This is a genomic window from Bacteroides sp. f07, from assembly GCF_042854785.1.
Classification (GTDB): domain Bacteria; phylum Bacteroidota; class Bacteroidia; order Bacteroidales; family Bacteroidaceae; genus Bacteroides.
Window position 1 is genome coordinate 865071 of sequence record NZ_BAABXI010000001.1, and the last position, 115343, is coordinate 980413.

Consider the following 115343-nt stretch of genomic DNA (forward strand, 5'->3'; position numbering starts at 1 on the left):
ATATATCTTGATATAATTCGCATTGTAGCTTGCGTTATGGTTATAACAATGCATGCCCCCTTTCCGGGGAAAGGAGCATTGGCACATGGTCCATTCCTTGCTTTAAGTAGTTATCTAACGTCTCCCTGTGTTCCTTTATTCTTTATGGTTAGTGGAGCTTTGTTGCTACCATGTAAGGAGGGGGTAACTGCTAACTTATATATAAAAAAACGTATTAGTAAGATAGTAGGTCCTACTATTTGTTTTTCAATATTTTATATAATGTTGAATAGTAGTGAATTATCTGTTAAGGAGGGAGTGACGGACTTGTTTTCTATTCCTTTTACTGCACAGGGACATGGAATTTTATGGTTTATGTACACACTTGCAGGTTTGTATTTACTCGTGCCGATTGTCTCTCCTTGGTTGAGGAATGCATCAAAATATGAGATTGAAATATACTTGGCTTTGTGGCTTGTTACACTGCTTTATCCCTATATCGGACTTGTGTTAAAAATAAATACAAGTAATACAGGATTATTATATTATTTTTCAGGTTATGCCGGATATTTCTTACTTGGTCATTATATGAGTAGATATGCTTTATCGCTTAGATGGCTACTGCCTTTAGCCTTGTTGATGCTACCTCTGCCAGTACTTAATAAAGTACTTGGGTGGGAACTCGACTTTTATTCTGCATTTTGGTATTTGTCGGCCCCTGTTGCTATAATGGCAGCAGGATGGTTTGCTTTGATTAAAATCATATTTGAGAAGATAGAGATGGGAAAGGCTTTGTTGGGTTTCATAACTATGGTAAGCAATTTAAGTTTTGGTATATATCTAATCCACATTTTTGTGATGCGTACATTGTTGTATGAGTGGTCGGTAATACAAGGCTTCGATAATTATTATATACAGACCTTTGCTGTGGTCATGTTGACATGCATAGGTTCATTTGTTAGCTGCTATATAATTTCAAAATTGCCACTGTCGCAGTATATCATAGGTTATACTGTACATAAGAAAAAATAGAATGAAGAAACGTCTGTTTATCAATATCCATTATTTGGAAATTGGCGGAGCTGAGCGTGCTCTATTGGGATTACTATCTGCTCTTGATCCGGAGAAAGTTGATATAGATTTGTTCGTAAATCAGCATACGGGAGAATTTATGTCACTGATTCCGAATTATGTAAATCTGTTGCCTGAAGTACCGGAGTATACCTGTATTGAACGTTCTATAAAGGACATTGTGAAAGAGGGACATATAGGAATAGTGTTACGTCGTATGTGGGCAAAACTTAAACATAAACGGTATCTTAAAACCTTGACTGATGAGGAGCGAAAGCATGATTCCAGTATATTCCAATATGTTGCAAATGCTGTTGAAGGCACTTTACCATCTTTGGAATATTTAGGTGAATATGACCTTGCGATAAGTTTTCTACAGCCTCATAACATTGTTCTGAATAAAGTAAAGGCTAAAAAGAAAATATGCTGGATACACACAGACTATTCCACCATTCATGTGAACCACGATTTGGAACTGCCTGTATGGAATGCTTTTGATTACGTAGCTTCAATTAGTGACGAGTGTACCAAAACATTTTTGCAAACATTTCCTGAATTGAAGGATAAAATTGTGTTGATAGAGAATATCCTTTCACCTCTTTTTGTGCGTCAGCAAGCAGAGCTGGAGGATGTGTCGAAAGAAATGCCGGATGAAATGGGTGTGATGAAGATTCTCACCATAGGTCGTTTTTCTCCCCCCAAAAAAATAGAGGGTATTCCACACATTTGTGCCGAAATGGAACGGTTGGGAGTGGACTTTAAGTGGTACATCATAGGCTATGGTCCCGATACTGAGATTCAAGAGGCTTTGGATAAATACAACATGCGACATCGCATGATATTATTAGGGAAGAAAACCAATCCTTATCCTTACATAAAGGCGTGTGATATTTATACTCAGCCCAGTATCTATGAGGGAAAAAGTGTGACTGTACGTGAGGCCCAGATGTTGTATAAGCCCGTAGTAATAACAGATTATCCTACCGCGAAAAGCCAAATAACAAGTGGGCTAGATGGAGTGATTGTGCCGCTTGATGAGATAGATACTGCAAAAGGAATTGTAGAGTTTATAGAAAACAAAAAGTTGAGAGAACAAATAGTAGAATATCTTCGTACTCATGATTTTGGTAATGAGAAAGAAGTGGATAAAATTTATATGTTGATGAAGTAGAGTATGATTCCTGCATATCTATATAAATACATTTATCTGCTGCTTGTTACCGTTTTGACATTAACGGTAGTGAAATATAGAAGAAGTTTAAAAGTAAATGAAAGTATCATTGGCAGTGCGTTGCTGTGCTTGTTTATGGTGCTTTTCATTGGCTTCCGACCGGTTTCTATATATTTTGTGGATATGGTTAATTATGCTAACTGGTGGGGGGAGACTTGGTGGGGATTTGATTGGGATGCGGAGAACTTATTGTTTGATAATCTTTATCAATATATGGGAAGCGTTTTTCCTGATGGTACTGTTTTCTTTGCGGTGATAGCTGCCATTTATTTTACAGGTATGCTCGTTGTTTGCCGGAAGTTGTTTCCATCCAATACGCTAATCGTATTCTTAGTTTGTTTAGCTGCTTTTTCTACTTTTTCGTATGGAACGAATGGTATCAAGGCGGGGGCAGCTGCTTCTTTGTTTTTGGTGGCATTGGCTTATAGAGATAATATCGTAGTTTCCATTTTTTTCTTGTTTTTGTCATGGGGCTTTCATCATTCAATGCAAATGCCGGTAGCTGCATATGTTCTGACTTTAATATTTAAAAATAAAAAGTGGTATTTCTATGGATGGCTATTTTGTTTATTGATGGCTGTGGCGCATATCTCTTTCTTTCAGGAACTTTTTGCCGGAATGACGGATGAGTCGGGTATGGGGTATCTGAATTGGGAGACAAATGACGATTGGGGAGGGAAAAGTGGCTTTCGCATAGACTTTGTAATATATAGTGCAATGCCTGTAGTTATGGGATACTATGTGAAATTTAAATATGAATTAGAGGATAGGCTTTATGATATAATGTTATATACGTATTTGACTTGTAATGGAATATGGATGCTTTGCATGTATGCACAGTTCACAAATCGTATAGCGTACTTATCGTGGTTTATGTATCCAATATTGTTGGTTTATCCCTGTTATGCCATTGTTGATAAGAATCATCCGTTAGTATTGGTACGGCAGAAAGTGGTATTGTTGCATTTGGCATTTACCCTATTTATGGTCTTAATTTATTATGCTTAATATGATACCTAAAGTAATTCATTACTGTTGGTTTGGCGGTAACCCGCTCCCTGAAGATGCGAAGAAATGTATTGCATCGTGGAAAAAATACCTGCCTGATTATGAAATAAAGGAGTGGAACGAAAGCAACTTCGATGTCAATTGCTGTCCTTATGTTAAAGAGGCATATGAAGCAAAAAAATATGCTTTTGTAAGCGATTATGCACGCTTTCATGTGCTTTATCAGGAAGGGGGATTGTATTTCGATACAGATGTAGAGGTTATAAAGAATATGGATTATATAATTGCTGCTGGAAATTTCATGGGATTTGAGAAGAGCTTGGCTACGAAGCAACAAGAAAGTGGGACTACACCAAGAAATTCTGTTCTTGGTGTAGCCCCAGGACTCGGTCTTGGGGTGAACCCAGGGCTCGCTTTGTTGGGTGAATTACTTGACTTTTATGAAATAAAAGAGCATTTTGCAATTGAAGATGGTACAGTGGTAGACTATACCACCGACCTGTTGCGAAAGCATGGACTTGTAGAGGAACATCGCTTGCAGAAGGTTGCTGATATAACGATATATCCGGCTGATTACTTTTGTCCCATGGATTCTACAACAGGTATCACGACTATAACTCAAAATACTGTCTCTATTCACCATTATTCATGCTCGTGGATAGACCACAATACTCTTAGTTGGCAATTACATATTCTTAAAAATAAGCTTATCGGCTTGTTGGGCGAAAAATGGGTAATGAGGATCAGTAGAATATTAAAAAGATAGCTAATGAGTGAATCACCTCGCATAACTGTTATTATGGGCATATACAATTGTGCCGATACCTTGATTGAGGCTCTTGAATCATTGGAGGCTCAAACGTATAAAAGATTTAAAGTTGTTCTTTGTGATGACGGTTCAAAGGATAATACGTTGGAAGTCGCACAAAAATGGGCGGAGACGCATCCTAATTATATTGTGATACAGAATGAATACAATATGGGGTTGAATGCTACGTTGAATCATTGTTTGGAGTATGTTGATACGGAGTTTGTGGCCCGTATGGATGGGGATGATCGATCGCTTCCACATCGTTTTGAACAAGAGGTTAAGTTCCTTGATGAACATCCTGAATATGCTATAATTAGTGGTCCGATGTACTATTTTGATGAGCAGGGTGTGTTTATGAGTGGCAAAGGGCGTGGGGGTGTTACTAAACGGGATTTTATAGCTGGTACTCCTTTTTGTCATGCGCCTTGTATGGTACGTTGCGAGGCATATAAGGCTGTAAAGGGATATTCGGTAGATAAAAAACTTTTAAGAATGGAAGATTATCATCTTTGGTTTAAAATGTATGCGGCTGGATACAAAGGGTATATGCTTGAAGAACCGATATATGAGATGCGTGACGATAGAAATGCTACGGTGAGACGAAATTGGATGACTCGCAAAAATGAGGCATATGTGCGATATGTAGGTTATAAGATGCTAAATTTACCATGGTGGGCTTATATATATTGTTTGCGACCTTTGGTTTTGGCTGTTATGCCAGCTTGTTTATATAATTATTTGCATAAGAGAAAAGGATAAAAGAATTTATTTTTGAGCTAAAGTAGTATGGTTGATTATAATGTAAAAAAGAAATTTTTTATTACAACTACCATTCCAATGACATTGGGTTTCTTTAAAGGGCAGTGTAAAACATTAAAGGATATATATGATGTGTGCGCAGTATCTTCACCTCACAAGGAGTTAATGTCATTTGCTCAACAAGAGGGTATTAGATATAAGGCTTTAAAGATGGAACGGGATATATCATTTTTTAATGATTTATGTGCATTGTTTAAGTGGATATGGTTGCTTTCTATTGTTCGTCCATATGTGGTGCATGCTAATACTCCTAAGGCCTCATTATTGGCAATGGTTGCTGCATGGCTTACATTCCGACCTATACGCATATATATGTGTCATGGATTGCGATACCAAGGCTGCACAGGTATGAAACGCAGAATATTGATGGCTATGGAGCGTATTTCTTGTTTTTGTGCTAATCGTGTGATTTGTGTTAGCAATGGAGTACGCGAACAGTTTGCAGAAGATGGCATTTGCTCACTGAATAAGTCGAAGGTCATTATGTATGGTAGTGCAAACGGTGTAGATACTGAGTATTTTAATCCTGAAATAGTTGATGATTTAGCTGTAAGAACTCAATATAGCATAAAAGATAGTGATTTAGTTTGTGTATTTATAGGTCGTATGGTACGTGATAAAGGGGTGGAAGAGTTGGTAGATGTTGTAGCACAGTTACATAATGATGGCTTTCCTGTAAAATTGTTGATGGTTGGTGGGCGTGAGGAAAAGTTGGATGCTTTATCTGAACGCACCGAACAATTGATAAAGGATGCTGAATATATTATCGAATGTGGTAGACAATCGGATGTTCGATCATTTATCAAGGCTTCTAAATTGCTTGTTCTTCCTTCTTATAGAGAAGGATTTGGACAAGTGTTGGTGGAGGCGAATTCGCTTGGAATACCTGTAATAGCAAGTAGAATCATTGGATGTCAAAATGTAGTAAATGAGAGGGTAAATGGTTTGTTGTGTGAGCCACGGGATAAAGTATCGTTATATAATTGTATGTTTTCTTTTTTTAGTGATGAAAAACTTTATGAATCAATAAAATTAGGATGCAGGCAATACATAATTAGTCACTTTGATAGAAAAATGGTAACAAAGGCGTATATTCAATATTATGCTTCGCTTTCGCAATAGTAAACAATGTGATAACAAAAAGAGTATGTACAAACATTTTTTTAAAAGGATTATTGATTTCTGCATTGCTTTAATAGTGTTGAGCGTTCTACTTATTCCGCTGGTAATCATAACTCTGTGGCTGCATTTTGCCAATAAAGGTGCGGGAGCATTTTTCTTTCAGGAACGTCCCGGTAAAAATGGTGAAATATTTAAGATAGTCAAGTTTAAAACTATGACTGACGAACGTGACATGAATGGTAACTTGCTTCCCGATGAAATGCGTCTGACTAAAGTAGGGAAATTTGTGCGTTCTACAAGTATTGATGAATTGCCTCAATTTTGGAATGTATTGGTTGGTGACATGTCACTTATCGGTCCTCGTCCGTTATTAGTACAGTATTTGCCTTTGTATAACAAGGAGCAGGCGCGTCGGCACGAGGTACGTCCCGGTATTTCCGGCTGGGCACAGTGTCATGGGCGTAATTCGTTGTCGTGGGCAGAAAAGTTTACCTTGGATGTGTGGTACGTAGACCATTGTACACTGATTACAGATATTAAAGTGATTTTTATAACAATCAAAAAGGTGCTTGTTCGTGATGGTATCTCACAAGAGGGCAATGCCACCATGGAACCTTTTAACGGAAACAACTGATGTACTTATACGGTGCCAGTGGTCATGCCAAGGTGATTATTGATATTATAAGAGCACAAGGTGGGGTAGTTGAGGGCTTGGTAGATGACAACCCTGAGCTTGAAGAGCTATGTGGTATTCCTGTGTTGCACGATTCTGTCGGGTTATCTCCTTTTATCGTTAGTATTGGGAATTGCAAGATACGCAAGATAATTGCTGAAAGGCTTGCCTGTGAGTTTGCAACAGCCATTCATCCTTCTGCTATCATTTCGCCAGCTGCTGTAATTGGTGAAGGTACGGTGGTAATGCAAGGTGCTGTTATTCAGACGGAAGTGCAGATAGGCAAACATTGTATTATCAATACCAAAGCAAGTATTGACCATGAATGTGTTATTGATGATTATGTGCATATAGCACCTGGCTGTACTATCAGCGGAGATGTGCATATTGGTGAGGGGAGTTGGATCGGAGTGGGGACAACCATCATACAAGGTGTTCGTGTGGGCATGAACTGCTTTATTGGTGCCGGTAGCGTAATAGTAAAAGATATACCGGACAATTGTAGGGCTTATGGTGTCCCTTGTAGAATAGTAGAAGTAATCAAATAAAATATAAAGTAAATGAGTTACATTCCTGAAAAAACAATTTACCTCTGTCTTGCTCACATGAGCGAAGACGGAATTGAACAGAAATACGTAAAGGAAGCATTTGATACTAACTGGGTGGTTCCTTTGGGACCTAACGTAAATGCTTTCGAAGAAGATTTGAAGAACTTTGTAGGCGGACAGAATGAGGTTGTTGCACTTTCGGCAGGTACGGCAGCAGTTCATCTGGCATTGATTGGCTGTGGTGTTCAGGCGGGTGATGAAGTATTGGTACAAAGCTTTACCTTTTGTGCTTCGTCGCATCCGATAACTTATCTTGGTGCAAAGCCTGTGTTTATTGGCTCTGAGAAGGATACTTGGAACATGGATCCGATATTATTAGAGGAGGCTATAAAAGATCGTATCGCCAAAACCGGTAAGAAACCGAAGGCAATTGTTCCTGTGGCACTTTATGGTATGCCTTACGATTGCGAGAAAATCATGGAGATTGCAAACAAATATGAGATTCCAGTTGTTGAGGATGCCGCAGAGGGGTTTGGTAGCAAATTCGATGGTAAGGTGTTGGGTACCTTTGGAAAGTTTGGTGTGTTGTCATTTAACGGCAACAAGATGATTACCACTTCCGGCGGTGGTGCTTTGATTTGCCGGAATATTGAGGATAAAAATACCATTATGTGGTATGCGACCCAGGCCCGTGACGCTTATCCTTACTATCAACATACGGCCATTGGGTATAATTATCGTATGAGTAACATTTGTGCCGGTATTGGTCGTGGTCAAATGACTGTTGCAGATGCGCATATTGCCCACCACAAGCATGTTCAGGCATTATATGAGGAACTGCTGAAGGATGTGGAAGGTATTCATATCCACAAGCAGCCTGTGGATTCACGCTATGATTCTAACTTTTGGTTATGTACGGCCACTATTGACTCTGATGTAAGGATTGTGGGTCAGGAGAATGCTTATAAGGAAGTTATTAAAACGGCTGTAGGTGGTGCTGCGGGTGTGATTAAGGCTGTAGATAGTGCCACGACTGATTGTCAGCCTAATGCGAATGTGGAGGCGCTCCGTGTATTCATGCTTTCAAAGAGGATTGAGGCACGTCCTGTATGGAAGCCGATGCACGAGCAACCGGTCTATGCGGATGCTCCTTTCTATACGAACGGAGTAGAAGAGGAAATCTTCAAAGTTGGATTTTGCCTTCCTGCCGGACCGTATGTGACTGATGATGATGTACGTTACATCGTAGAGAAAATAAAAGAAGCGATTGTGAAATAATAGTCGGGTCATTAATATTATAAGCAAGAGAATATGTGGAAGAATATCAAAGAAATATGTAGGTCCCTGAACTCATGATATATTCATGAATTCCCTGCATTATATGAGTTGGGAAGAATACAGCGGTATATTCCTGACTTATCCCCTCATATTGGTGTAAAAACCGATATGTGTTTGTATGTGAAATATATCAACTGTCTGTGAAGATAGTTGATATATTAGTTTTAGGGGGTATATCGTAGAATCCGATATTTTTTCGTAGCTTTGTGACAACTAATATATGGACTCCTCTTCAATGAAAAACATCATTAGTAAAATCAGGCAAATTTATCCGGTTTCTGACGAAGCGCTTCAGGCATTACAGGAGAATATGCAGCTTCGTTATTACCCCAAAAACACTTATATCGTTCAATCGGGCGTAACAGACCGTTTGGTTTATTTTATAGAAGAAGGCGTTGCCCGTTCCGTGTTTCATCACAATGGGCAGGACACTACTACCTGGTTCAGCCAGGAAGGTGACGTGACTTTCGGTATGGATTCGTTATACTACAAACAGCCGTCGATAGAGAGCATTGAAACTCTTACGGATTGCCAAATCTATGTTATCCATATAGATAAGCTGAACGCCCTTTATGAAACATATATTGATATAGCCAACTGGGGAAGAATCCTGCACCAAGATGTGAACAAGGAACTCAGTCATATGTTTGTGGAAAGGCTTCAGCTCTCGCCCAAGGAACGTTACGAACAGTTTAACCGACGCTATCCCGGGCTGATAAACCGGGTGAAGTTGAAGTATGTAGCCGCTTTCCTGGGTATTTCCATTTATACGCTCAGCCGGGTACGTGCTATAAAATAGCAGATTGCCGGTCTTTTTTGCTTTTGAGCAAAAGAACTTCGTTCGGTAAACTGTATCTTTGCCATCTGAAAATATTAATTAAATAATAAGAAACAGATGTCAAACATTTCTTCTTCAGCTTTTGCAGACACTAAAGCACATTATGATCTTCTTGACGGACTTCGTGGCGTGGCAGCTCTCATGGTTATATGGTATCATATATTTGAGGGCTACGCTTTTGCAGAAGTCAGTAATTCCGCTGGTAGTGGTATGATTGAGACCTTCAATCATGGATACCTGGCCGTCGATTTTTTCTTTATTCTTTCGGGCTTCGTTATCGGTTATGCGTATGACGACCGTTGGGGTAAGAGTATGACAATGAAAAATTTCTTCAAACGCCGTTTGATACGTCTTCATCCTATGGTAATCATGGGAGCTGTTCTAGGTGCTGTCACATTTTATCTTCAGGGGTGTGTGCAATGGGATGGAACACATGTTGCCATATCAATGGTTATGTTGTCTCTTCTCTGCACGATATTCTTTATTCCTGCAATGCCGGGTGTAGGTTATGAAGTTCGTGGCAATGGTGAGATGTTTCCTTTGAACGGACCTTGCTGGTCATTGTTCTTTGAATATATAGGCAATATTCTCTATGCCTTGTTTATCCGTCGTTTGTCGAATAAGGCGTTGACTGTGCTTGTAGTATTGTTGGGTATTGCGTTGGCATTATTCGCTGTTTTCGATGTCTCTGGATATGGAAACATTGGAGTGGGATGGACATTGGACAGCGTGAACTTTTTAGGCGGCTCATTGCGGATGCTTTTCCCTTTCTCTTTGGGTATGCTTTTGTCGCGTAACTTCAAGCCTGTTAAGCTGAAAGGTGCATTCTGGATATGCACAATTGTTTTAATAGCTTTGTTTTCAGTGCCTTATCTGGAAGGTGCAGAGCCGTTTTGTGTAAACGGTGTTTATGAAGCATTTTGTGTTATCATAGTTTTTCCCATTCTTGTTTGGCTGGGAGCATCGGGAACCACTACGGATAAGAAGTCGACCGCGATATGCAAGTTCTTGGGAGATATATCTTATCCGATTTATGTGATACATTATCCGCTTATGTATTTGTTCTATGCATGGTTGATTAAAAATAAGCTTTACACTTGGGGAGAAACTTGGGAAGTGGCTTTGTGCGTTTACGCATTGAGTATTGTGTTGGCTTATCTGTGCCTGAAGTTTTATGATGAACCTGTACGGAAATATCTGGCTAAACGTTTTCTGCATAAAAGCAGTAATTCATAGTCCGGCTTTTGATAAAGCGAAGAGTAGGATAGAGGGTTAAAGAATATAAAAAATGAGCAAACTGATAGTATTCCTAAATCTTTCCGGAATCTGTATCGTTATTTGCAGTATAAATAAAGTATAGTATTAATGCTAAAAATAATGATTATGAAGAAAATTCTATCTTTGCTTGTGTTGGCTATTGTAGCCGTGCAGTTCTCGTTCGCAACTGATGTGATAACAAAAGACATGAATCAATTGCCCCTTCCGGCTCGCAATTTTATCAATCGTCATTTTACGAAGCCTGAGGTGGCTCAGATTAAGATTGATAAGGATCTGATGGAGTCTACCAAGTATGAAGTGCTGTTGACGAACGGTACGGAGATTGACTTTGATAGCAAGGGAAACTGGGAAGAGGTAAGCGCAAAGAAAGGACAGTCTGTTCCTGCAAGTGTGATACCCGGATTTGCTGCCGATTATCTGAAAGCGCATAATTTTGTAAGTGAGGGCGTGACGAAAGTAGAACGTGACCGTAAAGGGTATGAGGTGGAGCTGACTACCGGAGTTTCTTTCAAGTTCGATAAAAAAGGAAAGTTCCTGAAAGCGGACGACTGATAGGGTAATAGTAAAGAATAAACCTAAACAAGAAGATAACTATGTGGAGATTTAAGTTTGGCGCGTGGGCGGTAGTGCTGATGATGACCGTCCTTTTGTTCGGCGCATGTAGTGACGATGACGACGACCCTGCTTTGGTGCCGCCCAGTAACATTACCGAGGCTTTGAAGCAATTGTATCCGGCTGCCCAAAATATAGAATGGGAAATGAAAGGTGATTATTATGTAGCCGACTGCTGGGTGACCGGTGATGAACTGGATGTCTGGTTTGACGCCAATGCGAATTGGGTGATGACGGAAAATGAACTGGATAATATTGACCAGTTAGTGCCGGCTGTTTATACAGCTTTTCAGAATTCGGAATATGCTACGTGGGTAGTGACGGATGTCTATGTATTGACGTTTCCATTGAATTCAACGGAATCTGTTATTCAGGTGAAACAAGGCAGTCAGCGTTATTCGCTTTATTTTTCGCAGGAAGGCGGATTGCTGCATAAGAAAGATATCAGTAACGGAGATGATACGAATTGGCCGCCAACTGAATAGTTTTAACTAATTGAAATAAGGGCGGGTGTCAAAAGGAAGTAAACACGACCTCTTGACACCCGCTTGTTTTTTATAATTACATCTGTTGGTAATCTTTGGCCAGTCCGCCTTCGCTCGTTTCTTTGTAGAGTGACGGCAGGTCGTGTCCGGTCTGTTTCATTACTTGCACTACTTTGTCGAAAGAAACACGGTGCATGCCATCTGTAAAGGCCGAGTAAAGATTGGCGTCCAGTGCGCGGGCAGCGGCGTAGGCGTTGCGTTCGATACAGGGGATTTGTACCAATCCGCATACGGGGTCGCAGGTCATTCCCAAGTGATGTTCAAGGCCCATCTCGGCAGCATACTCGATTTGTGCCGGACTACCGCCGAATAGCTGGTTGGCGGCGGCCGAAGCCATGGCGCAGGCAACGCCTACTTCTCCCTGACAGCCTACTTCCGCGCCGGAGATAGAGGCATTGAACTTGACAATGTTTCCGATTAAGCCGGCAGTAGCCAATGCACGTAAAATACGCATATCGCTGAAGTCACGGCTTTTCTGTAAATGATAAAGCACAGCGGGCATCACACCGCACGAACCACAGGTAGGAGCAGTCACAATTTTTCCGCCGGAAGCGTTCTCCTCACTTACAGCCAAGGCATAAGAAAAGACAAGTCCCCTGGATTGGAGAGATTGCTTATAGCCGGTGGCACGTATATAATAGGTTGAGGCTTTCCGTCTGAGATTGAGCGGTCCGGGCAGTACGCCTTCCGCTTCCAGTCCGCGATGGATGGCATCTTTCATTGTGTCCCATACTTCCGCCAGATAATCCCATATGTCTTCATTCTCGCATTCCTTCACATATTCCCAATAGCTTTTTCCGGTACGCTCGCACCATTGCAAAATTTCGGTCATATTGTTCATGCCGTATACTTCCGGACTTTCGATAGTCGGGTTGTCGTTGTTTTCTGCTAACGCACCGCCTCCTATACTATAAACAGTCCAGTTCTCAATTACCTTATTATTGGCGTCAAAAGCAGCAAATGTCATTCCGTTCGGGTGGAAAGGCAGGAATACTTTGGGCTGCCATACGATTTCTACCGGAGCGGTAGGCTGCAGGGTGTCAATGATAGCTACATCTGTCATATGCCCTTTTCCCGTAGCGGCTAAACTACCATAAAGGGTGACTTTGAAAGAAGCGGCATCCGGGTGACGCTCCAGAAACATTTCAGCAGCTTTACGTGGTCCCATTGTGTGGCTACTGGAAGGGCCTGTGCCTATCCTGTATAGCTCTTTGATTGATTTCATGACTGAAGGTGTGTTTTTATTAATACCAATTTTTCTTTTTGAAGAACAAATATACGATAATACCGATAATCCCCATCACAAACCAGGCAAATAAATAACCATAACGCCAATCTAATTCGGGCATCCATTTATAGTTCATTCCCCATACCCCGGCTAGAAAGGTCAGAGGAATGAAAATTGTGGAAACGATGGTCAGCCGTTTCATGATGTTGTTCATTCGTAAATCGTTGTTGGAGATATAAAGGTCTACCAATGAAGAAAGCGTTTCCCGGCAGATTTCGATGGTTTGCAGGACGAATTGTAAGTGGTCGTTCACATCATTGAAAAAGGCACGGTTCACTTTATGGATAAGCAGGTTTTCAGCACGTAGCAGTTTCACGTACTGTTCTTTTAGCGGAAGAATAGATTTCTTCATCAGCATATACTGGCGCCGGAGTGCCTGAATCTGGACACCGATGTCGTATCCTTCTGTGATGGTGAGCAGTTTTTCTTCCAGGTCTTCGAGGGCATCATCGATAGAAGAGATGGTCGAGATGTAGTTTGCCATAACGCTGTTCAATAATACGCTGAGTAGATAATCCGTCTGGCGGCTGCGTATTTTCAATACATCGTTGCGCAAGGCTGCGTTGACATCGTCGAAGAAATCGGTCTCTTTCTCAAGGAAAGTCAGTACATAATTACTGCCGAGGATAATGCATACTTGTTGCTGGAGCAGTTCGTCCAATTCGTCCTCTTCCTTATGTACATTCGGGTAGAATAATTTTAGAATCAGGACAATATACTTGTCATGTTCTTCTATTTTGGTGGGGTGGTTGGCATTCAGAATATCCTGCAATACGAGGAAGTCTATTTCAAAATGACTGCAGATCTCCCGGATGGCTTCCGTGTCTTTCAGCCCGTGCACTTGCAACCAGTTGATTCGTGCGTTATCCAGTGTGTCTTTGACGGATTGGAAGCTATCGCCGGAATTTTCCTGCATCTCCGTTGCATTGTACGTACAAAGATGGATGTGGGTAGGGGTCAGACTGTCTCCCGTGTAAATGAGCTTTTCGCTTAACAGATTATTTTTCATGCTTTATTCTCGTTTTAGAAAACCACCGCAGCAAAGGTAGTGGTTTTCTAAATGAGAACAAGTTCTTCGGACGTTTTGTTTACAGGTTAGTCAAAATCGACTACCGTGATGCCGGCACCGCCGAACTGTACATGCTCGTCGGCATAATGTCTGACTCCCGGCACGGTGGACAGATATTGGCGGATAAGTGTACGAAGTATTCCGGTTCCTGTGCCGTGAAGGATACGTACACGATCCATGCCGACCAATATAGCGTCGTCGACGAAATAAGTGACTGCTTGCAGTGCTTCGTCACCTCGCATTCCACGGACGTCAATATCCTGTTTGAAATTCAGTTTCTTTTCATACATCTGGTCGTGCGTCTGGCTGCTGACAAAGGTGCTTTTAGCGATTCCTTCTGTTTTTTGAGTGGCATTGCTGCGTTCGAGCCGCTCTAGTTTTACGGTTGTCTTGATGCTTCCGAAAGCGACAGTCGCGTTTTTGCCGTTGATTTCCATCACCTGCCCGACACTGGTCTGCCCCTTGATTTTTACATTGTCGCCAACTGTGATAGGAGTGACCTTCGGAGTGCTTGTGGGAGAAACAGCAGCAGTTTTCGGTTCGTTTTTCTTATTCTTCTTCCGTTCCTGCTTTTCTTTCAGTTTTGCCATTTTTCGTGCCATCTTCTCTTCCTGCTCTTTGGAAGCCAGTGCGTCCAAAGAAGTGCGGAAGTCGGTCAGTTCCTGACGCGCCAGGCGTGTCTTCTCCTTTTCGGCCTGTGCTTCCTTGATGGTACGGATTGTGTTTTCAATGCGGGCATTCGATTCCTGTAACATTCGCTCTGCTTCTTCTTTCGCCTGCTTGATAATCTCTTTCCGTGATTTCTGCAATTCTTCCATTTCCGCCTGGTAGCGTGCGATAGTCTCTTCCATATGCTTCTCCCGCTGGCGGATCGTTTGGCGTTTGCCTTCCCAGTAACGCTTGTCGCGGACAATATCCTGAAGATATTTGTCGGCATTGATATACTCGCTGCCTACAATCTCCGAAGCATCGGCAATGACATCTTCCGGCAATCCGATTTTCCGGGCAATCTCTACAGCGAATGAACTTCCCGGATTTCCTATTTGCAGTTGGAAAAGTGCCTGCATCAGATGGCGGTCGTAAAGCATGGCTCCATTCACCACTCCTTCATGGTCTTCGGCAAAATGCTTCAGATTTTGGTAGTGGGTGGTGATTACTCCGAAGGTCCGCTTTTGATTGAAGCGTTTCAATACGGCTTCGGCAATGGCACCGCCAATCTGTGGTTCCGTACCGCCACCAAACTCGTCAATCAGGATGAGGCTGCGTTCATTACAGTTCTTCATCATAATCTTCATATTGGTCAGATGGGAAGAGTAGGTACTCAGGTCATCTTCGATAGACTGTTCGTCACCGATATCAATAAATATACTACTGAATATGCCTGCATGGCTACGTTCGTGCAAAGGAATCAACATACCGCATTGCAACATATATTGCAGTAACCCGACTGTTTTCAGGCAGACTGATTTACCACCGGCATTCGGACCGGAGATAATAAGGATACGTTGTTTCTGGTTAAGTTCCATATCCAGCGGTACGACTTTCTTTCCGTGCTTGGCTAATGAAAGTTGCAACAAGGGATGTACTGCCATTGTCCAGTCCAATAGTTGTTCATTTTCTATGGCAGGCTTTAAACTGTTTGTCTGTATCGCAAAATAACTTTTCGCACGGATAAAGTCCACCTCTGCCAAGAACTCATACGATTGAAGAATCTCAGGGATAGACGGGCGAAGTATATTTGAAAATTCGGTGAGGATGCGGATAATTTCACGTCGTTCGTCTCCTTCGAGTTCACGGATGCGGTTATTGGCTTCTACCACTTCGGCAGGCTCTATAAATACAGTCTTTCCGCTGGCGGATTCATCGTGTACGATTCCTTTGATTTTTCGTTTCAGTCCCGGTGCGACGGGGATTACCAAACGACCGTCACGCATAGTGGGAGCTACGTCTTTATCCACATATCCTTCGGACTGCGCATTGCGCAGGATACTGTTCAAAGAGCGTGAAATACTTCCCATCGTACTGGCAAGCTCACGGCGTATACGAGCTAATTCGGTGGAAGCATTGTCCTTGATTTTTCCATATTTATTAAGGATACTGTCTATTTTCCCAATCAGTTGCGGGAATACGGCAATATCTCCCGCCAGTCTTTTCAGGCTGGGGTAGGGGGCATCGTTTTCCTCTTCATCCTCATTCCGGTGCAGGAAGCGAACGATGTCGCGGATGGTTTCTAATGACCGGCGCAGGTCGAACAGTTCTTGTTCGTCCAGATACATGCCTTCTATCCGCACCCGTTTCAGTGAAGGGCGGACATCAAAAAAGAATTGGTCGGGAAATCCGTCCTCTTCCTGAATGATGCGAACAAACTCAGTTACTTGGTTTAATTTCTCTTCCACTTCTTCATATTGTTCGGAAAAGGTCATATCCATGACCCGTTCTTCACCTAAAGTGCTGAGACATTTATCTTTTAGTAACTGTCTTATCTGATCGAATCCTATCTTTTGCTCAAAATTTTGAGGGTATATCATATCTTTGTTCTTACTAATGGACTGCAAAAATACGATTTATTCGTGAAAAAAATATCAGAATGTTTGCAGATTTAAAAATGATTCGTACCTTTGCACCGCTTTCAACGGAAAGCACTTCTGATAAAGAAGTTTTGGAGAGGTGGCAGAGTGGTCGATTGCGGCGGTCTTGAAAACCGTTGTACTGCGAGGTACCCGGGGTTCGAATCCCTGTCTCTCCGCAGACCCCCAAAGACAAAAAGGAGTCAAAGTATGACAAATCCCGTAAAATCAAGGTTTTACGGGATTTTTTATTTCTCTTCTCGGACATCCGAAAGACACAAAAAAGCTCCGTTTGGACAGAGTACTGTTACTAAATCGTTACTGAAAAAGGACGATTGATTTTAGTAACGATTTTTAGGATAAGTTGCTGATTTGTCGTTTGTTGTCTTCAAAGCGTCTGCTCATAACTCAATTATTAATCATTTCTTTGCCGCTAAAAGTTTTTACCCTCGGCAAAGAGGCAAAAAAAAGGAGGTATTTTTCTTCATTGCATTTCTTTTTAATTACTCTCACAGTTTGTGATACTGCAAAGGTAAGGCGCTGAAATCCATTAAAAAAGAACGATATAACACATATAGTTTGCAATTGTTCCTGATATGGAAAAAAATTGCTTTTTGGACAAATCAGTGTGGAGTATCCGTGCAAAAAAAGAATATTTCTATTTGCATTTTATGGATTAATCTCTATCTTTGAATAGTAATTTATTGGTTTTAGAATGAAAAGTATTCGCTTGGTTATATGCATTTATGCATTTTTATTTTGTAATAACCAGCTCTTATTTGCCGACGGAACTATAAATAATGATTCTTTATATACGGAAGAGTATATAAAAAGTATCTACATTGCCGAGCCGAAGCGTGCTTTGGAATTGTTGGATGGAGCTGAGAATAGAAAAACAATATCTTTGCAGGTTATAAACGAGATGCGTAGTTTGTCATATCGTAATATGTTTATGAATAAGCTGGCATTTATGTATGCAAAAAAAGCCTATTTGCTTGATTCCATATCTCAGAAAGACCCGAAACACATGTTGAAAATGACGGTGTATCTGGCTGAACTTTCAGCTATAATGAGCAAGTATGACGAAAGTATGCATTATGCATTAAATGGAATCAGACAGGCGCAAGAGTTGGGGGATAGGGAGGCCAGAGCCCGATTATTCTTCTGTATGGGGGAGAATAACTGGAGATTATCTTTTAAAGATAAGGCGTACGATTATTTTGACCGGACTATTGAATTGCTGCGTGGTTCGAAAAATATGCGCGAAATGATGCTGCTTTCTTACTATTATGGGGCAAAAATGGGCTTTTTGATGAATGATTCCCGAATCGAAGAGGCTTTGGAAGTCGGTTTTGAGCGTGAGAAGCAGATTGAACGGCTGAAAGCGTTACCTCAGGTTCCCGTCGGGTATGTGGACGGTCAATATAGTTATTTATATTCCAAACTTGCCTACATTTACTATGTAGAGAAGAAATATGTGCAAGCGGAACAGTATTATCAGAAATACCTGTCAAAGAAAGAGTCCCATACTCCGGATGGGAAAATGTATTCGGTTCCTTATTTGATGCTTTCCGGGCAATATGAAAAAGTGATTGACAACTGCCGGGAGTTTAAGGAATTGATGAAAGCCCAGCAGGACACTTTGAATGAACAATATCTGACTATTCTTCGGCAAGAAGTGAAAGCTTATCAGGGAATGCATAACTACAAAGAAGTTGCGGAACTACAGGAAAACATTTTAGCCATAACGGATAGTATCAATACCAGGGACAGGAAAAATGCCGCATTGGAATTGAACGCCATGTACGGTGTTTCTGAGAAGGAAGAATATATTGCCGAGCAGGCTTCTCAGTTGAAAATAAGAAATATTACACTCTGTTTCCTGGCATGTATTGTTGTGCTGACTCTGTTTATACTGTGGCGCCTGTGGTGTTTCAACCGTACAGTCAAGTATAAGAACAGGATGCTTGCCCGGCTTATAAATGAAAAGTTTGCCAATAGGAAAGACGGAAACCAGTTGTCGGAAGTATACGGGCAGCAGGCTATCTCGTCGGAGATAGAACCGGAACTCATCTCGTCCGAAGAGCTGGAAGAACTTTCGAATGAGACAGATAAGATAAGCGGGGAAGAAGAGGAGAATAAGAAAATATTCCAGGAGTTGAATCAAATTGTCATTCAAGACCAACTGTACCTTTCCCCGGAATTGTCAAGAGAAGATTTGGCACGGATAGTACATCTGAACAATGCCCGTTTTGCCCGTATGATACGGGAATGTACCGGTACTAATTTCAATGGCTATATTAACGAACTTCGTATCAATTATGCCATCAAACTGCTAAAGATGCATCCTAATTATACGATACGTGCCATAGCCGATGAATCCGGCTTCAACAGCACTCCGATATTATACAATCTTTTTAAGAAAAAAACGGGCATGACGCCTTATGAATTTAAGAAAGCGCAAGAGACATTTAAGTAGCATTACTTAAATGTCTCTTCTATATTTTTCCCATTCCTCGGAACAATTTCCTGCTTTTTCGGTTTATTACTATAAGTAATAAATAAATATAGTAATGTTACAAATTAGGATAAAGCGAGTGTATGACGACTTTTCGGAGACAGACGGATACCGGGTATTGGTGGACAAACTATGGCCGCGCGGCATTAAAAAAGAATGGTTGAAATGTGATTATTGGGCAAAAGACATCACACCGTCCGCTGCCTTGCGCAAGTGGTTTCACGAAGATATACCGGGACATTGGACCGATTTCTCCGTCCTGTATCAGAAAGAGCTGGACGCCTCACGGTCAGTGACGGATTTTCTGGCTTTAATCAAGCCGCATCCGGTGGTGACACTTCTTTATGCTTCTAAAGAACCCGTGTACAATCATGCCCGGATACTCCGTGATTATTTGGAAATGCGTCTGAAAGAGTGAAATTAAAGTAATTTTTATCTGTTTACGCTTTCTGTCGTTCACTCAATTTCCTACCTTTGTAATCTAAATCAAAATCGTGTAGCCATGAAGTATAAATTATTGGTCCTGGATGTAGACGGAACATTGCTTAATGATGCGAAAGAAATTAGTAAACGTACACTGGCCGCCTTGCTGAAAATTCAGCAGATGGGAGTACGTATCGTGCTGGCTTCCGGCAGACCGACTTATGGTTTGTTGCCGCTGGCCAAGTCTCTTGAACTTGGAAACTATGGTGGTTTTATCCTTTCTTATAACGGTTGTCAGATAATTAATGCACAGAACGGAGAAATCTTGTTCGAACGGCGTATCAATCCCGAAATGCTGCCTTATCTGGAAAAGAAAGCCCGTAAGAATGGCTTTGCGTTATTCACGTATCATGATGATACGATTATCACTAATTCTCCCGAAAATGAACATATTCAGAGTGAAGCCCGGCTGAATAACCTGAAAGTGATTCGGGAAGAAGAGTTCTCCGTAGCCATTGATTTCGCTCCTTGCAAATGTATGCTTGTCAGCGATGATGAAAAAGCGCTTGTCGGTCTGGAAGAACATTGGAAGAGACGATTGAACGGAGCATTGGATGTATTCCGTTCCGAACCGTATTTCCTCGAAGTGGTTCCCTGCGCCATTGATAAGGCGAATACCTTAGGTGCCCTATTGGAAGTGTTGGGTGTGACGCGCGAGGAAGTGATTGCCATTGGTGACGGCGTGTGTGACGTAACCATGATTCAACTGGCGGGACTGGGTGTGGCCATGGGGCATTCGCAGGATTCAGTGAAAGCTTGTGCCGACTATGTGACAGCTTCGAATGAGGAAGACGGCGTAGCCCTTGCAGTCGAAAAGGCGATTATTGCCGAAGTACGCGCAGCGGAAATCCCGCTTGACCAGTTGAATGCACAGGCGCGCCATGCATTAATGGGAAATTTGGGAATCCAATATACCTACGCTGATGAAGACCGCGTAGAGGCGACAATGCCCGTAGACCATCGTACGCGCCAGCCTTTCGGGATTCTGCACGGCGGAGCTACCCTTGCATTGGGTGAAACCGTTGCCGGACTGGGCTCGATGATTCTTTGCCAGCCGGACGAAATCGTTGTAGGAATGCAGGTCAGCGGAAATCATATCTCTTCTGCTCACGAAGGAGATACCGTGCGGGCGGTAGCGACTATTGTACATAAAGGACGTTCGTCCCATGTGTGGAATGTAGACGTCTTTACTTCAACCAACAAGCTGGTGTCTTCCATACGGGTAGTCAACAGTGTTATGAAAAAAAGATGATTGACGAAGAAATAAGTAATCTGACAGCTATTGATTCATTTATCCGGCAAAAGCAACCGTTTGCCGTTTACCGTATTCCCGGGGAGAAAACCCCTCGTCTGTTGACACAGGCCGGGGGGGCTGTCCGTTTGATCTATGACCTTAAAGACCTGAACGGGCAGAGAGGATTTGTCATCGCTCCGTTCCGGGTGAGTGAGACATGTCCGGTTGTGCTGATACAGCCAGAGCAATCGGGCCAGCCTTTACCGGTGGACGCGGATACGGACGAAGAACAGGAGAAAGCCGGGCAGATGCAAGGGCAGGAAACTTTTCTGAATACTTGCACGGAAAAGTATGCCGCATGTTTTCACACATTTATAAATGCCTTACGCGACGAGACTTTTGATAAATTAGTGCTTTCCCGTGAACTCGTTATCGGTCAGATGCCGGACTTCTCTCCTTCATCAGTATTCCGTGCGGCTTGCAAACGTTATATTCATTCTTATATATACTTATGCTATACCCCTCAGACGGGTATCTGGCTGGGTAGCACGCCCGAAATTATCTTATCGGGCGAGAAAGACGGATGGAACACTGTCGCACTGGCGGGAACGCAACCTTTGCAAGACGGCAAGTTACCGCAGGTATGGGACGAGAAGAACCGGAAAGAACAGGATTATGTAGCCTCTTATATCCGCCGGCAATTTCTTTCATTAGGTATTCAGTCTGCGGAGAACGGCCCTTATCCTGCCTATGCCGGGGCATTGTCGCATCTGAAAACGGATTTCCGTTTCTCTTTGAAAGATAACAGGGATTTGGGGAATCTTCTGAAAGTTCTGCACCCGACACCTGCTGTGTGCGGACTGCCCAAGGAAGAAGCCTATCAATTCATATTGGAAAACGAAGGTTACGACCGCCGTTACTATTCCGGTTTTATCGGTTGGCTCGACCCCGACGGAAGAACGGATTTATATGTGAACCTGCGCTGCATGCATATCGAGGACGAGCAACTGACCCTTTATGCCGGCGGCGGATTACTGGCTTCTTCGGAACTGGATGACGAATGGCTGGAAACGGAAAAGAAATTGCAAACCATGAAACGGCTTATAGCAGTGCCCCTTTATTCATAAACTACTAATTATTATCATCATGTACACAGATAAGAAGAATGTACTTCAACTGATTGCGCTGCTTCAGGCGCACGGGATTACTAAGGTTGTATTGTGTCCGGGCAGCCGTAACATACCTATCGTGCATACTTTGTCCAATCATCCTGATTTTACCTGTTATGCGATGACGGACGAACGGAGTGCGGGGTATTTTGCCATCGGCCTTACGTTGAATGGGGGGAAGCCTGCCGCAATCTGCTGCACTTCCGGTACGGCATTGTTGAATCTTCATCCGGCTGTGGCGGAAGCCTTTTATCAGAATGTTCCGCTGGTCGTCATCTCTGCCGACCGTCCTGCCGCCTGGATCGGGCAAATGGACGGACAGACGCTTCCGCAACCGGGTGTGTTCCAATCGCTGGTCAAGAAGTCGGTCAATCTTCCTGAGATTCACACGGATGAGGATGAATGGTACTGCAACCGTCTGATAAATGAAGCCCTGTTGGAGACGAATCATCATGGGAAAGGCCCGGTACATATCAATGTTCCTATTTCCGAACCCTTGTTTCAGTTTACGGTGGATACCCTGCCCGAAGTACGTGTCATTACCCGTTATCAAGGCTTGAACGTATACGACCGCGATTATAACGACCTCATCGACCGGATGAATAAATATCAGAAGCGGATGATTATTGTCGGTCAGATGAATCTTATCTATCTGTTTGAAAAGAGATATACCAAATTATTATATAAACACTTTGCCTGGTTGACGGAGCATATCGGCAATCAGACTGTTCCCGGTATGCCGGTGAAGAACTTCGACGCGGCGCTTTATGCTATGCCCGAAGAGAAAATAGACCAGATGACTCCCGAATTGCTGATTACCTATGGCGGACATGTTGTCTCCAAACGGTTGAAGAAGTTCCTTCGCCAGCATCCGCCCAAAGAACACTGGCATGTATCACCGGATGGCGAAGTGGTCGACCTCTACGGTTCATTGACTACCGTGATTGAAATGGATCCGTTCGAATTTCTGGAAAAGATAGCGAGTCTGCTCGATAACCGCACTCCCGAATATCCCCGTGTGTGGGAGAATTATTGCAAAATCATCCCCGAACCGGAATTTGCCTATTCGGAAATGGCGGCTGTCGGTGCATTGATAAAATCCTTGCCGGAGTCATGTGCCTTGCATCTGGCGAATAGTTCGGTCATCCGCTATGCCCAGTTATATACCATTCCTTCTACGATTGAAGTTTGCTGTAACCGGGGGACAAGCGGCATTGAAGGTTCGCTTTCTACGGCTGTCGGTTATGCGGCTGCTTCCGATAAGTTGAATTTCATAGCTATCGGGGATTTGAGTTTCTTCTACGATATGAATGCATTGTGGAATGTCAATGTCCGTCCCAATCTGCGTGTTCTTTTGTTGAATAACGGTGGTGGGGAGATTTTCCATACCCTGCCGGGATTGGATATGTCGGGTACTTCGCATAAGTTTATCGCAGCCGTTCATAAAACGTCCGCCAAAGGTTGGGCGGAAGAACGCGGGTTCCTTTACCTGCAGGCGGAGAATGAAGAAGAGTTGGCAGAAACCATGCAGATTTTCACTCAACCGGAAGCGAAGGAGTGCCCTGTGCTGCTGGAAGTGTTTACCAACAAGAACAAAGACGCACGAATGCTGAAAAATTATTATCATCAATTAAAACAAAAATAGATTATGTCAACACAAAGAGAGTGGACAACCATTAGAGAATACGACGATATTCTTTTTGATTATTATAATGGGATTGCCCGTATCACTATCAACCGTGAACGTTATCGGAATGCATTCACCCCGACTACTACTGCCGAAATGAGTGACGCGTTGCGCATTTGCCGCGAAGAAGCGGACATTGATGTGATTGTTATCACCGGAGCCGGAGACAAGGCTTTCTGTTCGGGCGGCGACCAGAATGTGAAAGGGCGTGGCGGTTATATCGGCAAAGACGGTGTTCCTCGCCTGAGTGTACTGGACGTGCAAAAACAGATTCGTAGCATCCCGAAACCGGTGATTGCTGCCGTCAACGGATTTGCCATCGGTGGCGGACACGTGCTTCATGTGGTATGCGACTTGTCCATCGCTTCAGAGAATGCCATTTTCGGTCAGACAGGCCCTCGTGTAGGTAGCTTTGACGCCGGATTCGGCGCATCTTATCTGGCACGTGTGGTAGGCCAGAAGAAAGCACGTGAAATCTGGTTCCTTTGCCGGAAGTACAATGCACAGGAAGCGCTGGATATGGGACTGGTGAATAAAGTAGTTCCCTTGGAACAACTGGAAGACGAATATGTGCAATGGGCGGAAGAAATGATGCAACTCAGCCCGTTGGCTTTGCGCATGATTAAAGCCGGGCTGAATGCCGAACTGGACGGTCAGGCCGGTATTCAAGAACTGGCAGGCGATGCGACGTTGCTTTATTACCTGACGGATGAAGCTCAGGAAGGAAAGAATGCATTTCTGGAAAAGCGCAAACCGAACTTTAAGCAGTATCCCAAGTTCCCTTAATATTCATAATGGACTGTAAGATAGAAATTATTCCCCGGTTGCTTCATTTCAAGCAACCGGCGGGAACTTCCCGGGGGACTTATACGACACGGAAAGTCTGGTATCTTCATCTGACTTCTCCTGATTTCCCGGGTAGGGTGGGGATAGGAGAGTGCGCCCCCTTGCCTGCGTTAAGCTGTGATGACCTCCCCGATTATGAAGATATCCTGACTAAAGCCTGCCGCCGGTTGGAAGAACGGCAAGGGAGACTGGATGTCGATTCTTTGTGTGATTATCCCTCTATACTATTCGGCCTGGAAACGGCTATCCGCCATTTCTTTTCGGGAAGTTGGGCGTTATTTGATACTGCTTTCTCGCGTGGGGAAGCGGGGATTCCGATAAACGGCCTTATCTGGATGGGAAACTTTGACAAAATGCTTTCTCAAATAGAGAAAAAGATGGAAGCCGGATTCCGTTGTATCAAGCTGAAGATTGGTGCTATCAATTTTGAAGAGGAACTGGCATTGCTCCGCCATATCCGTGCCCGCTTTTCTTCTAAAGAAATAGAATTGCGTGTGGATGCCAACGGTGCTTTCTCTCCGGCAGATGTAATGGAAAAGCTGAAACGCCTGTCCGAACTTGACTTGCACTCTATCGAACAACCTATCCGTGCCGGACAATGGGAAGAAATGGCACGTCTTACTTCCGACTCCCCGTTGCCGATAGCCTTGGATGAGGAACTGATAGGATGTAACATTCTGGAAGAAAAACAAAAGCTGCTTTCAACCATCCGTCCGCAATATATTATTATCAAGCCTTCTCTTCATGGTGGAGTATGTGGGGGTAACGAATGGATTACCGAAGCGGAAAAACGGCAGATCGGCTGGTGGATTACTTCTGCCCTGGAGTCGAATATCGGTCTGAATGCTATCGCCCAATGGTGCGCCACCTTTGATAATCCGTTACCTCAAGGACTGGGAACAGGACAACTCTTTATCGACAACGTAGAGATGCCACTTGAAATAAGAAAAGACAGCTTGTGGTTTTGTAATGATGCTATTTGAATGTTATTTGATGATATTCGACCAACAATATAAAGACATAAATAAAATATGGCAATATTAGATACTGATAAAGACAAGAAGATAAAAACTCTTTTTGTGAAATATATGGCATGGAATATGCTTCCAATACTATATAGCGACGCATTGAGCAGACTTTGTAAGATGGGTTTTTCCCCTGCCAAGGCTGTTTTCTTCCTGAAGTCAATGCAGGAGAATGGTGAGATGGAAATTACTTCAAGCCAGTATAATCACGGAAATAGAAAATGCCGGTTACTGCCCGGCATTCATCTTAAGTATTTATGGCTTATACGAAATGAATCGTGTGAGGAGTTTGAAAAAGAACAACCGAAACCCGGATATGTCGAACTCCAAATGGGAGCATTGCGAAATGCAATGTTGCATTGGGCTGCGACGGGAAATTTGGATGATGATATAATTATACATTGGCCGGTAGATGAATTAACACTGCCTTTATTTCGTGAAATGGCATATTCCACAGAATGGTGCGACTTATATTGCCGGCTTTCTGTCGCTGCCTTGTTCAGTATTATTGATAGGGATGCAGACTGTTGGAATTACCGGTTGAAAAAAGTAGACGAGTCCTTTGTAGAGAACCTTTATATAAAGAATGAATCTATGCCCTCTTTCGTTAAAGAGTATTTCCAGGAAGCCTATTCATTCTATGAATATGTATTGTCCGGTCGTATTAACGAAATCCCGGAGAATGTAAGTACCCGTTCTGCTGTTGGCTTATGTGCCCATGCGCTTCATGCCCAATATCATGGGAATTATTCAAAGGCACTCAAAATTTATGGGCAAGCTCTCAAATATCTGGAAAGCCGGTATCTTTTTGATACACCTTTCTATTCGCTGATGTACATCATAGCATTGATGCGCGAGGGAAGTGCGGCTTCAAAGAAGAAGATGGACGGATTAGTGACAAAGAAGCGGATTCGTGAAGAAAGACAATGGCTGCCGGCCTATTTAATGCTTCTGATTGCTTTGGGAAGAGATACGAAAGAACTCGTCTTATGGATAGAGCGGAACTACGAGCTGCAATCGAATATGGTAAAGGCATTATTATATTTGCTTTTGGAGCATTATAAACTGAATGAGAAAAATTGTATAGACAACCGCCCTATTGAGAAACTGCTGGAAGACGATTGCTTTAAAGCATTGCAGTTAGAGTATTCATGTGATTTTGTGGAATTTAGCCTTAAAAATGCCCGGTTAAGGGAAGAGATGGGCGTTGAACCTCTGCTTCCTGTCTATGTGAAGCGGGAACCTTGGGAAATGGCATTGGACAGGTTGGCGGAGATGGCGCGAAGTCAGGAAGCAGGAGAAACGGCGAAAGGAGCCGTGGGCGGCATCGCACAAGTGCGTATCGTATATCATATTACGAATCATGGTCAGATAATCCCCCGGCTTCAAAAGTCGAAAGATGGAATTACCTGGACGGGAGGACGGAATATTGCCTTGTCTACTTTCCAACAAAATGCAGTAGAGGGGATGAGCGCGCTGGATAAAAGCCTTTCGGCGTGTGTCGAGCATTATAATGCCGGATATTCTTTGGGAGATATCTATGAATTGGGCGGCCCGAAAGCGTTGTCTCTACTGGTGGGTTATCCATTTGTATATATGGCAGAAAATCCTGATATACCTGTCGTAATTACAAAAGAAGAACTGCAACTGGTGGTCACTCAACTGGAAGACGGGTATCAGGTAAACAGTAATGTGGGGCGGCCCGAAAGTTCAGATCTTATTTTAAAGAAGGAGAACGACCAACTGTTCCGGATTGTGGAACTGACCCGTGAACAGCGTTCTATTTTAGAAATTTTAAAACAATCTTCCCGTTTTCCGTTAAAGGCTAAAGACCGCTTGGCAGAAGTGTTGGGAAAACTGGGGAAAAACGTGACGATACATTCGGATCTGATACGTAATAAAGGAACCCTTAAGCAGATAAAAGGCGATTCGCTGATAACGGTGCAACTACTGCCGGTAGGAGATGGAATCAAGGTAGAACTGTTTGTAAAGCCCTTCACCGAACAGCCGCCATACTGCAAAGCCGGTAAAGGAGTGGGGAGTGTGATTGGAACAGTGAAGGGCGAACACGTGCAAGCTGTGCGCGATCTGGAGAAAGAAAGAGAAAACTATGTTGTCGTTAACCGGATTCTTCGGCGGGTCAGCGGAAACCCCACTGTTAGGGATACGGTATATTTCGAGGATTACTATCAATGTCTGGACCTGATAGAAGAGCTTCGCGGACTATCGGATGTTTCGCGTTCCGAGTGGCCGGAGGGTACTAAATTATCGATAAAAGGCGTAGCGGATTTCCCACAGCTGAAATTATCCATGAAAGGGATGGAGCATTGGTTTGAGATAGGCGGCGAATTGGAGATTGAAGATGGAGGCCGGATAAAGATTGCGGAACTCCTGAAAAAGGTGCGTGAGAGCAAAGGACGTTTTATAGCATTGAACGATTCGGACTTTCTGGCATTGAGCAGTCAGTTGCGCAGGAGATTGCAAGAACTCGACGCCATTCTGATGAATGATAAAAGTATGAAAGTTGCCGGTTTCAATGCCGCTCTGCTTGTTGATTTGGAGCAGCAGGGAGTCGTTCTGAAAAAAGACCGTAAGTTTAAGGAACTGCAACAAAAAATAGAAAAGGCGGAGACTGTTCAAGCTGTTGTTCCTGCCACTTTGCAGGCGGAATTGCGTGATTATCAAATGGAAGGTTTCCAATGGTTGTCCCGGTTGGCGCATTGGGGAGCCGGTGCTTGTCTGGCGGATGATATGGGATTGGGTAAAACGATACAGGCCATTGCCCTGATGCTCAACAGAGGAAAGCAAGGGGCTTCTCTGGTTGTTGCTCCTGCGTCCGTATTGCTTAACTGGCAGAGTGAAATCAATCGTTTTGCTCCTTCGCTCACTTGTCGGGTGTTGCATGACAGTTGTGGTAATCGTGAGCAGATGATACAGGAAGCCGGCGCTTATGATATTTTGCTTACCACCTATGGTTTGTTGAACGCGGAAGTCGTATTGTTGAGCAATAAACAATGGAATGTCATCCTGCTGGACGAAGCCCATACAATCAAGAATAAAGACACCAAGATTTCCAAGGCAGCGATGCAACTGAACGGTGAATTTCGTTTGTTGTTGACCGGGACTCCTATACAGAATCACTTAAGTGAAATCTGGAACCTGTTTGAGTTTGCCAATCCCGGTTTGCTGGGGACATTTCCGCATTTTTATGAAAAGTTTATTCTTCCCATTGAGAAATCAGGGGATAAGCAGCGGCAGGAACAATTGAAAAAGATATTGCAACCCTTCCTGCTTCGGCGTACCAAAACAGAAGTGTTGGACGAACTGCCGCTGAAAACTGAAATAGTACAAAAGGTAGAGCTTTCTTCCGAAGAAATGGCTTTGTATGAGCATCTGCGTCAGCAAGCTATTGCGAATATTGAAGAAGGCTCGTCGAGCCCTGTGCGGACATTGGCGGAAATCACTCGTTTGCGTCAGGCAGCTTGTCATCCGGCTTTGGTCAATGAGGGGTTTAATAAACTGGCTTCGTCCAAGACAAAAGTCTTCATGGGGTTGGTAGACGACCTTATCGGTAACCAGCATCGCGCTTTGGTATTCAGCCAGTTCACGTCTCATCTTGCTTTGATTCGTAAGGAATTGGATTCAAAGGGAATCTCCTGTCTTTATCTGGATGGAACGATGTCCGTGAATGAACGGGAAAAACAGGTTAGCCGGTTTCAACAGGGAGAAGGACACTTGTTCCTGATTAGTCTCAAAGCAGGAGGAACGGGACTGAACCTGACTGCTGCCGACTACGTGATTCATCTGGATCCGTGGTGGAATCCTGCTGCCGAGGATCAGGCTTCGGACCGTGCCTATCGTATCGGTCAGACTCGTCCGGTCACTATTTACCGGTTGATTTCTTCCAATACGATCGAAGAGAAGATTGTCTTACTGCATCAAAGTAAGAAATCACTGGCCGATTCTCTGCTGGACGGAAGCAACATGGCGCATAAGTTGACTAAAGAAGAAATGTTGGAACTGTTGAGAGGAGGAATTTAATAAAAATGAGATTCAATAAAAATGGAATTTGAGAGAAATGGAATTTGAGAGAAAAAAGCAATCACTTCTGCTTGAAGGGGTACGGTACACGGTCGATGATTTGCATTTGTTGAAAGCGAAGGCAGGAGGAGAACAAGACGCTTCTTCCATACAAATGCTATTTGATTTCTTGCAGGAGTGGTTTGCTGACTCTCCTTTTATGATTGTTCATACTTCGGGTTCTACCGGAGAACCGAAAAAGATAATGGTTGGCAAGGACAAAATGATGCAAAGTGCGCGCCTGACTTGCGAATTTCTGAATCTGCAAGCAGGAGACGCCGCTTTGTTATGTATGAATCTCCGTTATATCGGAGCCATGATGGTAGTAGTACGCTCTTTGGTGGCAGGACTGAATCTGATAGTGCGTCCTGCTTCCGGTCATCCTCTCTCCGATATAAACGAACCGCTGAAATTTGCGGCAATGGTTCCTTTGCAGGTTTATAATACTCTTCATACTCCCGAAGAAAAAGAACAGTTGATGCAAACGGAGATTCTAATTATAGGTGGCGGGGCAGTAGATGAGGCTTTGGAAGCAGAGATAAAATCTCTCCCGATAGCTGTCTATTCCACTTACGGCATGACCGAAACATTATCCCATATTGCCCTGCGTCGCTTGAACGGAAATTCTGCATCCGACCATTATTATCCTTTTTCTTCCGTCCGTCTGTCATTATCCTCTGAGGGTACATTGGTGATCGATGCTCCTTTGGTCTGCGATAAGATTTTACAGACTAATGATATCGCTCGTATCTATCCCGATGGAAGTTTCATTATCTTGGGACGTAAGGATAATGTAATCAATAGCGGTGGTATTAAGATACAGGCAGAAGAGGTGGAGAAGTTACTTCGTCCTTTCATTCTTGTACCATTTGTCATCACTTCGGTTCCGGATCCTCGTTTGGGGCAAGCAGTGACTTTATTGCTCGAAGGTCGGTTGGATATGGAAGAACTAAAAAATAAGATGCAGGAGATACTGCCTCCTTATCATCGTCCTAAACATATCCGAACGGTGGATTTAATTCCTCAGACGGGGAATGGTAAAATCAACCGTGTCGAATGCCGCGCTTTAGCGGAGATGCTATTGTAGTCGTTATACTTCTTCTATTCGTGTCAATTCCCATCCGCAGAATTGCATAACGATGCAATGAAGTTGCGTGTACTGGCATAATTGGCGCACTTTTGAATCTGCCATATAGTTATGAATCTGATTGATAGCCTCTTTCCATTGTTCTGCAGCTTGTGTCTCAAACTTATCTTTAGGCAGGTATTTTAATTCAAGAATGTAGCTATGATTCACTTGTTCTGTTGTATTATTTATTATGATAGAGCTAAATTTTGCCACAACTTCATCGTATGTTATTTGGTGGCGTACAGCTACCCGTGAAATGGGTTCACCGGAAGAGATAGTAAGGAATATAGTCATTGAGTACAACAATAAGCAGAATTATATGGAAATGTCGAAGTATAATCTCTCAACACTACTAGAAAATTAAAAAGTAAAAATCTGTTGTCACCTGTCACATGTTTGTATTCAAATGTCTGATTGTGAATGAGTAGTACTGTGACAGCAGCATGTGATAGCACGGTGACAGTACTTTTGCTGTCACACCTTTTCTTGCTTCCTCTTTTAGAAGCAAGTTCCAAGTTAGTTCCCTTTGCTTGAAACTTTAGTTTCAACAAAGGGAAACTAGAGTTTCATCGGTAAGAAACCAATGGTTTCAAGCAATTGGAACTAAAGTTTCAAACGGGTGAAACTTTAGTTTCCTATGTGTGAAACTCTAGTTTCGAACCTTGAAACTAGTCGTATCTCTACATCCAGTGCTTTTGGTATAGATGAGAGTGAGGGTAACTTTTACTCTCAGGGGGACTATTATACTTGCTCTCATAGCTGAAATGCCGATAAACAGGGGGAGAGGGGCTGATAGTGAGGGTATGAGGGTAACTTGTGCATGAAAACTATTCAGGATAGGAAAATAGTAAGAGAAGTAGTGGCATATACTCTTTCAATTCATTCCGCAAAAGTTCCATGGTCTTTTGTTTGTATCGGTTGATGGATTTTACACTGAGATTCATCTCTTCCGCAATCTCCGCATGGGTTTTGCCTTCAAAGAAACTTTTCATAAAGACTGTGCGATGGTTTTCGGGAAGTTTGTTCAATGTCTCGTACAACATTCTGTATAATTCATCAAGTGTATATACACTATCTGGTTCCGTCTCATAGATGGGAGCTTTCTTCTGGATATTCTCAGCGTAGCTCCATTCACACTCTTGATGTTTCAGATAATTCAAACAACTGTTTTTCACGCACATCTTGATATATCCTAATGCTGTGTCCGACTGTAAGTCGAAAGAATCGGTGTCCAACTTGTCCCATAATGAAGTAAACACGTCTGAGACAATATCTTCGCGTGTCTCTTTATCATCTATGAATCTTTTTGCATACAGGCAGAATGGGGCGTAGTATTCCTCATAAAGTTGTTTGAAAACTTGCTCTTTGCTGTATTGTGCGTGTGATAATTTCATTGTTTTTTAGATTCGATGTAGCTTGTTGATGGTGCAAATATATAATAAGAAAGTCATTCCAAGACTGTTTTGGACTTTTTTTTAATAAAGATGAAAAAAAGTTCTGTTTACCTGTCCCTTTCCGATGACATCAATTGTATTATAAGTGTAATTGCAATTATAAATTAAGATTTTGAACGAGAATATGGAAAATGTAAATCCTGAATCATTGTTCCGGAAGGCACAAGCGCTGGGGAATGATATAAAAGAAATGGAAGCCATTGATGTGATGCAGGCTTACAGCCGGGCGCAAATGAAGATAAAGTCCGGTCGGCGTAAGTTAATGTATCATCAATTAATGAGGTATGCAGCCTTTTTGACTTTACCATTGTTACTGACGTCTCTGGTTTTAGGATATTTATATTTTCATGAACCGGAATCGGATGATAAATATGCTGAAGTCACTGCATCTGCAGGTTCTGTCATTCGTTTCGAGCTTCCCGACCATTCGGTTGTCTGGTTGAATGCAGGTAGTACTTTACGTTACCCCACTGTTTTTCGCAAGGACAATCGTAATGTGGACTTAAAAGGTGAAGCCTATTTTGATGTTCAGGCTAATCGTGAGCGTCCGTTTTATGTGAATACTCCGAATGGGTTGAGCGTGTATGTGTATGGTACAAAGTTTAATGTGTCTGCGTATGAAGATGATGACATAATAGAAACAGTTTTAGAAAAAGGTAAAGTAAATGTGATAGCCCCCACTTCTTCCGGTGAGAAAATGACAATTCAGTTGACTCCCGGTGAACAATTACTTTATGATAAGCACAGTCAAAAGGCGATTAAGAATAAGGTGGATGTTTGTGAAAAAGTGGCATGGAAGGATGGTAAGTTGATGTTCCGCAATACATCGTTGGAGGATATCTTTAAACGTCTTGAACGGCACTTTAATGTTGAGATTCAGTTCACAAACAAGTCCGGCAAGGAGTATAAATACCGTGCTACCTTCCGGAATGAAACTCTGCCACAGATTTTGGATTATCTGACCAAATCTGCTGCCTTGAAATGGAGAACGGAAGAACCGGAGCAGCAGACTGACGAGACATTCACAAAGAAAAAAATAATTGTAGATATGTATTAGTAACTTTTAAAATAAAAATAGCCTATGAGATAGCACAAGGAGATACGAAAAAAAGGAAGAAAGCTGCTACCAACAGCTGTCTTCCTCCGATTTTTAAGATTCACGGTACAAGGTCTTGCAAACATTAACCGGAATCGACCATAGTTCATTATAGTAATAAACTTTAGTTAACCGCAAATGTATGAAAAAAAATCATTCATTTATTGCATCATGTCCTAAATATGCTTTAAAATTAAAACTTCCTTTAGTTATGAGGATTAGTCTAATACTACTTTTTAGTGTAATATTGCAGCTTTCTGCTGAAAATGGGTATGCCCAGCGGACACGGATTCCCATTTCTATGAGTAATGCTTCTATAGAACAGGTACTGAATAAGATAGAAGAGTCATCAGATTTTGTATTCTTGTATAATGATAAGACTGTTCAGACAGACCGGATTGTTACGGTTCGGAATAAGAATGGAAAGATCATGGAGATTCTGGATGAAATATTTCAGGGTACTAATATTGCTTATACCGTAGTAGACAAGCAGATTATCCTGTCTACCAATAAACTGAACGTCGTTTCGCAGAATCCTGTTTATCAATTGAAAGGTATTGTGAAAGATGTCAAAGGTGAACCTCTAATTGGGGTAAATGTGAAAGTCAAAGGAGCCGGCAAGGGAACAATTACCGATTTTGACGGAAAGTTCACATTACAAGTTGCCAAAGGGGATATTCTTGAGATATCTTATGTAGGTTATACCACGCAGTCTATTAAAATATCTGATGATAAACCATTGGATATTGTGCTTAATGAAGATAATAAGGTACTGAATGAGGTAGTGGTGACGGCTTTGGGACTTAAAAGAGAAACAAAATCATTAACTTATAATGTGCAGCAGATCAGTTCAGATGAGATCACCAAAGTAAAAGATGTAAATGTGATGAGCAGTCTGGCAGGAAAGGTAGCCGGTGTAAGTATCAATTCCAGTTCGGCAGGTATTGGTGGTGGTGCCCGTGTGGTAATGCGTGGTACAAAATCTATCTCAGGGAATAATAATGCATTGTATGTAGTTGATGGAGTTCCTTTGCCAAGTTCTTATGGTTCTTCTCCTGCCGGTCGTTATGAAGGTGCCGGACAAACAGGTGATGGAATCTCTAACTTTAATTCGGATGATATTGAATCAATTTCCGTATTAAGCGGTTCGGCTGCTGCGGCCTTGTATGGTTCGGCTGCTGCCAATGGGGTAGTATTGATTACTACCAAAAAAGGTGCAGCAGGAAAGACTAATGTTAGTTATAGCAATAATTCAACTTTTTATTCTCCGTTTGTTATGCCAAAGTTCCAGAATACTTATGGCTCGGAACCCGGAGAATGGTATAGTTGGTCTTCTAAACTTGATACTCCTTCCAGTTATGATGTGAATGATTTTTTTCAGACAGGTTATAATGTTGCCAATACGGTAAGCTTGACTACTGGAAATGAAAAGAACCAGACTTATGTCTCTGTCGGATCTGTAAATTCACGTGGTATTATCTACAATAATGATCTCGACCGTTATAATTTCTCTGTGAGAAATACCTCATCTATGCTGAATGACAAGCTGCACATGGACTTAAGTTTTATGTATTCGAATACAAAAGAGCAGAATATGGTGGCGCAAGGTGAATATGGCAATCCATTGGTTCCTTTGTATCTATTTCCTCGGAGTGAGGATTTCGAAAAGATGTCTTATTATGAACAATATAGTATAGAACGTAATATTGATGTACAATATTGGCCATTGAAGGATAATGGACTTTCCATGCAGAATCCTTATTGGATTGTGAACCGTAATATGTATATAAATAAGAAAGATCGCTTTTTGGTCAGTGCTTCTTTGAAGTATGAAATAGCAGATTGGATTAATGTGTCTGCACGTGCAAAACTTGATCGGGACAATACGCACAATGAAACAAAAATGTATGCCACTACACTCACGGTATTAGCAGAGAACTCCGATAAGGGAGCGTATCTTGAGAAGGAGCAGAATACGACTCAATATTATGCAGATGCAATGGCAAATATAAATAAGTATTTTTTTAATGATAAGTGGAACCTGACTGCTTCTCTAGGAGTTAGTATGCTGGATTTGAATTATAGAGCATTGAATTTTGGCGGTGGTCTATTGACTATCCCCAACTTTTTCTCTCCAAATAATGTGAATGTTTCTGGAAAATTAAGCTATCGTCGTGGTAATTACCATGATCGTACCAATTCTTTGTTCGGCACTGCATCGTTAGGGTATAAAGGTATGGCATATCTCGAAGGTTCTTTACGAAATGACTGGCTTTCGGCTTTAGCAGGAACCAGGCATAAATCTATTTTGTATCCTTCTATTGGGGCGTCTGCTATTTTGACTAATATGTTTAAAGTAAATCCGGATTATCTTTCATATGCAAAAGTACGTTTATCTTATAGTGAGGTGGGAAATGCACCGACCCGTTTTTCGGCAATAACTACTTATTCTGTGTATGGAGGATTAACTACTACATCCTATTTCCCGATAAAAGATCTTGAACCGGAACGTACCCATTCATGGGAGGCAGGTCTTAATTTGGCATTCTTTAATAACAAATTGACTTTGGATGCAACAGTGTATAAGTCTTATACGGAAAATCAGTTGTTTAACCCTTCTATTTCTACCACAACCGGATACTCCAGTATGTATATAAATGCAGGTAAAGTGACCAATAAAGGTATTGAATTGTCATTGGGATATAAGCAAAAACTAGGATCGGTTGACTGGAACAGTACTTTGTTATGGTCTTTGAATCGTAACAAGATAAACCAGTTATTACCGGAATATACTAATGAAGAACTTGGAGTAACAGTACGTTTGGATGAAATGGATGTATATTCATTAGGTGGTGCAAAACAACGTCTGACAGTAGGCGGTTCAATGGGAGACTTGTATGTAAATACTTTGCGTACTGACGATCATGGATATATTTGGGTGAACTCAAAGACTAATGCTGTTGAGGGAAACAAGAATAACTATATATATGTAGGCAATACAAACCCTAAATATACTTTAAGCTGGAGAAATAATTTCCATTGGAATGGCATTAGTCTAGATTTTATGATTAATGCCCGTGTTGGAGGAGTCGGTGTTTCCGGAACACAGGCTGTAATGGATTATTATGGCGTATCTAAAGCTTCTGCTAAGGCACGTGATGATGGTGGTGTGTTGGTTAATGGCAATAAACTGGATGCACAGACTTGGTATCAGACTGTAGGCGGAAATGGCGTGGATTTTATAGGTGCTTGCTATGTGTATAGTATGACTAATGTACGCTTGGGTGAGTTAACTGTAGGCTATGATATACCAATTAATAAGTGGTGCGGTTTTATAAAGGGATTAAATGTGTCTTTTGTCGGACGCAACTTGTTGATGTTTTATTGTAAAGCTCCGTTTGACCCAGAATCGACTTCCGGTACGGGTACCTACAATACTGGTATGGATTATTTTATGCAACCTAGTTTGCGCTCTATGGGATTTTCAGCGAAAGTAACTTTCTAAAAGATACATAAATAACAATGAATATGGAAATATTTAAATATTTGAACTTGAAAAGTCTGTTTTGCTTGGGGGCTGTTGTTCTTTTGACAAGTTGTACCAATAATTTTGAAGAATTGAATACTAACCCGGACGAAGTGACGGATGAAATGGCAAATAGAGATAATGCTAAAAATGGTTCCTTTTTCTTGCAAATGCAAGAGAATGTGATTCCTATTTTTGAATCTTCCGATTATCAGGTAATAGAGGTTATGACAGGTGATGGATTTGTGGGTTATTATGGTTCTCCCGACCCTAATATCAATTCTGCAGGACGCTATAGTTGGAGTGGAAATTCCAACTGGCCCGGTTCGATGTTCACCCGTGCTTATAAGGATGTGATGAATCCATGGAGGGAATTGAGAAAGGCTATTAATAATGAGAATGACCCACGTTATGCTGTAGTCCAGATTTTAAAGGTTGCAACTATGCATCGTGTGACGGATTCTTATGGGCCGATTCCTTATTTAAAGTTTGGTATAGAAAAAGAGGTGATGTATGATGCGCAAAAAGACGTATATTATCGTTTTTTCGAGGAACTGGATGCTGCTGTGAGAGTACTTGACAGTTATGCTACAAATGGCGATAAAGTTTTTTCAGACTGGGATTGCGTATATAATGGTAATGTGAAGTCTTGGGTGAAATTTGCGAATACTTTACGTTTCCGTCTGGCTATGCATCTTTCAGATGTAGATGCGGATAAAGCGAAAACAGAAATTAAAGCAGCGATAGAGGCTCCTCATGGATTTGTAGAAAGTAAAGGGGATATAGCAGAATTACAGCATGTTCATCCGATAGCAACTTATGAATCTCCATGGTATGTAATCAAGGGGTGGGGAGATATAGCTATGGGAGCTACTTTAGATTCGTATATGAATGGGTACGAAGATCCGCGGAGAGAAGTCTATTTTGTTACAGCATCCGACGGTAAATATCGTGGTATTAGAGCTGGACTACCTAAAGAGGTGTCGAAAGATTCTTACACAAAAGATGGATTGTTTTCTCAGCCTAATGTTACAGCAACATCCAATGTCGTATGGATGCGTGCGGCGGAGATCTTTTTTTTGAAAGCAGAAGCCGCGTTGCGCTGGCCGGAACTGGAGCTGGGAGGTACTGCACAGAAATTCTATGAAGATGGAATCAGAAAATCGTTTGAAGAGCATGGTGTTTCTGGAGCTGAAAATTATTTGTCTGATGATGTCTTGAAACCCGCAAGCTATAAAGATCCAGTTACTTCCAGTTATTCTGCTGAACCTTTGGGAAGTTTGACAATCAAATGGGCGGAAGGTGATAGTCCTGCGAAGAAACTGGAACGTATCATTACTCAAAAGTATATAGCTTTGTATCCGGTAGGCCAGGAAGCGTGGACAGATTTTCGCAGAACAGGATATCCGAAGGTTTTCCCGGTTATATCAAATGAGAGTGCAGGTGGGTGTGTATCTACAAATACTCAGATTCGCAGACTACCTTATCCCAGATCGGAGTATGATACCAATCAAAAAGCGGTGTTGGAGGGTGTCAAGTTATTGCAGGGACCAGATAATGCAGGTACACGTGTATGGTGGGATTAAAATGATAGATGTGGAATAATTAAAGTGATGTATTTATGAAAAACTTATTGTATATATTTATAGGTGTTCTCGTTTCGTTTTTCTTGTTGCATAGCTGTGAAATGGATGAAGAGAATATCACAACCCAGAAACCGTTAACGGCGGATGAGACATATTATGAGAATCTGAGATATTATAAACAGACTGATCATCCGATTTGTTTTGGCTGGTATGCAGGATATGCTAATACTAGTTCTCCTTCTATGGCTGATCATTTTACAGGATTGCCGGATAGTATGGATATTGTAAGTTTGTGGATGGGAATCCCTTCGGGAGAGACTTGGGATGAAATGCAGTATATTCGTAAAGTAAAGGGTACCAAAGTGGTATTGTGTAGTTTTACCCATATGAGTGATGGAGAATATCCGCTTACCAATGAGGGAATGGAAGAATTTGCTATGTATTTAGTAAATAAAGTGATGAATAATGATTTGGATGGACTTGACTTGGACTATGAACCTGAGGGGGACTGGCTAAAGGATGATCAGTTTACAAAGTTCATACAATTCATAGGTCAGTATTTAGGACCGAAATCTAATTCCGGTAAATTATTAATTGTTGATTTTACTAGTAAGACACGGCCGCAGGCTGGTTGTGAGCCTTATGTTGATTACTTTGTACATCAGATGTATGGCACTTCTTCTGCTTATACTATTCAGCAAAAATTCGATGAGATAAGTTCATGGTGCCCGCCTGAGAAATATGTCCCGGCAGAGTGGCTGGGAAATTACCCTGATACGGGTGGTGTGTTTTTTACAGAAGCGGATGGAAATAAAATTGATTCATGGGGAAATCCTATTTATTCTGTAATAGGTATGGCTCGGTGGAACCCGACTCAGGGTAGGAAAGGTGGGTTTGCTACATACTATTTTGAGTATGAGTACAATACCACACGTCCGGCTAATCAATCTATTGGCGATAAAGAGTCCACACCTATACCTTATTATAGTTTAAGACGGGGCATTCAGGAACAGTCTCCTGCAATTAGATAGTTTTAGGTTAAAGATAATCAAGAGAATATTTTAAAGAAAATAGGAAATATGAAGAATCTAGAAAATATTTGTATGATATGTAGTTTCTTGCTGCTCTTTTGCGGATGTAAGGAACTGGAGATGGGGCGTGATGGTTTGTTAATGACAGGTACGTCATCTGGAGAAATGGTGAAGTTCGCTATTGATAATCAAGATAGTTATATAGTGTCGGTGACTTCCACTATGTGTGTGACGAATGATGTTAAAATCTATCTTGATGTGGATGAGAATGCTGTGGAAACATACAACTCAAAATATGGAACGCAATATGAAATGGCTCCGAAAGAAGCGTATGAATTGGAAGGTAAGGAAGTGGTAATTCCTGCCGGGCAGTCTGTTTCTTCTTCTGTTTGGGTTTCAATTATCGATAAGAGTGTATTGGTAGAAGGGGTTTCTTATATGATTCCCATCAGTATAAAGTCTGTAGATTCGGATATGGAAGTAATAGAGTCTAGTCGTACTATTTACCTAAAACTGGCAAGAACTATATTATTTTCTGCTCCTTATGTCGGAACTACTAAGACTTCGCGTAGTTTTTCTTTGGATGAAGATGATATTGTCACAGGAATAAGGAAATATACATGGGAAGTAAAGTTTAAGGCGGAGAATTTTAGGAGGAACTCGGATGGAGAGCCTATAAAAATAGGTGGAGTTTATAACAATATGCTTCGTTTTGGTGAGTCCGGAAATCCGACAAACGTACTGGAAGTATATGCTGGTACAGAAAATAAAATGATTGCTAATACTCAGTTTGCAGTTAATACATGGTATTTGCTTTCTATAGTGAATGATGGAAAGACATTGACGCTTTATGTCAATGGAATAAAGGATAATTCGATGGCTGTTACTCCTTATGATTATCAGTTTGATGGAGTGACAATAGGTCAGCCGATGGATGGATATCAAAGCAAACAGTTATTTCGTGGCTGGTTAGGCGGTATGCGTTATTGGAGTCGTGCATTGTCTGCTCGTGAAATCAAGGCCAACCAGTGTGGCGTAAATCCGAATGCGGATGGACTGGTCGCTTGTTATAGGATGGATGAAGGCACTGGCAATATATTTTATGATAGTACTCCCAATCAGCGTCATTTGAAGTATCCGGATAATATTACTATTAATTGGACGAGTGTAACGAATGAATGTGTAGAATAAAATAAACAATAAAATATCGTTTTATGAGACAGATGATGAATAATAAGAATATATTATTGGGTTTGATATCATTACTATGTTTGTGTTCTTGTAGTAAAGATACACTTTATGATATCTATGGAGATAAGGGCGCTATATATATTAGTGAATTGAAAGGGAGTCCGACATCTTTAGGGACTGGTCATGTGCTAAATACTCCACAGGGAACTAAAGGAGAGGTGGAAATAAAATTTCCGGCACGCTCGACTATGCCTGTAAAGGATAATATAAAAGTACGTTTTAGAGTTAATAATGAATTGGTTCAGGCATACAATGACGTATATGGGACAGAATATAAGTCAATAGATCCTGCACTTCTGGTTATTTCAAATACTACTGTCACTATTGCAAAAGGAGATTTGGAATCAAAAGATTCTGTGCTTGTTTATTTGCCTAGAGAAAACTTTCAGAGTGTGGAAGTCGGTGATTATCTGATTGCGGTAGAGATGGAGACGGTTGAAGGTTATTTGCCTTCGACAACTTTAAAGGAAAAGACGATGTATTATTCTGCCGTAAATGTGGCTTATAATCCGCATAACGTACGTCCGATAGGAAGCGAAGGAAATGATGGAACTTTAGTGGAGGACCGAACTGATTGGTCAATTTCTTATACAGGTAGAGTCACGTTTGGACAAGTGACTTCACTCTTGGAAGGATCTTTAATAGGAACCAGTGTATACGTAGGAGGAAGCTGGAGTAAAGATGTTGATTATTTTGAGATTGATTTAGGTAAGGTACATTCTAATATATTAGGTGCTTATGTCCTTTACTATGATAATAGATGGGAGTGGAAAAGTGTAAAGGTAACGACGAGTATTAACGGAGAAAATTGGGTAGTACAAGGGAATACTACTGTGAAAGAATCTTCGATAGGTGATCTTACGGATCAAGGTATTGCCAAATTTATATTTCCTGTAGAAGCTCGTTATATCAGGGTTGAACCTTTTGAAGGTATCCGTAGAGGTGGCAGTAACTGGTATTTAAAGCAAATAAGTATTTATGAGTAGGCAATATGACTTATTGATGATAACAAATTCAATCATCTTTTAGTACATTCGAAAATTAGTTTATGAAAAGGGAAATTGTATTTGTATTCTATAGTCTTTTTCTGTTGGGCAACCTTGTTGCCCAACAGAAACGACAAACAAAGTCTTTCTTGCATTTTGATAACACCACTTGGAATGTCGGACGTATTTCAGAAGATGCTGCAAAACGAACACATATTTTCCATTTCGTAAACGTTCATACAGAGCCGATTGCGATAGAACGGGTCGTATCTACTTGTGGATGCGTAGTCGCATCATATACAAAGAGTCGGATAGCACCTCAGGAGAAGGGATTTGTTCAGATTACTTTTGATCCCCGAGGACGTATGAATCACTTTTCGAAGAGTTTGCAAGTGATATGTGGAAAAGGAAAGAGTGTGAATTATTTGCGTGTCACCGGATTTGTAGAACCGATTTCCGATCCGGAAACGGATTTCCCTTATTCGTTATCGGATGGAATATCTATCGGACAGCTTGTGCTTTCATATCAGAATGTTCAGCAGAATGCGTTACCTAAAGTTATGGAAACTCAGCTTTATAATCGTTCAAATAAACGGGTGCTTCTTTCGTTCTCCATAGAAAATGAGAGTGGATGTCTCCAGATAGAAATGCCAAAAGAAATAGCACCGAAGACGATGGAAACTATACGAATAATTGCAACTGTTCCTCAGAATTTTTATGGTTCTTTTAATGATCGGATAATACTTCTGATAAACGGGAAACGTACAGAAGCTATTGAAATATATGGTACTGCCATAGACGATATGCGAGGAGTGAGCATTCTGAATGGTCCTAAACTCAAACTTTCTCCTTCTTCGTTCGAATTGGGAAAGTTGAAACCGGATATTCGTCTGAGCCGTACGGTACGGTTGGCTAATGAAGGCAAATCACCTTTGATTATTCATAAACTGGAATGTGGAGAGGATGTTGTAGCTAATGTTCGCAAAGAGATTATATTAAAACCGGGAGAAACGAAAGAGTTAGTATTGGTTGTTGCTTATAAAAAAGGTGATCGGCTGAAAGCGGATGTGAAACTAGTGAGTAATGATCCCAAAAGCCCGGTGCGTATAATACGATTTACAGGTGAAGTCATAGAATAAAGACAATAAAGAAATAGTAGTATAAAAGTATTATCTATTGATAATAAATTATGAGGAAAATATATATGCGTTTTGCAGTCTATGCAGGGCTAATTGCTTTAATGACAATGCCTATAGAAGCAAAAAACAAGCGAGTTGTCATGCTCGCCCTTGATGGAGTGTCTGTAGAAGGATTCAAAAGGGCACATACACCGAACTTGGATAAATTATTGGCGGAAGGTGCTTTGTCTTTGACAACAAGAGTAGTGATGCCCTCAATGACACAGGCCAATTGGACGAGCCAATTGACAGGCAGTGGTCCCGAACAGCACGGGGTGTATACGAACGATTGGCAATTGGATAAGGCCGTTTTGCCACCGGTAGATAAGGATGAGAAAGGATATTATCCTTCCCTCTTTAAAGTGTTGAAAGATAACGTGAAAGGGATGAAAACCGCTTTTTGTTATAATTGGGGAAATTTGATAAATCCATATAATAAAGACTATTTGGATGCTGTGATTTATGATGAAGACGAAGCCCGGATGCCTTATTGTGACAAGGCTTTTGATTTTATTGTAGCTAATAGGGAGAAACCTATGGTTGTGTTCTTATATACAGGACATACTGATGGTGCCGGTCATACTTATAAATGGATGTCGTCCGAATATCTGAAAGCGATAGAAGAAGCCGACAGGCAAATCGGTGCATTTCTTGAAAAATTGAGCCAGGAGGGTTTACTGGAAGATACTTATTTCATGCTTTTGTCCGATCATGGTGGTTTGGGGTATGAACATGGGGGAATGACGGTGGATGAGATGATTGTACCTTGGGGAATAGTAGGTCCACGAATTAAGAAAGGTTTTGAAATAAAAGAGCCGAATAATACGGTGAATACCGCATCTGTAATTCTAAAACTATTTAATGTAAAACAGCCTTTGTGTTGGACGGGAGAAGTACCGATGTCCATTTTCAGATAGGCTATATAAGACAAGGATAATGAGGAGGATTTTCTTATATGTAATTTTAGGATTGTTTTCTGTGTGCTTGAATGCTGCCTATACAGGAAAAGTTTATGTAGACTCTAATAGGAACGGGAAATATGACAAAGGAGAGAAGCTGCTTGAAGGTGTAATGGTATCAGATGGTCTGAATGTAGTAAGAACGACTGGAACAGGAACATATTCTCTTGCAGGACATACAGGGGAAAAGTTTCTTTTTATAACGACTCCGTCGGGTTATTATACAAATCATAAGCATTATTATCGTATAGTAAACGGCAGGGAACAGTATGATTTTGGCGTTTTGCCTTTGCACTCTGTGGATATAGCTTCTAATGGTGCTCATTCATTTGTTCATGTGTCCGATACGGAAATATCATCTAAAGAAGGGCAGGAGAGCTGGCTCGCTAATATACGCGACTATGCGATAAATGAAAAGGCTGCTTTTATCATTCATACGGGGGACATCTGTTATGAACCGGGATTGAAGGTACATTTATCTATGATGAACTCTGAGAATATGGGAGTTCCGGTCTTTTATTGTATTGGCAATCATGATCTGGTAAAAGGAAAATCCGGAGAAGAATTATATGAGGACATTTACGGGCCGGTCTATTATTCTTTTGATGTGGGTAATGTCCATTATATTGTAACTCCGATGCTTGGAGGAGATTATCGTCCGGGATATACGAAAGAAAACGTTTACTGGTGGTTGAAAAATGACCTGGCACAGATTCCTTCGGGAAAACCGATTATTGTGTTTAATCATGATTTGTTGACAACGGATGATAAGTTTGTTTATGGCATTAATGACAGTGAGTTTATCGACCTGGATAATCATAATTTGAAAGCGTGGATTTACGGACATTTGCATATCAATCATATTAGGAAGCATCAGAATGCTGTGAGTATATGTACTTCGACACCGATTCGAGGCGGAATTGACCACGCTGCGGCAGCATTCCGTGCCATAAAGGTAAATGGTAAGGGAGGGGTGGCTTCTGAACTACGATATACTTATATAAATAAGCAAGTCCGGATAGCTTCTGTTCAGAATGGAGAGGCTTCTTTGCTGGAAAATGGGAAAATTCCTTTATCAGTAAATGCCTATCATACAGTCTCACCTGTTCGTGAAGCCGTGTGTACTTGTCTGCTGGACGGACAGAAAGTTGTTAATAGCCAACCTTTGTATCGACGGACTGATTTTAACTGGTACGGGGAAATTACTTTGCCGGACAAGTACGAGGGCAGGCAGATAACAGCAAAGGTGGAAGTTCGATTTGCGAATGGAGAGGTGGCGGAAACACGGGAAATTTTTGCTTATCCAGTAGCAAAAAGGACGGGAAAAGTGAAAGGGGATTGGAACAATTTACTGGGGAATCCGGAACATATAGGTATTAGTAAAGATACATTGTCCGCTCCTTTCTCTTTATTGTGGACGCAGAATGTGGGTTCAAATATCTATATGACTTCTCCTGTTGTATATCGCGGCATGATATATGTTGCTTCTGTAGATGAAAATGCTTTGGGAAAGGCAACTGTCGTAGCAATGGATGCTGTTACCGGTGCGGTTCGCTGGAAGTATGCTGTGCGTTCGTCCGTAAAGAATAGTATTGCTGCTACTCAAGGACTTGTTTTTGCACAGGATGTGGATGGACATTTATATGCCTTGGATGCATCTACCGGGCGGTTAGTCTGGGAAAAAAAATTGGATGTAGGGGGAGTGCCGGCTCTGAATGACGGGTTGGTGGCTTCCGGTGATACGGTTTTTGCAGGTTCCGGTAAAGGACTTTGTGCAGTGGAAGCTGCTTCCGGCCGTGAATATTGGAAAAATACAGCATGGAAACAGCGTGAAGGGACAACGGCTACTTTATCTTTAGGTGCGGGAGTGTTGGTCGGTAGCGTTCAATGGGATGCTTTATATGGCAATGATGCCCGTACGGGAAAGCTGCTTTGGAGAGTAGAGAAAGACGGTGTCCGTAATCGTGCATCTTCACCGGCTATACATGGTGAAGTGATGTATTTTGTATCTAACAGTTCTTTGTTTGTCGTGTCCGCTCGTACAGGGCAGATTTTGGTGAGAAAGAAATTACCTTATTCGGTAGATGTGACCTCGACTCCATTAGTGACTGAGCAGGCTATTATTTTTGGAACGGCACGGAATGGTATGGTTGCACTGGATCGGGAAACACTGGAAGAAAAATGGAATTATATGACCGGAGATGCACTTATCTACACTTCTCCCTATGTTTGCACTCCGGCTTCCCAGATAGAAAGCAGTCCGGTACTGGCGGGAAAATATGTATTGTTCGGAGCTTCGGATGGCGCTTTTTATACCCTTGATTGTGAGACGGGCACATTGTGCTGGAAACATTCAGTGGGTGCGCCTGTGATGAGCACAGTTGCTGTATCAGGCAATATGATGTTTGGGGTTGATTATGCCGGCAATGTATATGGATTTGTATCAAAAGAATGAAAAATAGAATGCTTATCTAAATCAAAGAATAATGTTTGGAAGAATTATAATACTTTTTATAGTAGGGTGCATGGTTGCATGTACAACTTCGGAGAAACCGGTTAAATTTGCTATTGTTTCTGATTTGCATGCGGTGGACGTTCCGGATGGAAAAGAGCGGTTGGATTCGTTTATTGCAGCTGCCTCTTGTGCAGAAGTGGATTTTATTATTGAATTGGGAGATTTCTGTCGTTTGGATAGTGCCAGCCAGCCATGTTTGAAGATTTGGGATAAGTTTCCCGAAGATAAATATCATGTAATAGGCAATCATGATATGGATATATACACTCCTGAAGAATATGTGGAAGGCATGGGGATGCAGGGGCGTTACTATTCTTTTGATAACGGAGATTTCCATTTTATTGTGTTGGATGGAAACAACCTGTTTGACGGAAAGGAGTATCGTCACTATTCAAAAGCCAACTATTATGTAGATGTCAAAATGCGTGCATTTATGGATCCGGAACAGATGGAGTGGCTTAAACGTGATTTAGAGAGTACGGAGAAACGTTGTATCATCTTCTCGCATCAGAGTATCGACACATTTATGAGGAACGGGGATGAAGTACGGCAAATCTTGGAAGATGAGAACCGGCGTGCAGGATTTAAAAAAGTGGTATTAGCTTTCAGCGGACATAATCACAGCAATTATACAAAAGAAATAAATGGCATTACATATATGCAGATTAACAGTGCCTCATATGTGTGGATTGAACAGCCTTCAATGACGGAAAAACGTTATCCGGAAGAGATTAATCGGAAATTTCCTCTCTTGCAATATTCAATTACTTATGACCAGCCTCTATATGCTATCGTAACATTGACAAGTAAGGATGCCGAGGTTAAAGGGAAGAAGGCTGCCTTTATGCCGCCATCCCCTGAAGCGCTGAATCTGAAAGATTCATTGGATGGGTTTCCATTGGTTTCTGTTATAGAGGATGTAAAAATAAACTTTTAAAGATTTGTATGTTTCACTTTATGTTTTATTGATTGAATATGAAAAGAATAATTGGTATTTTGGCTATGCTGTTATTGGTATGTCATGTATATGCTCAAATCGTCTATCATGATGCGGCAAACTTTCCACTATTAGGTAAAGCCACAAATTATGCAGGAGCACGATATGAGAGATTTCCGGACTCATTAAAGAATATTTCTCGTGCGCCTCTTTGGAATTTGAGTCGTAATTCGGCAGGAATGGCAATACGCTTTCGAAGCAACTCGACTAGAATTGCAGTGAAATGGAAAACTCTTTTTGATAATCACATGAATCACATGACCGATGTCGGAGTAAAAGGACTTGATCTTTATTGCCTGCAAAAGAATGGAAGTTGGCGTTTTGTTAACAGTGCCCGTCCTGCACAGAAAATGACTCAAACGACAATCATAGAAAATATGAAACCGGAAGAAAGGGAATTTATGCTTTATCTGCCGCTTTATGATGGAGTTTCTTCTCTTTCAATCGGAATAGATTCATTATCTGTTATCGGGCAGCCGATGGTTGATTGTCCGGTTCGTGAGAAACCGGTTGTTTTTTATGGGACTAGTATTTTGCAGGGAGGCTGTGCTTCACGACCGGGAATGGCGCATACTAATATCATATCAAGAAGGCTAAACCGTGAATGTATTAATCTCGGATTCAGTGGTAATGCTTTGCTTGATTTGGAAGTGGCAGAAATGATGGCTGAAATTGATGCAAGTGTTTTTGTTTTGGATTTTGCACCGAATGCTTCTGTGGAACAAATAAAGGAAAGAATGGCTGTCTTTTATCAGACTATCCGTGATAAACATCCGAAGGTGCCGATTCTTTTTATCGAGGATCCGGTCTTTACACATGCATTATTTGACGAGATGATTGCTCATGAAGTGGAAGATAGGAACCGGGCTGTGAATGAAGTCTTTAATACATTGAAGAAAAAAGGAGAAAAAAATATGTATTTGGTACGTTCTTCAAAGATGCTGGGAGAGGATGGTGAGGCTACGGTTGACGGTGTTCATTTTACGGATTTGGGAATGATGAGATATGCGGATTTGGTGTGTCCTGTCATACGGCGTTTCTGTAAATTATAGTGTATTATGATGCAGCGATTAAGTCTCCTGATACTGGCATTAGTAGCAACTACTCTGACCTTTGCCCAATCTCCCTCTTCTTTACCTTATAAGAATCCGGCTTTGTCTACGGAGACGAGGGTTGCGGATTTACTTTCCCGTATGACATTAGAAGAAAAGGTCGGTCAGTTACTTTGTCCTCTGGGCTGGGAAATGTACGAGATACAGGGAAATGAAGTTTATCCTTCCGGGAAGTTCAAGCAACTTGTCAAAGAAAGAAATGCAGGAATGCTTTGGGCGACTTATCGTGCAGACCCGTGGACGAGGAAGACATTGGAGAACGGACTCAATCCGGAACTTGCTGCTAAAGCGGGAAATGCATTGCAGAAATATGTGATGGAGAATACCCGTCTGGGGATTCCGATATTTCTGGCGGAAGAAGCCCCTCATGGGCATATGGCTATTGGAACTACTGTTTTTCCTACCGGTATAGGAATGGCGGCATCGTGGTCTCCGGAACTTATCAAAGAAGTAGGAAACGCTGTTGCTAAAGAAATTCGTACTCAAGGAGGGCATATCAGTTATGGACCTGTGCTTGATTTAAGTCGGGATCCTCGTTGGTCGCGTGTAGAAGAAACATTTGGAGAAGACCCTGTGCTGAGTAGCGCTTTGGGAGCTGCCATGGTTGCTGGGTTAGGTGGTGGTGACTTGTCACAGGAATATGCTACCATAGCTACTTTGAAGCATTTTTTAGCGTATGCCGTACCGGAAAGCGGTCAGAACGGTAATTATGCGTCAGTCGGTCTTCGGGATTTACATCAAAATTTTCTTCCGCCTTTTCGTAAGGTAATAGATGCAGGAGCGTTGTCTGTAATGACTTCGTATAATTCAATAGATGGTATCCCTTGCACGTCGAACCATTATCTGTTGACTCAATTATTACGTAATGAATGGAAATTCCGTGGTTTTGTGGTTTCCGATTTATATAGTATTGAAGGGATTCACGAAAGTCATTTTGTGGCTCCGACAAAAGAAAATGCAGCAATACAAGCTATTTCGGCAGGGGTAGATGTTGATTTGGGTGGAGAGGCTTATACTCATCTTTGTCATGCTGTTCAAACCGGACAAATTGATAGGATGGTGATTGATACAGCGGTATGCCGTGTATTACGAATGAAGTTTGAAATGGGGTTGTTTGAGCATCCTTATGTGGAACCGAAGATTGCTGCAAGGACAGTACGCAGTAAAGAGCACATCGGTTTGGCGCGTAGAATAGCACAGGCTTCCATTACACTTCTCAAAAATAAAAACTCTGTTCTACCTTTAAGTAAGAAAATAAATAAGGTGGCGGTTATTGGCCCTAATGCTGATAATCGGTACAATATGTTAGGGGACTATACCGCTCCTCAGGAAGATAGTAATGTGAAAACTGTGCTTGACGGGGTGATAGCCAAGCTATCTCCTTCGCGTGTAGAATATGTGAAAGGTTGCGCTATCCGTGATACCGCTGTGAATGAAATAGAGCAAGCTGTTGAGGCTGCCCGCCGTTCTGAGGTTGTCATTGCAGTAGTGGGCGGGTCCAGTGCCCGTGATTTCAAGACAAGTTATAAAGAGACAGGGGCGGCAGTCACCGGAAAGGGCAGTATCAGCGATATGGAATGTGGGGAAGGATTCGACCGTGCTACTTTATCATTACTTGGCGGGCAACAAGAATTATTGCATGCTTTGAAACAGACGGGAAAACCTTTGATTGTGATTTATATCGAAGGTCGCCCATTAGAAAAGAATTGGGCTTCAGAATATGCCGATGCGCTTTTAACGGCTTACTATCCCGGACAGGAAGGTGGAAATGCCATAGCCGATGTCTTGTTTGGAGATTATAATCCGGCAGGTCGCTTGCCCATCACCGTACCTCGTTCGGTTGGACAAATACCTATATATTATAATAAGAAAGCTCCTCAAAATCATGATTATGTAGAGATGTCAGCTACTCCGTTATATTCTTTCGGTTATGGATTGAGTTATACCACTTTTGAATATTCCGATTTACAGATAACACAGAAAGCACCATATTCTTTTGAAGTCTCATTTAAAGTGAAGAATACGGGAAAGTATGATGGCGAAGAAGTTGCGCAACTTTATATAAGAGATGAATATGCATCAGTTGTCCAACCGATGAAGCAGTTGAAACACTTTGAACGTTTCCATTTAAAGAAAGGAGAGGGGAAAACAATTACTTTCATCTTGACAAAAGATGAACTATCCATTGTCAATCAGAATCTGGAGACAGTTGTTGAGCCTGGAATGTTCCGGATAATGATTGGTTGTTCTTCGGATGATATCAGATTGAAAGATTCTATTTCTGTGAAATAGTACTTTTCTCGTGTCAGCCAGTTGATGGATATCAAAAGTAACTTTTATTATTGCTATTATTTGTTTTTTTGTGCAAAAGCTTCTATTTTTGGGCTTCGTTAAAAACGATAATAACCGAAAATCTCTGATGACACATATTGGTGAACAAGAAAAGAAGAAGAAATTCGAGCAATTTTTCATTCTTACTTTTCCGAAGGTAAAAGCTTTTGCATGGAAGATTTTGCGTTCGGAAGAAGATGCTGAAGATATTGCTCAGGATATATTTGTCAAACTGTGGGATAATCCGGAAATCTGGGAAAACAAAGAAACATGGGATAATTATATCTATACGATGGCTCGTAATCAGATTTATAACTTTTTAAAGCATCAGTCCGTAGAACTTAGTTATCAGGAGAAGCTGTTACAGGAAGATTCTCCTTCTTTTGAGTTCGACATATACGACAAGCTTTATGCAAAGGAACTACAGCTTCTGATAAAACTTTCTTTAGATAATATGCCGGAGCAACGTAGAAAGGTTTTCTCTATGAGCCGGCAAGACGGAATGAGTAATCAGGAAATTGCTGATAGGCTGCAACTTTCTATTCGTACAGTGGAGCGCCACATCTACCTTGCACTACAAGAATTAAAAAAAGTCATCTTAATTGCATTTTTTTTCTATTTCAGTTGAGTAGTCCGTTTTAGCAAGTTGTCTATATTATATAAGGCAAATCTAAAATGAAGAATTATATTCAAAAAATTATCAATGTATTCACTGCTTCCGAGCATAGTAAGAATGTAACCAAAGAAGTACATCAATGGTTATTGGATGAAGAACATGCTGACGAAAAAGATGCTGCATTGAATACATTATGGAACGAAACAGAAGGAAAAGTTGATGCAGGCACATGGACTTCTTTAGAGAATGTATATCATAAAGTCGGAGTATCCGCCGGTACTAAAAAACAATATCGGTTGTTTCCTTGGAAATATGCGGCAGCAGTCGCTATGTTTGTTGTATCAGTGTCCGGTACATTTTGGTTAACAAAGAATACATTTAAAGAGAAAGCGGTTGCAATGATCGAACAGTATATTCCTGATGGAAAAACACATGAGTTTGAATTACCGGATGGTAGTCGGGTATATGTGAATTCTGGTACATTATTGCTTTATCCGGATGCGTTTAAAGGGGATACCCGTACTGTTTATCTGATAGGTGAAGCTGATTTCAAGGTTAAGAAGAATCCGGATAAGCCCTTTATTGTGCGATCTGCAAATATGTCTGTTACGGCTTTGGGGACTGAATTTAATGTGGCAGCTTATCCTGAAGATCCGGAGATTGTTGCTACTTTGATTCAGGGTAAGGTAAAAGTCGGCTATGAACAGTCGGATAATTCTTATATTTTGAGGCCGGGTCAGCAGGTCGTTTATAATCGAAAGACAGCCCAAAGTAAAATAGCAGACGCTAATTTGGAAGATGTTACAGCTTGGCAGAGAGGACAGATTATATTTCGTGGAAGTACAATGGCAGAGATTCTGTTGACTTTGGAAAGGCGCTTTGACATTACTTTCCAATATAATACGAGTTTGTTTACTGACGATGAATATAATTTTAGCTTTAACAAGAATACGGATATTGGAGAAGTGATGGAGGTGATGAAAGAAGTAACAGGAAAGTTCACTTACAAAATCGATAAGAATATTTGCTATATGAAAACTGTAGAATAGAATAAGAAACGTGATTGTTTAACCTTAAAATATATCATTATGTAAAAAAGTATCCGGAACGAGGATGCCGCCAGGTTCCGGATATGAAATAAGTTTTTTAGTATTAAAAAAATAGAATACTAAGTTTTTGATGGAATTAATATTATGAGTTTAACACTAAAAACGCTACGAAGATATGAATTTATATCTAAAAACAGCTAAAAGTACACTAATTATTTGCTGTTTGTTTATATTGCAAACTGCAGTATTTGCCCAAAGTAATATCCGTATTACTATAAAGAATGCAGAAATCACATTACAGAATGCATTAATCGAAGTTGAAAAACAATCTAAATTATCTGTTGCTTATAATCAGTCTCAACTTTCAGATAAACGACAATTATCTTTGAATATAGTAAACCAACCGTTAGAGGCTGCCTTAAAAACAATCTTGAAAGGAACAGGCTTTTCTTATAAATTGACCGATAAATACATTATGATTGTTCCTGAGAAAAAGGAAACGAATTCTCAGACTACAAAGACTGTAAAAGGAAAAATTGTTGATGAGAAGGGAGAACCTTTGATTGGCGTGAATGTAGCAGTGGATGGTACTAATACTGGTACCATCACCGATTTGGATGGAAATTTCTCTATGTCAGTTTTGGCTAATTCTACTTTGAAAGTATCTTATATTGGATATGCCACTCAGTTAATAGCCGTTTCCGGAAAGGATTTTTATAGTATAACCATGCGTCCGGATAATGAAGTGTTGGATGAGGTGGTCGTTACTGCTTTGGGTATCAAACGTGAAGTAAAATCATTGACCTATAATGTACAAGAAATGAAAGCTGCCGATCTTACTACTGTAAAGGATGCTAGCTTCATGAATAGCCTGGCAGGTAAGATTGCCGGTGTGACTATTAATCAAAGTGCGTCCGGTATTGGTGGTTCCACCCGTGTTGTGATGCGTGGTTTGAAATCTATAACGAATGACAACAATGCCTTATATGTAATCGACGGTATTCCGATGGCTTCTATGCGTTCTAATCAGGAAAAAAGCTTTTATGAGAATGCCGATGGAGGAGATAGTGATGGGATTTCCAGTATAAATCCGGATGATATCGAGTCAATGTCCGTATTGACGGGCGCGGCTGCTGCAGCTCTTTATGGTTCGCAGGGTGCCAATGGTGTTGTGCTGATTACAACAAAAAAAGGAGAAGAAGGGAAATTGAGAATTAATTACTCCAACGATACTCAGTTTATGAGTCCGTTGGTAATGCCTGAATTTCAGACAACTTATGGATCGGTGGAAGGTGAATTTGCCAGTTGGGGAGCTAAAAAGGATGCCACATGGGAACCTAAAGATTTCTTTCAAACAGGGTTCACTGAAACGAACTCGTTAGGTTTGTCCGCAGGTAATGACCGCAATCAGACTTATTTTTCAGCAGCATCGACTAATGCGCGCGGTATTATACCTAATAATACTTATAACCGGTATAATTTTACCTTGCGTAATACCACTGAATTAATAAAAGATAAATTGACATTGGACATGAGTGCTTCTTATGTGATCACCAATGACAATAATATGATGTCTCAGGGGCAGTACCATAATCCTCTTGTGGCGTTATACCTTATGCCCAGAGGGGATGATTTGAATAAGTATAAAGTATATGAACGTTATAATAGTGAGAAATATTATGATGTGCAATACTGGCCTTATGGTAATCAGGGAATGGCAATCGAAAATCCGTATTGGATTGTAAATCGTGAGAATATGAGTAATCATAAATCACGTTATATGTTCTCGGCAAATTTGAATTATAAGGTGTTTGACTGGATGAATGTTGTTGGCCGTATGCGTATAGATAATAGCAATGACACCTATGAACGTAAAATTGCGGCCTCTTCCGACCAATTGTTTGCATCAGAGTATGGTAATTATATGAACATGAAGTCGGGATATAAAAATACCTACGGTGATGTTATGGCCCAAGTTAACAAGCGTTGGGAGAATTGGGGAATTACAGCAAACCTAGGTGCCAGTTTCAATCATCAAACCTATGAAATGACGAATTATGAAGGGCATCTGGCGAGTGTTCCTAACTTTTTCTCTTTTAACAATATAAGTAAGAATGGTGCAAATACTAAGGCCGAACAGGGCGGATATATAGATAATAATCAGGCCGTGTTTGCAACTTTCCAACTAGGATATAAGAGTTGGGCATATCTGGATTTGACTGCCCGTAATGACTGGTTCTCTACTCTCGCTAATACTGATAATGAGAGAAGCGGGTTCTTTTATCCGTCGGTAGGGGTATCGGCAGTTGTTAGTGAGATTGTTGATTTGTCAAAAGCATATATCTCCTTTTTAAAAGTCAGAGCTTCATATAGTGAAGTTGGTAATCCTCCGATGCGACAGATTACGATGCCTACATATACTATAAAAGATGGTGTTATCAATACCTCTTCAAGATTATTGAATCCTGACCTGAAACCTGAACGTACAAAATCGGTAGAGGTAGGTATGAACCTGAAAATGTTTCAGAATTTGCTGAATATTGATCTTACTTATTATAATAGTAATACCTACAACCAGTTTATTAATTATACTATGCCGCCAAGTACAGGTTACGGTGATTATATGCTGAATGGCGGTAAGGTAAACAACTGGGGAATTGAGGCTCGTTTGGGTATCAATACCGATCTTGGGCCTGTGAAATGGAATTCAAATCTGACTTTCACAATGAATCGTAATAAGGTTGTCTATCTGTTGCCTGGTGGTGCTACCAACCCAATTACAGGAGAACCTATTGCCATTACAGAAATAGAGCCTTTCAATCCACAAGGAAGCTATAAGATGATAGTGAAAGAGGGTGGTACTTTGAGTGATATTTATGTGACAGGATTGAAGATGGACTATTTGGGCAATATCAAAGTTGACGCGAATACCGGTGCTATTGAAGCTGATCCGAACACTTGGATAAAAGCCGGTAGTGCGGCACCCCGATTCAATTGGGGATGGAACAACAGTTTTAGTTGGAAAGGAATTAATCTTAGTTTCCTGATTGATGCTCGTATCGGTGGAGTAGGTGTTTCGGCTACACAAGCTAAGATGGATTATTATGGAACTTCTAAAACATCGGCTATGGCACGTGATAATGGTGGAGTAAACCTTAATAGCGGTCGGGTGACTGCAAAAGATTATTATAATGTGCTCGGTAATGGCTCGACCGGAGTCCTGTCAAACTACGTCTATAGTATGACGAATGTACGGCTTAGAGAAGCGACTTTAGGATATACTTTCCCGACAAAATGGTTTGGTAACCGGATACAAAATCTGACAGTGTCGCTCATTGGCAAAAATCTATTCATGTTCCATAATAAGGCACCTTTTGATCCGGAGTTATCTGCTTCTACGGGTACATATTATCAAGGGTTTGATTATTTTATGCAACCAAGTGTACGTAGCATCGGGTTTAGTGTGAAATTCCAATATTAATTAACCAGAAAGGAATAATACAATGAAAAGATTAGGAAAAATAAGACGTATAGTATGTACATTGGGAGTAGCTATGATGATTGCTTCATGTACTGATAATTATAAAGAATGGAATACCAACCCTACTGAAGTTCCTGAAGACATGTTAGTCGGATTGATGAAAATCGGTAACTTCTTTCCTGCTATGCAGATGGACGTAATACCTACCAGTGATGTCGATGCTAATCAGTTTCAACGTGCTCAAAATTTGTGTGGGGATATGCATTCCGGCTATATGACTCCGATCGGTACATGGGGTACGAGCTCTGCAGTTCATTATAATTTGCGATATGACAAATGGAATGATGTTGCTTTTGAAGTGGCATTTACTAATGTGATGCCGGCCTGGAAACAAATCCGGGATAATGGCAAAGAGGAATTTCCGGAGGCTTATGCGGTTGCGCAGATATTGAAGGTGGCAACTATGCATCGTGTAACAGATATATACGGACCTTTGCCTTATTTACAATTTGGTCACGGAGGATTAGAAACTCCTTATGATTCGCAGGAAGATATCTATAAATCTTTTTTTATAGACTTGGATGAAGCAATAGCAGAGTTGCAGAATTATATTGCTATCCATCCGGGAAGTAAACCTTTAAATAAATATGACCTGGTATATGGTGGTGATTTTACTAAATGGTTGAAGTTCGCAAATTCCTTAAAACTACGTTTGGCTATGCGCACATATTATGTGAATGGATTTGAGGTGAATGGAAAAACTTCACGGAAATTAGCCGAAGAAGCAGTAAAAGACGGAGTTATTACAGAAAATGCTGAAAATGCTTTGTTGCAATCCGGAAACGGAATCTCGGTATTCCATCCGTTGAAAATTTGTTGGGACAATTATTCGGATGTACGTATGGGAGCTGATATTGAGTCTATAATGAAGGGATATAACGATCCCCGTCTTTCTAAATATTTTCAGGAATCAGAATATGGAGACGCCAGTGATAAATTTCATGGTGCCCGGTTGGGAGTCAATGTCACGGACAAGAAAAATTACGTCAAATTGTCTTCTCCGAATATATTTGCCGAAAGCCCCGTTCAATGGATGTGTGCAGCGGAAATTTATTTTTTGCGTGCAGAAGGAAAACTCCATGGCTGGAATATGGGTGGTGAAGTTGAAGAACTGTATAAGGCAGGCATCACGAAATCTTTTGAACAATGGGGAGTTGCTTTAGGTGATTATTTGACAAGAGGTGATACGTATAAACCTGTACCGTTTGCTGCGCCATCGGGAACATTGGGCAGTGTGGCCGCAGCATCAACGATTACCATTGCATGGAATGAAAATGATGTGGCGGATAAGAAGCTGGAACGTATTATTACGCAAAAGTGGATTGCCATGTTTCCGGAAGGACAAGAAGCTTGGAGTGAATATCGTCGCACCGGTTATCCCAAGTTGTTTGATTTGTATGGTACGAATGCTAGTGCAGGGCAGGTAGATAAGTCCGGTCCCCGTCGTATTCCATTCCCATCTACAGAGTATGATACAAATACAACGGAGGTCAATAAAGCCGTGACTGATTTTCTTGGTGGTAATGACTATGGAAATGTAAAGTTGTGGTGGGATAAGAAATAATTAATCACGTATTTAATTTTATTATTATGAATAAAATAATTAATAGAATCTTTTGTTTTTTCGTATTGGCTATAATTATAGTAGCATGTGATACAGAAATAGAAAATATTCCACTTCAAAAGCCTGTAGTGCGCGATGCTCAATATTACGAAAATTTGAGAGCTTATAAAAAGTCAAAACATCAGTTGGCTTTTGGATGGTTCGGAGGTTGGAAAGCAACCGGAACGTCTCCGGCAAAATATTTGCGTAACTTGCCTGATAGCGTAGATGTGGTATCTATTTGGGGAACTTGGCACAGTTTGACTCCTGCACAGATTGAAGACTTGAAATATGTGCAAGAAGTATACGGTACCAAAGTGACATTTACTATCTTTTCCCATAATATGGCTAACTTTCCCGGTAACTTTGAAAATGTAGCGGAAAATATTCCAGCCGTAGCAAAGGCCGTGGCTGACAGTGTTTTCAAATATGGATATGATGGGGTTGACTTTGACCATGAGTGTAGTGGAAGTGATTTATTCAATAAGGCAGTGAATATGACTACTCTATTGAGAGAAGTGCGTGCTAATCTGGGAGAAGACAAGCTTATTTGTGTAGACGGATTCATTGAAAAAATCACAGAAGAGGGATGGCAATATGCTGATTATGCAGTTGCACAGGCATATGGTACTTCCAGCCCGTCTTCACTGCAAAGTAGGTTTAATAAAGTGAGTAAATATATTGCTCCGGAGCGCTTTATAGCTACGGAAAATTTTGAAAGTTACTGGTCAACGGGAGGAGTTGACTACGCTGATCCGGAACTGGGCACTATTCCTTCTTTGATTGGAATGGCACGTTGGCAGCCGGAAAATATAACGGAAAATCAACATAAAGGAGGAGTGGGAAGTTATCATATGGAATATGAGTACAACCATACGGATATTGAATATAAATATCTTCGTGAAGCTATTCAGATAATGAATCCTGCAAAGAAATAATGTCTAAAAAGAAAAAAGATATGAAGGTAAAATACATATTATTGACTATATTTTGGGTAGGCATCCTGTCAGCCTGTACAAATGCGGAAACATTTAAAGATGTTTTATACTTTACCGGTACGGAAGATTCTCCTGCTGTTAAGTATACTATAGATGGACCGACTGAAATCGGAGTGACGGTTTCAGCTTCTTGCCAGACTATGAGTGATCAATCTATAAGAATCAAAGTAGATCCGGATAAACTGGAAGGTTATAACGTGCTGTACGGGAAAAAATATAAAATTGTCCCGACCGAGGATTATATGTTATCCAATAATGAGATTGTGTTGAAAGCAGGTGAGAACATTTCAGAACAATTAATCATTTCTTTATTGAGGACTACAAATTTAGAGGAGGGAGTCACTTATTGTGTACCTTTGACTATTACGGATGTAACTGGAGATATGCCTGTTTTAGACTCTTCCCGGACAATGTATCTTGTATTGAATCAGGTGATGATTGTCAATGCCGCTACTCTTTCTCGCACTAATATGCAACTTCCTTTTGAAAGTGAACCTTCATTGGCAAGTGTTCCGCAGGTGACAATGGAAGCAAGGGTCAAGGTTAATAAGTTTGCTACAGCTAGCCCCTATATTAGTACTGTAATAGGAGTAGAAGAGGAGTTCTTATTGCGATTTGGAGATGTTACTATTAAGCCGAATCAAATACAATTGGCAGGTGGTGGTTACCTCGTAACGGGAAAAACAGAATTTGAAGTTGACAAATGGTATCATCTTGCCGTTGTATTTGATGGTTCCAGTATTAAGCTTTATGTTAACGGTGAACTGGACGGACAAGTAGATGCGCCACGCGGACCTATTACTCTATGCGGACATACCGATAAACGTAGATTCTGTATTGGTTCCTCGTTGAATTCCCGCTTTTTGGATGGATCTATAAGTGAAGTCCGTGTATGGAAGAAAGCTCTGACGCAGAATGAGATTCAGAATAATATGTGTTATATTTCTCCGGATTATTATCAGGATATGATTGCTTATTGGAGATTTAATGAAGGAGAAGGTTCGGTAATCAAAGACTGGACTGGTAATGGCTGGGACATTAATAAGACTCTTAGTTGGACAGAAGGAGTACGTTGTCCCGAATAGAAAATCAACCAATCAATTAATAATTAGGCAAGTATGAAAAAACAATTACTATATTTAATGTTTGCTATGACTGCTATATGCGCAGCTTGTAGTGATGATGACGAAATCTATCAGGCGGAGGCGGTGAAGAATCCTGTTACTGGAGTTTCTGTTGAAAATGAATTAATGACCGAAGAAGGAGTTATTACGCTTGAGGGATTAGGAACTACCACCACCCTGCATGTTAGTGTTATTCCGGACAATGCTGGCAATTTGGAGGAATACTCTTTCAGATTTGGTTCGAGCAATGTGGAAGTTTTTACTGTAGATCGGGAAGGGGTAATCACGAGTGTTGCTTCAGGTGAAGCAGAACTGACTGTCACATTGGTGGATAACGCAAATGTGGTGAGATTCCAATCCAAATACAGAGTAGCTGTAGATTATGTCGTGAAGGTTGAAGAAATTATTGTGGCTGGTGGATTTGAGAGTTTGAGCCTGAAAGTAGGTGATACTTTCGATTTGAATGCTAATCTCACCGTATTACCGGATAATGCGGCTGATAAATCTGTCTCTTATAATTTGAAAGAAGGAAATGAAGTCATTTCATTGGAGAATGGCATAATTGAAGCTCTTGGAACGGGCGTTGCGGTTATTGAGATAATAGCGAATGATGATAGCGGAGTTTCCAAAGAACTTACGATAGAGGTAAAAGATGCATCTGATATAGATGTGCATTTCAAATTCACAACGGCACAGTGCCAATCTATGGAGGGTAATTTGGTGCTGATTCTTATGGATGAGCCTGGTAATATGGCAGCGATTTTAATCAAGCAGTCGGCTTTACTTCCGGGAGAATATTCTAAAGCTCAAATAGATGAGATTTCATATGTGAACTTAAAAGCGTCAGACCTCGGTAACAATAGAAACTTTGATACTGATAACCCTGGTTCGTTTACTATCCAGTATGATGAAACGACTCGGATTTATACTATTCAAGGGGCGCTTAATTTACCGGCGAGTCTCCCACATCCCGCAATTACTATGGGCTTTGAATATACTGGTTACATAAATATACGATAGATTGTATATAAGTAGGATTTTGCTCTCGTTACAGATATCCTGTAGCGAGGGCTGTTCCAAATAAGCAGAAGTTTTTTGATAAAATAAAAATAATACAATGAATAGAATCTTTTCACTGACTGTGTTGGGGGTATTGGCTGCATACTCGAATGGAAAAGCTTGGGCGCAAAAGAATACAGAAAATGAACGTCCCAATATTCTTTTTATCTTAAGTGATGACCATACATCACAAGCATGGGGTATTTATGGAGGGATATTAGCCGATTATGTTCATAATCCTAACATTCGCCGTTTAGCTTCCGAAGGAGTGGTGCTGGATAATTGTTTTTGTACAAATTCAATTTCTTCACCCAGTCGGGCTTCCATTCTTACAGGGGCATATAGCCATAAGAACGGAGTATATACATTAGCCGATTCATTGGATACTTCATTGCCTACGATTGCGACAATATTGAAGCAGGCCGGATATCAGACCGCTTTGGTAGGCAAATGGCATTTGAAGTCACAGCCACAAGGATTTGATTATTATTCAATCTTTCACGATCAAGGTGTATATCGCGATCCATTATTTATCAATAGTACTGATCCTTGGCCCGGTAACCGTAATTTTGGTGAGTGTATACAAGGTTTTTCGACAGATATTGTGGCAGATAAAGCAATTGAATGGATGAAAAACAGGGAAGATAAACAGCCGTTTTTGATGTGTTGCCATTTCAAGGCTACCCATGAACCGTATGATTATCCGATTAGAATGGAACATTTGTATGATGGAGTTGTTTTCCCTGAACCGGAAAATCTGATGGACTGGGGGCCTGAAACTAATGGAAGAGGGTTTGTCGGGCAAAAGTTAGAAGAAATAGGAAGGCGATGGGAGTTAGCTTCTGCCGATCCTGATAAATGGTGGTGCCGTTATCCCGGACTACCGTTTTCTACAAAAGGAATGCAACGTGTGGTAGCCCGTAAAGCTATATATCAAAAATATATTAGAGATTATTTACGTTGCGGAGCAACAGTCGATGATAATATAGGCAGGCTTCTGAAAGTATTGGATGATATGGGAATCGCTGATAACACGATTGTTGTATATGTCTCAGATCAGGGGTATTTTTTGGGTGAACATGGCTTTTTTGATAAACGTATGTTTTATGAAGAAGCAGCTCGTATGCCATTTGTTATTCGTTATCCGGGAAAACTTCCTGCCGGGAAACGGGTGAAAGACTTGATCCTGAATGTTGATTTTGCTCCAACTCTGTCACAATTAGCCGGTGTCAAACCGACTAAAGAGATGCAAGGACGCAGTTTTGTAGATAATCTTTGCGGAAAAACACCTACTGATTGGCGGCGTAGTTTTTATTATCGTTACTGGACACATCATACTATTCGTCCTGCTCATATGGGAATTCGTAATGAACGTTATAAACTTATTTTCTATTATGGCGAACCATTGGATATGACGGATGGACAGGAGACTCCTACTGCACCCGTGTGGGACTTTTATGATTTACAGAAAGATCCGAAAGAAGATCGTAGTGTATATAATGAGGAGGAGTATGCTCCTGTTATTAAACAAATGAAAAAGGAGATGATAAAATTGCGTATGGAGACTGAAGATACTGATGATAAATATCCTCAAATGCAGAAACTTTTTGAAGAGTGTTTTTAATTCAGGAGGAGAGAATATTCCTTTTTGGGGAAATATCCTCTCTTTTTCACTTAAAACCTGAACCTTTATAAATTACTTGCTATTATAAGCAACCAACATCCACACCAGTTTTTCCTGTTCTTTCAGATAATCGCTCATCATCGAAACGGTAACTTCGTCTCCGGCTTGTGAAGCGATAGACAGAATCTTGCGTTCCTCACCAATCAAGTAACTGATAGACTGAAGGATACTGTTCAGTGCCTCGTCTCCATTGCTTACTTTATCCACTTCGTTGATATTGGCAACTTTCAGATAATCACTGAACTTATTGGCAGGAGTACCGCCCAGCATAAGTATACGCTCTGCGATTTCGTCTACTTTTTCCGCAGTGTCATCATACATCTTTTCGAATTGGCTGTGAAGTACAAAGAAATTATGTCCCTTGATATTCCAGTGGAAACCGCGAAGATTGGTGTAATACACTTGGAAGTCTGCTAATAATTGTTGCAAAGATGCTACTACGTTGTTTGCTCCCGATTCGTTCAGTTTGATAAATTCTAAAGTTTTCATACTTTTTTATTTTAATGATTTATACTTGTTTTCTTTTTCTGTACTGCAAAGATAAGGCGGAAAGTGCTTGCTGTCAAACTGAAAATTTCTATCTTTGCATAGATACAATCTATAACATCAAACAATTTGATAGATGACAATACAACAATTAGAATACATCTTAGCCGTTGACCAGTTCCGGCACTTTGCCCGCGCAGCGGAATATTGCCGGGTGACACAACCCACATTGAGCGCTATGATTCAGAAACTGGAGGATGAATTGGGAGTGAAACTGTTCGACCGGAGTATTCAACCCGTTTGCCCGACAGCTATCGGGCAAAAAGTGCTAGACCAGGCTCGTGTGATATTGGCGCAGGCAGCTCAGGTAAAAGAAATCATCAGTGAAGAAAAGCAATCACTATCCGGTATATTCCGGTTGGGAGTATTGCCCACTATTGCACCCTATCTGCTTCCCCGCTTCTTTCCGCAACTGATGGAGAAATATCCCGAACTGGATATTCGTGTCACAGAAATGAAAACGCAGGATATTCAGCAGGCATTGCATAGTGGGGATTTGGATGCAGGAATCATAGCCAGCAAACTGGAAGATGCTTTTCTTACGGAGGAGACATTGTTCTACGAGCAATTTTATGCTTATGTATCCAAGAAAGAACCCTCTTTCAAACATGAGGTTGTCCGCACTTCCGATATAACCGGCGAACGCCTTTGGTTACTGGATGAAGGACATTGCTTCCGTGACCAGCTTGTCCGCTTCTGTCAGATGGAAGCTGTAAAAGTAAGTCAGATGGCTTACCGCTTGGGGAGTATGGAAACCTTTATGCGCATGGTGGAAAGCGGGAAAGGGATAACTTTTATTCCCGAATTGGCAGTATCCCAATTATCAGAAGAGCAGCGGAAACTGGTACGCCCGTTCGCTATACCACGTCCCACGCGTCAAGTTGTACTGATCACTAGCAGAGATTTCGTGCGTCATAGCCTGCTCTGTGTACTGAAAGAAGAAATAAAAGCGGCGGTACCTAAAGAAATGCTGACTTTGCAGGCCATTCAATGTCTGCTATAATTCAGCAGACTATAATTTAAAGTCTGCAATAACTCAGCTTCTGCAATAACTCAGTTTGCTTTCACTGTTTTCTTCTTGACCCATTGGCTTATCTCAGCTCCTTTGAAATAAATAATCAAGGAGCTGACGATAATAACCATTCCCGCTACCGTACTGAATGTCGGATATTCGTCCGGAAGCATCATCCAACTCAACACTGCGCCGAGAATCGGATTAATCAACCTGCACATATTAATATCGCTGACTTTCGCACCTTTACTTTGCAGAGCAATAAACCAAAAGCTGAAAGCAAAGACAGAAATAAACACCAGAATGCCAAGACTGATGTAGAATCCGCCCGGCTTTCCGATAAAAGAATGATAACCTTCCGTGCCCAGTCCTATCATATATATGAGTAACCCGCCGAAGAACATCTGCACGGCATTCAGAAAAATAGGATTTACTTTTCCCTTATCTTCCGAAACGGAGATAGCGGAATATCCTTGAAAAATAATGCTGAGCAGCAACAGCACAATACCGGCGATTCCTTTCCAATCGAGTGGCGCACCATCGCTTCCCATTCCTATAATCAGAAACAATCCGATAAGGCTGACCACAAGACTGATTATTTTATGGACATTCAGTCTGTCATTACTAGCAAGCAAATGCGCCAGAAGCACGTTGATAAGCGGAGTCATCCCCATGATAATAGACGAGATGGCACCACTCACAAAATCCACACCGAAGTAGAAAGCCGTATATCCCATAAACATATTGATAAGAATCAGATTCAGGAATAACTTGCTGTGCTGACGTATCTCTTTCCACATACCCTTGTGCCAGGTGTATGCGAAAAGAATAATCCCCACAATAGTAAAACGGATTCCGGCAAAGTTCATCGGAGTAAAATCGTAACTTAGTCCTTGTTTGATAAATGGATTGACAATAGCCCATAAAACAGAGGCCAGTATAGCATAAAAAAGTCCTTTTTTCATTCGGTGTAATTTTCTTTGTTTAAAAAATGTCGCAAAGTTAATCATAATTATACATATAGACTTTGATTCCCTGAGTTAATTATCTATTTGGGGAGAATAAATCCATAAATAAACAATTTATTGATTAAGTATGAAAAAGTACATTGCCGAAGCTTTGTTTACATTCCCTATAACAAAAAATAAGAAGGGCGGGAGTTTCACAACTACCGCCCTCTTTTGCGTAATTAATATATTATATTAAAAAAGAGTGTCTTTCATGTTTCGATTAGCAGATTAGGGAAATTTCACTTCATATGTTTTTATTCCGCCATATAGAGTATTGACACGGATTCTTAGTCCTTTCTTTCCTTCCATCTGTTCCTTGATTTTGTCCAGTCTGAAGGATACGTATCCTTCGCCTAAAGTCTGAGGATAATCCCCTTCGTTGTTGTGGCGGAACTCCAGATTGATAAACTCATCCTCTTCACTATCCTCGTCTGCGGTAGGAGCCGGGGTGAGGTTATTGATAACCAGATTCAGGAAATGCTTCTTATCTTCGCTGTGCGTACCATAATATTGGAATTCGATAGTCAGATATTTCTTATCCTTGTTAATCCACATATAAGTAGCGTTAATCTTATCGTCTCCGATTTTTTCCTCATTGTTTTCTTCCTCATCCATAGTGACGATGTCCTTGGTCAGGATTTCCTTAATCTCTTTTACCCGTACATTGTAGTCATATCCGCTTACCGGCTCCTCCAGTTCGTTGAACATGACAAAGGCACGCTGCCCATCCGCAAAATCTGCGTTATTCCATCCTTGTCCGTTGCTTGGATACATCTTCTTTCCATCATCCAAGGTGAAATAAAAATCCTTGCTATCCTGGCTCATCATATTTATTGTGCTGATAACCAGTAAGTCGGACGGACTGTCATCGTCGTCCAGGCAAGACTGGAGAATCGGCATTGTGGTCATAATAGCAAAGATATAGGCAATGAATTTCAATTTCTTCATATATAAACTAGGTTTTAGATTGATTAATAATACTGCTTTGTACTCAAAAAATGCACGGGAATCCAAAATATTGCATCTGCATCTGTTAAAGAAACAAAAGTGCTAAAAGACTTGTTCTCTCTATGCAGTATTTCTATCTTTGCTGCATTTATAAGGTAAACACGTGTATAAGAGAATGGAAGAATTAGAGTTGTCGGAGCAATGCAGGCAAGGAAACAACCGGGCCCGCAAGGAACTGTATGAGCAGTATGCGGGGCGTATGCTTGGCATCTGTCTGCGCTATGCCGGCGACCGTGATACGGCCCAGGATCTGCTTCACGACAGTTTTATAAAGATATTCGACTCTTTCGACAAATTCACCTGGCGGGGTGAAGGCTCCCTGCGGGCTTGGATGGAGCGGGTGGTAGTCAACACTGCTTTGCAGTATCTCCGGAAGAATGATGTAATCAATCAGGCAGCGTCATTGGAAGAGTTGCCCGAAGAATACGAAGAGCCGGATGCTTCTGATGTGGAAGCGATACCCCAAAAGGTGTTGATGCAGTTTATCGAAGAACTGCCTGCCGGGTATCGTACAGTGTTCAACCTTTATACTTTCGAGGACAAATCACACAAAGAAATCGCTCAAGTATTAGGTATTAATGAGAAATCTTCGGCTTCGCAACTGTTTCGCGCGAAGACGGTATTGGCAAAAAGAGTAAAAGAATGGATAACGCATAATGGATAGATAGAGATGGAAGATAAAGAATTGTGGATGAATAAGTTGAAGGAGAAGCTCGCGGATTATTCCGAGCCGACACCTGCTTCCGGTTGGGAACAACTGGAGAAAGAACTTATGCCCCCCGTGGAGAGGAAGATATATCCTTATCGAAAATGGATGATGGCGGCTGCGGCTGTTATATTGCTGGCTGTCGTCTCGTCAGTAAGCCTGTATTTCCTGGGGACACCTGCGGCAGATGAAATGCGTCATATACAAACACCGGCATTGGCTTCTACGCCCGATGCTTTGCCGGGCGTGCAGCAGCCGGACATGCAAGGAACTTCCGTCGAGCCTGTCCTGCGTCCTGTTGCCCGTGAGAATCGGTTGGCAAAAGTTGACCGGAATATCCCTGAACATAAGATGCCGGTAGATGAGCCCATCGTGAAGGATGAACCGACACCTGTAATAGAAGAAAAAGAACCTGGAACAGTCATCAATGAGGGAGAACCGACCGAAGATACAAATGCCGGTCAAACTCAAACTCAAACGAAAGATACGGAACGACCGACAGCGAGCAACAGACCGCGCCGTCCTTCCGGCAGAGATAAATATCATATCCCGGCCGAGAAACCATCTTCCCGGAAAGGAACCTGGTCGATGGGACTTGGAGTAGGAAATTCGGGTGGCGCTTCTTCAGAAGTAGGCTCGGGCGCGTATCCTTATATGTCCCGTGTCAGTATGCTTTCTGTATCCAACGGTTTGATGGAGATTCCCAACGACCAGACTTTGGTTTTTGAAGACGGAGTACCTTACCTACGCCAGGCAAAACAGGTAGTTGATATTAAGCATCATCAACCCATCTCTTTCGGATTATCCATCCGTAAAGCCTTGGGGAAAGGCTTCTCTCTCGAATCCGGCCTGACTTATACGCTCCTTTCTTCTGACGCTAAACTGGCGAATGACGACCATCAGATAGAACAGAAACTCCACTATATCGGTATTCCGTTGCGTGCCAACTGGAATTTCCTTGATAAGAAGCTCGTTACTCTTTATGTATCCGGTGGTGGTATGGTTGAGAAATGCGTGTATGGAAAGCTCGGTTCTGAAAAGGAAACGGTGAAACCTCTGCAATTCTCCGTATCCGGTGCGGTAGGTGCACAGTTGAATGCAACGAAACGTGTCGGTATTTATGTAGAGCCGGGCGTCGCTTATTATTTCGATGATGGCTCGGACATTCAGACCATACGTAAAGAAAATCCGTTTAATTTCAATATACAGGCAGGTATTCGTTTGACTTATTAATAAGAATAACTGTTATTCAAAATAATCATATTGGTTAATAAAGAAAATCTCGATTTGTTGAATCAAGTCGGGATTTTCTTTTAGTGCTATATTGTTGATGAGCATATATGCACTTTTCTCTATATTTTCTTTATGATAGAAAACCCTGTCGCTAAAATAAGTTGCTACAATTCTTGAATAGACTCTATATCTTTTAGTACACTTAGTATCTTCGTTGAAGCCGTTGGCTCCAATAAAACCAAATGAAGCTTTTGGATCTTCTTCATAAATAGAAAGCATAATATTAATACAGGTATTTATAATCCTTCTAGGCTCGAATGTATTGGTCATTATCCTGTATTTATTATGGGACAATCTATGGCTTTTCTGATAGAATTTTACAGCATAGATATTGTATTCATATTGTTCTACTCGAACGATATAAACCAAATTTGATTTAGTGGATTTGAATCTGTATAATGATATAGATAGAAGTCCATCCTCATTTTCTTCATCTTTTTGAATGAAAAAGAATGGGTAAGCGCTTTCTAACATTTAGAGGAGGTAAGGATATACTGGAATCCTTCTTTTACTTAGTTCTTCTTTGGATACATCAGACAATACAAACTTTTTCCCATCATCAATTTTTGAGGGATTGATTTTATTCTTCTGCTTTTGAGAAGATATTTTTTTTTGTTTTGTCTTGATATTGCCCATTATATTTAATCTTAAAATTACATTTCATCTTTGATAACGTAATTCTATTGCAAAGATAGAAAATATCCTTGTATGCTAGCGGAATATTGAATAGTCTAAGTAGTTAATTAACTATTTTTGGACTTTAGTAAAAATAAATATTATGCAGAAACCTTCCCGAAAAATCGGATAATTGAGAAAATATTAATAATATTGTCACCTGTTTCAGACCAACAGTGACATACCTTTGTTGCAAAATTCTAAAATATGATTGAGACTACTGCTGAAAAACTTTTATTAATCAAGTTAAAGGAAGGCTCTTTTCAGGCATTTGAAAAGTTATATACGATGTATAGTGGCAAACTGTACAATTTCATAATGCGGCTTTCTTCCGGCAATCAATATATGGCTGAAGAAGTGGTGCAATCCACTTTTATTCGTATATGGGAAGTACGTGAGAAAGTCGATTCCGACGCTTCTTTTATTTCTTTTCTCTGTACGATAGCCAAAAACTTACTGATGAATATGTATCAGCGTCAGACCATTGAATATGTTTACAATGAATATCTGATGAAGAGTGGGGTAGACCGTGACTCGCAGACAGAAGATAATATTGACCTGCGTTTCTTGAACGAATATATCGACTCTTTGGCAGAGGAACTGCCGGCTCAACGCAAGAAAATCTTTATCCTAAGCAAGCGTCAGAACTATACGAATAAGGAAATAGCCGAGATGATGGGGATTTCCGAAAGCACGGTCGCCACACAATTATCTTTGGCTGTGAAGTTCATGCGTGAACAGTTGATGAAGCATTACGATAAGGTAATTGCGCTTCTGTTCGCCTTCTTTGTTAATGAAATGTAATTGTAATACACATTTTTGGATAGTAGATAGGATGAAAATGTATACCTATAAATAAGTAAGAAGATGGATAAAATATATTATAAAGAGCTGATTGAGAAGTATTTCGAAGGAAATATAACGGATGCTGAGATTAAAGAGCTATCCGATTGGATAAAGAACGACCGCCGCTTACAAAGCTGGTGGGAAGAGGAGTTTTCCAAATCGGATGCCGACATTAATCCGATACTGCGTGACAAACTATTTGCCCGAATCAAAGAAGAGACACAAGGGGAGGAGAAACGAAAGGTCATTCGCATGAATCCGTGGAAATGGGCTGCCGCCATCCTTCTGCCTATCTGTGTCGCCTTCTTTACCTACTATCTTATAGATTCTTCTCAAACAGCGGGAGCTCCCTTTATAGTAAAAGCCGATAAAGGAGACAAAGCAACCATTGAATTGCCGGACGGAACGAATGTCGTGCTAAACTCCGCTTCACAATTAAGCTACCTGAATAATTTCGGAGAAAAAGTCCGTCGTGTACAACTGAATGGCGAAGCCTATTTCAAAGTAGCCCATGATGAAAAGCGCGCCTTTATTGTGCAAGTCGGTGATTTGGAAGTGAAGGTACTCGGTACTTCTTTCAATGTATCAGCCTATGAAGACGCCAAAGACGTGACAGTCGTTCTTTTGGAAGGAAAAGTGGGAGTCTATGCGCAGGAAACGTCGCATATCATGAAGCCCGGCGACAAAATAGAATATAACAAAACCACGCATAAGATAACAACCGCCCAGGTGCACCCGGATGACTACATCGAATGGACGAAAGGAAATATCTATTTCGAGAAAGAATCTTTGGAGAATATAATGAAAACTCTTTCACGTATTTATGACGTGGAAATCCGCTTCGATTCCAGTAAACTGCCAAAAGAATACTTTACGGGAACCATTCCGGGTGGTGGCATACAGAACGCTTTGAATATCCTGATGCTTACTTCACCTTTTTATTATGAAATGGACGGTTCGGTGATTGTCTTGAAAGAGAAATAAGTGGAACTTTCATAGGGTATCTTTGTTTATTCTTTGAATAACGTCTATATTTGTGGTACACTAATTTGAAGATGCAATGAATACATTAGAACGTAAATTGCCGATAGGGATACAGACGTTTGAAAATATACGTAAGGGCGGTTTCCTTTATGTAGATAAAACGGCTATTTTGTGGCAAATAATAAATACGGGAAAGCCTTATTTCCTTAGTCGTCCCCGTCGTTTTGGCAAAAGTCTGCTAATTTCTACTTTTGAAGCCTATTTTCAAGGTCGTAAAGACCTTTTTGAAGGCTTGGCAATTGAAAAGTTAGAGACAAAGTGGGAGCAATATCCGGTTCTGCATCTTGATTTGAATGCGAAGAAATATGAGACGGCAGCAGATTTGGTCGCCATGCTAAACCAATATTTGGAGAAATGGGAAGCCGTCTATGGTGATGAGAAGAAAAACCGTAGTCCTGAAGAACGTTTTAGTTATGTCATTGAGCAGGCCTGCCTGAAAACAGGAAAAGGAGTTGTGGTATTGGTTGACGAGTATGATAAACCCTTACTGCAAGCCCTTTTGGACGAGAACCTGTTGGATGAATACCGTCGTATTCTGAAAGCCTTTTATGGTGTGCTGAAAAGTTCCGACCGCTATCTCCGGTTTATATTCTTGACAGGAGTCACTAAATTTGCCCAAGTAAGTGTGTTCAGTGATTTGAATCAACTGAATGATATTAGCATGAAGATTCCATACGCCAATATCTGTGGTATTACTAAAAAAGAATTAGTATCCACATTTACTCCCGAGTTGGAGCGGTTGGCAGAAGTGCAGGAGATGTCCTTTGAAGATACAGTCGATAAAATGACAGCGATGTACGATGGCTATCACTTTACATACAGCGAAGAAGGACTATTTAATCCCTTCAGTGTACTCAATGTATTTGATGGATTAATGTTTGATAATTATTGGTTTCAGACTGGTACTCCTACCTATCTTGTAGACTTGCTGAAGCAAAGCGATTATGATTTACGTTTGCTGATAGATGGCTTGGAAGTAGGAAGCTCCGGGTTCGCCGAATACCGTGCAGAGACGAAGAATCCTCTTCCGATGATTTACCAAAGTGGCTATCTGACTATTAAAAACTTTGATAAATCATTGAACCTATATACGCTAGGTTTTCCGAATGATGAGGTAAAATATGGTTTCCTTAAATTCCTGATACCCTATTACACCCCCATCTCTTCCGATGAAACAGATTTTAATGCTGTTAAGTTTGTCCGCGAACTTCAGTCGGGCGACGTTCATTCCTTTATGGAACGTATGAAATCTTTCTTTGCCGACATTCCCTATGAATTGAATACAAAGACCGAACGCCATTATCAAGTTATCTTTTATCTCGTCTTTAAGTTGATGGGACAATATGTAGATGCAGAAGTCCGCAGTGCAAAGGGACGTGCCGATGCCGTGGTGAAAACAAAAGACCGTATTTATGTTTTTGAGTTTAAGTTGGAAGGAACAGTAGACGAAGCTCTGAGGCAAATAGATGAAAAAGGATATTTGTTACCTTACCGGACAGACGGGCGTGAGCTGGTTAAAGTCGGTGTCTCCTTCAATGCAGAAGAACGTAATATTGGTGAATACAAAGTAATATAATCGTTTATTGAGTAAAACATAGAATAGAGCCATTCCGGAGCCCGCTTCTTTGGAATGGCTTTTTTATTCTCTAATTTGAATAAGTTAACGAGAGTTAAAGTCTGATAGGCGCTTGGACGGGAGGATATAGCAGTCTGTATACCTATCAAACAACTTAAAAGTTTTGATATATGGAAAACAGAAAAACCTTTGTGAAATTCCCTCAAACCCATACTGAGGGAAGTAAGAACTGGAGAACACTACGGGCTATATGCCTGCTGTTGTTTTTAAGCATCTCTTTTGCCGCTTATTCCCAGATAACGGTGAATGTGAAAGACATTTCTTTAAGAGCCTCTTTAAAGAAAATCGAGCAAGTAAGTAATTACAAATTTTTCTACAGTGAAAGTCTTCCTGAATTAAATCAGAAAATATCGCTGAATGTTCAAAATGCGACAATCGCCCAAACGATGGAACTACTTCTGGGCAGAATGGAACTGACCTATAAAAAAGAACAAGACAATGTGATTGTATTGATTCGTAAAGCTCAGGACAAGTCAGTAGCCAAAAAAGTAACAGGCACCGTTGTAGATGAAAAGGGAGAACCTATTATCGGAGCAAGCATTGTGGTCAAAGGTGAGTCACATGGGACGATAACAGATTTCGATGGAAAATTCACATTAGCAGACGTGCCGGAAAAGGGAGTATTGACAATCTCCTATATAGGTTATAAAACAGTCGATCTTTCTACCACAGGTCAGACATTAGTAAAAGTAATACTTCAGGAAGATAGCAAAATGATTGATGAAGTCGTCGTTGTCGGCTACGGAGTACAGTCACAAAAACTGGTGACAACTTCCATCAGTAAAGTAAAGATGGAGAATATAGACCAAGGTAATGACTATAACCCGATAAAAATGCTGCAAGGACGTGTGGCAGGTGTGAATATATCCTCAGCTTCCGGCACTCCGGGCGAAAGCCCCAATGTAACCGTTCGCGGCATCGGCTCCGTCAGTGGAGGAAGTTCGCCGCTTTATGTTGTTGACGGTATCCCGAGTGAAAAATATCCCAACCTGAATCCGAATGACATTGAAAGTATGGAAGTCTTGAAAGACGCTTCCGCCGCTGCCATCTATGGTTCGCGTGCCAATGCCGGAGTCGTGTTGATAACCACTAAATCAGGTCAGCAAGGTAAGACGAAGATAGAGGTGTCCGGTCGTTACGGATTCGCTTATCTGGCCAGCGACATTGAAATGGCCAATTCGACGGAGTATATGAATACGATGCAAGCCGCTATTGATAATTACAATGTACAGATGGGAGCTAACCTTCAATTGTATGTTCCTTCTCAAATTCAGGAAACCAACTGGGTGAAAGAAATATCAAGAAAAAACTCAAAGACAGGTACCGGCTCCATCAGCATCTCCGGTGGAAATGAAAAAACCACCTTTTTCGCCTCTTTGGGAGCCAACACACAGGAAGGATATTTGAATAAAAGCAGCTATGACCAATATAATATGCGCGCAAAGTTCACCCATAAGATCAATAACATCTTCAAACTGAATATGAACTTGGCAGGTTCCGTCAGCCGTTCAGACCTGTTGGAAGAAACAAGCACCAGTCTGAAAGTGCTGCGTACGGCACGTGAAGAACAACCCTGGTATTCACCCTACAAAGAAGACGGAACATCCTACAAAGTGAATGGAACGGATATTCTGCGCCACAATCCCGTAATGCTGATAAACGAAGAAGACTGGGTAGCCAAGAAATATCAACTATCCGGCGTGTTCAGCATAGACGTCACTCCCTTCAAAGGATTCAAATACACACCGACAGTAAGCGTATATGGCATTTTGGATAACACCTCAAAGAAACTGTCGGACAAACATGACGCCCGCAAAAACAGCAGCGGTTGGGGAGCATTGGCGGAACAAAAAGACCAGAGCTTCCGCTATGTGATAGACAACATATTCTCTTACAACAATGAATGGAATAAACTGATCTATTCTGTCATGCTGGGACATTCGTTTGAAAAATACACTTATGAACAATTCGGCGCAAAGAGTGACAACTACGCCAACGGTGCATTTCCTTCCTCAAACTTTGATTTAATCAATGCAGGCCCCAATATTTATGCCGGAAACATCAGCTATACCTCTTACGCTTTAGAATCCTATTTCGGACGAATCGCCTTGAACTGGGACAACAAATATATACTGAATGCCTCATTGCGTAGTGACGGTTCCTCTCGTTTTGCGAAAAACAAGAGATACGGTTATTTCCCCTCTGCTTCTTTTGCGTGGCGGGCATCCAATGAAGGATTCTTCCCGAAAAACAAATACGTCAATGACGCCAAGTTAAGACTAAGCTGGGGTATGACAGGCAGCATGGCAGGAGTGAGCAACTATGCTCCGTTGTCACTTATCAGTGCGGGCGGCGCTTCCTACAATGGTTCCGCCGGATTCCAGATTTCGCAAGACGCCCGTGCTTTGACTTGGGAGAAAGCCAGCCAGTTCAATATCGGATTTGATATAGAAATGTTTCAGTCTCGCCTGACTTTAAACGTAGATATGTTCTATCAAAAGACCACCGATCTGCTGTTCAAGAAACCGGTCAATGCGACCACCGGATATACCACCTTGCAGTCAAATATTGGTTCATTGGAGAATAAAGGACTCGAATTGGCTTTAAACGGCAAAATTCTTACCGGAAAGTTCAAATGGGATTTGGGGGGAAACATCTCTTTCGTGAAGAACAAATTGCTCTCCCTGATTGAAGGAAATGATATGTATATAGTTCCCAGTAGCGGAAGTAACCTCTTGGGTGGTTCGATGCATGCCCTAATCAACGGTCAGCCCATCAGTACATTTTATATGCTGAAGATGGAAGGCATCTACCAGCGTGACGAAGAAGTGCCTGCGAAACTTTACGCTAAAGGCGTACGTGCCGGCGACGTGAAATATTTCGATTATAACGAAGACGGTGACATTTCCGACGCCGACCGGATGAACGTAGGAAAAGCCATTCCTGACTTTTACGGAGGTATCACTTCCAACTTCTCCTACAAAGGTTTTGACCTGTCTCTGTTCGGGCAATTCTCCGTAGGCGGCAAAGTAATGTCGGCATGGCGGGGAGTGAATGGTTCCGAAGGTACCGACCATTTGGGGCTCGCACTATCGAATGTAAAAGTAAGCGACCGGGGCGAATCTGTGGAACAATACTTTAATGTAAGCAAAGAAGTAGCCAACGGATACTGGCGCGGAGAAGGAACAAGCAACACGATTCCCCGTCCTGTACGAATCGGAGTGCATACCGGATACGATTATGACTACAACGTACAGACCTCTACACGTTATTTGGAAGATGCTTCCTATTTCAAACTGAAAACAGTGACCCTGGGCTACACTTTGCCGGAATCAGTTGTTAAGAAACTCCGCGTGAATTCATTGAGAGTCTACGTTTCGGCAGATAATCTGCTGACCCTCACCAAATATTCCGGTTATGATCCCGAAACATCATTCTCCGGCAGTCCGGGTGATTCAAATTATGGTGTTGACTTCGGTCTGCAACCTGTATTGAGAACATTTATTTTTGGTCTGAATCTAAACTTTTAAAAACATAGATGTATGAAACGATACTATACTATAATCAACTATTTGCTGTGTAGCATGTGCCTTTTGTGGATGACGGCTTGTTCAGGTATGCTGGACGATATGCGGCCTAAAGATCAGATACCTCAAGATATGTTGAGCGAATCCGATTTGGAAAAATTATTGAATGGAGTGTACGCCGAAATGGAAGAACTGGTATTCAAGTTCTATATGGACGGTGACGTAAAAGGCGAGAATTTCAAGGCAGGTCCCGGTTTTTCCCTGAACGACCCGATGTTGATGGCTCCCAGCTCCAAAGAAGTTTTGAGCCAGTGGCAGAAATGCTTCACCGCCCTGAAACAAGTAAATTTCCTGGTCGAAACATATGAAGCATCCTCTAATAAAGAAAGCCTGGTAGTGAAGCAGACAGGTGGTACGGGCTACTATTTCAGAGCCTTGATTTACTATCATTTAGCTACTCGCTGGGGTGGAGCTCCTATCTTGCGTAAACGTACCTATGACGTCGTACCCATCTCTCCCGAAGCAGAAGTATGGAGTTTTATCAAAGAAGACTTGACGAAAGCCGAAGGGTTACTACTAGAGTTTACAGACCGTTTTTATGTATCTCTTAGTGCTTGTGACGCACTGAATGCCAAAGTCTGCCTGTCTTTGAAAGACTATACGAACGCAGCCGCCTATGCCGATAAGGTGATTACCAAATCCGGCTTTGCATTGAGTGCTACATCGACCGAGTATGCTAATGCCTTTGTCTCCAACAGCAGTAGCAAAGAACTGGTCTTTGCGCTAGCCAACAAACGCAGCACTAGTCTGCTGCTATTCTACCAAACGGTGAACGACATCGACCCCACTTGGGATTATTCTCCCTCTACTGACTGTTACGGACATCTCTTCGATGATACGACTGTCAAGAAACAAGACATACGCGCAAAAGCCGTGTTTGGCGCGGATAATAGCCGCATTATCAAATTCCCGAATGGAAGTACCGGTCAGTTTGTCACCAATGAACAACCGTCTCAAACACCGATTGTAGTTACTCGCGTGGCAGAGATGTATCTGATTAAAGCAGAAGCGCTGGGAGCCGCCAACGGATTGTCTACACTGAAAGAGTTTATGAACAAACGTTACGCCACCGTTTCGCTACCCTCAAGCATGACTGATACTGAATTTCAGAACCAGATACTTGATGAGCGTCACCGTGAACTGTACGCGGAAGGTCAGCGATGGTATGATTTGAAACGAACCAATCGTCTGGACTTGTTTACTTCCTTGAACGGCAGAAACTACCTGATGTACTATCCGGTGCCCCAGTCGGAACGCGACTTGGCGGGAGAAGAAAACTATCCTCAAAATCCAGGTTATTAATTATCTTAGAAAGAACAGAGTATGAAGAATATAAAAATATTTGCGACGTTTTTCATCTGCCTGCTGGTACTTTCGGCATGCTCGGATGATTGGAAAGAAAATGCGCTGACAGCTAAATTTGCTTTTGACAAGACGACCTATTATGTAGGCGAAGAAGTCAGTATCATGAATGAAACGATGGGCGGAGAAGGCAACTATACCTGCCAATGGGATTTGGGGGACGGAAAGACTTCGACCGAGATTGCCCCTAAAGTAATTTATGAAACGAATGGTGCCTATACAGTGACTCTGCACGTCAAAGATGGCAAAGGAAATTACGCAATGGCTCATAAATTGCTGACGATTGAAGCAGAACCTCTGCCCGAAGTCGGGAATGTGAAACTGAAGTGGGTAGGTGCCCACGTATTGGGCGAAATACGTTCCACGGCTCCGGCAGTCAGTGATGATAATAATGTGTATATGACTTCCAATGACCATTATTTACGTAAATTCTCTGCCGCAACGGGCGAACAGCTTTGGCAATTCGATTTATGGACTTCTGCTGATGGCGATTCTCCGTCCGGCAATACGCACACAACTCCGAGCATCGACACAGATGGTACTGTCTATGTAGGAACCGGCGATACAAGTGGCAAGGTAGGTCGTGTATATGCCATTCATCCCGATGGAACGAAAAAATGGGTAGTTGCCGGAGATGCCGAAAAAGGATTCTGGAATAAAGGGCAGGCTTCCACACCCCGTATCAATTACCTGACCTGCGCGATTGGAGAAAACCACGTCTATATGGGTAATGGCGGCTCTACCGGTTCGGTGCTTGCCGTTGATAAGAACACCGGATACAGAGTAGGTTATGTGGCAAATGCGGATAATTCGGGAGGCCCTTCGGGCGGAGTCTCTGCCGGAATTGCATTGGCGAACAATACATTGGTTTGGTCAGGCGGAAAGAACGGATTATTCGGTGCTTCGGCATCTGCGTTGAATACAGGCGGTAATGTGACGTGGGCATGGCAGGTATATAGTTCTGGAAATGACAAACCTTCGGAAAATATGAATGGTTCCGTAGCAGTGGATGGAGCCGGAACAATCTATGGGATTGCCACATTCCCTGGAATAGGAAGCAGTGCTTTTGCCATGGGAAGCGACGGAGTCGAAAAATGGCGCACTTCGTTGGGAAATGTAGGAACATTGGATCAAGGTGGCGTTGTGATAGGTCTGGACGGAAGCATCATTGTAACTGTAAAACGTGCTCCGGGCGAAGCTACGGGCGGAGTGGTTTCTTTATCCCCTAATGGAGTTATCCAGTGGCATTATGGTGTACCTGAAGATGTCAGCGGATGCGCGGCAATCGACCAAGCCGGAAATATTCATTTTGGAACCCAGTCCGGCAATTATTATATCATTAAACCCGAAGCATCGGAAGAACAGCTAATCCTGAAAAAAGACCTCACCGCACTGATTAATGAAAGTGACTCCCCTCTGAAAGACAACTGGGAAGCAGGTATCGGAAAGATATGGAGCTCACCGACAATCGGGCCGGACGGCACAATTTATATCGGTGTCACGAATACCGTAGATCCGTCAAAGAGTGTTTTGGTAGCTTTGGAAGATGAAGGTATCACCGGAAGTGCAGCTTCCGCGTGGCCGATGAAAGGGAAAGACAGCCGTCATTCTAGTGCACAGTTGGGCGGATCGGGCGAAAATCCGGGCGGTGAGCCGGGCGGACAACTCCCCATCACGGGAAATCTGAAGGCCGATTTAAAGAACCTGTTTGAGGATAGCTCATATAAAGTCTGGCTCTGTGCCCATCGGGCAAACACACAGAAGGGCATAGCCAACGGCATTCCGGAAAATTCATTGCCTTCCATAGAATATGCCATCAATGCCGGAGTAGAGATGATCGAACTGGATGCACGTCCCACTTCGGACGGGATATTGGTGCTGATGCACGATAATACTATCGACAGAACCACCGACGGAAGTGGCGTGGTAGGAAATTATACCTATCAGCAACTGCAACAGTTCTATCTCAAAGATGCGGCAGGCAACCTGACGGGCGAACGTATTCCGACTTTAGAGGACGCATTGAAAAAGGGGAAAGGAAAGGTGTATTTCAATTTGGATATTGTCAACAAAGACGTTGCCGTAGCTACAATGGTGTCATTACTTAAAAAACTCGACATGGAAAGCGAAGTTCTGTTGTATGTATCGAACAATCGCAATTATGCGTATGATTTGAAAGCTGCAAATGGCAGCCTGTTACTGCATCCGATGGCAAAAGCAGCGGACGATATTACTTACTTTGCTTCTTCCTATACGGACAATGTACAGATGATGCAACTATCTACCTCGGATGCTATTTCGGGCGCAATGACCGAAGATATTAAATCTAAAGGCTGGCTTCTTTTCTCCAATATTGTAGGGGCGAATGATACGAATATGCTGTCAGAGAACTATTCGGGGCTTGTAGGTATGATAAACAAGCGCATTAATGTCGTACAGACCGATTATGCCGAAGTGGCAGCCAAGTATTTGAAATCTAAAGAATATAGATAACAAGAATGAATATGAAGAAATATATAATCATAGTAATTGTCCTGATGTTTCCTTTCTGCCTGTTTGCAGATGAACCGGTAAAGGCTATTTACGCAAAGATAACAAATCCTGATAATAAAGAAATCACCGTCGTAGCCCATCGGGCGGACTGGCGTTTTGCACCTGAAAATTCACTGGCAGCGATTGAAAGCTCTATCCGGCTGGGAGCCGACGTGGTAGAGCTGGACATTCAGAAGACCAAAGACGGACAGTTGATTCTTATGCATGATAAGACGTTGGACAGAACGACAACCGGAAAAGGCAGGATTGCCGAATGGACACTGGACTCCATCCGGACTCTCCGCCTGAAGAATGGTGCCGCATTGAAAACCAAACACCGTGTGCCTACATTGGAAGAAGCGTTGTTGACAGCTAAAGGGCGTGTGATGGTAAATTTGGATAAGGCATATCCGATATTCGATGAGATTTTTCCCATCTTGGAGAAAACCGGAACCGTGGGGCAGGTCATTATGAAAGGCTCCAAACCTGTTGCGGAAGTAAAGAAGGATTTGGGAAAATATTTGGACCGGATTATATATATGCCTATCGTACATTTGGACAGGCCGGGAGCTATGCAGCAAATAGATGATTTTATGAAAGAACTTCATCCCGTAGCTTTTGAACTGCTGTTCGAATCGGATACTTGCCAACTCCCTAAACAGGTGAGGGCTAAACTTGAAGGAAAAAGTAAAATTTGGTATAATACCCTTTGGGATACAATGGCAGGCGGGCATGACGATGATAAATCGTTGGAAAACCCGGATGAAGGCTACGGATATTTGATAGACACACTCGGCGCGACCATTATTCAGACCGATCGTACCGCCTATTTATTGGAATATTTGCAAGCCCGTAAGAAACGTAATGAGCATAAAGTAGATGCATTTCATTAATATGTAAATTCCGTTTATGGCATTTAAAATATTGGATTTCTACAAAATCTCTCCTCCGGCAGTCGGGGGAGAGACTGATTCCGAACGTTCTTCACGCTTCAAGCGTATCCGTTGGGCTACGTTCCTGTCGGCCACTACCGGATATGGCATCTACTATGTTTGCCGTCTCAGTATGAATGTAGTGCGTAAGCCGATTGTAGAGGAAGGAATATTCTCCGAAACTCAATTAGGAATCATAGGCTCCTGCCTGTTTTTCGTGTATGCAGTGGGTAAGCTGACGAATGGATTTCTTGCCGACCGCAGCAATGTGCGACGTTTTATGTCTACCGGATTAGTATGTTCCGCTTTGATAAACCTGTGTTTGGGCTTCACCAGTTCATTTTATGCATTTGTCATACTTTGGGGATTGAATGGTTGGTTTCAGTCAATGGGGGCGGCGTCCGGTGTCGTTTCGCTGACACGGTGGTATAGCAGTAAGGAGCGGGGGACTTTCTATGGTTTTTGGTCTGCCAGTCATAATTTGGGCGAAGCATTGACGTTTATCTCCATAGCATTGCTGGTTAGTTGGATGGGGTGGAGATATGGAATGATTGGAGCCGGAGTAATTGGTATCCTGGGGTTCCTGATGATGCTTGTCTTTATGCGTGATACGCCACAGAGTCAGGGATTCTTGTTGGACAAAGATTCTTCCTCCGCAGATTCCCAGTCTTCATCCGGTAAACAGACGGAAGATTTCAACAAAGCTCAAAAAGCAGTTTTGAAGAATCCCGCAATTTGGATTTTGGCTTTATCAAGTGCATTTATGTATATCAGCCGCTATGCGGTAAATAGTTGGGGCGTTTTTTATCTGGAAGCTCAAAAGGGATACTCTACATTGGATGCCAGTCTCATCATATCTATCAGTTCCATTTGCGGAATCATCGGCACGGTATTTTCCGGTATCATTTCCGACAGGTTCTTTTCCGGCAGTCGTAATATTCCCGCTTTAGTATTTGGGGTGATGAATGTGTTTGCTCTCTGCCTGTTTCTCTTAGTTCCAGGTGTTCATTTTTGGATAGATGCATTGGCAATGGTACTTTTCGGCTTAGGTATCGGAGTCTTGATCTGTTTTCTAGGTGGTTTAATGGCAGTGGATATTGCTCCCCGTAATGCATCGGGCGCCGCTTTGGGGGTAGTCGGCATTGCCAGCTACATCGGAGCCGGACTGCAAGACGTGATGAGCGGTATACTAATAGAAGGTCACAAAACCGTTCAGAATGGAGTCGATGTTTACGACTTCACCTATATCAATTGGTTTTGGATTGGTGCGGCATTACTTTCAGTATTGTTTGCTTTATTAGTTTGGAATGCAAAATCAAAAGAAGTCAATTAAAGTGAGTACATTAGGTTAGAATATAAGTCTTTGTTTTCGAGGTATTAGTCACCATTCCGGGGAGTAAGTAATGATTGCTATTCTTCCTGGAATGGCTTTTTTATAATCAATTAAATAATAGTTTTATGGAAAATTCATGTAATGATGAATTGTTTTGTTCATTGAAAAATGAACTTCGTGAAGTAGATGCATAAATCAATGTGCAGAGTGAAAAACTAATCGAGCTGTTCGACCAAAAAAAAGATTAGTCGGTCTGTTGGTTCGGGAACTTGAATCGCATACGCCTGCCACAATCGAATATCTGGGTGACCCGAAGCAGTACATTTCCGTAGTGCTGGCGGCTATCGACCACGGTCGTCTTACGTATGACGGAGTAGCGAACTGCGAACAGACTTTCCGCTCTTTGGCGAATGTGATAGATGTCATAAGTCCTAAAAATGGGAAAGTGCTTAGTGTGGAGACGTTGGTGTCTTATGAGAAGAAAGAGCGTTCCGGAGATTTTAAAGATTATTCGGAAGGGAATTTTGAATAGTCCGGGGTGGCCCGGAAGCTGATTAGAAAACGTGGCGGGAAATCTGAAAAAGACGGTTGTGTTTTTCGGATTTCCCGCCGTCTTTTTAAAGAAGAAAAAGAGAAAGTGTGAGGGGTGTGAGGGAGGATTTCTAACATTCGTGTCTATTTTATTAGAAAATATAGATAGGAAAAAATAAAATATAAGAGTAAAAGGTTGCAATTCCTCCCTCACACTTATGCGGTAAAAAGAATGAAAAATAATATAAAGCAGACTGTTTTGTTGTATAGTTGAACAACGATTTGTACCTTTGTGATATAGAAAGGAAAATAATTGCATATAAAGGATATTTTAGAGAGTTCTTTAATAGCTTAGATACAGGAACTTAAGATAAAATATTATATGTGCTGATGCTGCTGCAAACACAGGATAGAATGCCTGTCAAATTTATGAGATTGATAGACGAGGGGCTTTATATGAACTTCGTATTGAATATCAAGGTAATATATATAGGATATTCTTTTGTTTTGACGAAGGACGTATTGTGATATTATTCAATGGTTTTCAAAAAAAGTCTGAAAAGACCCCTAAAAAGGAGATTGATAAAGCAAAGATATTAAGAAAGGAGTATTATGGAAGTAAAAACAAATGAAGAACTTTTTGATGTCAGTGCATTGATTGATGAGCGTTTTGGCAAACAGGACACCTCTGAACGTGCGGAAGCAGAAGGAAAAGCCTATGCTTTTTACACGGGGCAGATTATTGAGGATGCGCGGAAAAAGGCTAAAATCAGTCAGGCTGAATTAGCCCGGCGTATCGGTTCCGACCGCTCTTATATATCAAGAGTGGAGAGTGGGCGGACTGAACCTAAGGTATCTACTTTCTATCGGATAATGAATGCCTTGGGTTGTAGAATCGAATTTTCGATGAATCTATAGAAACAGAGACATGGTGATTCTCTCTATTTATTACTGTGGCGGTTAGTTGACCACCACAGTAGCAAAATACTCTTTAAATACTCCCGCAGCTTTTTCAAGTTGTTCGGGGGTATTTTCTTTTACATCTTTCAGCTTGTATTCCTGTTCCATGGCTTCGTATTTGTGTACGCCTAGCGTATGGTAAGGCAGCACCTCTACACGCTGAATCATCTTGTACTTTCCCAAAGCCTCTCCCAGTTGGCGGATATCCTCTTCAAAGTCGCTGTATCCGGGCACTAACACATATCGCAACCAAAACGGTTTTCCGTTCTCTTCGAGCCATGCCGCCGTGCGGATGGTCTGTTCGTTGCTTCTTCTGGTCAGCGTCTGGTGGCGGGTGGGGTTGAATTCTTTGATATCAAGCAATACGAGGTCGGTCAGTTTGAAAAGCTCTTCTACATCTTCATTCCAGATGCCGCCGTTGCTGTCTATGCAGACGTGAATCCCTTTCTCTTTCAGCTCGCGAACCAGCGGGACAAGCGCTTTCGCCTGAAACGTAGGTTCTCCGCCCGAAAAAGTAACTCCACCGCGCTTTCCGAAGAAGGGACGCTGGCTCACGGCCATGCGGACAATCTCTTCCGGCGGGGTAGGCGTACCACCTTTGCCGGCTATCGTGTCGGGATTGGCACAATACAGGCAGCGGAAATTGCAGCCTTGAAGAAAAACGACGAGCCGTAAGCCCGGCCCGTCGAATGTTCCCATACTTTCGTATGAATGTACGTTTATCGTCATATAGAGTAGATAGATTACATACGTTCGTGGAAGCTACGGCTGATAACTTCCAGTTGGTGTTCGCGGCTCAACTTCACGAAGTTTACGGCATAACCGGAAACACGGATTGTGAGCTGAGGATATTTCTCCGGATGTTCCATAGCGTCATAAAGCATATCACGGTTCAGAACGTTAACGTTCAAATGGTGAGCGCCTTTGGTGAAGTAGCCGTCCATCATGGTAACCAGGTTGTCTATGCGGTCTTCTGCGGTAGCTCCCAGTGATTTGGGAACGATGGAGAAGGTGTTGCTGATACCGTCCTGTGAGTCACGGTAGCGCAACTTTGCGACAGAGCTCAAAGAAGCGATAGCACCGTTCTTGTCGCGTCCGTGCATCGGGTTGGCACCCGGAGCAAAGGCAACGCCTTTGGCACGTCCGTCGGGAGTAGCACCGGTCTTCTTGCCATACATCACGTTAGAAGTGATGGTCAGCAATGATAGGGTAGGACGGGCATTCTTGTAAACAGGCAACTTCTTCAACTCTTCACTGAAGAAATATACCAGGTCAACACCCAGGTGGTCTACCTTGTCATTGTCGTTACCGAAACAAGGGAATTCGCCTTCGATGTCGAAACCTTCCGTCAGACCGATGTCGTTGCGGCGGGCGGTAACTTTCGCGTACTTGATGGCAGACAGTGAGTCGAGCGCGATGGAAAGTCCGGCTACACCGTAAGCAAGGTTGATGCGCGGGTTGGTATCTACGAGAGCCATCTGTGCCTTTTCGTAGTAATACTTATCGTGCATATAATGGATGATGTTCATCGCTTCGTTGTAAACGCGGGCGATTTCAGTCAATACCTTCTTGTAGTTGCTCATTACTTCTTCGAAGTTCAGCGTGTCACTGGTCAGTACAGGGATGTTTTTCACCATGACCGTACCCGTGTTTTCGCAACGTCCGCCGTTGATGGCGAGCAATAGGGCTTTGGCTAGGTTACAGCGTGCACCGAAGAATTGAATCTGCTTTCCGATTTCCTGGTAAGACACGCAGCAAGCGATTCCGTAGTCGTCTGACTGGCGTACTTCGCGCATCAGGTCGTCGTTTTCGTACTGGATAGAAGAAGTGTCGATAGAAACTTTGGCACAGAATTCTTTGAAACCGTCCGGCAGTTCCGGGCTCCACAATACAGTCAGGTTCGGTTCTGGTGACGGGCCGAGGTTGTACAGTGTTTGCAGGAAGCGGAAGGAAGTCTTTGTTACTTTGGTACGTCCGTCGTTGAGACGTCCACCCAAAGATTCGGTTACCCAGGTCGGGTCGCCGGCAAAGATGTCGTTGTATGATTGCATACGCAGGTGGCGTACCATGCGCAGTTTGATGACAAACTGGTCGATAAGTTCCTGTGCGAAAGATTCGGTGATGGTTCCTTTGCTCAGTTCATATTCCATGTAGATGTCGAGGAAGGAAGAAACATTTCCTAATGACATGGCTGCACCGTCTTGTTCTTTAACGGCGGCAAGGTAAGCCATATATACCCATTGAACTGCTTCCTGTGCGGTGTAGGCAGGACGGCTCAAATCGAGTCCGTAATATTCGCCCATAACCTTCATGTCCTTCAATGCCTTGATTTGCTCTGCCACTTCCTCGCGCAGGCGGATGCGGGCCTCGGTCATCGGACCGGTCAGGTTGCGCAGGTCTTCTTTCTTGGCTTCAATCAGTCGGTCGATACCGTAGAGCGCCATACGGCGGTAGTCACCGATGATACGTCCGCGGGCATAGTTGTCGGGAAGTCCGGTCAGGAATCCCAGTGAGCGGAACGAGCGGATTTCTTCGGTATATACGTCGAATACGCCGTCGTTGTGCGTCTTGCGGTAGTGAGTGAATATATCTTTTACGCGGTCGTCCACTTCCACGCCGTTTTCGTGGCAAGCCTTGCTCACTACGTTGATACCGCCGAAAGGCTTGATGGCACGTTTCAGCAGTTCGTCTGTCTGCAGACCGACGATTAATTCGTTTTCCTTGTCGATATATCCGGCTTTGTGGGAAGTGATGGTGGATACGGTAACATTGTCAAGCGAGCGGACGCCGTTGTTTGCTCTTTCTTCCGCCAGCGCTTCGAGGCAGCGGTTCCATACGGCTTTTGTGCGTTCGGTAGGTCCTTCGAGGAAAGAAGCATCTCCGTAATACGGAGTGATGTTATGACTTACGAAATCCCTGACGTTGATTTCGCTGCTCCAAAGACCATCTTTAAAGATTTTATTTAATTCCATAAATGATAAAATTAGAGGTTGTAGTTATCCTTTTCTTTAGAGCGCACAAAGTTACAATCATTTTTCATATAATCAGCATAAATATGCTCCATTTTATGCTTTTCAACATAAAATACCTAGATATTGCTATCCTTTGGAAATCTTCTCGAAATTTTTTTGTGGAAACTCTTGCATGTTTAAAAAAAGTTCGTACCTTTGCACCGCTTTTAACGAAAAGCACTTCTGAAAAGGAAGTTTTGGAGAGGTGGCAGAGTGGTCGATTGCGGCGGTCTTGAAAACCGTTGTACCGCGAGGTACCCGGGGTTCGAATCCCTGTCTCTCCGCTGGAAAATAGCAGCTTTGAAGCTGCTATTTCTTTTGTGGAAAGTATATTTCCATTGCCCTGTTTTTTTATTGAAAAATAAGGAGAGGTGCTCGAGTGGTTGAAGAGGCACGCCTGGAAAGCGTGTATACCCCTAAAGGGTATCACGAGTTCGAATCTCGTTCTCTCCGCTTTTTTTGTCTGTTGTTAAAAAAATGTTTTAAAGCGGTTGCTTTGATTTTTCAAAGCAGCCGCTTTTTTTATTCCGGACATTTATTCCAATTCCTCGATAATCTTCTTTACATCTATCGGTTGCAGCCTTCCGTACACTTTCTCGCCAATCATCACTACCGGAGCCAGTCCGCAGGCACCTACGCAGCGCAGGCAGTCCAATGAGAATTTTCCATCCGGTGTGGTTTCGCCGACTTCGATGCCCAGTACGCGCTTGAATTCTTCAAGCAGCTTTTCGGAGCCGCGCACGTAGCATGCCGTACCCATGCAGACGGAGATGGGATGCTTCCCTTTCGGGGTCATGGTGAAGAACGTATAGAAAGTGACCACCCCATATACTTTCGATACGGGGATATTGAGCTTGGAAGCGATGATGCGCTGCATCTCTTCGGGCAGGTAGCCGTGCAGATGCTGCGCTTCGTGCAAAATATTGATTAATTCGCCCGGATTGTTTCCGTGCTTGTCGCAAATCGTTCTGACTTGTTCCGCCACGTCGCAGGCTAGTTTTATATCTGACATAATACTCTTCGTTTAAAGTTAATCCATAGATTTGTTGAAATAGTGGGTGTGCAATAGCATTTCCGATTTCTCGCCCAGGGGTTTGCCGAGATATTCTTCGTATAGTTTTTTGATGTACGGGTTATCGTGCGATTTGCGCAGCGGTTTGTTGGCGTCTTCACGATAAAGCGCATTGGCGCGGGCGTATAATACTTCCGAATTGCCGTGGTGCAGCGGTTGGCCGCCACCGCCGATGCAGCCGCCGGGGCAGGCCATGATTTCGATGACGTGATATTCGTTGTGCCCGTTCCGTATATCTTCCAACAGATGGCGGGCGTTGCCCAGTCCGTGTGCGATGCCTACTTTCAGTTCAAATCCGTTCAGATTGACGGTGGCGCGGCGGACTCCGTTCAGTCCGCGTACTTGTTCGAAGTTTACATTCTTGAGAGGTTCTCCGGTGTAGATTTCATAGACGGAGCGCAGGGCGGCTTCCATTACGCCGCCTGTGGCGCCGAAAATGACACCGGCGCCTGTCGATTCGCCCATCGGATTGTCGAACGGGCTGTCTAGTACCAGCGGGAAGCCGATGTTGGCACGTTTAATCAGCCGTGCCAGTTCGCGGGTGGAGATGGAGTAATCCACGTCGGGGATGCCATTTACTTTGAACTCGTCGCGGTCGCATTCATATTTCTTTGCCAGGCAGGGCATGATGGATACGACGACTAACTTCTCCCTGGGGATTCCCATCTTTTCCGCCCAGTAGGATTTGGCGATGGAGCCGAACATCTGTTGCGGGGAACGGGCGGTGGACGGTATATCCAGCATATCCGGGAAGTGATGTTCGAAGAAGTTCACCCATGCCGGACAACAGGACGTAAGGATGGGCAGGCGGACGGACTTGTCGCCGTTGAGATAGCGTGTCAGGCGGTTCAGGATTTCGGAGCCTTCTTCCATGATGGTGAGGTCGGCTGCGAAATCGGTGTCGAATACATAGTCGAATCCCAGTTCGCGCAGGGCGTATACCATTTTTCCGGTTACCAGTGTGCCGGGGGGGAATCCGAATTCTTCTCCCAGGGCAGCGCGTACGGCAGGTGCGGTCTGCACGATGACTACCTTGTCCGGGTTTGCCAAGTCATCGAGCAGGCGGTTGGTGTAATCACGTTCGGTCAATGCGCCTACCGGACAGACGGCTACGCACTGGCCGCAATAAGTACATTCACTCTCTGTCATCATGCGGTCGAAGGCGGGAGCTATCGTCGTGTTGAAACCGCGGCGGATGGCGCTGAGTGCGCCTACTGTCTGCACATCGTTGCATACACTTTCGCAACGGCGGCAGAAAATACATTTGTCCATGTTGCGGACAATGGAAGCGGTGATTTCCCGTTTGCGGGGAGACAGTTCACCTCCATTGAAAGGCATCTCGCGGATATTGAAGCGCAGTGCCAGTGTCTGAAGTTCGCAGTTGCCGCATTTCGGACAGGTGAGGCAGTCGTTGGGATGGTCGGAAAGAATCAGCTCGGCTACTACCTTGCGGGCGTTCATCACGCGCAGGGTACTGGTTTTTACTACCATGCCTTCCGTGCAACGGGTGGCGCAGGCAGGAGCCAGGTTGCGCCGTCCGATGACTTCGACCACGCAGATGCGGCAGGAAGCGGGATTGTTTTTTATGCAGGTTCCTTTCAGGTCAATGTGGCATAAGGTAGGTATGTTGATGCCTATTTTGTTGGCGGCTTCAAGAATGGTGCTTCCTTCGGGGACGGTGATAAAATGACCGTCTATTTGGAGTGTAATTTGTTTTTCTTCCATGGTAAATAGACTTTAACAGACGAGAATGGCTTTGGACTTGCAGCGTGCCATGCACATTCCGCATTTGATACATTTGTCGGGGCTGATGATGTGCGGTTTGCGTACCAGTCCGATGATTGCGTCCGCCGGACAGTTCTTGGCGCACAGATGGCAGCCGATGCAAAGTTCGGGATTGATGGTGTAGGTCAGCAGGGATTTGCACTGTTTGGCACGGCAGGTTTTGTCGCGGACGTGTTCCAGGTATTCGTCATGGAAATTGTCCAGCGTAGACAGAACCGGGTTTGGGGAAGTCTGTCCTAGTCCGCAGAGGGCGGTGTCTTTGATAACTTGTCCCAAAGTGGCGAGAGTGTCCAGGTCTTTTTCCGTGCCCCTTCCTTCGGTTATCTTGTTCAGCAATTCAAGCAGGCGTTTATTGCCGATACGGCAAGGCGTACATTTCCCGCAGGATTCTTCTACGGTAAAGTCCAGGTAGAAGCGGGCGACGGATACCATGCAGTCGTCTTCGTCCATCACAATCATACCGCCGGAACCCATCATGGAGCCGGCAGCCAGAAGATTGTCGAAGTCGATGGGGGTATCCAGGTGCTTCTCTGTCAGGCAGCCGCCCGATGGACCGCCTGTCTGCACCGCCTTGAATTTCTTTCCGCCTTTGATGCCGCCGCCGATTTCGTAGATTACTTCGCGGAGCGTAGTCCCCATCGGTACTTCAATCAGTCCGACATTGTTTATCTTTCCTGCAAGGGCGAATACTTTTGTGCCTTTGGAACGTTCCGTTCCAATCGTTGCGAACCATTCGGCGCCTTTCGTCAGGATGATAGGGATATTGGCGAGCGTCTCTACATTGTTCACGTTGGTAGGCTTGCCCAGGTAACCGGATTCGGCGGGGAAAGGCGGTTTGAGAGTCGGCTCGCCGCGTTTTCCTTCCATGGAGTGAATCAGGGCGGTTTCTTCGCCGCAGACGAAGGCGCCTGCTCCATAGCGTATCTCGATGTCGAAACTGAAATCTGTTCCTAAGATGTTATCTCCCAGCAGACCGTAATTGCGGGCTTGCTCGATAGCTGTTTTCAGCCGGCTGATGGCAAGAGGGTATTCGGCGCGGATATACACCAGTCCTTTACTGGAACCAATGGAGTAACCGCAGATACACATGGCTTCTACGATAGAGTGAGGGTCGCCTTCCATGATGGAGCGATCCATAAATGCGCCGGGGTCGCCTTCGTCCGCGTTGCAAACTACATATTTGATGTCCGATTGCTGCTTATGGGTAAACTCCCATTTCAGTCCTGTGGGGAAGCCGCCACCGCCACGTCCGCGCAGGCCGGAGCGTTTGATGAGGTCGATTACGTCCGTCGGCTGCTTATTGAGAAGGCAGTCCGCCAGTGCGTAATATCCTTCGCGGGCGATATATTCCTCGATATTTTCCGGGTCGATAAAGCCGCAGTTGCGCAGGGCGATGCGTAGTTGCTTCCGGTAGAAATCCATGTGCTTGGAGTCGCTGACGGTATGTTCCGTTTTCGGGTCTGTGTACAGCAGTCTTTCTAGCTTCCGACCGCCGATGATATGTTCGGTGATGATGTTTTCCGCGTCTTCGGGGGTGACTTGTGTATAGAAGGTGTTGTCGGGGATGATTTTCACGATAGGTCCTTTTTCGCAGAAACCGAAACAGCCCACTGTGATAACTTCTACTTTGTCGGCAATGCCGTTCTTTTGGATGGCTGACCGGAGATTGTCCGTAATGTCTTGGCTTGAAGAGGCTTTGCACCCTGTGCCGCCGCAAATCAGGATTTGAAGGTGTTGCGTGCCGGATGCCAGTCCGCAACATTTTTCGGTGACTTTCTCATTACTTTCTTCACGTAATGAAAGTTTGTGTTCCGCTCTTTTCCTGATTGTTGCCAAATCATGGATAGATAAGATTTTCATAAGTAATCAGAATTGTTAGTAGGTTTTTTGCAAATATAATTCTTTGTTTGGAAAAACATAGTCCCGGACAAATAAAAAAACGGTCTTTACCGGAAGGATTAGGTAAATAAATCTCTATCTTCGTATTTAATAGGTATCAAACCTAAAAAAAGAAATTGAAGTATGAGACGAATTTTACTGGGACTCTGTTTTTTATCTTTTCTGGGCAGTGCATCAGGACAGGAGATTCCTTTGCCGGAAAAGATGCCGCAAGAGCATCCGCGGGTGCTGACTACTCCGGCTGGAAAACAGGAAACATGGAAACTGATTAAAAAGGAAGAATGGGCGAAAGATGTTTTCGATAAATTGAAGGAACGGACGGAAGTATATACGAACCTGACGGATGCTCAACCGTCCTGGTTGCTGTCCCGTCTGGCAATGTATTGGAAGTCTCATGCCACGGAAGTATATGTAAAGGGCGAAACGTTCGATCATGCGGGCGGTGAGAAAGCTCCGTATCCTACGGTGCGCTATACAGGAACACGTGGAACGGCTGCCACCCACGGCCGTCCCAAGTTGGCGGATGTCGTTCCTTATGATGATGACGGGAACGGAAACGTGACTTTCTGTAATAATGCACTTCCCAATCGTCCTATGGAGAGTGTACCCCCGTCCAAGACCGGGCGGAATATAGAGAGTCTGAACTGCGAAATCCTGGGGATTGCCCGTGACGCTGCTTTCCTCTATTGGATGACGGACGAAGAGAAGTTTGCCAAACTTGCCGCAGGGGTCTTTGATACGTATATGACGGGTATTTATTACCGGAATGTGCCTGTCGATTTGAATCATGGTCATCAGCAGACATTAGTGGGGTTGACTTCCTTTGAAGTAATCCATGAAGATGCGCTTCATATCGCTGTCCCCTTATATGATTTTCTGTATAATTATCTAAAGGATAATTATACGGACAAGATGGAAATCTATGCCGGAGCTTTCAAGAAATGGGCGGATAATATCATTGCAAACGGTGTGCCTCACAACAACTGGGATTTATTGCAGGCACGTTTTATAATGAACGTAGGGCTGGTATTGGAAGACAACAAGGAATATGCCGATGGAAAAGGACGCGAATATTATATTGACTATGTGATGAACCGTTCCGGCATCCGTCAGTGGAGCCTGACGCGCCTTGCTGATTATGGCTTCGATTCCAATACGGGAGTTTGGGCGGAATGTCCGGGATATAGCAGTGTGGTAATCAATGATTATGCCAATTTCGTGAACCAGTTTGATGTGAACCTGCAATATGATTTGGTGAAAGCGATGCCTGTGTTGTCGAAAGCAGTGGCGACCACACCCCAATATCTGTTCCCTAACCGTATGATTTGCGGCTTTGGGGATACACATCCGAGTTATCTGAGTACGAATTTCTTTATCCGTATGATACAGAATGCGCAGGCGAACGGGAAAAAGGAACAGGAAAACTATTTCACCGCCCTCCTGAAATGCCTGAACCCGGAGATGGGAAATGACAAAACGGAAAAGAAGAATGTACGCGTATCGGTCAACTCTTTCTTTGAGGATAAACCGTTGGTTTTGAACCCGAAAGTGAAACCGGGAAATATAGAGGATTATGTCTCTCCTTTGTTTTATGCGCCTAATGTGTCCTGGCTGGTACAGCGCAACGGTATGCATCCGCGCAATAGCTTGATGATTTCATTGAATGGCAGCGAGGGAAATCATATGCACGCCAACGGCATCTCGATGGAACTTTACGGGAAAGGCTATGTGCTGGGACCGGATGCGGGTATCGGGCTTTTCTTATATAGCGGACTGGACTATGCGGAGTATTATTCCCAGTTCCCCAGTCATAATACCGTTTGTGTGGATGGGGTATCGAGCTATCCGGTGATGAAGAGTAACCATTCTTTTGACTTGCTTTCTTGTTTCCCGGCTTCGGCAGAACCGGGGAAAGGGTTTACTTCCGTCACTTACAGTAATCTTTATTTCCGTGAGCCGGAAAGCAGGGCAGACCAGACACGTATGATGAGTATCGTCACTACGGGAGCGGAGACGGGGTATTATGTCGATGTGTTCCGTAGCCGGAAGGAAAAAGGCGGGGACAAGATGCACGATTATTTCTACCATAACCTCGGACAGACTTTGACATTGACAGCGGCAGATGGCACCGACCTGAATTTGCAACCCACGGAAGAATTGGCTTTTGCCGGCGCGCATCTTTACGCTTATTCCTATTTATATAACAAGAAGGTTGCTGCAACCGACAAGGATGTCAAGGCAACTTTCACCATAGATAGGAAGGATAAGGGTGGTGATGACATATATATGAACCTTTGGATGAAGGGGGAACCGGAACGCGAGGTCTTTACGGCATTGGCTCCTATGACTGAAGGATTGAGCCGTACGCCGAATATGCCTTATAATATAAAGGAGCAGCCGACGCTGACTTTCGTTGCCCGGCAGCATGGGGAAGCGTGGAATCGTCCTTTCGTTTCCATCTATGAGCCGAGTACGAAGAACGAGCCGTCCGCTATTCAGTCTGTTTCTTACTTTGATGCGGAAGAGCCGGGGTTGAAAGACTTTGCAGGCATCTGTGTGGAAAGCAAGAACGGGCGTATAGACCATATTTTCTCCTTGTCCGATGCGGTACAGACTGCTACTTATCAGGGAATGAAAGTGAAAGCGGACTATGCGGTTATCAGCAATGAATATGCGGGAAACCGGACTTTATTCCTGGGAAATGGAACGCAGTTGGTTGCGCCCGGAATAATGGTTCAGACTGATAGTGCCGCCAATGTATTGCTCGAAAAGAAGGCGGGCAAATGGTATATTCTTTCTTCTGCTCCTTGCACGGTTGTTATCAATGGTAAGAAGATGAAATCCGGTGTTACGTCAGAACCTGTATTATTACGTATCTGATGTTTCATTTGTAAGAAGGAATAATTGTATATCTTATCCGTGACATGGCATATTGTGCTCTAAGGGGAAGAAATGTTACAATAAAAAACAAAAAAAGCGTGTTTAAACGTTTTTAATGCCATATTTTTTCTAATTTTGCGGCTTCTTGTTCAAATTGTATATAATATGGACAGGAAGCCCTTTTTTGTGGGTAAATATTTTAGTGGGAAATATTTAGTGGGAAATAAATTATGGTATATGTGATGAGGAATGGTCGCAGGGTAATAGCTGCGTTATCATTTCTGTTATTGTTTTGTGGTGTACATGTACACGCACAACGAGTGGCTGTAAAAACGAATGCATTGGGATGGCTGACCGCCAGTCCTAACGTTGAAGCCGAGTTCGTATTGGGCCGTCATATCTCCTTGAATATGGGGATTGCTGCAAACCCAATCAGTACTGACAATCTCAAAACTACTTTCACGCATTTTCAGCCGGAAGTACGTTATTGGCTAAATCGTCCGATGGTGAGCCATTTTCTTGGAATCACCGCTTTCGTGAATAATTTTAATATGATGGTGAAAGATGTGCATCACAAAGGTGATGCGTATGCTGCCGGATTGACCTATGGATATGCGTGGGTACTGGGCAACCACTGGAACATCGAAGCGACTGCCGGTGTAGGTGTGTTGCGCTACCGTCAGTTTAAATACGATAAGGATACTCCGAAACCGGGTGCGGTCAATGATACTAAGACTACCATTGCGCCTGTCAAGCTGGGGGTATCCTTTGTTTATATTATTCGATAAGTAGAACGAACATTAGCTAGTCAGAAAAGAGAATGAAAATCAATTTGAAACGTGATAGATTAATGGGGGTACTTCTCATGGCGATGATGTTGGTCGGCATGGATGTATCTGCCCAGCGTATCCGTGTGCAAGGACATATCACAAACCCGCAGGGGAAAAGTGTTCCGAATGTGAATGTGCTCAATCCTGTCAATGACGAACGTATAGAGATGTCCGATGAGGATGGCCGTTACAGTGTGTTGGTGGAGAAGAACGGCTCGTTGAAGTTTACGTGTGTCGGTTATGAAGACAAGACGGTGAAAGTGGCAGGAAAACAGATTCTGAATGTAGTGCTGAAAGATGCTGTCATCGAACTGGACGAAGTGACGATTACTTCCAAGGTAAAAGATAAAGTGATTCCGGAACCGACGGACATCGAAATCAAAGGTAATTATTTCCATCTGAAAACCCGTGTCCCGGTGCCTAAGGAAATGTTTAACTCGCATCGCCGGTTGGTATTGCAGCCTTCCATTTATGATGTGACACTCAAAAAACGTCTGTTGATGCGTCCTGTGGTATTCGACGGTGGTACTTACAATACGACGCAAAACCGGATGTACGATTATGATATGGATAAAGACCCTTTGCATGAATACATTCAGGTGAAAACGACTTCTTCACGCGAGGGGGATGTTATTGCCTACCATGATTCTATTTATATAGAGTATCTGCAACATGATTACCGTGCGGACGTGCATCTTGCGATGGAGAACTATCGGAATATCATTTACCGTGATTCTTTCTCCATTGCACGCGGAACTGTCAACCCGCTGCGCTTTCTGGAGTACAAGTTTTCCGCTTTCAATCTGACGGATGAGAAGTATCTTCCGAAACCTGTCATGCAGCTACGGGATACGAAAGGGGAAGTGAATCTGACATTCCTGGTAGGCAAAGCCGATTTGGACGACAAGAATCCTCAGAACCAAGTGGAGCTGAACCGCTTGAACCAGGAACTTCGTGCTATTGAAACGAACCCGGATGCTTCTTTGAAGAGTTTCCATATCACAGGTGTGGCTTCACCGGACGGTTCATACGAGAGAAACCTGCAACTGGCGAAACTGCGTACGAACAAGGCATTGGAACGTATCCTGTCGCAACTGGATCCGGAAACGCGCAAGCTGTTGGAAGTGAAATCGGATGCGGCGGTAGCCTCTTGGAAAGAGGTGGCGGAATTGCTGAAAAAAGACTCTAAACCGGAGATTGCCAAGGAAGTGGAGGATTTAATCAAGCAATATGAATCCGTTCCTTACCGCTTGAATAATGTTTTGAAGTCGAAACCTTTCTATAAGGAAATTGCTGCTACTTATCTGCCTAAGCTGAGAAAGGTGCAATATACGTACGGCTATTCAATCTTCCGTTTCCTGACCGACGATGAGATTAGGGGACTTTACAACAAGAATCCGAAGGAACTGACCCGTTTCGAATATTATCGTATGATTACGATAGCAAAAACTCCGGATGAAAGGGAGAAGTATTGCAGGGAAGCTCTTGAGCTTTACGACAACTTTACGTATGCGGCCAATGAACTGGCGGTAGCGACCATACAGAAAGATGCGCCGGATTCACGTATCCTCGAACCGTTTGTCAGCAAGTCTGCGCCGGTAGAGTTATTGTCCAATCAGGCTATTGCCCTGTTGCACGAAGGAAAATATACGAAGGCGGATTCTGTATTGACATTGGTTCCCGAAGGAGCGGTTTCTGAGGATTTGCAGGCAATCGTACAGGCTTTGGCAGGTTATTATAAGGATGCTTTCGAAAAGGTGGCGGCTACCAGTCCTTTCAATGAGGTGGTGATGTTGCTGGCAATGAAGAGAAATGAGGAAGCATGGGAAAAGATTTCTGCCATGAACGTAGAAACTGCCCGCGAATATTATGTGAAAGCGATTGCCGCTAACCGTTTGGAGAAAGTGGGTGATGCTATTATGAGTATTGAGAAAGCCCTTGAACTCGATCCATCCTTACTGGAAACAGCGAGAGTGGACGGTGATATTATTGACTTGCTGCCGGAAGAGCAGAAACTTAAATAATGATAATACAACAAGAGTAAACGATGAATATCCTCAGAATCAAAAATAAATATATGGCAGTGGCATTGTTTCTGATGCTTGCTGTCACCTTACAGGCACAGGATTATGGTGCATTGCAATATATGTTGCAGAAAAGGCCTGCAAATGAGAAGTTTGGGAGTAATAAGTTCAATGAACATCTCTTTTTCTCTGCCGGAATAGGTCCGTATAGCTTGCTTTCGGGTAAGGATGTCCAGGACGGATTAGGTATGACCGCTCATCTCTTTATGGGAAAGTGGATTACTCCGGTTCACGGACTCAGGATAGGGGTGAATATGGGTTATCTGCCATCGAAAATATACGATTCTAAAATAAAGATGGGTGGCGGTAGCTTGGATTATCTGCTGAATATGTCTTCCTTGGCATACGGATATAATGCCAACCGTCGTTTTGAGTTATTTGGAATCGCAGGCATAGAAGCCGGTTATTCTAAAGTCGGTGATAACAGTGAACGTTCCGAAAAATATCCGAATTTGAAAGGTGGGGGTGAATTTTATTATGGCGCCCATATCGGTTTACAGGGAAATATACGTCTTTCCCGTACATTGGATTTGTTCGTAGAGCCACGGATTGGTTGGTATAATGACGGTTTGGCGCATACGGAAAGTTGGAGAAATTATCAGATGGGCGGTTCGGTGCTGGTCGGCTTGACTTATATGCCTGCTGCTCCGATGGGTACTAAGATTCATTTTGATGATTTTGATAACAGTTCATTCCTGAATCATATGTTTATTTCTTTATCCGGAGGTATCAGTACTTTGAAAGTCTCAGGATTTAAGAATACGTTCAAAGGTATAGGCCCCCAATTCTCAGCCGGAATCGGTAAATGGTTCTGTCCTTCTTCCGGGCTGCGTTTGTCCGGGACGGTTGGATTTTCGGATACGCCCGCCGGCAGTAAGAGCCGGCATTTCAAGCATGTTGATTTGCATGCGGACTATATGCTGAATATCAATAATGTCCTTTGGGGATATGATGAAGACAGGATATTCAATCTGATTGGTATTGCCGGTGTTAACCTGGCGGGAACAAAAGGAGTGGAAAATTCTGCCAAGTATGCTCCGGGAATAGGAGTGGGTGTACAGGGAAGTTTCCGTCTCAACCGTTCCGTAGATTTATTCATAGAACCTCGTCTCAATGTTTATCACAAGAGATATGCAGGTGGTCGTGGATTGGGCGGCAATACAGACCAGCTCGGAGAACTTAATTTCGGTCTGACTTATCATACGATTGACCGTGCGGCACGTCCGGCAAACGGATTCTCAAGTAATCATGTCGCAGACAATCTGTTTATGACTTCGGGAGTCGGTCTGCAAATGTTCCTGAATAAAACGAATATTGAAAATCTCGGTTCTTTAGGCCCGCAGGCTTCTGTCTCTCTCGGTAAGTGGCTGAGTGCTTATTCCGGTTTGCGCCTGGTGGGTACAGGTGGATTCTTTACGAATTATGTAGTTCCCGGTGATGTTAAGGAGGGTAGACTCAGACATATCAGCGTCAGCGGCGGTCTTGATTATTTGTGGAATATCACGTCTACCATGAGCGGTTACAACCCTGACCGTATCTTTGATTTGATAGGTTCCGTGGGTGTCAATTTGGCTTATACTTCCAATTCAGACCATAAGTTCCAGCCGGGCATTAATGCGGGCATACAGACACTATGGCATGTGAATGAGTTTCTTGGTTTGTATATCGAGCCGCAGGTTCGATTATATGGCGACAAGTTTATTGAAGGAAACTTGGGCTTTCTGCAGAAAGACGTATTGGTAGGCGTCAATGCCGGTTTCCATTACCGCTTCGTCCCTTACTCAAAAGCAGCGAATCGTAGTGAATTTGGTAAGGATGACAAACGTTACTTCGTATCGGGAGCACTCGGAATGGGTAGCTTGCTGGTTGGCAACAAGGATTTGGTGAAGAACGCAGGTGTGGAGGCGAAGGGAAGTTTCGGCAAGTGGTACACTCCGTTGTCGGCATGGCGTATCAACGGGACAATCCTGTATAAATCGAAAGCGCAGAATAAATTACCTTTGCATTATGCCGGTTTAGGAATGGACTACATGATGAGCCTGGCTACGTTAGCGAAAGGTTACAGTCCCGACCATGTGATAGATGTCGTTCCTTTTATGGGAGTCACTGCCGGTCTGGCACGTCGTAACGGTGAGTTTAAGGTTGTACCGGGACTGGATGCCGGTGTGCAGTTCAAACTGCGGGTAGCTTCTTCCGTCTATTTGTATGCCGAACCTAAGGTGGGTATCCGCACGGATACATACGATGGCATCGAGCAGGGAAGGCCTGACCGCGTAGCTTCTATGGTATGCGGATTATTATACCGATTTAAGATGCCTACTTTCCAATAAGGACTTATAAAATATCAGATAAATATATTCAATTCTGAATAGGTAAATCTCCTATATTGTTCGTAATAACAATATAGGAGATTTTAAATTTTATATGGATAGAAATAAAAAACTAGGATGGATATATTGAGAGTACTGACAGGAAAGAAAAAGTGTTTATTGGTTGTATTTATTGCATTTTCCTCATTTGTAAATGCGCAGTTAGTGACATATCCGGAAGGACTGAAAACAGGAATGTCACATAATGATGACTATACTGTCAGGGTACGCGTTCCGGGTGGAGAATGGAAAGACTTGTTCGAGTATAAGGTCAGTGTAGACATGGACGATGTGCAATCGGCTTCTATGGTGCAGTTTGACATGGATAGTCCGGTCGAGGTGATGGTAAAGAAGAATAACGGGCTGATTCAAGATGTTCAGATTCGTCCCTTGATAAAGGGAATACGGCATACGGTAAACCGGAATACTATTTTATTTACTTTGGAAAAACCGCAATACTTGTCCATAGAGTTTAATGGTGACCGTCTGCATAATCTTCATCTTTTTGCCAATCCTTTGGAGACAGAGACTTATACGGAAAGTAGTGCACAAGTGATGTATTTCGGTCCGGGAGTACATCGTCCCGAAGATGTTCCCAACAATCAGATACGGATTCCTTCCAATACTACTGTATATCTGGCTCCGGGAGCTGTGCTGAAAGCGAAACTGCTAGTGGATAAAGCCGAGAACGTGCGTATTATCGGTCGTGGAATTTTGGATCATCCGATTCGTGGAATTGAAGTGACTTATTCTCAAAATGTATTGATTGATGGGATTACAGTTGTAAATCCTGAGCATTATACTGTATTTGGCGGGGAAGCCACCGGATTGACTGTCAAGAACTTGAAATCTTTCAGTTGTAAAGGGTGGAGTGACGGTATTGACCTGATGTGTTGTAATGACGTGTTGATTGATAATGTTTTTATGCGGAATAGTGATGATTGTATTGCTATTTATGCACATCGTTGGAGCTATTACGGTGGTTCTAAGAACGTAACGCTGCAAAATTCTGTTTTGTGGGCGGATATTGCCCATCCCATTAACATCGGCGGACATGGAAATCCCGATGATGAAAACGGGGAAGTAGTGGAAGACATCACGATACGTAATGTCGATATTTTAGAACAGGACGAAGATGACCCTCTTTATCAGGGATGCATGGCGATAGATTGCGGAGATAATAATATAGTCCGCCGGATATTATTTGAAGATATTCGTATAGAAAGTATTCAGGAAGGTCGGTTATTCCATGTCAATGTCCGTTTCAACCCCAAGTATGATACTAAGCCGGGACAAAGTATTGAAGATGTTGTTTTCCGTAATATCACTTATAATGGGGTGGGAGAGAACCCTTCCCTTTTGAAAGGATTGGATAAAAATCGTGGAATAAGAAATGTGACTTTTGACAATGTGATGATAAATGGGATAAAGATGAAAAACACGGATGGCTTTATAACGAATGAATTTGTAAAAGGGATTAAGGTAAAATAATTATCTTTGTTCGTAAATAGGACGTAACAGTAAAGAAAGATAAGAATAAAACTATGATTAACAGACTTATATGTATTATCTTGATTATATGGACTGGGTGTGCACAAAATACAGTTTCTGCCCAGAGCCGTTTTGTACATCCGGGCATTACCTATATGAAAGGTGATTTCCTGTGTCAAGTACATTAGAGGTTAGCAGAGAATTTCTTAATGAATTATCAACATACTCATTTACAGTAATCAGGATACCTAAGCAGTTCTAAATACACTGTATTGAATGGTATAACGGAAATGGCAGGAAGTAATGGCTTGAAAAACAGTCTTTTATTTCCTGCCGCTTTTATGATGATAGCTTCCTTTATTGTAGTTGTATCATTACATACATTTTATATTGTTTCGTTATATCATCTGCCGTTCTTTCTCATTATCCACCACAGCCATCATCCCTTCCACCTGTGCCAGAGCCAGCATACGCCCGTGGAAAGAATATCCCGGATTATAGCCTTTGTCTTCATCTCCAAGCATCATCCGTCCGTGGTCTACCCGCATGGGCAGTCCCGGATTCTCATTTTCGAAGATACGGATTAGGTCAATCAAATGTCCTCTTCCTGTGAGATGGGAGCTTTCAATGAAGTTTCCACCTGGTATGGCAGCCGTACTACGCAGGTGTACGAAGTGGGTACGTTTGGCAAATTTCTTTGCCAGTTCACGGGTATCATTATGTTCGCCTGCACTCAAAGAGCCTGCACAGAAAGTCAATCCGTTATGTGGATTATCTACTGCGTTCAAGAACCATTCGATATCACTTTCATTGGTGACGATACGCGGTAAACCTAAAACTTGGAATGGCGGGTCGTCGGGATGCACGCACATATTGACGCCATACTCTTCGCATACGGGCATGATTGCGGATAAGAAGTAACGCATATTTGCACGCAAAGTATCGCGGTCAATATCTTTGTATAAGGCAAGCAGCCGCTTGAAAATAGCAACCGGATTTTTGTCCCCTTCCTTGATATTGCCGTTAACGAAACCTTGTGTCTTGACAATGATTGTATCAATCAAGGCATCTTTCTCCGCTTCTGTAATTACTTTATCCAGTTCGGCTACTTTATGAAGCTCTTCTTCAGTATAGTCGTTTTCTGCTCCTTCGCGTTCCAGAATCCGGATATCGAAATAAGCAAAGCGAATCCGGTCGTAGTATAAGGAACTGGTTCCGTCCGGCCAGGCGTGCTGCAAGTCAGTACGTATCCAGTCGATAACAGGCATAAAGTTGTAACATACGGTCTTTATTCCGCATTTGCCCAAATTGGCAAGGCTTACTTTATAATTTTCAATCAACTGTTCACGTTCCGGCCCCGCATATTTGATTGCCTCGCATACTGGGAGGCTTTCTACTACCGACCAACGCAAACCATAAGATTCGATGTAAGACTTCAAATCATTAATAGCCTCTACGGTCCAAATCTCTCCGTTCGGCACGTCATGTAAGGCTGTGACAATACCTTCTACACCTATTTGTCGGAGCATTGGCAAGGTAATCTTGTCTTTCTTGCCGAACCATCTCCATGTTTTTTCCATCATAGTCTTTCTCTTTATTACAGGCTGTTATTTAAACACCGCTGAAAGCGCTGAAACCACCGTCGATAGGCAACATCGCTCCTGTTACGAAACTGGCGGCTTCGCTGCACAGAAAATGTACGGCACCATTCAGCTCTTTAATGTCACCGAAACGTTTCATCGGAGTTTTGGCCAATACTTTCTTGCTTCTGTCGGTCAGTGAGCCGTCAGGATTGATAAGCACGCGGCGGTTCTGGTCGCCGATGAAGAAGCCCGGCGCAATGGCGTTTACGCGAATTCCGTCTCCATATTTCAGTGCCATTTCGCTAGCCAGCCATTGAGTGAAGTTGGCTACGGCGGTTTTTGCGGCAGAGTATCCCGGTACACGGGTGATAGCGCTGTATGCAGCCATTGATGATACATTAATGATGCATCCTTTGCCTTGTTTAGCCATTACCTTGCCAAATATCATGGACGGATAAACTGTTCCGTTCATATTCAGATTGGTGACTTTCTCCCAGCAGGAGATATCCATGTCATAGAAGTTTTGTTCCGGTTCGAGAGTAGCTCCCGGCATGTTTCCACCGGCAATGTTCAACAGGATATCAATCCGTCCCCATTTGGCAACGATTTCTTCCGCTACTTTTTCCAGGCTGGCGATGTCCAGCACATTACCGATAATACCGATTACATCTTCTCCATATTGTTTCAGTTCGGCTACCCGGTTGTCCAGTTGCTCCTGACGAATGTCGATAGCTACTACTTTTGCTCCCTGCTGTACGAAGTGTTGGGCGATATTTCCACCCAGTACACCACCTGCTCCGGTAATAACAGCTACTTTACCGGCAATACTAAATAATTCGTTCATGGTTCTATCAAATGTTTTTATGAATTGATGCAAAAATAGCGGGTTTTTACACACGCTATGATGCGTATCTTTGCAAGATATTTACTTATCTTTGCAAAAGTAGTTTAGAAAGGAGATTTTATGAAGAAGATAATGAATGAGAAGTTGACTATTACGACTTCCAATCCCGTCCGTGCCCGCTTTTATGAATATCCGCGTTTCACTTACCCGTGGCATTTCCATAGTGAGTATGAAATTATCTATGTGGAGAAAGGAGAAGGGGATTGCCTGGTGGGTGACAGCATTATCTCTTATGCAAAAGGGGATTTGATTCTTTTCGGTTCGGAACTTCCTCATAGCATGCAGAGTCCGCCGGATAACGGAGAAGAGTCCGGCTTGAAAGTAAAAGGCGTGAATATCCAGTTTGAGAAGGACTTTATGCATTACTCCATTTCCCAATATTCCCAGTTTATCCCTATCAGGAACTTATTGGAAGATGCTTGCCGGGGAATTAGGTTCACCGTTTCCCGTTCGGGTAAAATTATCAAGCTATTAAAACAGATACCTTCTGCTAAAGGAGCAGAACAAATCATCCTGTTGCTTTCACTTCTGCAAATAATGGCTACCAACGATAACAGGAAATATCTGACTACTTCCCATTATACACCGTCTCCTTCTATTATGCGCAATGAAAGAATGGAAAAAGTGATTGCCTATCTTAACAAACATTATACCGAGTCTATCGGTCTGGACGAGATAGCTTCTTATACAGCCATGAATCCTACCGCCTTCTGCCGTTATTTCAAGGAAAACACAGGAAAGACATTCAAAGAATATGTACTTGATATGCGTATCGGCTATGCTTGTAAGCTATTGAATAGTAGTATGATGAATGTCTCGCAAATCAGCGCGACATGCGGATTCGAATCTCCTGTACATTTTAACCGCATCTTCAAGCGGGTGACTGGGATGACACCTACTTTTTATAGGGAGCAGATGGAATAATCTTTCCGGTGAATAAACTATTTGAGTATAATTTCTTTCTCGTTCGTATATAATAGGAAAGAAGAATAAACATGAACGTAAATAGAATGAAGAAAAGATTTTTGCTTTTATTGTTGGTGATACCGGCATTGTTGAAAGCGCAGGAGGTAATGACAGAAACTCGCCGGGAGTTGACATCTCCCGACGGAGCGTATCGTTTTACCTTCTATCAGCGTGCGGTGGGAGAGGATAATGCACAAATGTATTATACCTTGACTTACAAGAACCGCCCGGTAATTGAAGAAAGTAAATTGGGTATCTTGATTGAAAACCAGTTATTTGAATCTGCATTGGGTGTTCCGAATGATACCTGCCATTTTTGGTGTGAGAATCTGAAGTTGACGGGAACTGAGCAACGGAAAGCGGATGAAACATGGAAACCTGTATATGGGGAACGTGCCGAGATTCGTAATTGTTATAATGAGATGACTCTGAAATTCAAAAAGGGTGAAGGGAATGGAGCACAGGAAGGTGGCTATGATAAGCGTAAGAATTATTTTATGAACATCGTAGTGCGTGCCTACAATGAAGGAGTTGCTTTCCGCTATCATTTTCCGGAAACAACAAACGGGCTTTTCTTACATATCATAGGCGAACAAACCAGCTTCACAATGCCTCAAGGAACAATGGCTTATTATGAGCGCTGGGCACAAGGTCCTTGCGTACTTCGTCCGCTGGAAGGATGGGGGAAAGAGGAAAGCGAACGTCCTTTGACTTTAAAACTGCCCGACGGGTTATACGTGGCTTTGTTGGAAGCGGAAATGGTGGATTATGCCCGTGGTAAATTCCGTCTATCGGCAGACAAGCCTTCTACTTTGGAAACAAGCCTGTATAGCAGCGTCGATATAATTTCTCCTTATAATACTCCGTGGCGCGTCATCATGGCTGCCGAACGTCCGGTCGATTTGATTAATAACAATGATATTGTCTTAAACTTGAATCCGGCTTGTAAACTGGCTGACACTTCCTGGATTAAGCCGGGAAAAGTATTCCGCTCGGGCGACTTGAAACAAGACAGGGTGAAAGCTGCTATTGACTTTGCAGCGGAACGTGGTATTCAGTATGTGCATATGGATGCCGGCTGGTATGGGCCGGAAATGAAGATGAGTTCGGACGCTACTACTGTTTCTCCGGATAAAGACCTTGATATACCTGCTTTGTGTCAGTATGCCGAATCGAAAGGAATCGGGCTCACGGTGTATGTCAATCAACGTGCGTTGGTGCAACAACTGGATACTTTATTGCCTTTATATAAGAAATGGGGGTTGAAAGGTATCAAGTTCGGTTTTGTACAGATTGGTAATCAGCGTTGGAGTACCTGGCTGCACGAGGCAGTCCGCAAATGTGGAGAATATGGTCTGATGGTGGATATTCATGACGAATATCGCCCAACGGGTTTCAGCCGTACCTATCCCAATCTGATGACACAGGAAGGTATCCGTGGAAATGAAGAAATGCCGGATGCAACTCATAATACAATGCTTCCTTTTACCCGCTACTTGGCAGGTGCAGGAGATTATACACTTTGCTACTTCAATAACAGAGTGAAGAATACGAAAGCACATCAATTGGCAATGGCGGCAGTGTATTACAGTCCTTTGCAATTTATGTTCTGGTATGACCGACCGGAATTTTATAAAGGAGAAGAAGAACTGGAGTTTTGGAAAGCTATTCCAAGCGTATGGGATGATAGTCGCGCACTGGATGGAGAAATAGGTGAATATATCGTTCAGGCACGTCGTTCGGGAAGTGACTGGTTTGTAGGAGCAATGACAAATACGGAAGCCCGCACGGTTACATTGACTACGGATTTTCTGGAACCGGGAAAGAAGTATCTGCTTCATCTGTATGAAGATGATGACAAACTGGATACACGGACGAAAGTACGCAGCACTCATAAGAAGATAAAGGCAGGCGATAAACTTGTCTTGAAGTTGAAAGCGAGTGGTGGAGCTGCGTTGCATTTTACCCCACTTAAGTAAGCAAGTTTATATTTATCCTTTTAAGGTACGGATTACACAGACTCCACGGTTTTAAGAATTATGATAACATAAAGCAACAGTGCAATCTGCGTAATCCGTGCCTGAAAAAGGAAATTATAGTGAACTATTATTTACCATAATTAATCAGCCACTTCACCATTTCCGGGTCATTGTGGGAGAAGAAGAGGGTTTTGGCTGTATCGAGTGCAGCAATAGCAGCCATATCGTCCGGTGTTAAAGAGAAGTCGAATACATTGAAATTCTCAATCATACGTTCCTTATGGGTAGACTTGGGAATAACTATGATATTGCGTTGAATCAGATAACGCAGTGCGACCTGTGCCACTGACTTGCCATGCTCTTTACCGATTTCCTGAAGAGTTGCGTTGGTAAAGAAGTCGTTTCTTCCTTCGGCAAAAGGTCCCCATGACATAATCTTAGTGCCATATTCCTTCATTACTTCCTGTAACTTTATCTGTTGATTGAAAACGTGCGTTTCCACTTGGTTGACAGCAGGAGTGATTTCGCAGAATTCTGCCAGGTCTACAAAACGGTCGGGATAAAAGTTGCTGACGCCGATAGCACGAAGTTTGCCGGCCTTGTATGCTTCTTCCATAGCCCGGTAAGTTCCGTAATAATCCCCGAACGGCTGATGAATGAGCAATAAGTCAATATAATCGCTCTGCAACTTACGCAGCGACTCATCAATAGAAGCTTTCGCCTTTTCATAACCGGCATTTGAAATCCATACTTTGGTAGTGATGAACAGCTCGTCACGCGGCACACCGCATTTACTGATTGCATTTCCTACACCTTCCTCATTATGATAGGCTTGTGCCGTATCAATAGACCGATAACCTACACTGATTGCATCCGACACGCAACGTTCACACTCTTCAGGAGTAACCTGATAAACACCATAACCCAAAATAGGCATTTCAATGCCATTGTTCAATTTTACCTTTTCCATAATCAAGCTATATTAAATTAAAAGCGTATTCTAACACTATTACTACCTTTTTTCTATATGCAAAGTTATTCAGTAAAAAGTAATCTGTATTTATATAGGTTACGGGTTTTGCTACCATTTTTACGGATAACTTTGTCTTCGCATCTAATCTCTCTCTTATATATAGTCGTTTTCTTAGTGTTTTGTTCTCCGGATTCGTCGTATATGAAGTTAAATCAATTAAAAGAAGCATTATGAATAAATAAACTCTTCTACAGAAACAAGGTTCATTAATTGACAGAACAACCTTGTGCCGGATAAAGGCGTATCTTCTTTTTGGCTACATTTGCCCACGATGAAACATAAACCGGTATTGCAGGAATGGAATAAAGGTAAATGAATTATATGTTAGAAACGTGATATATCAAATATATTAGGTTTATGTGTGTTAGAGGTCTTACTCCCAAGGAGAAGACCTCTATTTTATAATACGAGTTCCCCGAACAGCCTTTCCAAAGTTCTATCCAAATCAGCGGAAAATCCCGGATGCGGGCGGGATACCTGTATGCAGGAGCTTTTCACCGCAGTCAGCCAGCGGAATCTGTCGGGAATATCCATATTGGCTATCGCTCCCCCTTCCTTATTTCCCGAACATATCTTGTCAAAGACCTGTAACCCTTCTTTCAGACAATTAATATCCAACTCCGAAGAAAAGAGCTTCAATTTATTTTCATTTATCGTATAAAGGGATTTGAGATATTTGCACCGTTTGGAAAACAGTACAATACCTACATTGATAAATTCCTCACGTTCTACCCTGGGGACGAAACGGATGACTGCATATTCATATAAGTGCCTTTCTTGCATTTTGCGCTTCATTTACAAATGTTTCGGAATGGTTTATCCTTTCTTTTAAAAATAGAATATAAATATCTCTCAAGTCTTGCGGAGTTTCCTGCCCTTCTGTCCAGTTCAGCCAGTCGTCAGGAACCGCATTGACTATTTCACGGATTTTATCAGGAGTCAATAGTTGCTTGAATTCAGTATCCACCTCTTCCAATTTATCGGCAAACGGCAACAGTACATGGTCTTTTATCTGCACGAACGGACTAAGAGCATGCTTTTGCCAAGTAGTCCATGAATGGTGAAAATAGAGGGAAGCCCCGTGGTCAATCAACCACAATTCCTTATGCCACATCAGCATATTCGTATTTTTGATAGTGCGGTCTACATTAGTCAATAAGGCATCCAGCCACACAATTTGCGAGGCTGTCTTACCGCCTACTTTATGCACAACAGGATCGAAGGTTAATGCTCCCGATAGAAAATGCAGACCGAGATTTAATCCACGGCTCCATTGAAGCAAATCCTGTATTTCTTCGTCCGCTTCCGTTCGTCCGAAAGCCTCGTCCAGGTTCAGGAAAACTATCTCCGGTACTCTGAAACCCAGTGTACGGGCAATTTCTCCACCAATCAGTTCGGCAATCAGTGCTTTCGTCCCGTGTCCTGCCCCTCTGAATTTTACGACATACTTAAATTCATCGTCAGCTTCGGCTAAAGCCGGTAATGAGCCCCCTTCCCGTAAGGGAAGAATATATCTTGTAACATTTGCTGTACGTAAATCCATATAATTCCTTTCTTTATTGGAGAATAAAGATACAATGTTTTTGTGGAATAGTTGATGAAAGGCTTCCTATTATAATAGTTTTTTTATATTTTTCGGTTGAGTATATATAGTCATGACTACGTATTATATAGAAAAATAATAAATGAATTAAACATGAAACTACTTCGATTTTTTATATTGGGAATATTAGCTGTCAGTTTATTGCCAAGTAGCATGGCAGCCGAATGGCAGTGGTCTGTACAGATATCGGGCATTACTTCCAACGAAACGAATAATCATCCGCAAGCATTTTTGTGGATACCTTCCGATTGTACACAAGTGAAAGCTGTGATAATCGGTAATCATAACATGACAGAAGAGACGCTGTTTGAGAATCCTTTATTTCGGGAGAAAATGTCGGAAAACGGTATGGCATTGATATGGATTACCCCCGGATGGGATCAAAGATGGGACATAACTACCGGATGTCAGGAAGCCTTTGAAAAGATGATGGAGGATTTTGCGAATGTCAGTGGTTATAGTGAATTGAAATATGCGCCTGTTGTCCCTTTAGGACATTCAGCGATGGCTACCTATCCGTGGAACTTCGCTGCATGGAATCCCGACCGTACCTTGGCTATTATCTCTCTACACGGAGATGCACCGCGTACCAATCTAACCGGATATGGTCGTGACAACATGGAATGGGGGAAACGTACGATTGACGGTATTCCGGGATTGATGATTGAAGGTGAATACGAATGGTGGGAAGACCGAGTGAATCCGGCTTTGGCTTTCCGTATGATGTATCCTAATAGCTGTATCTCTTTTCTTTGTGATGCAGGGCGCGGACATTTCGATATAGCAAACCGCACTGCTGAATATATTGCATTGTTTCTAAAGAAAGCATTAGCATATCGTATATCTGGAACATATGATTTAGATAAACCTGTAGTCTTGAAAAAACTGAATCCGCAGAATGGTTGGCTTGCCGAAAGGTGGCATCCCAATCAGAAGAAACGTGCTAAGGCCGCTCCTTACAAACAATACAAAGGAAACTCGCACGACGCGTTCTGGTATTTCGATAAGGAAATGGCTGAAATGACGGAAGAGCGCTATCAGCAGGAAAGAGGGAAGAAACCCCAGTATCTGGGTTTTGTACAAAAGGGGCAATTACTCACCTATAATCCAAAATCCCACGTGAAAGTAGCCGCCCGCTTCTTACCGGAAGCAGACGGACTGACTTTCCATCTGAAAGCTGTGTATACGGATAGCTTACATACAGTGATCACCAAAGAACATTCGTCCACTCTCCCCGAAATAACCCGCATTTGCGGCCCGGTACAGAAAGTGAACGATACAACTTTTACTGTTCGTTTCTATCGTATGGGGATGTACAACAAGCGTCGCACGGGAGATATTTGCTTATTGGCAAGCAATGACGGTGACCGTCAATATAAAAGTATCGTTCAAGAACTTAGTTTCCGGATTCCTTATCGTAATACGGAAGGTAAACGCCAGCATATTCTTTTCCCGGGTATTGAGGATGTGAACAAGGAAACAAAGGAGATTGCGCTTCAGGCAACTTCTGATTGCGGACTGCCCGTATATTATTATGTGAAAGAAGGACCGGTGGAGATAGAAGGAAATAAACTGATATTTACTCAAATTCCTCCACGCAGCAAGTTTCCGTTAAAAGTGACCGTAGTGGCTTGGCAATATGGTTTGGTTGGAAAAGTACAGACAGCCGAACCGATCGAACGAAGTTTTTTCATTTATCAATGAAATATTGAATTAGTGAAAGACTATCAGGGTAACCGCACCAAAAGTTTTAGTTCATATCCGCACGGGAAATGAATGAAACTTAATCGAATATTTTCTCATCGTGATAAGAACATTTTCTCACGGTGATAAGAATTAATTCTCATCGTTATGAGAATGTTTTCTCATCGCGATGAGTATTTTTTCTCATAGCAGTGAGAATTGTTTGAGAATATAATAAGGTATATTATGTTATGTATTAACCAAATAACTATTTTATATTTCTCGTTTTACACATTCTAATTCATCGTTTAAAAAGCTCTTAATCTCTAAAAACATATTTTTTACTGCATTTATTGAGAATGTATCGGATAATCCCGTTCTTTTACTCTTTTTTAAGCCCGAAAACAGTTAGTCCATAACCGTACGGTTATTAATTAAAATGTCAACATCCCGCAAGGAAACTTTGTCTGGTCGCTACGCCGCTAAATCAGAATTTCGTATTTTTGCATTGAGTGTTAGGCAGAACTTATTCGTATCCTATAAATAAAGGATATAAAAAATGATTATGAATAAGAAATTTTTAGTTGCAATCGCATTATTGGCAGTATCGGCTCTATCGTCGGCTCAATCTGTGTACCCCGGTCAGCATCAGGGAAAAATGAAAAAAGAGACAGTGGCTCCTGTGCGGGTACAAAGTTTTGACTTGAAAGACGTGCGTTTATTACCGAGTCGTTTTCGTGACAATATGTTGCGGGATTCCGCATGGATGACTTCTATTGACGTGAATCGCCTGTTGCATAGTTTCCGGACAAATGCCGGAGTGTTTGCCGGTCGTGAAGGCGGATATATGACAGTGAAGAAGCTCGGTGGCTGGGAATCTTTGGATTGTGAGCTTCGCGGACATACTACCGGACATTTGCTTTCAGCTTACGCCTTGATGTACGCCGCAACCGGAAGTGAGATTTTCAAACTAAAAGGAGATAGCCTTGTCAATGGACTGACCGAAGTTCAAAATGCCCTGAAAGGCGGCTATTTAAGTGCCTATCCCGAAGAACTGATAAATCGTAATATTCAAGGAAAGAGCGTTTGGGCGCCTTGGTACACATTGCATAAACTTTATTCCGGCCTAATAGACCAATATCTGTATGCAGATAATCAACAAGCCTTGAAAGTGGTGACAAAAATGGGTGACTGGGCTTATAACAAACTAAAACCGCTCACTGAAGAAACCCGCAAACTCATGATACGTAATGAGTTTGGTGGTATTAATGAATCATTTTACAATTTGTATGCTATCACAGGCGACGAACGTTACCGTTGGTTGGCTGAATACTTCTACCATAATGACGTAATTGACCCTTTGAAAGAACTCCGGGACGATTTAGGAACCAAACATACGAATACATTTATCCCGAAAGTCATAGCCGAAGCGCGTAATTATGAACTGACAGAGAATGAGACAAGTAAAAAACTTTCGGAATTCTTTTGGCATACCATGATTGACCACCATACTTTTGCTCCGGGATGCAGTAGCGATAAAGAACATTTTTTTGACCCGAAGAAGTTCTCTAAACATTTGACCGGCTATACAGGAGAAACTTGCTGCACTTATAATATGTTGAAACTCAGCCGCCATCTTTTCTGCTGGACGGGCGACTCGTCTATTGCCGATTATTATGAAAGGGCATTATACAACCATATCCTCGGTCAGCAAGACCCGCAAACAGGAATGGTAGCCTATTTTCTTCCGCTGCTTTCCGGCTCTCATAAGCTATACAGTACAAAAGAGAACTCTTTCTGGTGTTGCGTCGGCAGCGGATTTGAAAATCATGCCAAATATGGTGAAGCTATCTATTATCACAATGACCGGGGAATCTACGTAAATCTGTTTATTCCTTCCCGGGTAACTTGGAAAGAAAAAGGATTGACACTTCTCCAGGAAACGCTATTTCCGAAAGAAGAAACAACTCAGTTTACTGTTCGTGCAGAAAAACCGGTACGTACTACTGTTTATCTAAGATATCCCTCATGGAGTAGAAAAGTAGAAGTTCTTGTTAACGGTAAAAAAGTGGCAGTGAAACAAAAACCGGGTTCTTATATTGCTATCACCCGTGATTGGAAGGACGATGACCGTATTTCGGCTACTTACCCGATGCAGCTTGAGATGGAAGCCACTCCCGATAATCCGAATAAAGTGGCTTTACTGTACGGGCCGTTAGTGCTTGCCGGAGAACGGGGCACGGAAGGTATGCAGGCTCCTGCACCTTTCTCTAATCCAGCTCTTTATAATGATTATTATACTTATAATTTCCATGTGCCTGCCGATTTGTGTACCTCATTGAAAGTAGATATGAAATATCTGGAACGTACTTTGCAACGTACAGGAAAAGACCTGCTCTTTACAACGGAACAGGGAGACGTGATTCGTCCGCTTTATGATTTGCATCATCAGCGTTATGTGGTATATTGGGATTTACAGTCTAAATAGAAAATTTTAGGCACGGATTACACGGATTTCACGGTTTTTAGAATTATGATTGCATAAAGCAACAGCGTAATCTGTGTAATTCATTGCCTAATAGGAAGTTATTACTTAAATAGATAAAGGAAATGAAGGGAAGATTATTAATCGTACTTTTTGTAAGTCTCTGTTTTATTGCGGGTTCCTGCAATGTATCGTCCGTACGGGGAAGTCATTATAACTTCTCTTCATTGGACTCTGTTATTCAAGGTTGGGTAAGTAAGGGATATTATCCTGGAGCTTCCATCTGCGTAGTGAAGAATGATTCCGTTATTTTCCAGAATAACTATGGCAACTACACTCCCGATACGAAAGTATATGTAGCTTCTGCCGGAAAGTGGGTAGCGGCTACTGTTATCGGAGCGGTAGTAGACAGTACCGATTTAGGTTGGGATGACTCGGTGGAGAAATGGTTGCCGGAATTTAAAGGAGATGCCAAAGGAAAAATCCTTTTACGACAACTATTATCTCATACTTCCGGAGTACGTCCCTATCTTCCCGAACCTCGGATAGATAATTACAATCATCTGGATTCTGCCATTATTGAGATATTGCCGTTAGATACGGTCTTTACTCCCGGAAGTCAGTTCCAATATGGAGGACTTGCCATGCAGATTGCCGGAAGAATGGCGGAAGTAGCAATGGGGAAAGAGTTTGAAACTCTCTTTCAGGAGCTATTGGCGCAGCCATTGGAAATGAAGAATTCTCATTTTACTCCGATAAATACCGATGGCGGGCATGCCCCGATGTTGGGTGGTGGTCTGTGTACCACTTTGAACGATTATATTCATTTTCTATCTATGATTTATCATGAAGGAATGTATAACGATAAGCGGATTATATCAGCAAAAACTGTAAAGGAAATGCAGGCCGACCAAGTGAAAGACGCAATAATCCCTTCGAATAACTCGGATAATTATGTAGTGAAAGGGCTAGGACAATCCCACAATGGAATCTACGGATTGGGAGAATGGCGTGAATTAATCGATAAGAAGACAGGTGAAGCTTATCAGATTAGTTCACCAGGATGGGCTGGCGCTTACCCGTGGATCAATAAACGGGAGAATGTTTATGGCTTCTTTATTGCTCATGTAGTCGGTGCTTCCAGTAAAGAAGATGGTTTCTCGTCTTTTTATGGTAGTCCTGTAATTTCGAGAACTGTTTCAGAGATTGTAAAGGGACATCCGTTGGTTGTGAAACAAGGCCGCGTTGAAGTGGGCAACGGTTCTCTTTACTATGAGGAAGCCGGCACAGGTGCTCCCGTCATCTTTGTTCATGGTCATTCTTTGGATCATCGTATGTGGGATGAACAATTTTCCGTACTGGCAAAAAAATATCGTGTGATCCGCTATGATTTGAGAGGATATGGCATTTCGTCTTCACAAACGGAAGACTATCAATTTACACACGCTGAAGATTTAGTTACTTTGATGGATTCTTTGCACATTAAGAAAGCACATATCGTCGGACTTTCTTTAGGTGGTTTTATTACTGCCGATATGTTGGCGTACTTCCCAGATCGGATGTTATCTGCTTTTTTAGCCAGTGGAAACATTCGGAAATCGAAAGGCCCAAGTGAACCGATGACTCCGGAAGAAGCAAGAGTACGTGATAAGGAGATTGCTGCTTTGAAAGAGAAAGGGGGAGATGTGATGAAGAAAGAGTGGTTTGAAGGATTGATGAAGTCAGGAGGAAGTCAGCGGGAACGAATGCGTGAGTCTCTATGGCAAATGATCGATGAGTGGGATGCGTGGCAACCTTTACACAAAGAAGTACGGGTGGTAGCTGGTTTGGATGCCATCGAGGAATTGAAAAAGAATCATCCCGATGTACCTGCTTTAATTGTTGAAGGTCATTCTTCCGGTAACCGATTCTCAAAAGAACCTCCCATTTTACAATATCTTCCCAATGGAAAACTGAAAGTAATTGACGATTGCGGACACATGCTGAATATGGAACGCCCGGAAGAATTT

At 42.5% G+C, this 115343-nt stretch carries 83 protein-coding genes, 3 tRNA genes and 2 pseudogenes (2 of these 88 cut by a window edge); 69 read left to right on the forward strand and 19 right to left on the reverse strand.

All coding sequences use genetic code 11. From position 1 onward, the window contains the following. The 13 genes from ACGHVY_RS03505 to ACGHVY_RS03565 form a co-directional block, all read left to right on the forward strand. Positions 1-1011, forward strand: the 3' portion of a protein-coding gene (locus tag ACGHVY_RS03505) for an acyltransferase (protein ID WP_390597169.1). Its footprint begins 18 nt before the window's first position; 1011 of the gene's 1029 nt are visible here — the last part of the coding sequence; its start codon lies off the left edge, out of view; it ends in the stop codon at positions 1009-1011. Position 1012: 1 nt separating this feature from the next. Continuing rightward, a complete protein-coding gene (locus ACGHVY_RS03510; RefSeq protein WP_390597171.1) occupies positions 1013-2221 on the forward strand; it encodes a glycosyltransferase in 1209 nt (402 codons plus the stop codon). Between the two features lie 3 nt (positions 2222-2224). After that, positions 2225-3289, forward strand: a complete 1065-nt coding sequence (locus ACGHVY_RS03515) for an EpsG family protein (RefSeq protein WP_390597173.1) — start codon at positions 2225-2227, stop codon at positions 3287-3289. Then, entirely contained in the window at positions 3282-4055 is a 774-nt protein-coding gene (locus ACGHVY_RS03520) for a glycosyltransferase family 32 protein (protein ID WP_407936194.1), read from the forward strand. Before ACGHVY_RS03515 ends, ACGHVY_RS03520 begins: the two co-directional genes overlap by 8 nt. A 3-nt stretch (positions 4056-4058) precedes the next feature. Beyond that, a complete protein-coding gene (locus tag ACGHVY_RS03525; protein ID WP_390597176.1) occupies positions 4059-4859 on the forward strand; it encodes a glycosyltransferase family 2 protein in 801 nt (266 codons plus the stop codon). 27 nt (positions 4860-4886) lie between these two features. Then, positions 4887-6041 (forward strand): glycosyltransferase family 4 protein, encoded by a 1155-nt coding sequence (locus ACGHVY_RS03530; RefSeq protein WP_390597178.1) that lies wholly within the window; start codon positions 4887-4889, stop codon positions 6039-6041. A gap of 25 nt (positions 6042-6066) precedes the next feature. Then, complete coding sequence (locus ACGHVY_RS03535) at positions 6067-6675, forward strand: sugar transferase (RefSeq protein ID WP_390597180.1); 609 nt, start codon at positions 6067-6069, stop codon at positions 6673-6675. Next, on the forward strand, positions 6675-7262 hold the full coding sequence (locus ACGHVY_RS03540; RefSeq protein WP_390597182.1) for an acetyltransferase: 588 nt from the start codon (positions 6675-6677) through the stop codon (positions 7260-7262). Before ACGHVY_RS03535 ends, ACGHVY_RS03540 begins: the two co-directional genes overlap by 1 nt. 12 nt (positions 7263-7274) lie before the next feature. Further along, positions 7275-8540: a DegT/DnrJ/EryC1/StrS family aminotransferase gene (locus ACGHVY_RS03545; RefSeq protein WP_390597183.1), complete on the forward strand. Its 1266-nt coding sequence runs from the start codon at positions 7275-7277 to the stop codon at positions 8538-8540. A 295-nt stretch (positions 8541-8835) separates the two neighbouring features. Beyond that, complete coding sequence (locus ACGHVY_RS03550; RefSeq protein WP_308744359.1) at positions 8836-9399, forward strand: Crp/Fnr family transcriptional regulator; 564 nt, start codon at positions 8836-8838, stop codon at positions 9397-9399. 96 nt (positions 9400-9495) lie between these two features. Beyond that, positions 9496-10674, forward strand: a complete 1179-nt coding sequence (locus ACGHVY_RS03555; protein ID WP_390597185.1) for an acyltransferase family protein — start codon at positions 9496-9498, stop codon at positions 10672-10674. A 147-nt stretch (positions 10675-10821) separates the two neighbouring features. Further along, positions 10822-11268, forward strand: a complete 447-nt coding sequence (locus ACGHVY_RS03560; protein ID WP_390597187.1) for a PepSY-like domain-containing protein — start codon at positions 10822-10824, stop codon at positions 11266-11268. 41 nt (positions 11269-11309) lie between these two features. Beyond that, a complete protein-coding gene (locus tag ACGHVY_RS03565; RefSeq protein WP_390597188.1) occupies positions 11310-11813 on the forward strand; it encodes a PepSY-like domain-containing protein in 504 nt (167 codons plus the stop codon). 76 nt (positions 11814-11889) lie between these two features. Here ACGHVY_RS03565 and ACGHVY_RS03570 read toward each other — a convergent pair whose 3' ends face one another. The 3 genes from ACGHVY_RS03570 to ACGHVY_RS03580 all read right to left on the reverse strand — a co-directional run bounded on the left by ACGHVY_RS03570 (position 11890) and on the right by ACGHVY_RS03580 (position 16758). Continuing rightward, complete coding sequence (locus tag ACGHVY_RS03570; protein ID WP_308744363.1) at positions 11890-13098, reverse strand: L-serine ammonia-lyase; 1209 nt, start codon at positions 13096-13098, stop codon at positions 11890-11892. A 19-nt stretch (positions 13099-13117) separates the two neighbouring features. Then, positions 13118-14170, reverse strand: a complete 1053-nt coding sequence (gene corA / locus ACGHVY_RS03575) for a magnesium/cobalt transporter CorA (RefSeq protein ID WP_308744364.1) — start codon at positions 14168-14170, stop codon at positions 13118-13120. Positions 14171-14256: 86 nt separating this feature from the next. Then, a complete protein-coding gene (locus tag ACGHVY_RS03580) occupies positions 14257-16758 on the reverse strand; it encodes an endonuclease MutS2 (protein WP_390597190.1) in 2502 nt (833 codons plus the stop codon). A gap of 133 nt (positions 16759-16891) precedes the next feature. Here ACGHVY_RS03580 and ACGHVY_RS03585 point away from each other — a divergent pair. From ACGHVY_RS03585 to ACGHVY_RS03630, 10 genes are all read left to right on the forward strand, one after another. Continuing rightward, a tRNA-Ser gene (locus tag ACGHVY_RS03585) sits at positions 16892-16976 on the forward strand. 536 nt (positions 16977-17512) lie between these two features. Continuing rightward, positions 17513-19276 carry a helix-turn-helix domain-containing protein gene (locus ACGHVY_RS03590; RefSeq protein WP_390597192.1) on the forward strand — a complete coding sequence of 588 codons (1764 nt, stop codon included), beginning with the start codon at positions 17513-17515 and terminating at the stop codon, positions 19274-19276. A gap of 94 nt (positions 19277-19370) precedes the next feature. After that, the gene (locus ACGHVY_RS03595; protein ID WP_308744366.1) at positions 19371-19733 is read left to right on the forward strand and encodes a DUF488 family protein; all 363 of its coding nucleotides are present in this window, start codon (positions 19371-19373) and stop codon (positions 19731-19733) included. 84 nt (positions 19734-19817) lie between these two features. Beyond that, positions 19818-21050 carry a Cof-type HAD-IIB family hydrolase gene (locus tag ACGHVY_RS03600; protein ID WP_390597194.1) on the forward strand — a complete coding sequence of 411 codons (1233 nt, stop codon included), beginning with the start codon at positions 19818-19820 and terminating at the stop codon, positions 21048-21050. Beyond that, positions 21047-22159 carry an isochorismate synthase gene (locus tag ACGHVY_RS03605; protein WP_390597196.1) on the forward strand — a complete coding sequence of 371 codons (1113 nt, stop codon included), beginning with the start codon at positions 21047-21049 and terminating at the stop codon, positions 22157-22159. Before ACGHVY_RS03600 ends, ACGHVY_RS03605 begins: the two co-directional genes overlap by 4 nt. A 19-nt stretch (positions 22160-22178) precedes the next feature. Then, positions 22179-23846, forward strand: a complete 1668-nt coding sequence (gene menD, locus ACGHVY_RS03610) for a 2-succinyl-5-enolpyruvyl-6-hydroxy-3-cyclohexene-1-carboxylic-acid synthase (protein WP_308745897.1) — start codon at positions 22179-22181, stop codon at positions 23844-23846. Between the two features lie 3 nt (positions 23847-23849). Then, positions 23850-24674 carry a 1,4-dihydroxy-2-naphthoyl-CoA synthase gene (gene menB / locus ACGHVY_RS03615; protein ID WP_024986206.1) on the forward strand — a complete coding sequence of 275 codons (825 nt, stop codon included), beginning with the start codon at positions 23850-23852 and terminating at the stop codon, positions 24672-24674. A gap of 8 nt (positions 24675-24682) precedes the next feature. Further along, positions 24683-25717, forward strand: coding sequence for an o-succinylbenzoate synthase (locus ACGHVY_RS03620; RefSeq protein WP_390597199.1), 1035 nt, complete (start codon positions 24683-24685; stop codon positions 25715-25717). 48 nt (positions 25718-25765) lie between these two features. After that, complete coding sequence (locus tag ACGHVY_RS03625; protein WP_390597201.1) at positions 25766-29800, forward strand: DEAD/DEAH box helicase; 4035 nt, start codon at positions 25766-25768, stop codon at positions 29798-29800. Between the two features lie 37 nt (positions 29801-29837). Continuing rightward, positions 29838-30926, forward strand: a complete 1089-nt coding sequence (locus tag ACGHVY_RS03630; RefSeq protein ID WP_390597203.1) for an AMP-binding protein — start codon at positions 29838-29840, stop codon at positions 30924-30926. Positions 30927-30929: 3 nt separating this feature from the next. Here ACGHVY_RS03630 and ACGHVY_RS03635 read toward each other — a convergent pair. Together ACGHVY_RS03635 and ACGHVY_RS03640 are read right to left on the reverse strand one after the other, a co-directional pair. Further along, positions 30930-31139 (reverse strand): annotated as a pseudogene (locus ACGHVY_RS03635) (PD-(D/E)XK nuclease domain-containing protein); the annotation flags it as partial. Between the two features lie 656 nt (positions 31140-31795). Beyond that, on the reverse strand, positions 31796-32362 hold the full coding sequence (locus tag ACGHVY_RS03640) for an RNA polymerase sigma-70 factor (protein ID WP_390597205.1): 567 nt from the start codon (positions 32360-32362) through the stop codon (positions 31796-31798). A 184-nt stretch (positions 32363-32546) separates the two neighbouring features. On the opposite strand from ACGHVY_RS03640, the gene ACGHVY_RS03645 reads away from it, so the two are divergent. From ACGHVY_RS03645 to ACGHVY_RS03740, 20 genes are all read left to right on the forward strand, one after another. Next, positions 32547-33479, forward strand: coding sequence for a FecR family protein (locus tag ACGHVY_RS03645; protein ID WP_390599642.1), 933 nt, complete (start codon positions 32547-32549; stop codon positions 33477-33479). 250 nt (positions 33480-33729) lie between these two features. Then, positions 33730-37023, forward strand: coding sequence for a SusC/RagA family TonB-linked outer membrane protein (locus tag ACGHVY_RS03650; RefSeq protein WP_390597207.1), 3294 nt, complete (start codon positions 33730-33732; stop codon positions 37021-37023). Between the two features lie 23 nt (positions 37024-37046). Further along, positions 37047-38630, forward strand: a complete 1584-nt coding sequence (locus ACGHVY_RS03655) for a SusD/RagB family nutrient-binding outer membrane lipoprotein (RefSeq protein ID WP_390597209.1) — start codon at positions 37047-37049, stop codon at positions 38628-38630. Positions 38631-38665: 35 nt separating this feature from the next. Continuing rightward, on the forward strand, positions 38666-39661 hold the full coding sequence (locus ACGHVY_RS03660; RefSeq protein ID WP_390597210.1) for a glycoside hydrolase family 18: 996 nt from the start codon (positions 38666-38668) through the stop codon (positions 39659-39661). Positions 39662-39709: 48 nt separating this feature from the next. Continuing rightward, positions 39710-40852: a BT_3987 domain-containing protein gene (locus tag ACGHVY_RS03665; RefSeq protein WP_390597212.1), complete on the forward strand. Its 1143-nt coding sequence runs from the start codon at positions 39710-39712 to the stop codon at positions 40850-40852. Positions 40853-40875: 23 nt separating this feature from the next. Next, on the forward strand, positions 40876-41898 hold the full coding sequence (locus tag ACGHVY_RS03670; protein ID WP_390597214.1) for a BT_3987 domain-containing protein: 1023 nt from the start codon (positions 40876-40878) through the stop codon (positions 41896-41898). A 62-nt stretch (positions 41899-41960) separates the two neighbouring features. Next, entirely contained in the window at positions 41961-43037 is a 1077-nt protein-coding gene (locus tag ACGHVY_RS03675; protein WP_390597216.1) for a DUF1573 domain-containing protein, read from the forward strand. 50 nt (positions 43038-43087) lie between these two features. Further along, positions 43088-43993 carry an alkaline phosphatase family protein gene (locus ACGHVY_RS03680; protein ID WP_390597217.1) on the forward strand — a complete coding sequence of 302 codons (906 nt, stop codon included), beginning with the start codon at positions 43088-43090 and terminating at the stop codon, positions 43991-43993. A 19-nt stretch (positions 43994-44012) separates the two neighbouring features. Next, positions 44013-46490 carry a PQQ-binding-like beta-propeller repeat protein gene (locus ACGHVY_RS03685; protein ID WP_390597219.1) on the forward strand — a complete coding sequence of 826 codons (2478 nt, stop codon included), beginning with the start codon at positions 44013-44015 and terminating at the stop codon, positions 46488-46490. 70 nt (positions 46491-46560) lie between these two features. Further along, complete coding sequence (locus tag ACGHVY_RS03690) at positions 46561-47487, forward strand: metallophosphoesterase family protein (RefSeq protein ID WP_390597221.1); 927 nt, start codon at positions 46561-46563, stop codon at positions 47485-47487. 38 nt (positions 47488-47525) lie between these two features. Next, entirely contained in the window at positions 47526-48599 is a 1074-nt protein-coding gene (locus tag ACGHVY_RS03695; protein ID WP_390597223.1) for an SGNH/GDSL hydrolase family protein, read from the forward strand. Positions 48600-48605: 6 nt separating this feature from the next. Beyond that, positions 48606-50951, forward strand: a complete 2346-nt coding sequence (locus ACGHVY_RS03700; protein ID WP_390597225.1) for a glycoside hydrolase family 3 N-terminal domain-containing protein — start codon at positions 48606-48608, stop codon at positions 50949-50951. A 127-nt stretch (positions 50952-51078) separates the two neighbouring features. Further along, positions 51079-51618, forward strand: coding sequence for an RNA polymerase sigma-70 factor (locus ACGHVY_RS03705; protein WP_308745884.1), 540 nt, complete (start codon positions 51079-51081; stop codon positions 51616-51618). A gap of 47 nt (positions 51619-51665) precedes the next feature. Then, the gene (locus tag ACGHVY_RS03710; RefSeq protein ID WP_390597226.1) at positions 51666-52655 is read left to right on the forward strand and encodes a FecR family protein; all 990 of its coding nucleotides are present in this window, start codon (positions 51666-51668) and stop codon (positions 52653-52655) included. Between the two features lie 175 nt (positions 52656-52830). Then, positions 52831-56136 carry a TonB-dependent receptor gene (locus ACGHVY_RS03715; protein WP_390597228.1) on the forward strand — a complete coding sequence of 1102 codons (3306 nt, stop codon included), beginning with the start codon at positions 52831-52833 and terminating at the stop codon, positions 56134-56136. 22 nt (positions 56137-56158) lie between these two features. Next, positions 56159-57760, forward strand: a complete 1602-nt coding sequence (locus tag ACGHVY_RS03720) for a RagB/SusD family nutrient uptake outer membrane protein (RefSeq protein WP_390597229.1) — start codon at positions 56159-56161, stop codon at positions 57758-57760. 26 nt (positions 57761-57786) lie between these two features. Beyond that, entirely contained in the window at positions 57787-58737 is a 951-nt protein-coding gene (locus tag ACGHVY_RS03725; protein ID WP_390597231.1) for a glycoside hydrolase family 18, read from the forward strand. 20 nt (positions 58738-58757) lie between these two features. Further along, positions 58758-59882, forward strand: a complete 1125-nt coding sequence (locus tag ACGHVY_RS03730; RefSeq protein WP_390597232.1) for a DUF1735 and LamG domain-containing protein — start codon at positions 58758-58760, stop codon at positions 59880-59882. A gap of 33 nt (positions 59883-59915) precedes the next feature. Then, on the forward strand, positions 59916-60941 hold the full coding sequence (locus ACGHVY_RS03735; protein WP_390597234.1) for an Ig-like domain-containing protein: 1026 nt from the start codon (positions 59916-59918) through the stop codon (positions 60939-60941). A 97-nt stretch (positions 60942-61038) separates the two neighbouring features. Then, positions 61039-62604, forward strand: a complete 1566-nt coding sequence (locus ACGHVY_RS03740; protein ID WP_390597236.1) for a sulfatase — start codon at positions 61039-61041, stop codon at positions 62602-62604. Positions 62605-62676: 72 nt separating this feature from the next. Here ACGHVY_RS03740 and ACGHVY_RS03745 read toward each other — a convergent pair whose 3' ends face one another. Then, a complete protein-coding gene (locus tag ACGHVY_RS03745; protein WP_007754058.1) occupies positions 62677-63153 on the reverse strand; it encodes a Dps family protein in 477 nt (158 codons plus the stop codon). Positions 63154-63286: 133 nt separating this feature from the next. On the opposite strand from ACGHVY_RS03745, the gene ACGHVY_RS03750 reads away from it, so the two are divergent. After that, complete coding sequence (locus ACGHVY_RS03750) at positions 63287-64213, forward strand: hydrogen peroxide-inducible genes activator (RefSeq protein ID WP_390597238.1); 927 nt, start codon at positions 63287-63289, stop codon at positions 64211-64213. Positions 64214-64263: 50 nt separating this feature from the next. Here the strand turns inward: ACGHVY_RS03750 and ACGHVY_RS03755 are convergent, their stop codons facing one another. Beyond that, positions 64264-65187, reverse strand: coding sequence for a DMT family transporter (locus tag ACGHVY_RS03755; RefSeq protein ID WP_308745875.1), 924 nt, complete (start codon positions 65185-65187; stop codon positions 64264-64266). Between the two features lie 273 nt (positions 65188-65460). After that, positions 65461-66180: a NigD-like protein gene (locus tag ACGHVY_RS03760; protein WP_390597240.1), complete on the reverse strand. Its 720-nt coding sequence runs from the start codon at positions 66178-66180 to the stop codon at positions 65461-65463. A gap of 175 nt (positions 66181-66355) precedes the next feature. Between ACGHVY_RS03760 and ACGHVY_RS03765 the strand changes: the two genes are divergently transcribed. Next, entirely contained in the window at positions 66356-66904 is a 549-nt protein-coding gene (locus ACGHVY_RS03765) for an RNA polymerase sigma factor (protein WP_390597242.1), read from the forward strand. 6 nt (positions 66905-66910) lie between these two features. Continuing rightward, positions 66911-68179 (forward strand): hypothetical protein, encoded by a 1269-nt coding sequence (locus tag ACGHVY_RS03770; protein WP_390597244.1) that lies wholly within the window; start codon positions 66911-66913, stop codon positions 68177-68179. A gap of 12 nt (positions 68180-68191) precedes the next feature. Here ACGHVY_RS03770 and ACGHVY_RS03775 read toward each other — a convergent pair whose 3' ends face one another. Further along, complete coding sequence (locus ACGHVY_RS03775) at positions 68192-68713, reverse strand: hypothetical protein (RefSeq protein WP_308745871.1); 522 nt, start codon at positions 68711-68713, stop codon at positions 68192-68194. Between the two features lie 408 nt (positions 68714-69121). Here ACGHVY_RS03775 and ACGHVY_RS03780 point away from each other — a divergent pair, with 408 nt between their 5' ends. The 11 genes and pseudogenes from ACGHVY_RS03780 (at position 69122) to ACGHVY_RS03830 (ending at position 83635) form a co-directional block, all read left to right on the forward strand. Next, entirely contained in the window at positions 69122-69718 is a 597-nt protein-coding gene (locus ACGHVY_RS03780; protein WP_390597246.1) for an RNA polymerase sigma-70 factor, read from the forward strand. 63 nt (positions 69719-69781) lie between these two features. Next, positions 69782-70744: a FecR family protein gene (locus tag ACGHVY_RS03785; protein ID WP_390597248.1), complete on the forward strand. Its 963-nt coding sequence runs from the start codon at positions 69782-69784 to the stop codon at positions 70742-70744. A gap of 76 nt (positions 70745-70820) precedes the next feature. Then, positions 70821-72380, forward strand: coding sequence for an ATP-binding protein (locus ACGHVY_RS03790; protein WP_390597250.1), 1560 nt, complete (start codon positions 70821-70823; stop codon positions 72378-72380). Between the two features lie 170 nt (positions 72381-72550). Then, positions 72551-75970: a TonB-dependent receptor gene (locus ACGHVY_RS03795; RefSeq protein ID WP_390597252.1), complete on the forward strand. Its 3420-nt coding sequence runs from the start codon at positions 72551-72553 to the stop codon at positions 75968-75970. 12 nt (positions 75971-75982) lie between these two features. Continuing rightward, positions 75983-77329, forward strand: coding sequence for a RagB/SusD family nutrient uptake outer membrane protein (locus tag ACGHVY_RS03800; RefSeq protein WP_390597253.1), 1347 nt, complete (start codon positions 75983-75985; stop codon positions 77327-77329). A gap of 21 nt (positions 77330-77350) precedes the next feature. Further along, the gene (locus ACGHVY_RS03805) at positions 77351-79882 is read left to right on the forward strand and encodes a glycerophosphodiester phosphodiesterase family protein (RefSeq protein WP_390597255.1); all 2532 of its coding nucleotides are present in this window, start codon (positions 77351-77353) and stop codon (positions 79880-79882) included. Between the two features lie 11 nt (positions 79883-79893). Next, entirely contained in the window at positions 79894-80814 is a 921-nt protein-coding gene (locus ACGHVY_RS03810; protein ID WP_390597256.1) for a glycerophosphodiester phosphodiesterase family protein, read from the forward strand. A gap of 16 nt (positions 80815-80830) precedes the next feature. Then, a complete protein-coding gene (locus tag ACGHVY_RS03815; protein WP_390597258.1) occupies positions 80831-82186 on the forward strand; it encodes an MFS transporter in 1356 nt (451 codons plus the stop codon). A gap of 256 nt (positions 82187-82442) precedes the next feature. Next, a complete protein-coding gene (locus tag ACGHVY_RS03820) occupies positions 82443-82718 on the forward strand; it encodes a hypothetical protein (protein ID WP_308744251.1) in 276 nt (91 codons plus the stop codon). Between the two features lie 389 nt (positions 82719-83107). Continuing rightward, a pseudogene (locus ACGHVY_RS03825) lies at positions 83108-83349 on the forward strand (type II toxin-antitoxin system RelE/ParE family toxin). Then, complete coding sequence (locus tag ACGHVY_RS03830) at positions 83330-83635, forward strand: helix-turn-helix domain-containing protein (RefSeq protein WP_390597260.1); 306 nt, start codon at positions 83330-83332, stop codon at positions 83633-83635. Before ACGHVY_RS03825 ends, ACGHVY_RS03830 begins: the two are co-directional and overlap by 20 nt. A 42-nt stretch (positions 83636-83677) precedes the next feature. On the opposite strand, the gene pflA is transcribed toward ACGHVY_RS03830, so the two are convergent. After that, on the reverse strand, positions 83678-84406 hold the full coding sequence (gene pflA / locus ACGHVY_RS03835; RefSeq protein WP_390597262.1) for a pyruvate formate-lyase-activating protein: 729 nt from the start codon (positions 84404-84406) through the stop codon (positions 83678-83680). A gap of 14 nt (positions 84407-84420) precedes the next feature. Beyond that, positions 84421-86649 carry a formate C-acetyltransferase gene (pflB, locus tag ACGHVY_RS03840; RefSeq protein WP_308744259.1) on the reverse strand — a complete coding sequence of 743 codons (2229 nt, stop codon included), beginning with the start codon at positions 86647-86649 and terminating at the stop codon, positions 84421-84423. Positions 86650-86887: 238 nt separating this feature from the next. Here pflB and ACGHVY_RS03845 point away from each other — a divergent pair. Together ACGHVY_RS03845 and ACGHVY_RS03850 are read left to right on the forward strand one after the other, a co-directional pair. Then, a tRNA-Ser gene (locus tag ACGHVY_RS03845) sits at positions 86888-86972 on the forward strand. Between the two features lie 81 nt (positions 86973-87053). Beyond that, a tRNA-Ser gene (locus tag ACGHVY_RS03850) sits at positions 87054-87141 on the forward strand. Between the two features lie 82 nt (positions 87142-87223). Here the strand turns inward: ACGHVY_RS03850 and nuoE are convergent. Genes nuoE through nuoF form a run of 3 tightly spaced genes read right to left on the reverse strand, consistent with a single transcriptional unit; the run spans position 87224 to position 91405 of the window. Next, positions 87224-87700 (reverse strand): NADH-quinone oxidoreductase subunit NuoE, encoded by a 477-nt coding sequence (gene nuoE, locus ACGHVY_RS03855; protein ID WP_008021615.1) that lies wholly within the window; start codon positions 87698-87700, stop codon positions 87224-87226. A gap of 18 nt (positions 87701-87718) precedes the next feature. Further along, positions 87719-89485 carry an NADH-dependent [FeFe] hydrogenase, group A6 gene (locus ACGHVY_RS03860; protein WP_390597264.1) on the reverse strand — a complete coding sequence of 589 codons (1767 nt, stop codon included), beginning with the start codon at positions 89483-89485 and terminating at the stop codon, positions 87719-87721. Positions 89486-89497: 12 nt separating this feature from the next. Further along, positions 89498-91405 (reverse strand): NADH-quinone oxidoreductase subunit NuoF, encoded by a 1908-nt coding sequence (nuoF, locus tag ACGHVY_RS03865; RefSeq protein WP_390597265.1) that lies wholly within the window; start codon positions 91403-91405, stop codon positions 89498-89500. Positions 91406-91567: 162 nt separating this feature from the next. On the opposite strand from nuoF, the gene ACGHVY_RS03870 reads away from it, so the two are divergent. From ACGHVY_RS03870 to ACGHVY_RS03890, 5 genes are all read left to right on the forward strand, one after another. Then, positions 91568-94324 carry a heparinase II/III family protein gene (locus tag ACGHVY_RS03870; protein ID WP_390597267.1) on the forward strand — a complete coding sequence of 919 codons (2757 nt, stop codon included), beginning with the start codon at positions 91568-91570 and terminating at the stop codon, positions 94322-94324. Between the two features lie 242 nt (positions 94325-94566). After that, entirely contained in the window at positions 94567-95112 is a 546-nt protein-coding gene (locus tag ACGHVY_RS03875) for a DUF3575 domain-containing protein (RefSeq protein ID WP_390599644.1), read from the forward strand. A gap of 32 nt (positions 95113-95144) precedes the next feature. Next, a complete protein-coding gene (locus ACGHVY_RS03880; RefSeq protein WP_390597269.1) occupies positions 95145-97178 on the forward strand; it encodes a carboxypeptidase-like regulatory domain-containing protein in 2034 nt (677 codons plus the stop codon). 23 nt (positions 97179-97201) lie between these two features. Then, entirely contained in the window at positions 97202-99568 is a 2367-nt protein-coding gene (locus tag ACGHVY_RS03885; protein ID WP_390597271.1) for a hypothetical protein, read from the forward strand. A 117-nt stretch (positions 99569-99685) separates the two neighbouring features. After that, the gene (locus tag ACGHVY_RS03890) at positions 99686-101098 is read left to right on the forward strand and encodes a glycosyl hydrolase family 28 protein (protein ID WP_390597273.1); all 1413 of its coding nucleotides are present in this window, start codon (positions 99686-99688) and stop codon (positions 101096-101098) included. A gap of 398 nt (positions 101099-101496) precedes the next feature. Here ACGHVY_RS03890 and uxuA read toward each other — a convergent pair whose 3' ends face one another. After that, complete coding sequence (gene uxuA / locus ACGHVY_RS03895; protein ID WP_390597275.1) at positions 101497-102681, reverse strand: mannonate dehydratase; 1185 nt, start codon at positions 102679-102681, stop codon at positions 101497-101499. A 28-nt stretch (positions 102682-102709) separates the two neighbouring features. Then, a complete protein-coding gene (locus ACGHVY_RS03900) occupies positions 102710-103525 on the reverse strand; it encodes an SDR family oxidoreductase (protein ID WP_390597277.1) in 816 nt (271 codons plus the stop codon). A 120-nt stretch (positions 103526-103645) separates the two neighbouring features. Here ACGHVY_RS03900 and ACGHVY_RS03905 point away from each other — a divergent pair, with 120 nt between their 5' ends. Both ACGHVY_RS03905 and ACGHVY_RS03910 read left to right on the forward strand, forming a co-directional pair. Then, positions 103646-104509 carry an AraC family transcriptional regulator gene (locus tag ACGHVY_RS03905; protein WP_390597279.1) on the forward strand — a complete coding sequence of 288 codons (864 nt, stop codon included), beginning with the start codon at positions 103646-103648 and terminating at the stop codon, positions 104507-104509. Between the two features lie 71 nt (positions 104510-104580). After that, the gene (locus tag ACGHVY_RS03910) at positions 104581-106530 is read left to right on the forward strand and encodes a glycoside hydrolase family 97 catalytic domain-containing protein (RefSeq protein ID WP_390597281.1); all 1950 of its coding nucleotides are present in this window, start codon (positions 104581-104583) and stop codon (positions 106528-106530) included. Positions 106531-106657: 127 nt separating this feature from the next. Here ACGHVY_RS03910 and ACGHVY_RS03915 read toward each other — a convergent pair whose 3' ends face one another. The 3 genes from ACGHVY_RS03915 to ACGHVY_RS03925 all read right to left on the reverse strand — a co-directional run bounded on the left by ACGHVY_RS03915 (position 106658) and on the right by ACGHVY_RS03925 (position 109106). After that, a complete protein-coding gene (locus tag ACGHVY_RS03915) occupies positions 106658-107500 on the reverse strand; it encodes an aldo/keto reductase (RefSeq protein WP_390597283.1) in 843 nt (280 codons plus the stop codon). A 462-nt stretch (positions 107501-107962) separates the two neighbouring features. Beyond that, a complete protein-coding gene (locus ACGHVY_RS03920; RefSeq protein WP_390597284.1) occupies positions 107963-108346 on the reverse strand; it encodes a DUF3037 domain-containing protein in 384 nt (127 codons plus the stop codon). Further along, positions 108324-109106 (reverse strand): HipA family kinase, encoded by a 783-nt coding sequence (locus ACGHVY_RS03925; protein ID WP_390597285.1) that lies wholly within the window; start codon positions 109104-109106, stop codon positions 108324-108326. The genes ACGHVY_RS03920 and ACGHVY_RS03925 overlap by 23 nt, the downstream gene beginning before the upstream one ends. Positions 109107-109259: 153 nt before the next feature. Here ACGHVY_RS03925 and ACGHVY_RS03930 point away from each other — a divergent pair, with 153 nt between their 5' ends. The 3 genes from ACGHVY_RS03930 to ACGHVY_RS03940 all read left to right on the forward strand — a co-directional run. Beyond that, positions 109260-110870, forward strand: a complete 1611-nt coding sequence (locus tag ACGHVY_RS03930; RefSeq protein WP_390597287.1) for a hypothetical protein — start codon at positions 109260-109262, stop codon at positions 110868-110870. A 538-nt stretch (positions 110871-111408) separates the two neighbouring features. Beyond that, entirely contained in the window at positions 111409-113337 is a 1929-nt protein-coding gene (locus ACGHVY_RS03935; protein ID WP_390597289.1) for a glycoside hydrolase family 127 protein, read from the forward strand. 122 nt (positions 113338-113459) lie between these two features. Beyond that, positions 113460-115343: the 5' portion of an alpha/beta fold hydrolase gene (locus ACGHVY_RS03940; RefSeq protein WP_390597291.1), read on the forward strand. The gene runs 39 nt beyond the window's last position; only the first 1884 of its 1923 coding nucleotides appear in the window; the start codon lies at positions 113460-113462; its stop codon lies off the right edge, out of view.

Coding starts and splice junctions, on each gene's coding strand:
- ACGHVY_RS03510 (WP_390597171.1), top strand. CDS start 1,013: ATGAAGAAACGTCTGTTTATCAATATCCATTATTTGGAAATTGGCGGA.
- ACGHVY_RS03515 (WP_390597173.1), top strand. CDS start 2,225: ATGATTCCTGCATATCTATATAAATACATTTATCTGCTGCTTGTTACC.
- ACGHVY_RS03520 (WP_407936194.1), top strand. CDS start 3,282: ATGCTTAATATGATACCTAAAGTAATTCATTACTGTTGGTTTGGCGGT.
- ACGHVY_RS03525 (WP_390597176.1), top strand. CDS start 4,059: ATGAGTGAATCACCTCGCATAACTGTTATTATGGGCATATACAATTGT.
- ACGHVY_RS03530 (WP_390597178.1), top strand. CDS start 4,887: ATGGTTGATTATAATGTAAAAAAGAAATTTTTTATTACAACTACCATT.
- ACGHVY_RS03535 (WP_390597180.1), top strand. CDS start 6,067: ATGTACAAACATTTTTTTAAAAGGATTATTGATTTCTGCATTGCTTTA.
- ACGHVY_RS03540 (WP_390597182.1), top strand. CDS start 6,675: ATGTACTTATACGGTGCCAGTGGTCATGCCAAGGTGATTATTGATATT.
- ACGHVY_RS03545 (WP_390597183.1), top strand. CDS start 7,275: ATGAGTTACATTCCTGAAAAAACAATTTACCTCTGTCTTGCTCACATG.
- ACGHVY_RS03550 (WP_308744359.1), top strand. CDS start 8,836: ATGAAAAACATCATTAGTAAAATCAGGCAAATTTATCCGGTTTCTGAC.
- ACGHVY_RS03555 (WP_390597185.1), top strand. CDS start 9,496: ATGTCAAACATTTCTTCTTCAGCTTTTGCAGACACTAAAGCACATTAT.
- ACGHVY_RS03560 (WP_390597187.1), top strand. CDS start 10,822: ATGAAGAAAATTCTATCTTTGCTTGTGTTGGCTATTGTAGCCGTGCAG.
- ACGHVY_RS03565 (WP_390597188.1), top strand. CDS start 11,310: ATGTGGAGATTTAAGTTTGGCGCGTGGGCGGTAGTGCTGATGATGACC.
- ACGHVY_RS03570 (WP_308744363.1), bottom strand. CDS start 13,098: ATGAAATCAATCAAAGAGCTATACAGGATAGGCACAGGCCCTTCCAGT.
- corA (WP_308744364.1), bottom strand. CDS start 14,170: ATGAAAAATAATCTGTTAAGCGAAAAGCTCATTTACACGGGAGACAGT.
- ACGHVY_RS03580 (WP_390597190.1), bottom strand. CDS start 16,758: ATGATATACCCTCAAAATTTTGAGCAAAAGATAGGATTCGATCAGATA.
- ACGHVY_RS03590 (WP_390597192.1), top strand. CDS start 17,513: ATGAAAAGTATTCGCTTGGTTATATGCATTTATGCATTTTTATTTTGT.
- ACGHVY_RS03595 (WP_308744366.1), top strand. CDS start 19,371: ATGTTACAAATTAGGATAAAGCGAGTGTATGACGACTTTTCGGAGACA.
- ACGHVY_RS03600 (WP_390597194.1), top strand. CDS start 19,818: ATGAAGTATAAATTATTGGTCCTGGATGTAGACGGAACATTGCTTAAT.
- ACGHVY_RS03605 (WP_390597196.1), top strand. CDS start 21,047: ATGATTGACGAAGAAATAAGTAATCTGACAGCTATTGATTCATTTATC.
- menD (WP_308745897.1), top strand. CDS start 22,179: ATGTACACAGATAAGAAGAATGTACTTCAACTGATTGCGCTGCTTCAG.
- menB (WP_024986206.1), top strand. CDS start 23,850: ATGTCAACACAAAGAGAGTGGACAACCATTAGAGAATACGACGATATT.
- ACGHVY_RS03620 (WP_390597199.1), top strand. CDS start 24,683: ATGGACTGTAAGATAGAAATTATTCCCCGGTTGCTTCATTTCAAGCAA.
- ACGHVY_RS03625 (WP_390597201.1), top strand. CDS start 25,766: ATGGCAATATTAGATACTGATAAAGACAAGAAGATAAAAACTCTTTTT.
- ACGHVY_RS03630 (WP_390597203.1), top strand. CDS start 29,838: ATGGAATTTGAGAGAAAAAAGCAATCACTTCTGCTTGAAGGGGTACGG.
- ACGHVY_RS03640 (WP_390597205.1), bottom strand. CDS start 32,362: ATGAAATTATCACACGCACAATACAGCAAAGAGCAAGTTTTCAAACAA.
- ACGHVY_RS03645 (WP_390599642.1), top strand. CDS start 32,547: ATGGAAAATGTAAATCCTGAATCATTGTTCCGGAAGGCACAAGCGCTG.
- ACGHVY_RS03650 (WP_390597207.1), top strand. CDS start 33,730: ATGAGGATTAGTCTAATACTACTTTTTAGTGTAATATTGCAGCTTTCT.
- ACGHVY_RS03655 (WP_390597209.1), top strand. CDS start 37,047: ATGGAAATATTTAAATATTTGAACTTGAAAAGTCTGTTTTGCTTGGGG.
- ACGHVY_RS03660 (WP_390597210.1), top strand. CDS start 38,666: ATGAAAAACTTATTGTATATATTTATAGGTGTTCTCGTTTCGTTTTTC.
- ACGHVY_RS03665 (WP_390597212.1), top strand. CDS start 39,710: ATGAAGAATCTAGAAAATATTTGTATGATATGTAGTTTCTTGCTGCTC.
- ACGHVY_RS03670 (WP_390597214.1), top strand. CDS start 40,876: ATGAGACAGATGATGAATAATAAGAATATATTATTGGGTTTGATATCA.
- ACGHVY_RS03675 (WP_390597216.1), top strand. CDS start 41,961: ATGAAAAGGGAAATTGTATTTGTATTCTATAGTCTTTTTCTGTTGGGC.
- ACGHVY_RS03680 (WP_390597217.1), top strand. CDS start 43,088: ATGAGGAAAATATATATGCGTTTTGCAGTCTATGCAGGGCTAATTGCT.
- ACGHVY_RS03685 (WP_390597219.1), top strand. CDS start 44,013: ATGAGGAGGATTTTCTTATATGTAATTTTAGGATTGTTTTCTGTGTGC.
- ACGHVY_RS03690 (WP_390597221.1), top strand. CDS start 46,561: ATGGTTGCATGTACAACTTCGGAGAAACCGGTTAAATTTGCTATTGTT.
- ACGHVY_RS03695 (WP_390597223.1), top strand. CDS start 47,526: ATGAAAAGAATAATTGGTATTTTGGCTATGCTGTTATTGGTATGTCAT.
- ACGHVY_RS03700 (WP_390597225.1), top strand. CDS start 48,606: ATGATGCAGCGATTAAGTCTCCTGATACTGGCATTAGTAGCAACTACT.
- ACGHVY_RS03705 (WP_308745884.1), top strand. CDS start 51,079: ATGACACATATTGGTGAACAAGAAAAGAAGAAGAAATTCGAGCAATTT.
- ACGHVY_RS03710 (WP_390597226.1), top strand. CDS start 51,666: ATGAAGAATTATATTCAAAAAATTATCAATGTATTCACTGCTTCCGAG.
- ACGHVY_RS03715 (WP_390597228.1), top strand. CDS start 52,831: ATGAATTTATATCTAAAAACAGCTAAAAGTACACTAATTATTTGCTGT.
- ACGHVY_RS03720 (WP_390597229.1), top strand. CDS start 56,159: ATGAAAAGATTAGGAAAAATAAGACGTATAGTATGTACATTGGGAGTA.
- ACGHVY_RS03725 (WP_390597231.1), top strand. CDS start 57,787: ATGAATAAAATAATTAATAGAATCTTTTGTTTTTTCGTATTGGCTATA.
- ACGHVY_RS03730 (WP_390597232.1), top strand. CDS start 58,758: ATGAAGGTAAAATACATATTATTGACTATATTTTGGGTAGGCATCCTG.
- ACGHVY_RS03735 (WP_390597234.1), top strand. CDS start 59,916: ATGAAAAAACAATTACTATATTTAATGTTTGCTATGACTGCTATATGC.
- ACGHVY_RS03740 (WP_390597236.1), top strand. CDS start 61,039: ATGAATAGAATCTTTTCACTGACTGTGTTGGGGGTATTGGCTGCATAC.
- ACGHVY_RS03745 (WP_007754058.1), bottom strand. CDS start 63,153: ATGAAAACTTTAGAATTTATCAAACTGAACGAATCGGGAGCAAACAAC.
- ACGHVY_RS03750 (WP_390597238.1), top strand. CDS start 63,287: ATGACAATACAACAATTAGAATACATCTTAGCCGTTGACCAGTTCCGG.
- ACGHVY_RS03755 (WP_308745875.1), bottom strand. CDS start 65,187: ATGAAAAAAGGACTTTTTTATGCTATACTGGCCTCTGTTTTATGGGCT.
- ACGHVY_RS03760 (WP_390597240.1), bottom strand. CDS start 66,180: ATGAAGAAATTGAAATTCATTGCCTATATCTTTGCTATTATGACCACA.
- ACGHVY_RS03765 (WP_390597242.1), top strand. CDS start 66,356: ATGGAAGAATTAGAGTTGTCGGAGCAATGCAGGCAAGGAAACAACCGG.
- ACGHVY_RS03770 (WP_390597244.1), top strand. CDS start 66,911: ATGGAAGATAAAGAATTGTGGATGAATAAGTTGAAGGAGAAGCTCGCG.
- ACGHVY_RS03775 (WP_308745871.1), bottom strand. CDS start 68,713: ATGTTAGAAAGCGCTTACCCATTCTTTTTCATTCAAAAAGATGAAGAA.
- ACGHVY_RS03780 (WP_390597246.1), top strand. CDS start 69,122: ATGATTGAGACTACTGCTGAAAAACTTTTATTAATCAAGTTAAAGGAA.
- ACGHVY_RS03785 (WP_390597248.1), top strand. CDS start 69,782: ATGGATAAAATATATTATAAAGAGCTGATTGAGAAGTATTTCGAAGGA.
- ACGHVY_RS03790 (WP_390597250.1), top strand. CDS start 70,821: ATGAATACATTAGAACGTAAATTGCCGATAGGGATACAGACGTTTGAA.
- ACGHVY_RS03795 (WP_390597252.1), top strand. CDS start 72,551: ATGGAAAACAGAAAAACCTTTGTGAAATTCCCTCAAACCCATACTGAG.
- ACGHVY_RS03800 (WP_390597253.1), top strand. CDS start 75,983: ATGAAACGATACTATACTATAATCAACTATTTGCTGTGTAGCATGTGC.
- ACGHVY_RS03805 (WP_390597255.1), top strand. CDS start 77,351: ATGAAGAATATAAAAATATTTGCGACGTTTTTCATCTGCCTGCTGGTA.
- ACGHVY_RS03810 (WP_390597256.1), top strand. CDS start 79,894: ATGAAGAAATATATAATCATAGTAATTGTCCTGATGTTTCCTTTCTGC.
- ACGHVY_RS03815 (WP_390597258.1), top strand. CDS start 80,831: ATGGCATTTAAAATATTGGATTTCTACAAAATCTCTCCTCCGGCAGTC.
- ACGHVY_RS03830 (WP_390597260.1), top strand. CDS start 83,330: ATGGAAGTAAAAACAAATGAAGAACTTTTTGATGTCAGTGCATTGATT.
- pflA (WP_390597262.1), bottom strand. CDS start 84,406: ATGACGATAAACGTACATTCATACGAAAGTATGGGAACATTCGACGGG.
- pflB (WP_308744259.1), bottom strand. CDS start 86,649: ATGGAATTAAATAAAATCTTTAAAGATGGTCTTTGGAGCAGCGAAATC.
- nuoE (WP_008021615.1), bottom strand. CDS start 87,700: ATGTCAGATATAAAACTAGCCTGCGACGTGGCGGAACAAGTCAGAACG.
- ACGHVY_RS03860 (WP_390597264.1), bottom strand. CDS start 89,485: ATGGAAGAAAAACAAATTACACTCCAAATAGACGGTCATTTTATCACC.
- nuoF (WP_390597265.1), bottom strand. CDS start 91,405: ATGAAAATCTTATCTATCCATGATTTGGCAACAATCAGGAAAAGAGCG.
- ACGHVY_RS03870 (WP_390597267.1), top strand. CDS start 91,568: ATGAGACGAATTTTACTGGGACTCTGTTTTTTATCTTTTCTGGGCAGT.
- ACGHVY_RS03875 (WP_390599644.1), top strand. CDS start 94,567: ATGAGGAATGGTCGCAGGGTAATAGCTGCGTTATCATTTCTGTTATTG.
- ACGHVY_RS03880 (WP_390597269.1), top strand. CDS start 95,145: ATGAAAATCAATTTGAAACGTGATAGATTAATGGGGGTACTTCTCATG.
- ACGHVY_RS03885 (WP_390597271.1), top strand. CDS start 97,202: ATGAATATCCTCAGAATCAAAAATAAATATATGGCAGTGGCATTGTTT.
- ACGHVY_RS03890 (WP_390597273.1), top strand. CDS start 99,686: ATGGATATATTGAGAGTACTGACAGGAAAGAAAAAGTGTTTATTGGTT.
- uxuA (WP_390597275.1), bottom strand. CDS start 102,681: ATGATGGAAAAAACATGGAGATGGTTCGGCAAGAAAGACAAGATTACC.
- ACGHVY_RS03900 (WP_390597277.1), bottom strand. CDS start 103,525: ATGAACGAATTATTTAGTATTGCCGGTAAAGTAGCTGTTATTACCGGA.
- ACGHVY_RS03905 (WP_390597279.1), top strand. CDS start 103,646: ATGAAGAAGATAATGAATGAGAAGTTGACTATTACGACTTCCAATCCC.
- ACGHVY_RS03910 (WP_390597281.1), top strand. CDS start 104,581: ATGAACGTAAATAGAATGAAGAAAAGATTTTTGCTTTTATTGTTGGTG.
- ACGHVY_RS03915 (WP_390597283.1), bottom strand. CDS start 107,500: ATGGAAAAGGTAAAATTGAACAATGGCATTGAAATGCCTATTTTGGGT.
- ACGHVY_RS03920 (WP_390597284.1), bottom strand. CDS start 108,346: ATGCAAGAAAGGCACTTATATGAATATGCAGTCATCCGTTTCGTCCCC.
- ACGHVY_RS03925 (WP_390597285.1), bottom strand. CDS start 109,106: ATGGATTTACGTACAGCAAATGTTACAAGATATATTCTTCCCTTACGG.
- ACGHVY_RS03930 (WP_390597287.1), top strand. CDS start 109,260: ATGAAACTACTTCGATTTTTTATATTGGGAATATTAGCTGTCAGTTTA.
- ACGHVY_RS03935 (WP_390597289.1), top strand. CDS start 111,409: ATGATTATGAATAAGAAATTTTTAGTTGCAATCGCATTATTGGCAGTA.